This window comes from Pseudomonas sp. TH37 (genome assembly GCF_016650735.1).
GTDB classification, from domain to species: Bacteria; Pseudomonadota; Gammaproteobacteria; order Pseudomonadales; family Pseudomonadaceae; genus Aquipseudomonas; species Aquipseudomonas farris.
The window spans coordinates 228,724-341,879 of sequence record NZ_JAEKFD010000003.1; the positions used below are offsets into that span (position 1 = coordinate 228,724).

Here is a 113,156-nt window from a genome sequence, read left to right on the forward strand (position 1 = left end):
ACACGCTCTTGCGCGCTGCCAGTTGCAGGGCTTCGGCGCGGGGCAAACGTCCCGGGGCGATCAAGGCCCAGCCCAGTTGCAGGCCTGCGGCACCGGCCAGGGCAATGGCACTCAGTTCGAAGGCGCCATGGCCGATCACGAACGACCAGAAGGTTTGCCCGTAACCAATGTGCGTCAGGTGCCCGGCCACCGCACCGATCATCAACCCGTTGAAGAACAGGAAAAACGCGCTGCCCAGGCCAAACAGCAAACCGCTGGCGAAGGTCTGAAAGGCGATGCCGATGTTGTGCATGATGTAGTAACCGAACATCACCCAGTCTTCGCTGGCTGCCCGATCTGCCAGGCGCCCCAGATGACCGGCGACGGGATCGTACATGCTTTGCATCTCACTGACCTGCTCGGCCGGAATCAGGTTGTAGATCAGTTCCGGGAACAGATACACCAGCAACGCGAAGCCGATCAGGCTGCCAAAAAACATCAGGCTGGCGGCAAGGACGAAGCGCCACTGCTCACGCACCAGTCGCGGGAAATCGGCGAGGATGAAACTCAACACGTTGGCACCCAGTCGACTGCGATGCCGATAAAGCTGTTGATGCCCCCGCAGAACCTGTTGCTGCAATGAATCGATCAGGAAACTGCTGTAGCCGCGCTCCTGAGCCAGGGCCAGGTGTTGGCAGAGCCGTCGATAATCGCTGGGGAAACTGGCGACTCCAGAGGCGTCCTTGCCTCGTTCCAGCCGTTCAAGCATGAGTGCAAACTGCTCCCATTCGGCTTGGTGGCGACTTTCGAAAAGGCTTTGCTTCATGAGGGGCCCAACAGGCCACGGGCGATGCCGTTGAGTTCGGCCCTCGCCTGTGGCTTCGATACCTGCAACGGTTGCGCGAGTATCGAGGCGAGCTCATTGGCCCGTGCCTCGGAGAGTTCACCCTGGCGCTCGGCAAACCCGAGGATGGCGCGTTGCTCGGTCAGCGTCAGCGCGAAGGCTGCGCGCCGCGGTGGGACATCGGGTAGTTGGGGGCGGGTGAGCGGTTGTTCGCGGTAGATCACCAGCGTACCGGCGGCCAGGTCGCCGAGGCGCTTGAAGGAGGGATGTTGCAGGCAACTGATCGCCCCGAGAAAGTAGCCGAACGGCAACATGTCGACAAATCGCAGCAGGTTGCGCAGCAAGGACGCGGACCAGCCGATCGGCGTGCCATCGTCATGCACTACGCGCAACCCCATCCATTGTTTGCCCGGCGAGCGGCCCTGATTGAGCACCTCGAACAGCACCATGTACCACCAACTCACCACGAACAGCAGAATCGAACCCAGCCCGGCGCCGAGTTTTCCGAGAAACGCCAACATAATAAACAGCAGGCCCAGAATCACCCCACGCAGGCCCAGATCGATGGCGAACGCCAGCGCACGTACCATCAACCCGGCCGGGCGCAGCGGCAAGTTGATGCCTTCGGGCGTTTCGACGTGATACCGCGTATCCAGTGGCCGGGCCAGCGTCGCTTTCCCTGGCAGTGCTGTGGTCTCGAGCATGGGCAACCTTGATGTGGCCTGGTCCGGATTCGATCTCCTTTCGATGCTAGCAGCCTCTTGGGGGAAAACGACATAACTATGTATTGCACGGTGCGTGGTCAGAGATGATTGAATGACAAGATTCTGGTCGGGGCGGTATATGTGCGCCTAGACTTCGCCGGTCTTCAGTTCAGGAACAACCCGTGACCTCGATCTTCTGGTACGACTATGAAACCACTGGCATCAACCCCCGTTGCGACCGCCCGCTGCAAGTGGCGGGGATTCGCACCGACTTCGATCTCAATGAAATAGACGAACCGGTCAACCTTTATTGCCAGCCCAGTGACGACATCCTGCCTCATCCGGCGGCTTGCGCGATCACCGGTATTACGCCCGCGCGTCTGGCCGAGCAAGGTTTGAGCGAAGCCGATTTCATGACACGGGTTCATGCCCAGCTCGCGGCGCCCGGCACCTGTGGGGCCGGGTACAACACGCTGCGTTTTGACGACGAGATGACCCGTTACAGCCTGTATCGAAACTTTTTCGACCCCTACGCACGGGAGTGGCAGGGCGGCAACAGCCGCTGGGACCTGATCGATGTGGTGCGCGCGGCTTATGCCTTGCGTCCCGATGGCCTCGTCTGGCCGAAGGACGACGAAGGGCGAGTCACGCTCAAACTCGAACGTCTGACCGCGGCCAATGGCATCGATCACGGGCATGCGCACGAGGCGCTGTCGGACGTTCGCGCCACCATTGCCCTCGCGCGTCTGATTCGGGAAAAACAGCCGAAGTTGTATGACTGGCTGTTTCAATTGCGCGGCAAACAAAAGGTCATGGATCAAATTAGGCTGTTGCAGCCGATGGTGCATATTTCCGGGCGCTTTTCGGCGGCCCGCAACTATGTGGGTGTGGTGCTGCCATTGGCTTGGCATCCACGTAATCGCAACGCGCTGATTGTCTGTGACCTGCATCTGGACCCTCAGGGGCTTCTCGATCTGGATGCCGAAACCTTGCGTCAGCGGCTTTATACCCGCCGCGATGACTTGGCCGAAGGCGAACTGCCGGTGCCGCTCAAGCTCATACACATCAACAAGTGCCCGGTAGTGGCGCCGTTATCGGTACTTCGTCCTGTAGATCAGCAACGTTTGGGACTGGATATGGCGCTTTATCAGGAGCGGGTGCTGCGGCTAAGTGACGCACAACAAGTTTGGCGAGATAAAGTGTCAGACATTTACTCCCGCGACGATTTCTCTTCGAGCCAAGACCCCGAGCAACAGTTATACGACGGTTTTATCGGTGATCGGGACCGGCGTCTATGTGAGCAAGTCAGAGCTGCCGACCCTGCGCAATTAGCACAAGAACAGTGGCCTTTCGATGATGAACGTTTGCCTGAATTATTGTTTCGTTATCGCGCACGCAACTTTCCCGATACGTTGAGCCTGGAGGAGCAAGAACGCTGGCGAATATTCTGTCAGAAACGTTTGTGTGCACCTGAGTGGGGCGCGCCAAATACGCTGGATAGTTTTCTGGAGGTTGCTGCTCAATTGATGATTAGTGCTACATCGTTTCAGCGAGAGGTTCTGGATGAATGGAAGAATCATGTCCAGACGTTACGCAAACGTTTGAGTCTTTGAAAACGAGAATAATCTGCGCTTGAATTTCAGGCATAAAAAAACGCCAGCATTTGCTGGCGTTCTTTTGGTCGCGGATCAGTCTGCGACACGCTTGCGGCTTAGCCCAGCAGGGTAGCCCAGCTTTCAACCACGTCACCGCCCCACTTGGCTTTCCACTCTTTCAGAGTCTTGTGGTTGCCACCTTTGGTTTCGATGACTTCGCCGTTGTGCGGGTTTTTGTATTGTTTAACTTTGCGAGCACGCTTGGTGCCGGTAGTTTTTACTGCGCCGCCACGTGGAGCCTTGGTTTTGGACTCTGGATCCAACAGCGCGATGATGTCACGCAGGGATTTGGAGTATTCACCCATCAGGGTGCGCAGTTTGCCTTCGAATTCCAGCTCGGTTTGCAGTTTGTCGTCTTGGGACAGATTCTTCAAACGGGCTTGCAGCTCTTTGATAGCTTCTTCGGTGGCGCGATATTCGTTGATCAAGGACATGGGGACTACCTTATGTTAGGCGCTGGATGGCAGGGTGACAGTGCGACAATAATAGTCAGGGTGTTTCATCAAGTAAACATTTAACCAGAGTTTTATTTAAATTAGTTGCGGAATAGGACACACATTGGAGGGACAGTTAAATAGCGTCACAAATATTCACAGTTGACCTCTTGAAGATTGCCCGCAAGAACACCATCGCGCGGGTCAGCCTGGTGCTTGCAGAACCTGTATCGGACCTGCGGGCAAAGCCATGCGTCATCAATACTGCAGTTTTGCTGCGCAATCGCTAGAATAGCGGCCTTTGCGAAGTTCTGGAGTTTCCCCCTCATGCGCACTTTTCGGCTGGTGATTGCTTGCCCGGACCGCGTCGGCATCGTTGCTAAAGTCAGTAACTTTCTGGCGTCACATAACGGCTGGATCACTGAAGCGAGCCATCACTCGGATAATCTCAGTGGCTGGTTCTTCATGCGTCACGAAATTCGTGCCGATTCGCTGCCTTTCGGTATCGAAGCCTTTCGCGAAGCGTTTGCACCGATTGCCGAAGAGTTCTCGATGGACTGGCGCATCACCGACACCGAGCAGAAGAAACGCGTGGTGTTAATGGCCAGCCGCGAATCCCACTGCCTGGCCGACTTGCTGCACCGCTGGCACAGTGACGAACTGGACTGTGAAATCGCCTGCGTGATCTCCAACCATGATGATTTGCGCAGCATGGTCGAGTGGCACGGTATTCCTTACTACCATGTCCCGGTCAACCCACAGAATAAGGAGCCGGCCTTCGCCGAAGTCTCGCGTCTGGTCAAACAGCACGAGGCCGAAGTGGTGGTACTTGCCCGTTATATGCAGATTCTGCCGCCTGAGTTGTGCAGCGAATATGCCCATAAAGTCATCAATATTCATCACAGCTTCTTGCCGTCGTTTGTTGGCGCCAAGCCGTATCACCAAGCTTCGATGCGCGGTGTGAAGTTGATCGGCGCTACTTGCCACTATGTCACCGAAGAGCTGGATGCCGGTCCGATCATCGAGCAAGACGTAGTGCGCGTGAGTCACAGCGACAGCATTGAAGACATGGTGCGCTTCGGCCGTGACGTCGAGAAAATGGTGTTGGCCCGTGGTCTGCGTTATCACCTGGAAGACCGGGTGCTGGTGCATGGCAACAAAACCGTCGTGTTCTGATAGCCATACGGTTGAAATTCGAAGGGCCTGGGCGTTCAATCGCTTCAGGCCCTTCGCCGTTTTTGCACTGAGAACATAACCATGGCCGATCCACTGGACAAAGCGACTTCCAAGGCACCCGCCACATTGGGTGAGGGCTGTTTGAGTCGCTATGACCCGGATGACCTGAGCCCCGAAGACGGCACGGAGTTTCCCGGTGCCGCCGAGTTGTGGGAGCAGTTACAGGACCGTGGCGAGGGGGCTTGTCGGAACGCCGCATCGCCCCGTTCGGCGACGCAGCCGTCGCAAGATGAAGGAATGCCGGGGGCCGCTTCGCAGCCCAACGGGGGCAAGCCCCCTCGCCACAGGCGATCTTTTAAGCCTGCTTGAGCTTCATCAACTTCCTGAGCAATGGCCGCCCAAGCATCATCAAAAACACCGGCCCACCGACCACCAGATAGAAGTAATAGGTCACTGTCCGCCAGATCAGAATCGCCGCCGCCGCGGTGGATTTCCCGACCATGGGCGCCAGCAGCGCCGCCGATGTCAGTTCCGCCGCCCCGGCACCGCCCGGCAACAGGCTGAACTGCCCCGCACTCAGTGACAGCATCTGGATCAGAAAGCACCAGGCCCACTGCAAGTCCACGCCCAGCCCACGCAATGCCAGATACAGCACGCTATAGCGCAAGAGCCAATGCAGGCAGGTCAGTGCAAACACCGTGATCAATGTCTGAAAAGGCAACTTCAATGTGTCAGTAAACGCCGCCAGGAAGTGCAGGAGCTTTCGCGCCCAGCGCATTCGGGTGGTGCCTTTGACATTGAGACGAGCGAGCAACCGACCACTCAGACGAATCAGCGAGCGGTGGTAGCGAGCCGCCAATACGCAACTGAACAGCCCGCCGAACATCGAGATGGCGCTGACGGTCAGCAGCCATTCCATGCGCTGACTGAGGTGCTGGAACAGTGCATAAATCAGAATCCCGCTCAGCGCGCAGAGAAAAAACAGCAGATCGCTCAACTGATCCATGGCGAACACGGCGCTGCCCCTGGCCGGTCGTACGCCGTGGCGTGCCAACAAGGCCATGATGGTCAGCGGTCCGCCACTGCCGCCGGGAGTGGCGCAGTAGGCGAACTCGGCGGACATCACCACCCCAAGACTTTTGAAGCGGCTGATCTTGTCGCGCTGATCCCCCAGCAGCAGACGCAAGCGCTGGGTGTTGAGCATCCAGCAGAGCAGGATCATGCCGAACATGATCAGCAACCATTTCAGCGGAAAGCTTTGCAACCGCGACCATGTCTCTCCGCCACCCAGCAACGACGGGATGAGCACCGCAGCGAGCAGGGCGACGACCAGCAGAATCCCGCGGCTCATGCGGCGCGACCGATGGGGTCGCGTTGCCGGGCCAGCCAGTTGGCCTTGGTCATCGGCACACGACCCTCGTCGAGCAAGCGCTTTAGGGTTTGCAGCCAGTACTGACGCGAGAACTCATGGCGCATGTCCACCGGGTGCAGGCCGAGACGAATCACCGGCGCCTGGTGCCAGCGTTGTTCGCGCTGATCGCTGACGATTTTCGACAGACCCCGACGCCAGGCGCTGCGCGCACTCCAGACCAGGCACGGAGCATCGATCGCGGTGAAATCCGGCAATCGATACAGATGCTGCGAGTCGCTGGTGTAGCGCAGCGGTACCTGGCGCAAGGCTTGGCGGGTGCCGTCGCTCATCAGCCAGGCCGGAGCGACGAAACCTTGCAATGGCCAGTTGTAACGGTGGAACACCTCGATTCCGGCACGCAGGCGGGTGAGGGCGGCTCCCTGTGACAGGTCGTAGAACTCGCCTTCATGGGTGTAGATTCGGCGCATGAACCAGTCTCGGGGAGTGAGGGGGATGGGGCCTTCATCGCAATGGAAGTAACCGTGCAGTGCCAGTTCGTCGCCGAGAGCGACGCGGCGGGTCAGCAAACGTCGAAACGCCGGATACGCGTCCAGGTCGTTATGCTTGTGGAAGTCGGGCACCACCAGCCAGGTGATCGGTACCTCACCCAGCGCGTCGACGGCTTCGACGAAGGCTTGGTAATCGGGCCAGGTTTGCGGCGCAACGTCGTGCAATACCAGTAACAGGCTGGGCGCGTTCATGGGCTCAACCATTGGCGGTCAGTGGCCATTGAGTGCCGAGTACGGCGTGATAGTGCCCCAACAGGCTGTCGACCACGATATCCCAGGCGTAATGCTGTTCGACATGGCTGCGGGCTTGTTTGCCCAGCGCGGCGCTGCCCTGACTGAACAGTTCACGCACAGCGTTGGCCATTGCTGCTGGATTGTTCGGTGTGCAAAGCAGGCCGCATTGATCGGTGACAATTTCCTGAAAAGCCCCGGCCGCCACGGCCACCACCGGAATGCCGCTGGCCATGGCTTCGAGGATCACCAGGCCAAAGGTTTCCTGATCACCGGCATGCACCAGCGCATCGGCACTGGCCATCAAGCGCGCGACTTGCGCCGCCGGGTAGAACTCGTTGAGGACGGTGACATTGCGCGGTACCAGGGTCGGCATTGACGAGCCTACCAGCAACAGGTGATAGCGACGACCCAGGCGTTTCATGCATTTGAGCAGCACCGGCAGGTTTTTTTCCTTCGATCCACGGCCGGCGAAGATCAGCAGATGAGTGTTTTCATCGATGCCCAATTCAGCCCGTAAACCTGTATCCCGTTTACTGGGGTTGAACGTTTGCAGGTCGACGCCCAGCGGTTGTACGAAAACATTCTTCACGCCCAACCCGATCAGCTTATCGGCCATGATTTGGCTCGGCGCCAGAACCCGATCGAAGTTGCCATAGAGTTTGCTGACATAAGCTTCGATATTGGCGGTAACCCAATTGCCCATGCGATTGCTGACCAGTAGCGGCAGGTCCGAATGATAAAAACCGATCACCGGCACATCAAGTTGGCGTTTGGCGTCCAAAGCAGCCCAGGCAGTCAGGTATGGGTCGCCGACTTCAATCAGATCGGGCTGCAAATCCTGCAGAACATTGCGCCATGGCGCGAGACGGAGGGGGAAGCGATAACCCTTGCCGAATGGAAGGGCAGGGGCCGGAACCGTGTAGACACCGTCCTGTTCACTGAAATGAGCCCCGGGAATCAACAGGCTGTGACAAATGCCCGGCTTGATGCCCAGGCGACGGTGTTTGGCATCCAGATAAGTGCGCACGCCACCGCTGGCAGGGGCGTAGAACATGGTTATGTCAGCGATATGCACGATGAACATTCCTCCGGTCCGTTTGTTCTCCCTTGGTTGACCTATATGAAGGATAGATGTTCGGTCGGGGTTTTGCGGCGCGGGGTGTCAGCGGGGTTTTGCGGGGCTTTGCAGATCGTTATCGCGAGCAGGCTCGCTCCCACATTTGATCTCCGTAGTTCACAAATAATGTGTTCACCATAGATCCAGTGTGGGAGCGAGCCTGCTCGCGATTGGGGTCTATCAGACGCTAGATGCGGAAACTGCCTACCAACTGCTTCAATCGCGAAGCCTGCTGCTCAAGGTCCGAGCACGCGCGCAACGTCGATTGCAGGTTTTCCACGCCTTCCTGGTTTAGCGTGTTGATCTCGGTGATATCCACGTTAATCGACTCAACCACCGCCGTCTGTTCCTCGGTCGCTGTGGCCACGGACTGGTTCATGCCGTCGATTTCGCCGATGCGCAACGTCACGCTGTTCAAGCGTTCACCGGCCAGGTTGGCGATTTCCACGCTGTCCTGACTATGGCGCTGGCTGTCGCTCATGGTGCTGACGGATTCGCGGGCGCCGACTTGCAGCTCCTCGATCATGGTTTGCACCTGTTGCGCCGACTCTTGCGTGCGGTGTGCCAGGTTGCGCACCTCGTCGGCCACCACGGCAAAACCGCGTCCGGCTTCACCGGCCCGCGCCGCTTCAATGGCGGCGTTCAGCGCCAGCAGGTTGGTTTGCTGGGAGATGCTGGTGATCACTTCGAGAATCTGCCCGATGTTCACAGTTTTACTGTTCAGCGATTCGATGTTGGTACTCGAGGCGCTGAGCATGCTCGACAGCTGATTCATCGCGGCAATGCTGCGATCCACTACTTGCTGGCCATCTTCGGCCAGGCTGCGCGCGTCGCTGGCCTGACTTGACGCTTGCGCGGCGTTGCGGGCGATTTCCTGGGCCGCGGCGCCGAGCTGGTTGATCGCCGCGGCGACGCTGCTGGTGCGCGAGGCTTGCTGGTCGGAATTGAACATCGACGAGTTCGAGGCAGCCACCACACGCAGGGCCACTTCGTTGACTTGGCCAGTGGCCGAGGACACTTCGCGGATCGACGTATGAACCCGTTCCACGAAACGGTTGAACGCGGTGCCGAGGATGCCGAATTCGTCCTGATTCTGGATGGTCAGGCGCTTGGTCAGGTCGCCTTCACCGTCGGCGATGTCTTCCATGGCGCGGGTCATGACGTGCAGCGGCTGGATCAAGATGCGGATCAACATGCCCAGCAGGGCGATGATGATGGCCACGGCAATCACAGTCGCGACGACCGCCGAGGCGCGGAATTCGCTGAGCATCGAGAAGGCTTTGTCTTTATCCACCGACAGACCGATGTACCAATTGACCGAGGACAGGCCTTTGATTGGGGTGAAGGTGACGATGCGGGTCTTGCCGTCGACGTCGATCTCACTGAGTTCGCTGCTGATGCGCGGGGTGTTTTTCGGATACGCCTCGCTCAGGGACTTCATCGCCAGGGCTTTGTCCGGGTGAACCAGGATCTTGCCATCGGCGCTGATCAGAAAGGCATAACCCATGCCGTCGAAGTCCAGCGCGTTGAGGCTGTCGGCGATCACCTGCAAGCTGAGGTCGCCACCGACCACGCCGATGCTTTGACCGTCCTTGAGCACACTGTTGACGATGGAAATGACCAGTTGGCCGGACGCGAGATCGATGTACGGTTCGGTCAGTGCCGAGCCGCCGGTGCTTTGGGCGCTCTTGTACCAAGGCCGGACGCGAGGGTCATAGCCGTCGGGCATCTTGCTGTCAGGGCGGATGATGAAGGTGCCATCCTTGTTGCCCAGATAGGCACCCATGAAGGTCGAGGTCACGGCCTTCTGCTCAAGTAGTTTGGAGACATTGCCAGTGTCAGCGTTCAGGGCGACGTTTTGTGACAGATTTTCTATCAGCAGGCTGCGTCCGGCCAGCCAGGTCTGGATATTGTTGGCCGTTACGCTGCCCATTTCTTGCAGATAGTTGTCTAGATCGTTGCGTATCGCATTGCGCTGCAAATAGTCGTTGTACAGTGTGAACGAGGCGAAGGCAGCAATAACGATGAGGGCGGCGGCAAGCAGTATTTTATGGCTGAAGCGCAGATTTTTATTCATGGCTTGGGGTCCGCTAAAGTCTTAATGTCCAGGGCGTGCTTTTATAAAGGCGCGCAAAATGGGCAGTGTTGAAAGTAAGCTGATATTTCCACCTCTCCTTAGGGAATTACCGACGCTATTTTTCAGTCTGGTCTCTCGCTTGTTATCGGCCATGAAGGATCAAAGATTAACCATGGGTGACAAAATGCCTGACTCATTGCAACTCGTTATCGGCGCCGATCTCGCGGGCCAGTCCATCGCCCAAGCCATGCGCCTGGCCAACCGTCACGGCTTGGTAGCGGGCGCTACCGGGACCGGTAAAACCGTCACCTTGCAGCGCCTGGCCGAAGCCTTCAGCGATGCCGGTGTGGCGGTGTTCGCGGCGGACATCAAAGGCGACCTGTGTGGCCTGGGCGCCGCCGGCAACCCTCAAGGCAAGGTCGCGGAGCGGATCGCCGGGATGCCCTGGCTGAACCATAAGCCTCAGGCGTATCCGGTGACCCTGTGGGACATTAACGGTCAGTCTGGTCATCCACTGCGCACAACCTTGAGCGAAATGGGCCCGTTGCTGCTCGGCAGCCTGCTGGAACTGACCGACAGTCAGCAGTCGGCACTCTATGCCGCGTTCAAGGTGGCCGACCGCGAAGGGCTGTTGCTGCTGGATTTGAAGGATTTGAAGGCGCTGCTCAATCACCTGCGAGACAACCCCGAATTGCTGGGGGATGACGCCGCGTTGATGACCACCGGCTCCAGCCAGGCGCTGTTGCGTCGTCTGGCGACGCTGGAACAGCAGGGCGCTGAAGCGTTGTTCGGCGAACCGGCGCTGCAACTGGAAGACATGTTGCAACCGGCCGTGGATGGTCGCGGGCGCATTCACTTGCTCGATGCCAGTCGTCTGGTGCACGAAGCGCCAAAAGTCTATGCGACGTTCCTGCTCTGGCTGCTGGCCGAACTGTTCGAGCAATTGCCGGAACGCGGCGATGCCGAGAAACCACTGCTGGCGCTGTTTTTCGACGAAGCGCACTTGTTGTTCGCCGGTACGCCCAAGGCATTGCAGGAGCGTCTGGAACAAGTGGTGCGACTGATTCGCTCGAAAGGCGTGGGGGTGTATTTCGTCACCCAATCGCCGGGCGACTTGCCGGACGATGTGCTGGCTCAACTGGGCCTGCGCATTCAGCACGGTTTGCGTGCATTTACCGCCAAAGAACAGAAATCCCTGCGTGCGGTGGCCGACGGTTTCCGGCCGAACCCGGCGTTCGATGCCTTGTCGGTATTGACGGAGTTGGGGATCGGCGAGGCGCTGGTTGGCACCTTGCAAGACAAGGGCACGCCGGGGATGGTCCAGCGTGTATTGGTTGCACCGCCGCAATCGCGGATCGGGCCGCTGACCGAGACCGAACGCACCGTGCTGATCGCCGGTTCGCCATTCAAGGGGCGTTACGACAAACCGGTCGATCGTGAATCGGCTTATGAAGTGCTGATGGGGCGCAAAGGCCTGGCGCCGGATCCTGAAGCTGCGCCGGGCAAACCTGCACCTGAAGAGCCGAGTTTCACTGAACAGGCCGGGGAATTCCTCGGCACGGCGGCAGGGCAGGCGTTGAAATCAGCTATGCGACAGGCGGCAAATCAATTGGGCCGACAATTGGTACGCGGGTTGATGGGGTCATTGCTCGGAGGCAGCAAACGCCGCTGAAAAAGCAAAGATCGCAGGCTGCGGCAGCTCCTACATTGAATTGTGAACATCCTGTAGGAGCTGCCGAAGGCTGCGATCTTTTGATCCTGCTTTTAAACCTTGGGTTTGGCGTGCGCCGCCAGGCGTTCGAGGGCCGCCCGCAGGTTTGGGTCGGTAATCCCGTCAGCCGTCGCCTGAATGGTCGCCGCCGCATCGGTCGACAAATTTATCGTATGCCCCGCCGCCCCTTGCTGAACGGTAGGCGGTTGAACCTTGAACAGGATCCGCGTCAGGCTGGCGAACTCGTCGAACAGCTGTAACTGCCGTTGCAGACGCTTTTGCTGATAACGCAGGCGGGTGGCCCAGTGGCCGTCGGTGACAATCAGCAATAAACTGCCTTCACGCCACGACGCCACATGGCAATGCTCGCGGGCAGCCGGCTGCAGCTGGCTTTCCACCAGACGTTGTAAATGACCCAGGCGTTGAGCGTGGCCAAAGATGGCTTTCAGCGGTTTGGCTTCGCGAAGCAGAACGGCGGGTGCTCTGGCCGTGAGAGGGCGAAATGCCATGATCGAACACCTGAAGTAACAGAGTGGCCATGGTAACAGAAAGCACCCGTTGCCCCCGACCCATTGCTTTGCGAGCGCTTTACCCATTAAATCAACGAGTAACTTGTGCCCTCGATGGGTTGAAGTTCAGCAAAAAGCCCTTATTTTAAGTGAGCCCCGTCACAGCGCAGTGCATGCATCGTGGAATAACGCCACTTTCCTCACCATCGTTTCCGGGTAGAATGCTCGTTCGCATGCGGCCATGAGGGCTGCACGGGCGACTCACGGGGCCGCCCTCCATCCCTTTAGTGTGGAAGATCCTGCCGATATGTTTGCGCCTTTGTTAAAGAAACTTTTTGGAAGCAAGAATGAGCGTGAAGTCAAACGCATGCTCAAGACGGTGCAGCTCGTCAATGCCTTCGAAGAGCAAATGGTAGCCCTTTCGGACGATCAATTGCGTGCCAAGACCGACGAGTTCAAGGCCCGCCTCGCCAAAGGGGAAACCCTCGACAAACTGCTGCCCGAAGCCTTTGCGGTCGCCCGCGAAGCCGGTAAGCGCGTCATGGGTATGCGCCACTTCGATGTCCAGCTGATCGGCGGCATGACCTTGCATGAAGGCATGATCGCGGAAATGCGTACCGGTGAAGGCAAGACCCTGGTGGCAACACTGGGTGTTTACCTCAACGCGCTGTCCGGCAAGGGCGTGCACGTTGTGACGGTGAACGACTACCTGGCACGCCGTGACGCCAACTGGATGCGTCCGCTCTACGAATTCCTCGGCATGACGGTCGGCGTGGTCACCCCATTCCAGCCGCCGGAAGAGAAGCGCGCCGCTTACGCCGCCGACATCACCTACGGCACCAACAACGAATTCGGTTTCGACTACCTGCGCGACAACATGGCGTTCAGCATGGAAGAGAAATTCCAGCGCGAACTCAATTTTGCCGTGATCGACGAAGTCGACTCCATCCTCATCGACGAAGCCCGTACGCCGCTGATCATCTCCGGTCAGGCCGAGGACAGCTCCAAGCTGTACATCGAGATCAACAAACTGATCCCGCAGCTGGAATTGCACGTCGAAGAAGTCGAAGGCGAAGTCACCAAGGCTGGCCACTACACAGTGGACGAGAAGACCCGTCAGGTCGAACTCAACGAAGCCGGTCACCAGTTCATCGAAGACATGCTGACCCGCGTCGGCCTGCTGGCTGAAGGCGAGAGCCTGTATTCGGCGCATAACCTCGGTCTGCTGACCCACGTTTATGCCGGCCTGCGTGCGCACAAGCTGTTCAACCGCAACGTCGAATACATCGTGCAGGACGGTCAGGTCGTGCTGGTCGACGAACACACCGGCCGTACCATGCCGGGTCGCCGTTTGTCCGAAGGCCTGCACCAGGCCATCGAAGCCAAGGAAAACCTGAACATCCAGGCCGAGAGCCAGACCCTGGCGTCGACCACGTTCCAGAACTACTTCCGTCTGTACAACAAGCTGTCCGGCATGACCGGTACCGCAGACACCGAAGCGTTCGAATTCCACCAGATCTATGGCCTGCAGGTCATGGTGATTCCGCCAAACAAACCGTTGGCACGTAAAGACTACAACGACCTGGTGTTCCTGACCGCCGAAGAGAAATACGCGGCGATCATCAACGACATCAAGGAGTGCATGACTCAGGGCCGTCCGGTGCTGGTGGGTACTGCCACCATCGAAACGTCCGAGCACATGTCCAGCCTGCTCGTGAAGGAAGGCATCGAACACAAGGTTCTGAACGCCAAGTTCCACGAAAAAGAAGCCGAAATCATTGCTCAGGCCGGTCGTCCGGGCGCACTGACCATCGCCACCAACATGGCCGGTCGCGGTACCGACATCCTGTTGGGCGGTAACTGGGAAGTGGAAGTGGCTTCGCTGGAAGACCCGACCCCTGAGCAGATTGCCCAGATCAAGGCCGACTGGCAGAAACGCCACCAGCAAGTGCTGGAGTCGGGCGGTTTGCAGGTGATCGCTTCCGAGCGTCACGAATCGCGCCGTATCGACAACCAGTTGCGCGGTCGTGCCGGTCGTCAGGGCGACGCCGGTTCCAGCCGTTTCTACCTGTCGCTGGAAGACAGCCTGATGCGCATCTTCGCCTCTGACCGGGTGAAGAACTTCATGAAGGCGCTGGGCATGCAGTCCGGTGAAGCGATCGAGCACCGCATGGTGACCAACGCCATCGAGAAGGCTCAGCGCAAGGTTGAAGGCCGTAACTTCGATATCCGTAAACAACTGCTCGAGTTCGACGACGTCAACAACGAACAACGTAAAGTGATCTATCACATGCGTAACAGTTTGTTGGCCGCTGACAACATTGGCGAAACCATCGCCGATTTCCGTCAGGACGTGCTCAACGCAACCGTCAGCGCACACATTCCACCGCAATCGCTGCCAGAGCAGTGGGACGTGGCCGGTCTGGAAGCGGCGTTGCAGAGCGACTTCGGCGTGGCGTTGCCGATCCAGCAATGGCTGGACGAAGACGATCACCTCTACGAAGAGACCCTGCGCGAGAAGCTGATGAACGAGCTGATCGCCGCGTACAACGAGAAAGAAGACCAGGCCGGTGCCGAAGCACTGCGCACCTTCGAGAAGCAAATCGTTCTGCGCGTACTGGACGACCTGTGGAAAGACCACCTGTCGACCATGGATCACCTGCGTCACGGCATTCACTTGCGTGGTTATGCGCAGAAGAACCCGAAGCAGGAATACAAGCGCGAGTCCTTCACCTTGTTCTCCGAGTTGCTGGATTCGATCAAGCGCGACTCGATCCGTGTGCTGTCGCACGTTCAGGTTCGCCGCGAAGACCCGATCGAAGAAGAAGCTCGCCTGCGTCAGGAAGCCGAGGCACTGGCTGCGCGCATGCAGTTCCAGCACGACGAAGCACCTGGCCTGGAGCAACCGGAAGTGTTGGGTGAAGAGGTCGATGTAGCCCTCGCCACCGCACCGGTACGCAACGAGCAGAAGCTGGGCCGCAACGAGCTGTGCTACTGCGGTTCGGGCAAGAAGTACAAGCATTGCCACGGGCAGATCCAGTAAACCCGTTTCATACGCTGAAATACCCGCGCCGCGACCGGCTTATGCCGTCGCGGCGTTTTGCCATTTAAACCACCGCGCCACGTTAAAAGAACGGGGTAATGACGGTGCAGACACTACTTTTTAAGGAGCGCATTCATGGCTGTTGGTCTTGGTCCTTTGCCAACGTTGCACCCGGTTGCCGGTTTTGAACTCGGTATCGCCTCGGCCGGCATCAAGCGCCCGGGGCGCAAGGATGTCGTGGTCATGCGCTGTGCCGAAGGTTCCACAGTGGCGGGCGTGTTCACCCTGAACGCCTTTTGCGCCGCTCCCGTTATCCTGGCCAAGCAACGCGTGCAAGGCCCGGTACGTTACCTGCTGACCAACACCGGCAATGCCAACGCCGGCACTGGCGAACCAGGCCTGGCGGCTGCCGAGCGCACGTGCGCCAAACTGGCTGAGCTGACCGGTGTCGATGCAAGCCTGGTGCTGCCGTACTCCACCGGTGTGATCGGCGAGCCGCTGCCGGTCGAAAAAATCGAAGGCGCGCTGCAAGCCGCCCTCGACGATCTGTCGGTGAATAACTGGGAAGCCGCCGCTACCGGCATCATGACCACTGACACCCTGCCAAAGGGTGCCAGCCGCCAGTTCCAGCATGATGGCGTGACCATCACCGTCACCGGCATCAGCAAAGGCGCGGGCATGATCCGCCCGAACATGGCGACCATGCTCGGCTACATTGCCACCGACGCCAAAGTCTCCCGCGACGTGCTGCAAAACCTGCTACTGGACGGCGCCAACAAGTCGTTCAACCGCATCACCATCGACGGCGACACCTCGACCAACGACTGCTGCATGCTGATCGCCACCGGTCAGGCAGCACTGCCGGAAATCACCGAAGCGAGCGGTCCGCTGTTCGCTTTGCTGAAGCAAGCGGTGTTCGAAGTCTGCATGGACGTGGCCCAGGCCATCGTGCGCGACGGCGAAGGCGCGACCAAGTTTGTCACCGTGGAAGTCAACGGCGGTGGCAATCACCAGGAGTGCCTGGACGTCGGTTACACCGTGGCCCACTCGCCGCTGATCAAGACTGCGTTGTTCGCCTCCGACCCGAACTGGGGCCGCATTCTGGCCGCCGTGGGCCGTGCCGGCGTACCGAACCTGGACGTGAGCAAGATCGACGTATTCCTCGGTGACGTGTGTATCGCCAGCCGCGGCGCTCGTTCTGCCACCTACACCGAAGCCCAGGGCGCGGCGGTGATGCAGCAGGAAGAAATCACCATCCGCATCGAGCTGGGTCGCGGCGATTGCAGCGAAACCATCTGGACCACTGACCTGTCCCACGAATACGTGAAGATCAACGCTGAGTACCGTACGTAAGACTGCGTCGACCCTATCGCGGGCAAGCCCGCTCCCACAGGTTCAGCGGTGTGCACAAACTTTGTTTGCGGCGCGATCCCTGTTGGAGCGAGGCTTGCCCGCGAAGACGGACCACCAGACGCTAAAGATTCTGGCTTGTACTCCTATCAAAAGGTCCCGAACATGAGCCTCCACCTGATCATCGGCGACAAACTGTATTCCTCCTGGTCCCTGCGCGCCGCACTGGCCCTCGACCTGACCGGCGTGTCCTACACCGAAGAACTGATCAAGCTGAACCAGCCGGACACTCGCGAGCGCGTGCTCAAGCATTCGCCGACCGGGAAAGTCCCGCTGCTGAAAACCGAACACGGCACCGTTGCCGATTCCCTGGCGATTGCCGAGTACCTGGCCGAACAATTTCCCGATGCCAGCCTGTGGCCCAAAGACACTGCCGCCCGTGCCCAGGCGCGTTCGGCGTGCGCGCAGATGCACAGCGGTTTTTTCGCCATGCGCGGCAACATGCCGTTCGACCTGAGCCACGATGCGCCACTGTCGCCGACCCCACCTGAGGTTCAGGCTGAAATCGAGCGCATGCTGGCGTTGTGGGCTGAATGTCGCGCCGTCGCGACTGAAACCGGCCCGTTCCTGTTTGGCGGTGCGACCCTGGCCGATGCGTTTTTTGCACCGATCGCCGTACGCCTGCGCACCTATCAGGTAAAACTGCCCGAGGCCGACGCGGCCTATGTCGAAACCATCTACCAATGGCCAGCCTTCAAGGCTTGGCGGAAGGCGGGTCTGGAGGAAATAGAGCGGTGAAACGAGTCCATGTAGCAGCCGCGGTTATCCGCGATAGCAACGGCAAAATCCTCATTGCCCGCCGTGCCGACACCCAGCATCAGGGCGGTTTGTGGGAGTTCCCCGGTGGCAAGGTCGAGGATGACGAATCCGTCGAAATGGCCCTGGCTCGCGAGCTTCACGAAGAGTTGGGCATTGTGGTCAATACCGCGCGGCCGATGATCAAGGTCCGCCACGATTACCCGGACAAGCAGGTGTTGCTGGATGTCTGGGAAGTCTCGGCGTTTACCGGCGAACCCCATGGCGCCGAAGGTCAGCCTTTGGCCTGGGTGACCGCGCGGGAGCTGGTGGATTACGAATTTCCGGCCGCCAACCAGCCGATCGTCGCTGCTGCTCGCTTGCCCGGCGACTACCTGATCACCCCGGACGGCCTGGAAACCCCGGCTTTGCTGCGCGGTATCCAGAAAGCCATCGCTGGTGGCATCAAGCTGATTCAATTGCGCGCACCCAACGGCTACGACCCGCAATACCGCGATCTGGCGGTGGACGCGGCGGGGCTGTGTGCCGGCAAGGCGCAGTTGATGATCAAAGGGCCGTTTGAATGGCTGGGGGACTTTCCGTCCGCCGGTTGGCACATCACGTCGGCACAGTTGCGCAAGTACGCGGCGGCCGGGCGACCGCTACCGGCTTCGCGCTGGTTGGCCGCGTCCTGCCACAACGCTGAGGAACTGGCGCTGGCCGAGCAGATGGGCGTGGACTTTGTGACCCTGTCACCCGTACAGCCGACCCAGACTCATCCGGATGCGTTGCCATTGGGTTGGGAGCAGGCTTCGACTTTGATCGAGGGCTTCAGCAAGCCAGTGTTTTTGCTCGGTGGGGTGGGCCCGGCAGAGCGGCAGAAAGCCTGGGAAGCGGGAGCACAGGGTGTGGCGGGGATTCGGGCGTTTTGGCCTGAAACCTGATTCTGCGGTGTTGCTGCTGGCGCCATCGCGGGCAAGCCCGCTCCCACAGTGGTTCGTGGTGGACACAGATTTGTGTACGACGCTGATCCCTGTGGGAGCGGGCTTGCCCGCGATGGCGTCTTCGGACGCGCCGACTAAACTTGGGGTTTCGCTGCCGCTTGCCACAAAATCTCGGCAATCCCCTGACGCTTGGCAATCAACCGTGCCGCCACAAACAACAAATCCGATAACCGATTGATATACGCCAGCCCAACCCCGGCCAGCGGCTCGATCGCATTCAACTGCTGACAGCGCCGTTCGGCACTGCGCGCCAGGCAGCGGCATACGTGGGCTTGGGCAATCAGCGCCGAACCGCCGGGCAGAATGAAATTCTCCAGCGGCCCCAACTCTTCATTCCACACATCGATCGCCGCTTCCAGGCGCTCGATTTCTGCCGTGTTCAGTGCCTGATAAACCGGCATCGCCAGTTCACCACCCAGGTCGAACAACCGATGTTGGCAGGGCGCCAACACCTCGATTACTTCGTTCAACCCCGGGTACGTATCACTTTGCGCCGCCAATCCGGCCAACAGCACACCCACCTGGCTGTTCAGCGTATCGACTTCGCCAATGGCTTCGATTCGCGGATGGTCCTTGGGCACCCGGCGGCCATCGCCGAGCCCGGTTTCGCCTTTGTCGCCAGTGCGGGTGTAAATCTTCGACAAGCGAAAGCCCATGGTTACCTCGACAGCTGATTGAGTTCTTGAGAGACCACCGGAGTGCCCGACAACGGCAGGCGCAAGGTGAAACAGGTACCTTGGCCCGGCGTCGATTGCACTTCCATCTGGCCTTTGTGGTTGTTGGTGATGATGAAGTACGAGACCGAGAGCCCAAGGCCGGTGCCCTGACCGATTTCCTTGGTGGTGAAGAACGGCTCGAACGTGCGTTTGCGCACGTTCTCGCTCATGCCGATGCCGTTGTCCTCGACCTGAATTTCCGCCCACGGCGGATTCAGTTTTGTACGCAGAATGATCCGCCCCGGTTCGCGATCGTCTGTGCGCTGGTGAATGGCTTGCGCGGCGTTTTTCAGCAGGTTGAGCAGCACTTGTTCCAGTTCGTTGGCGGTGCCGGGCACCGGGCCCAGTGCCGGATCGAACTGCCGAATGATCGCCTGACCCTTGAAGTCGAAACCGATAGCCAGGTCGAAGTCGTTGCCGGCAATTTCCACCGCTTGATCGATCAGCGCCGGTAAATCGCACGGGGCCATTTGCCGGGTGCTGCGGCGGCTGAAGCTGAGCATGTGCGTCACGATTTTTGCCGCCCGGGCGCCGGCCTGTTGAATGCCATCGAGTAATTTCGGCACTTCACGCGCTTGCAGGTACTGGTTGACTGTTTCCAGTTCGATGCCCAGTTGCTCGGCCTGTTCGAGGTTTTTCGGCAGATCGGGTGACAGGCGCCGACGAATGTTCTGCACGTTGTGCAGGATCGCGCCCAGCGGATTGTTGATCTCATGGGCCATGCCGGCGGCGAGGCCACCGACCGAGAGCATTTTTTCCGACTGCACCATCATTTCTTCCAGGGACAGACGCTGAGTGATGTCATCGATCCGGATCACCACGCCGCGCCCGGCACCGCCCATCAACGGGTAGAACGTCAGGGCGTAATGCTTGGACTCATCGTCCTTGAGCCAGGTAACGCGTTCGATCTTGGCCACAGTGTGTTGCTCGACGGTTTGCCTGAGCTGCGGCAGGAACGGTTTGAGCGGTTCGAAGGCGAGGAAGATCGGCTGGTTCAAGGCTTCGTCGAGACGCGTGCCGGACAGGGCGCTGGCTTCCTGATTCCACTGGGTCACGTAGAGCTGCTCGTCGAGGGCGATCAGCGCCGACGGCATGGAGTCGATGATGCTGTTGAGGTAGTTCTGGAAACCGGTGAGTTTCTTTTCGATCTTGCTGCGCACCTGAACTTCCAGCTCCAGCTTGCGGTTGGTGTGACGGGTTTCTTCGGCCAGCCCCTGGGCCTGATCGTAAGCGGCTTGGGAGTCGTCGCGGGCACGCTTGAGCTGCTGCTCCCGGGCTTCGATGCGCGAGAGCATGGTGTTGAACGCTTCGGCGAGGCTACCGATTTCGTCGTGGTTGCCGCGAGAGGCACGCAAGGCATAGTTCTCTTCCCGGGTGACTTGCCGGGACAACTCTTCGAGCTGATGGATCGGCCGGGTAATCAGGCGTTTGATCTGCCGGGCAATCACCAGCCACAACAGCACGCTGAAGATCAGAATCCCCAGGCTGGCGGTCAGGGTCCCGGTGTAGAACGCCATCGGCAACTCGCTGCTGGCCACCAGCAGCAAGTGCCCCGGCGCAACGCCGGGACGGGGCAGGGTAATCACTTGATTGCTGCGAAACTCCGTGGCTTGCCACGCTTCGAGGTGCCGGTAGTGCTCCGGCAGGTTCAGCTTGTCGCCGTGTTGCAATTGCGCCAGACGCACATCTTTACCGTCATAGAGCGCTGCTGCACGCAGCGGCGTATAGCTGCTGAGTTCGTTGAGCAGGCGCTCGGCGGTTTGCGGCGACTTCAGGGCTTCGGAGATCAGGCTCGGGTTGGACACCAGTCGGCCGATGGTCTGCAAGGCCTGGGGGGCCATGCTTTCCTGGGAGATGTAATAGGCGGCGCTGATAAAGGTCAGGTTGGCGACCAGTAAAACGGTGGTCAACAGCACCAGCAGGGCGGCCAGCAGTTTCTGGCCGACTGGAAGGTTTTCAAGGCGCTGGCGCAATGGCATCAGGTTCATCGCTGAAAAGGAACAAGTGGCCAGCGTAGCCGCTGCTCAGTCGCTGGGCAATCCAAGGCTGCGCAGATGGGTGATCAAGCGCTGCTGCAATTGATTGAGGTGGGGCAGGTTCAGCTGATGCCGCGACGCGACTTTGCAGGCATGGCCCAACAGGTAGCTGATTTCGGTGCGGCGCTGATTCGCGACGTCCTGGTACATCGAGGAGAAATTGGCCGCGGTGGCCTGGATCACCCGTTCGACTTCCTCCCGGAGATTTTCCGCCGCTGCGGGCTGGCCGCAGCGCTCAAGCAGCTCGGTGAGCTCGGCGCACAGGGTGGCGACTTCGCAATGATGTTGCTGCAAACCGCCGTTGCGGCATTCGTGCAGCACGGTCAGCGGGTTGATCGCACAATTGAGCGCCAGTTTTCGCCACAGCCTTGTGAGGATGTCCGTGCTCCACTCATGAGGAATACCGGCGACGCTCAAGTCCTCCAGCCAGATCGGCGCCACCGGGTGGCCGGCATCCCCCAGCCAGGTGTAGCCATGACCGGCGAACACCACACGCCAATCACCATCGCGAAATGCGCCTTCGGTGCTGGAGGCGAAGATGCAGCGCGCCTGAGGCACCTGCGCGGCAACCGCGTCCTGACTGCCGAGGCCGTTCTGCAGCAGGATCAGTTCGGCGTCGGGTGTCAGCCGGTGAACGAGCCGGGCTACGGCTTCTTCGGCGTCGTAGGCTTTGCAGGCCACCAGCAGACGGCTGATAGGCTCGTCGCTGTCGGCTGTTTCGCCGGGCACCGGATACAGCTGCGCTTCGCCATGTTCGACCAGCGTCAGCCCGCCAGCCGTCTGATAGGCCTGTAAGCGTGTCGCGTCCCGCACGATCAGCCTGACCGGCACGTCAGCCCGCGCCAGACGTGTGGCCCAAAGGGTGCCGAGGCTGCCGGCGCCGAGAATATGCCAAGGGGTAGACATCAGCTTTTTGCCCGGTTTGTCGCTGGCATGTGAGGCTCGCAGTATCGGTTGGAAAAGACCCGTTATAATGAGCCCGATTTTAACCGCAAGCCAAGCGCGCTCCATCGTTATCGAGCGTGCCTTTTTATTGGAGAGATTACATGCCGTCGTTCGACGTGGTATCCGAACTGGACAAACACGAAGTCACCAACGCGGTCGAGAACGCCGTCAAGGAACTCGATCGTCGTTATGACCTGAAAGGCAAAGGCACCTTCGAGTTCAAGGAAAAGGACCTGACCGTCAACCTGACCGCGGAAGCCGATTTCCAGCTCGAAGCGATGATCGAGATCCTCAAGCTGGCCTTGGTCAAGCGCAAGATCGACGTGCAGTGCCTTGAAGTCAAGGATGCCTACGCTTCGGGCAAGTTGATGAAGCAGGAAGCTGTCCTCAAGGAAGGCATCGACAAAGAGCTGGCGAAGAAAATCGTCGCTCACGTCAAAGACGCCAAGCTCAAGGTCCAGGCCGCCATTCAGGGCGAGCAAGTGCGCATCACCGGCAAGAAACGTGACGATTTGCAGGAAGCCATCGCGGCCCTGCGCGCCAAGACGTTCGACATGCCACTGCAGTTCAATAACTTCCGCGACTGACTTTTCAAGCGGGAACCTCTTGGCGTTTTCGACGTCCGAGGCCCAAGCAACGGCAGAAACGACTGGGTCCTCACGGGTTTGGTCTTTCTGCCGCTCATTTTTTGCGTGCCGGGTAGCCGGAAATCAGGAGAAAAAAGATGGATTTGAATGCTGAAGTGGACAACCTGGTCAAGGCATCCCAAGCCTGGATTCCGATGATCATGGAATACGGCAGCCGCGTGCTGCTGGCGGTGATTACCCTGGCCGTCGGCTGGTGGCTGATCAACAAAGTCACGCAAAAGCTTGGCGGCCTGCTGGCGTTGCGTAACGCCGACCTGGCGCTGCAAGGTTTCATCAGCAGCTTGGCGAACATCATCCTCAAGGTTCTGCTGATCGTCAGCGTAGCGTCGATGATCGGTGTGGAAACTACTTCGTTCGTCGCAGCCATCGGTGCAGCCGGCCTGGCGATCGGTCTGGCCTTGCAGGGCAGCCTGGCGAATTTCGCCGGCGGCGTGCTGATTCTGTTGTTCCGCCCGTTCCGCATCGGTGACTGGATCGAAGCTCAAGGTGTTGCCGGTACTGTCGACAGCATCCAGATCTTTCACACCGTACTGCGTACCGGCGATAACAAAACCATCATCGTACCTAACGGCAATCTGTCGAACGGCATCATCACCAACACCAACCGTCAGCCGACCCGCAAGGTCGTGTTTGACGTAGGTGTGGCTTACGAGGCGGACTTGCAGAAGGCCCGTGAAGTATTGCTGGACCTGGCCAAGGACCCGCGTGTATTGGCTGATCCGGCACCCGAAGCCGTTATTTCCATGTTGGGTGACAGTTCGATCACTGTTTCCCTGCGCGTGTGGGTGAAAACTGCAGATTACTGGAACGTAATGTTCATGTTTAACGAGCAATCGCGTGATCGCTTGAAGACTGCAGGCATCGATATTCCGTTTCCGCAGCGGGTTATTCGAATGGTTCAGGAGTCGGCAACGGTGTAATGATCGGTTTTCGATACATGTTTGACCTTTCGGTCAGACTTGTTCTGAAAGAGCTTGAACCGTTAAACACAATGCTGTAGCCAATAAAAAAGGCCCATCCGAAGATGGGCCTTTTTTTGATTACCGCGAACTAGCTTTCGGCAATTACAGAACCGAAATCGGGTAGTCGACGATCAGGCGGAACTCTTTGATATCACCTTCGCCTTCGTCGGCGTTAGCGAAGTGCCATGCTTGACGAATGCGGAAGGAAAGATCTTTTGCCGGGCCAGACTGAACAACGTACTTGGCTTCCAAGTTGGTTTCGTTGTGCTTGCCATCTTCACCATACAGACCAGCGTAAGGGCTGCCTGCTGGAGTGTTGGTACCGTCGATGTCCCAACCTTTTACGTAACGGGTCATGAAGCTCAGACCTGGAACGCCGTACTCGGCCATTTTCAGGTCGTAACGGACCTGGGCAGACTTCTCGTTAGGGGCGTTGAAGTCAGAGTACTGGATGGAGTTGGCGAGGAAGATCGAGTCGCCACCGCGGTTGTTGTCACCCACGCCGATGTAGTCGAACGGGACGTCGCCGTTAACTTTCTGGAAGGCGACGGTAATGGTGTGTGCTTTGAGGAACGAGTAAGCAGCAGCCAGCGAGAACGTGGTGTTGCTGATCTCGCCTGCATTGGCGGAACCGGTATCGGTGGTGCGGTAGATGTTACCGTCCAGGTTGACCGACTGATCGCCACCCATTGGGATGGTGTAGTTCAGGTTAGCGTAGTACTGGTTCCAGATGTCTTCCAGCTGGGCGCCGTACAACGATGCGCTGAGGTTGTCGGTAATCCCGTACTTGCCGCCAACGTAGTCGGCAGACTTGGCGCTAACACCTGCGTAGGTGGCCCACAGCTCGCCATCGCTGTTCATCTCATCCTGGCTGGAGGCCGAGTAGAAGTGACCGCCTTCCAGGTCCAGGTTCTTGATTTCGCTGCTCTGCAGTTGGAAACCGGTAGCAGTTTGAGGCAGCAGACGGGAACCGCCGACAGCGAATACTGGAGAGGTGCTTGGCTGCATCTCACCGAACTTCAGTTCAGTTTTGGAGACGCGAACTTTAACGGCTGCACCGGCTTTGCCGAAGTCGTCATGGTTGCGGCCTTGGGAATCGCGGCTCAGGTTGCCCGAACCCGTTGTGCCGTCGCCACCGTCCAGTTTGATACCCAGATAACCGAATGCATCAACGCCGACACCTACGGTACCTTGGGTATAACCGGAGCTGAAATTGCCCCAGAAGCCCTGTGTCCAGTCTTTCTGGTCGTTCGCGCCGTCTCTGCGGTCACGGTTGAAGTAATAGTTGCGAAGCAGCAAGTCGAACTTGGCGTCTTCAACAAAACCTTTGGCTTCAGCCTGGTCACTTACAAAAGGTGCGGCCGTAGCCAATTGAGTACTGGCTGCTGCAGCAACTGCCAGTGCGATCATGCTCCACTTCATCACGCGCATCGTGATTTGCTCCTTTGGTTTTTAGAAGAGTACTGCCGTCCCGCCTGTTTTATTATCCGGGCGGCTCTTTCTTTTTGTGTCGGCGCAAACTTATATCACGCCGACCATGTTGGCGATACTTGCGCATCTAACCTTTCAGCTTCTTTACGACCCTGTCGCAAATGGCTGGGTAGATGTCGCAAATTCACAATCCCGACGCAATCGGACTGACAACTTCAGCGTTGTTTTCCATAGCTTGAGCATCGGTAAAAAAGAGTCCCTGGTCCTGCACTTGAATCTCCATCGGGCAATCCTGCCACTGTTTTTATTGGCCTTAAGGCTTCCACTTCCAGCGGACGCCTTATAGACGATATAGGTGTGAATGCAACAAGCGTGCACAAATCGGAATTCTGTTGCTGTTTTTTTCCAAAGGCCTGCCTGCTGCTGTAAAAACCCCATAAAACCGGGGGGTTCAAGCTCGTTTTACTTGGGCTTGACGCCATGCTTCGCATCGTGTTTACCACATCGAACTGATGGGGGCGACAACCAAAAACGTTACCGGTTCACCCCGCCAGTGAGTAGTTAGCGGATGCTGACGCACTGAGCGTAGACGCGTTGTGCGGTTTTGGTGCAAAAAATTTCAATTGCTGTACCGAATTCACACAGTGTCGCTTTGTGATCGAATCGAGCAGCCCGTTGTTTATCGGTCATTTCGGCATTTTTTGTGCGGCGGCTGGTTCTGTCATGGTGCGTTCCAGATCAAAATGGCTCATGTCGGGGCGCCCGGAGGGCGCTGCAGGCGGCAGTTCGTCGTGAAGCGCGTGGCATTCGCAGGTATGCTGCCGTCCTGTCGCTTGGTGCCGCCGTCTTTTGGTATGGGCGCTAAGCTGAAAAAAGATGACCAGAGGGGAGTGCGCGCTGTGTTCGCTTTAGATCCACGACTTCAACAAGACACGTTGCCGATCGGCGATTTCCCGCTCTGTCGGTTGCTGTTGTCCAATGATTCGAACTACCCATGGTTCATCCTCGTGCCACGCCGCGAGGATATCAGTGAGATATTTCAGTTAGATGTCGCAGATCAACAGCAGCTGTGGCAGGAAACGACCGCGCTGGCGGAAATGCTCAAGGATTCGTTCGATGCGGACAAATTGAACGTCGCGGCCTTGGGTAATGTCGTCAGTCAGTTGCACATGCATGTGATTGTGCGCAAGCGTGAGGACGCTGCCTGGCCGGCTCCGGTCTGGGGCAAGCAGCAGGCTTTACCCTACAGTCCGGAGCAGATCGCGACGATTCGCGAACGGCTGCGCCTGGTGTTGACCGATGATTTCACGTTTCTGGAGGGTTGAGTCATGAGCCTGGAAGAACGCGTTACCGATCTGGAAAGCCAGTTGGCGTTTCAGGATGACACCATCCAGACATTGAATGATGTGCTGGCGACGCAGCAGCGCGCAGTGGAGCGCCTGCAACTGCAAATGGCCGCATTGCTCAAGCGGCAAGAGGAAATGGCCGGTCAGTTCGAGTCCTTCGAAGAAGAGGCGCCACCGCCGCATTACTGAGCCGCATTAGTGAAAAGCAGGTCATAAAAAAACCGCGAACAGCCTGGGCTGTTCGCGGTTTTTTTTAGCCTTGGAGTCAGCGACGCGGCAGGGCGGCGATCACATCTTCGGCTTGCAGGCCTTTGTCACGGTTCATGACAGAGAACTCCACGCGCTGGCCTTCGACCAGAACACGGTGGCCTTCACCGCGAATTGCCCGGAAGTGCACAAAAATATCATCACCGGAATCACGGGAAATAAAGCCGAAGCCTTTGGAGGTGTTGAACCATTTAACGGTGCCAGTATCGCGGTTGCTCATGTCATAGCTTGGCGAGGCGGCGGCCGGTGAAGATTTGTAGAAGCTGACGGCCAGGTGCAGAAAAATGGCGATCAGGGCAACGACCAGACTGAACAGAACGGCAGGTTGACCGGCGATGACAGGCATCGGGGCGATCAGCGTCAGGGTTTGCAGCACGACAGCCAGAACCAGCAGGGCGCTGACCAGGTTTTGCAGTTGATGACGCGGGCCTTTGTTCCAGTATGGGATAACAGGTGCAAGGGTGAGGTTGAGCAGGCCGAAAAAGGCCAGGTACAGCGCATCAGGTTGTTGCAGGTAAGGTACCGCTTCGGATCGCAGGCTAGGGATGAAGGACAGCAGCAGGGCTGCTGCGCCCATTAGCAGGTGGACGATTTTCAACATTTTGATTAACTCACGTTAAGACGGATCACAAGGAAGAGCTGATGGAGCACGGTTCGCTTCAGAACAATAAGAGGCGTTGGACACGTACCCGGTATCAGCCTATGCGCAACCCCCGGAAAATAGGCGGTAGCGACACACTGCCTATTTAACAGCAAAGCCCGCGTCTACTCAAATCAGGCAGTCCAGCGGTGCTTTCCACTGGCCGGTGTGCGAATGACGCTTGCTGAGTGTTGTTCGCGCGCAGTGTTCCTAGGATCTTTTGCCTTTTCATTGAGTGATGTTGCGTCAGTTCTTGTGGGAAAACGTCCGGCCTAGGACGTGCTCCATGATCTCCCCTCCGTTGTTGGCTTATCCTACGTTGATGGTCATAAAGTCATCTGGATATGCCTGTGCGCCTGCGCTTTTATAAGGAAACGGAATATGACTCTTATAAGCAGCAAGGATGGCAAAGGAGTGTCAACGGTATGGTTCATGAAGACAGGCGAAACGAGGGGAGGGTCGGTCCACTCAAGGACGTAAGGATTGATTCATTAGTCAGCGAATTCGATATTGGCCTGGCCCAGCCATTGTCCCGGTCAGTGCGTTTGAATGGCTTTGCGACCTGTTTGCGGCTGGAGCAGGTCTATTGGGATATTTTGGGTGATATGGCCAAGGTCAATTGCTGCTCGGTCAGTGCGCTGTTGTCCCACGTGGATCGCGAAGTGCATCTGCGTCATGGCGGGGTGAAGAACTTCACCGGGCTGGTGCGCGTGGTCTGCGTCGTGCACAGCCTGAAGGAGGGAAGTTGCCTCGTCATGGCTTAGCGGTTGGTGGTTGATCGGGTCGAGTGTCGGTCTGTGCAGTCTTACGGCTGCACAGGCTGCATTTAATGGATATAATCCCGCCCTTTGCCGCAAAGCCCAGCATGCGCGGTAGCAATCTGATCGCCGAGACAACCCCCATGCCGATGTACGACTATCAATGTGCTTCCTGTGGTCATCAGTTGGAAGCCATTCAAAAGATCAGCGCAGCACCGCTGGTCGACTGCCCTGCCTGCCAGGCGCCAGAGCTTAAAAAGATGCTGTCCATGCCGGGCTTCCGCCTCAGCGGCACCGGCTGGTACGAAACCGACTTCAAGACCGGTTCCAAGAAGAATCTGGCCGGTGGCGACAAAGCTGACTAGGGTCTAGCGCCCGGGCTGAATGACACGCGTGAGCTCTTGCATCATCTGGCACCTTGTTTAAGTGTGGGGGTGCGGCAAGACCTCCAACCGAATTTCGAATTACGAGAAGTGAAACCACTACCATGATGCGCAGCCATTATTGCGGCCAACTGAACGAAAGCCTGGAAGGCCAGGAAATTACCCTTTGCGGATGGGTTCACCGTCGCCGTGACCACGGTGGGGTGATTTTCCTCGATATCCGTGATCGTGACGGTCTGGCTCAGGTGGTGTTCGACCCGGACCGCGCTGAATCCTTCGCCGCCGCCGATCGCGTGCGCAGCGAATATGTGGTGAAGATCACCGGCAAGGTTCGCCTGCGTCCGGCCGGTGCCACCAACGCCAACATGGCGTCGGGCATGATCGAAGTGCTGGGCTACGAGCTGGAAGTATTGAACGAAGCGGAAACCCCGCCGTTCCCGCTCAACGAGTTCTCCGACGTTGGCGAAGAAACCCGCCTGCGTTATCGCTTCCTCGACCTGCGTCGCCCGGAAATGCTCGAGAAGCTGCGTCTGCGTTCGCGCATGACCACCAGCATCCGTCGCTTCCTGGACGAGAACGGCTTCCTCGATGTCGAAACGCCGATTCTGACCCGCGCCACGCCAGAAGGCGCTCGCGACTACCTGGTGCCGAGCCGTACTCACGCAGGCAGCTTCTTCGCCTTGCCGCAATCGCCACAGCTGTTCAAGCAGCTGCTGATGGTCGCCGGCTTCGACCGTTACTACCAGATCGCCAAGTGCTTCCGCGACGAAGATCTGCGCGCCGACCGTCAGCCGGAGTTCACCCAGATCGACATCGAGACCAGCTTCCTCGATGAAAAAGAGATCATGGGCATCACCGAACAAATGATCCGCAACCTGTTCAAGGAGGTGCTGGACCTGGAGTTCGGCGACTTCCCGCACATGACCTTCGAAGAGGCCATGCGTCGTTACGGTTCCGACAAGCCGGACCTGCGTAACCCGCTGGAACTGGTTGACGTTGCCGATCAACTGAAAGAAGTCGACTTCAAGGTGTTCAGCGGCCCTGCCAACGACCCGAAATGCCGCGTTGCCGCTCTGCGCGTTCCAGGCGCGGCAAGCATGCCGCGCAGCAAGATCGACGACTACACCAAGTTCGTCGGCATCTACGGTGCCAAGGGCCTGGCGTACATCAAGGTCAACGAGCGCGCCAAAGGCGTCGAAGGTCTGCAATCGCCGATCGTCAAGAACATCCCTGAAGCCAACCTCAATGTGATCCTTGATCGCGTTGGTGCGGTTGACGGCGACATCGTGTTCTTCGGTGCCGACAAAGCCAAGATCGTCAGCGAAGCCCTGGGCGCGCTGCGGATCAAGGTCGGTCACGATCTGAACCTGCTGACCTGCGAGTGGGCCCCGATGTGGGTCGTCGACTTCCCGATGTTCGAAGAAAACGACGACGGCAGCTTCACCGCGTTGCACCACCCGTTCACCGCGCCGAAGTGCACCCCGGAAGAATTGGAAGCCAACCCGGCAGCCGCGCTGTCCCGTGCCTACGACATGGTCCTGAACGGCACCGAGCTGGGTGGCGGTTCGATCCGTATCCACCGCAAGGAAATGCAACAGTCGGTGTTCCGTCTGCTGGGTATCAGTGAAGCGGAACAGGAAGAGAAATTCGGCTTCCTGCTCGACGCCCTGAAATACGGCGCGCCGCCGCACGGTGGCCTGGCCTTCGGTCTGGACCGTCTGGTGATGCTGATGACCGGCGCCCAGTCGATCCGTGAAGTGATCGCCTTCCCGAAAACCCAGAGCGCTGCCTGCGTCATGACTCAGGCTCCGGGTCTGGTGGATGCCAAGGCATTGCGCGAACTGCACATTCGTCTGCGCGAAACGCCAAAGGCTGAGTAAGGCTGACCTTGTGGGCGCATCTTCGGATGCGCCCCTTCTTTATAGATAGGGTCGAGATTTTTTTTTGCTGGCTGGCGCATCATGGCGTGGCGGGCAATGTTTCAAAGATAATTCGGAGCGAGTTATGGCGGGTCATTCCAAGTGGGCGAACATCAAGCACCGCAAAGAACGTCAGGATGCCAAGAAGGGCAAGATTTTCACCAAGTGGATTCGTGAACTGACGGTTGCTGCTCGTCAGGGGGGCGGTGATCCCGGCTCCAACCCGCGTTTGCGTCTGGCGCTGGATAAAGCGCTGGGTGCGAACATGAGCCGCGACATCATCGACCGCGCGGTTGCTCGCGGTGCCGGTGCCGCCGATACCGACGACATGGTCGAACTGACCTACGAAGGTTACGGCCCGGGCGGTGTGGCGGTGATGGTCGAATGCATGACCGACAACCGCAACCGCACCGCAGCCGCTGTTCGCCATGCGTTCAGCAAGTGCGGCGGCAACCTCGGCACCGACGGTTCGGTGGCCTACCTGTTCGAGCGCAAGGGGCAAATTTCCTTCGCGCCAGGTGTTGATGAGGATGCGCTGATGGAAGCGGCCATGGAGGCCGACGCCGATGACGTGGTAACCCACGAAGACGGCTCGATCGACGTGTTCACCTCTTTCGCCGGCTTCTATTCCGTGCGCAACGCTTTGGAGGCTGCTGGCTTCAAGGGCGATGACGCGGAAATCGTCATGCTGCCGACCACCAGTGCCGAACTGGACCTGGAAGGCGCCGAGAAGGTACTGAAGCTGATCGACATGCTTGAAGACCTGGACGACGTGCAAAACGTGTATTCCAACGCCGACATTCCAGAGTCGGTGGCCGCACAGCTCGGATAAGGGCGACTAAGATTCAGTGTGGGAGCTGGCTTGCCTGCGATGGCGGCGTGTCAGGCTACATCATTGTTTGATGTGCCTACGCCATCGCAGGCAAGCCAGCTCCCACATTTGTTATTCGCTGTATTGAATATCGTGCTCTTACCTAACCCGCAGGCGTTATGACTTTAATTCTTGGTATCGACCCCGGTTCGCGTATCACCGGTTATGGCGTGGTACGTGATACCGGGCGTGGCTGCGTGTACGTGGCGTCGGGCTGCATTCGCACGGGCTCCGGCGAGCTGCATGAGCGCCTGCAAATCGTCTATCGGGGCGTGCGTGAAGTCATTCAGACCTACGGCCCGGTGACCATGGGCATTGAAAAAGTCTTCATGGCGCGCAATGCCGACTCCGCCCTCAAGCTCGGTCAGGCCCGCGGCGCAGCCATCGTGGCCGGTGCCGAGGAAAGCCTGGAAATCGCCGAATACACCGCGACCCAGGTCAAACAGGCGGTGACCGGCACCGGCGGGGCGAACAAAGAACAAGTGCAAATGATGGTCATGCACATGCTGAAATTGACCAGCAAGCCGCAAATCGATGCTTCGGATGCCCTGGCCATCGCGATTTGCCACGCTCACACCCGTTCCAGCCTGTTGCCTCATGGTCTGGGTACAGCACGCAGTCGTGGCGGGCGCCTGCGTCTCTGATAGCATCAGCAATCATTTTTTATGGAATGAGGGTTTTGCGCCTGTGTTGTCGGCGCAAAACCCTCGTTCTGTCAGTCGCCAGCACTGATCTGGCCAAGGCTCAAGGATCTGAAACGTGATTGGACGCTTGCGCGGCACTTTGGCTGAGAAACAGCCGCCGCACCTGATTCTGGATGTAAACGGTCTGGGGTATGAGCTGGAAGTACCCATGACCACGCTTTATCGTTTGCCGTCGGTCGGTGAACCGCTGACCTTGCACACCCATTTGGTCGTACGCGAAGACGCGCAGTTACTCTATGGCTTCTTTGGCAAGCGCGAGCGAGACTTTTTCCGCGAGCTGATCCGTCTCAATGGTGTGGGGCCGAAACTGGCGCTGGCCTTGATGTCGAGTCTGGAGGTCGACGAACTGGTTCGTTGCGTGCAGTCCCAGGACACTTCGGCGCTGACCAAGGTGCCGGGCGTGGGCAAGAAGACGGCCGAGCGTTTGCTGGTGGAACTCAAGGACCGCTTCAAAGCGTGGGAAACCGTGCCGGCAATGTTCGCGTTGGTGCCAAACCAGCCGGGTGGGCCAGATGCGCCTCCGGTCGCCACCGCCGAAAATGACGCGGTCAGCGCGCTGATTTCCCTGGGCTACAAGCCGCAGGAGGCCAGCAAGGCGATTTCCGCGATCAAGGAGAAAGGTTTGAGCAGTGAAGACATGATTCGTCGTGCCCTTAAGGGAATGATCTAAGTGATTGAAGCTGATCGTCTGATCGCCGCCACGGGAGGTCCCCGTGACCGCGAGGAAGTCCAGGACCGGGCGATTCGTCCCGTCAGCCTGGCCGAATACATTGGCCAGCCGACCGTTCGCGAGCAAATGGAGTTGTTCATCCAGGCCGCGCGCGGACGCAATGAATCCCTGGACCACACGCTGATTTTCGGCCCGCCGGGCCTGGGTAAAACCACCCTGGCCAACATCATTGCCCAGGAAATGGGTGTGTCGATCAAAAGCACCTCGGGGCCGGTCCTCGAGCGTCCGGGTGATTTGGCGGCGTTGCTGACCAACCTTGAACCCCATGACGTGCTGTTCATCGACGAGATCCATCGGTTGTCGCCGATCGTCGAAGAAGTGCTGTACCCGGCCATGGAAGATTTCCAGCTCGACATCATGATTGGCGAAGGGCCGGCCGCGCGCTCGATCAAACTCGATCTGCCGCCGTTCACCCTGGTCGGCGCAACCACCCGGGCCGGCATGCTGACCAACCCGTTGCGCGACCGTTTCGGGATCGTTCAGCGTCTGGAGTTCTACAACACCGCCGACCTGGCAACGATTGTCAGCCGTTCGGCGAACATTCTCGGTTTGCCGCTGGACCCGGAAGGCGCCTTCGAAATCGCCCGCCGTGCCCGTGGCACGCCGCGGATCGCCAACCGCTTGCTGCGTCGGGTCCGGGATTTTGCCGAGGTCCGCGCCAAGGGCCACATCACCAAGCCGATCGCCGACCTGGCGCTGAACCTGCTGGATGTCGACGAGCGTGGTTTCGATCATCAGGACCGACGCCTGCTGCTGACCATGATCGAGAAATTCGACGGTGGGCCGGTGGGGGTGGACAGTCTGGCGGCGGCGATCAGCGAAGAACGCCACACCATTGAAGACGTGCTGGAGCCATATTTGATCCAGCAGGGCTATATCATGCGCACTCCGCGGGGGCGGGTGGTCACTCGGCATGCGTACCTGCACTTCGGTTTAAACATCCCGTCACGATTAGGCGAGATGCCCGTGGTAGACGAGTTCCTCGATGCCGTGGACGATTAGTCACCTTTGCGCGCTGATTTATTCGGGGTTTGTGCTGTCCCAGGACCGTACTTTCGCCAGAAAGCCGCGAATCAATGAAAAACAGTTGCCTGGCCGGATTGGCAACCTGAGGAGTAAGCACTAGAGTATGCGCGCGCAAAACGGGCTTGAGCCTTTCGCACATCGTTGTCGCGTTTATTACGAGGACACCGATGCGGGCGGCATCGTGTATTACGTCAATTACCTCAAGTTTATGGAACGGGCTCGAACCGAGCGGCTCCGAGAGCTGGGCTTTGCCCAGTCGGCGCTGGCAGGGGAGGACCTGTTGTTTGTCGTGCATTCCAGCGAAGCGCGTTACCACGCGCCGGCGCGACTGGACGACGAACTGCTGGTAAGCGCTGAAGTAATTGAATTGAACCGGGTCAGCCTGCGCTTCAAGCAGCAAGTCAGGCGGGCTACGGATAATGCGCTGCTCTGCGAAGGGCAGTTTCTGGTGGCCTGTGTGCGCACCAACAGTTTAAAACCCCGGGCCATTCCCGAAGCTCTACGTGCGGCCTTTGCCGACGTGAGCGGCGCGGGTACACACTCAAAGCAGGAGATAAAGCGTGGAAGCTAACGTCGTCGACCATTCCTCCATGTGGAGCCTGGTCAGCAATGCCAGTATTGTGGTGCAACTGGTAATGCTGATCCTGGTAGCCGCATCGGTGACCTCATGGATCATGATTTTTCAGCGCAGCAACTTGCTGCGCGCCGGTCGACGTGCCCTGGAGAGCTTTGAAGAGCGCTTCTGGTCTGGCATCGACCTGTCCAAACTCTACCGTCAGGCCGGTAGCAACCCTGATCCGGATTCGGGCGTCGAGCAGATCTTCCGTGCCGGCTTCAAGGAGTTCTCCCGTCTGCGTCAGCAGGCAGGCGTTGACCCGGAAGCGGTCATGGAAGGCGTGGCCCGTGCCATGCGCGTGGCCATCTCCCGCGAGGAAGAAAAGCTCGAGCAGAGCCTGCCATTCCTCGCCACCGTCGGTTCCGTCAGCCCGTACATCGGTCTGTTCGGTACGGTCTGGGGCATCATGAACTCCTTCCGTGGTCTGGCAACTGCCCAGCAAGCGACCCTGGCCACTGTGGCCCCGGGTATTGCCGAAGCACTGATTGCTACCGCGATCGGTCTGTTCGCCGCCATCCCGGCCGTTATCGCTTACAACCGTTTTGCTGCTCGCAGCGAAACCCTGCTGGGCCGTTACTACACCTTCGCCGACGAATTCCAGGCGATCCTGCACCGCAAAGTGCACACCAGCGAAGAATAAGCAGGTAATTTCCAATGGCTTTAATCGCTCGAGCTCGCAAAAAGCGCAAGCCGGTTGCCGAGATGAACGTGGTGCCTTACATCGACGTGATGTTGGTACTGCTGGTCATCTTCATGGTGACCGCGCCGATGCTCAATCAGGGCGTGAAAGTTGATCTGCCCAAGGTTTCCAGCGAAGCCTTGCCGCAGGACAACAACACTCAGGTCCTGACCATTTCGATCAAGTCTGACAAGACCTACTACTGGAACCTTGGCAGCGAAGTCGACACCGAAAAGCAGCAGGACAAGGCCATGACCTTGCCGCAAATGACTGACGCGGTGACCAAGATCATTCGCGCCGGTACTGAAGGCGGCAAGCGTACCCAGGTATTCATTCGCGGCGACAAGACTGTCGATTACGGCTCCGTCATGGGCGCGATGGGCGGGTTGCAGAAAGCCGGGGTCGGTAATGTTGGCTTGATTACCGAGGCACCCTGATGCAGCAAATGCGAGAGCCGTCCGCCTCGGAAAGCTACTTCTGGCCTAGTGTCTGGGCGATTGTCTTGCACGTGCTGGTTTTCGGCATGCTGTTTGTCAGTTTCGCCTTCACACCGGAGCTGCCGCCGGCCAAGCCGATCGTCCAGGCGACCCTGTACCAGTTGAAATCGAAAAGTCGGGCGACCACCCAAACCAATCAGAAGATTGCGGGTGAAGCGCAGAAATCTGCTGCGCGCCAGACCGAAGTCGAACAGATGGAACAGAAAAAGATCGAGCAGGAAGCGATCAAGGCCGCGGAACAAAAGAAGGAAGATGCGGCTCAAAAAGCCGAAGAATCCAAGAAGGCCGACGAGGCGAAGAAAGCGGAAGAGGCAAAAAAGGCTGATGAAGCCAAGAAAGCCGATGAAGCCAAGAAGACCGCCGAAGCCAAAAAGGCCGAAGAGAAACAATTGGCTGATATAGCCAAGAAGAAATCTGAAGAAGAAGCCAAGAAAGCTGCTGAAGAAGAGGCCAAGAAAGCGGCCGCTGAAGAAGCGAAGAAAAAGATCGTCGAAGACGCGAAGAAGAAAGCCGCGGAAGACGCCAAGAAGAAATCTGAAGCTGAAGAGGCGAAGAAGAAAGTCGCCGAAGACGCGAAGAAGAAAGCTGCTGCCGATGCCGCGAAGAAAAAATCGCAGGAAGCGGCACGTAAATCCGTCGATGAGAAAAAGGCTCAGGCCCTGGCAGATTTGCTTTCCGACACGCCGCAGCGTCAGCAGGCCTTGGCCGATGAGCAGGGTGACGAAGTCGCCGGCAACTTCGATGACCTGATTCGCTCGCGTGCTTCTGAAGGTTGGGCGCAGCCACCGTCGGCCCGCAAGGGCATGAAAGTGATCCTGCAAATCAACATGCTGCCTGACGGAACGATCTCCGGCGTATCGGTTGCCCGTTCCAGTGGTGATGTGCCGTTCGACAGTTCAGCGGTAGCGGCGGTAAAAAATATTGGTCGATTGACCGAAATGCAGGGTCTGAAGCCAGCTGATTTCGCACCCTATCGTTCATTCAAGATGACATTCACACCTGAGGATCTAGCCTTGTGAGAAACCTTCTTCGAGGACTGCTTGTAGTCATGTTCTGCTTTGCGGGACTGGCCACGGCAGATGAAAAAAATATCCTGGTCAGCAGTGGTAGCTCCCAGGCAACTCCAATTGCCGTAGTGCCATTCGGTTTCCAGGGTGGCACCGTGCTGCCGGATGACATGGCCGAAATCATCGGTAACGACCTGCGTAACTCGGGTTACTACGCACCGATTCCAAAGCAGAACATGATCAGCCAGCCAAGCCAGGCGAGCGAAATCATTTTCCGTGACTGGAAGGCTGTTGGCGCCCAGTACATTATGGTCGGCAGTATCGTTCCAGCGGGCGGTCGCCTGCAGGTTCAATACGCACTGTTCAACGTCGCCACCGAGCAGCAAGTGCTGACCGGCAGCGTGTCGGGCAGCGTCGATCAACTGCGCGACATGGCGCACTACATCTCCGACCAGTCGTTCGAGAAACTCACCGGTATCAAAGGTGCGTTCTCGACTCGTCTGCTGTACGTGACGGCCGAGCGGTTCTCCGAGAAGAACACTCGCTACACGCTGCAACGTTCGGACTATGACGGTGCCCGTGCCGTGACGCTGCTGCAATCGCGCGAGCCAATCCTGTCGCCGCGTTTTGCACCGGATGGCAAGCGTATTGCCTACGTGTCGTTCGAGCAGAAGCGTCCGCGCATTTTCATGCAGAACATCGACACCGGTCGCCGTGAGCAGATCACCAACTTCGAAGGCCTGAATGGTGCGCCAGCATGGTCGCCGGATGGTCAGCGCCTGGCGTTCGTACTGTCGAAAGACGGCAACCCGGACATTTATGTAATGAACCTGGGTTCGCGTCAGATCAGTCGCGTCACCAACGGTCAAGGCATCAACACCGAACCGTTCTGGGGTAAAGATGGTTCTACCATCTACTTCACCTCCGACCGTGGCGGTAAGCCACAGATCTACAAAACCAGCGCAAGCGGTGGTGGTGCGGAGCGTGTGACCTTTATCGGTAACTACAACGCCAACCCTAAACTGTCGGCCGATGAAAAGACCCTGGTGATGATCCATCGTCAGGAAGGCTTCACCAATTTCAAGGTGGCAGCCCAGGATTTGCAGCGAGGTAGTGTAAAGATCCTCACTGATAGCACTCTGGACGAGTCACCTACTGTTGCGCCCAACGGCACCATGGTAATCTACGCCACCCGCCAGCAGGGCCGGGGAGTCTTGATGCTCGTGTCCATTAATGGACGCGTAAGGCTCCCGCTTCCTACCGCACAAGGCGAAGTCAGAGAACCTTCCTGGTCCCCTTACCTGAACTGACGCGGCGCTACACGTTGTACTTAACACACTGGGGTTCATTAGGAGTTTCACGATGGAAATGCTGAAGTTTGGTAAATTTGCTGCGCTGGCTCTGGCCATGGCTGTAGCTGTAGGTTGCTCGTCCAAAGGCGGCGACAATGCCGGTGAAGGCGCTGTTGATCCAAACGCTGGTTACGGCGCAAACACTGGTGCTGTTGACGGCTCCCTGAGCGAAGAAGCTGCTCTGCGCGCAATCACCACCTTCTACTTCGAATACGACAGCTCGGACCTGAAGCCAGAAGCCATGCGCGCTCTGGACGTTCACGCCAAAGACCTGAAAGCAAACGGCGCTCGCGTTGTTCTGGAAGGCAACACCGACGAACGTGGTACTCGTGAGTACAACATGGCACTGGGCGAGCGTCGTGCGAAAGCCGTTCAGCGCTACCTGGTACTGCAAGGTGTTTCCCCAGCTCAGCTGGAACTGGTTTCCTACGGCGAAGAGCGTCCAGTTGCTACCGGCAACGACGAGCAGTCCTGGGCTCAAAACCGTCGCGTCGAACTGCGTAAGTAATTCGTCATGCGAACGTGCCGTCGTGCTGTAACTGTTTTGGCTCTCAGCCTCGCACCGCTTGCGGTGTGGGCTGCGGTTCCTGTGGTCGAGGACAACTCCGGCTATAACAATAGCGGGAGTAGTTATCCGCCTGCGGGTTACGGTACGAACGGCGCCTATGCCGGGGGAGGGGTTTCGGCCCCTGTCTCGGCACAGGGCGAGCTGTTCAACCAACTGCAATCGATGCAGGAGCAGATCTCACGCCAACAGGGTGTGATCGAAGTTCTGCAAAATGATGTAGCGCGCATGAAGCAAGAGAACCTGGAGCGATATCAGGATCTTGATCGGCGCATAGGAACCGGCGTTGCACCAGCCGCGACTCCTGATAATTCTTCCACCGGTGGCAATTTGAATGCCCCCGGAGCAGCAGCTGGCGCAGGTGCCGGAGCGGCAGCCGCTGCCACTTCCACACAAGCGCCTGCCGCGGGCGGCGAACCGGCTGATCCGGCGAAGGAAAAACTGTATTACGATGCAGCCTTCGACCTGATCAAAGCCAAGGATTTCGACAAGGCCAGCCAGGCTTTCGCCGCATTTCTGCGCAAATACCCGAACAGCCAATACGCGGGCAATGCCCAGTACTGGTTGGGTGAAGTGAACCTGGCCAAAGGCGATCTGCAAGGTGCAGGTCAGGCATTTGCCAAGGTTTCGCAGCTGTACCCCAAGCACCCCAAAGTGCCTGATTCGCTGTACAAGCTCGCTGATGTAGAGCGCCGCCTCGGTCATACCGACAGGGTCAAAGGCATTCTGCAGCAGGTTGTGTCCCAATATCCGGGTACTTCCGCCGCTCAGTTGGCCCAGCGTGATCTGCAAAAAATGTAAGGGCTGCTTGACCCGTTTCGAAGAAATCCGCGCTTGTCGCGGGTTTTTTCGTTAGAATTCACCCCCTTTTTATGAAACACGCTTTTTGGGATCTGCGCGTTGGCGAGGTTCCTTGAAGTGCCTGACGGAGGCGGACAGCCTGTTTAGCTGTTACGCCCGTGGCGACTATGCAAGACACATTGAGAATCACCGAAGTTTTCTACTCGTTGCAGGGGGAAACGCGGACTGCCGGGCTGCCCACTGTTTTTGTGCGCCTGACCGGTTGCCCATTGCGTTGCCAATACTGCGACAGCGCCTACGCGTTCACTGGCGGCACCATTCGCACGCTCGACGACATCCTCGAGCAAGTGGCCGGTTTTCGTCCGCGTTATGTTTGTGTCACGGGTGGCGAACCCCTGGCGCAACCGAATGCCATTCCCTTGCTCAAGCAGTTGTGTGACGCCGGCTACGAAGTGTCCCTGGAAACCAGTGGCGCGCTGGATATCTCGGCGGTCGATCCACGGGTCAGTCGCGTCGTCGACCTGAAAACCCCGGGTTCGAAAGAAGCGCACCGTAACCGCTACGAGAACATCGAGCTGCTCACGCCTAACGATCAGGTAAAGTTTGTCATCTGCTCGCGGGAAGACTACGACTGGGCCGTTTCCAAGCTGATTCAATACGGTCTGGATCAGCGTGCCGGCGAAGTCCTGTTCTCGCCGAGCCACCATGACCTGAACGCGCGTGATCTGGCGGACTGGGTGGTGGCGGACAATCTGCCTGTGCGTCTGCAATTGCAGCTGCATAAATATCTTTGGAACGACGAGCCGGGGCGCTGAAATGACTGAACAAACGAACACTGCAGAAAAACGTGCGGTCATCTTGCTGTCCGGCGGCCTCGACTCCGCGACAGTCGTGGCCATGGCCCGTGCTGAAGGCTACCGCTGTTACACCATGAGCTTCGATTACGGTCAGCGGTCTCACGCCGAATTGCATGCCGCCGCACGCGTCGCCCAAGACCTGGGTGTGGTCGAGCACAAGGTGATCGGCCTGAACCTGAACGGTATCGGCGGCTCGGCCCTGACCGACACTAGCATCGATGTGCCGGAAACGCCGGGTGAAGGTATCCCGGTGACTTACGTGCCTGCGCGCAACACCGTGTTTCTGTCCCTGGCGCTGGGTTGGGCCGAAGTGCTGGGCGCACGTGACATCTTTATCGGTGTCAACGCGGTGGATTACTCCGGTTATCCGGATTGCCGTCCCGAGTTCATCGAAGCCTTCGAACGCATGGCCAACCTGGCGACCAAGGCTGGAGTAGAAGGGCAGGGCTTCCGTATCCAGGCGCCACTGCAGAACCTGAGCAAGGCGCAGATCGTTCAGGTCGGCGTGAAGCTTGGCGTCGATTACGGGCTGACCGTTTCCTGCTATCAGGCAGACGATAATGGCCGCGCCTGCGGTAAATGCGACAGCTGCCGCCTGCGTGCAGAAGGCTTCGCGGCGGCCGGTGTGACTGACCCAACACCTTATTTTTGATTTATTTCAAATTAGGTGTTGAATAGTCCTTAAAAATCAGTATTATACGCGCCACCACACAGCGGGTCGTTAGCTCAGTTGGTAGAGCAGTTGGCTTTTAACCAATTGGTCGTAGGTTCGAATCCCACACGACCCACCATTTTAAAAAATCTGGAAGGCCCACGTAAGTGAGGATTTCCGGGTTTTTTTTTGCCCGCGATTTGAGCTCGACTCAGTCCGGGTGATGCAGGTCAGAATCATCTTTTGCATCCACGGGATATTCTGTAGCCTTGCGCAGCTTCAACGCTATCCACGCCTGATGAATACTCACTCTCCCGGCGGTACCCCGAAGGGTCCGGAGCCGGGTGTATACTCGACTTTCGCGCGAAAGCGCCTGCAGGTCTTGCGAACATGACGCAGATTTCCGAACGCCTTCTGGTTCAAGCCCACCTCGACGCCAAGCAGCCCAAACCGCTGACGGCCGAGGAAGAGGCTTATTACCGTACTGCCATCGCTGCCGAGCTCAAGGCTCAGGACGCGGTGCTGGTTGCCCACTTCTATTGCGATCCGGTCATTCAGGCCCTGGCCGAAGAAACCGGTGGCTGCGTTTCCGACTCTCTGGAGATGGCCCGCTTCGGCAATGCCCATCCGGCCAAGACCGTGGTGGTCGCCGGTGTGAAGTTCATGGGCGAAACCGCAAAAATCCTCAACCCTGAAAAACGCATATTGATGCCGACCCTGGAAGCGACTTGCTCGCTGGACCTGGGTTGCCCGGTAGACGAGTTCTCGGCGTTCTGCGATCAGCATCCGGAGCGCACGGTGGTGGTGTATGCCAACACTTCGGCGGCGGTCAAGGCGCGGGCGGACTGGGTGGTGACTTCCAGCTGTGCGCTGGAAATCGTTGAAAGCCTGATGGATAACGGCGAAACCATCATCTGGGCCCCGGACAAGCACCTGGGTACTTACATCCAGCGCAAGACCGGTGCCGACATGCTGCTGTGGGACGGTGCTTGCATCGTCCACGAAGAGTTCAAGGCCAAGCAGCTCGAAGACATGAAGGCGCTGTACCCGGATGCGGCCATTCTGGTGCACCCGGAGTCGCCGACCGCAGTCATCGACTTGGCCGACGCGGTGGGTTCCACCAGTCAACTGATCGCTGCTGCGCAAAGTCTGCCAAACAAGACCCTGATCGTCGCGACCGACCGCGGCATCTTCTACAAGATGCAGCAGCTGTGCCCGGACAAGGTCTTTATCGAAGCGCCTACGGCCGGTAACGGCGCAGCGTGCCGCAGTTGCGCGCATTGCCCGTGGATGGCGATGAATACGCTTGAGCGCACGCTGAAGAGCTTGCGCGAGGGGACCAACGAGATCTTCGTTGATCCGGCGTTGATTCCGCAGGCGGTGCGGCCGTTGAAGCGGATGCTTGATTTCACGCAGGCGGCGCGGATGAAGTTGGCCGGCAACGCTTAAGAGCTCTCAGTTAAGTCGCAAAAACTGTGGGAGCGGGCTTGCTCGCGAAGAGGGCGTATCAGTCAACATTGATGTTGTCTGACACACCGATTTCGCGAGCAAGCCCGCTCCCACAGTGATTTCCATACGGCAAAATTACTTGGTCTTCTTCGGGATCCGCACCAACTGGGTGTTGGAATAGATGTCATGCCAGCTGCGCTTCTGCTTGTCGAACAGCGACCAGAAGAATCCCAGCCCAAGACATAGCCAGGACGCGATCGACACCACAAAGCGCAGCAGCGACTGCCACAGGCTGATGGATGAGCCATCGGCGTTTTGCACGCGGATGCCCCAGACCTGCATCCCCAGAGTCTGCCCCGACCAAGTCCAGAACTTGGCAAAAAAACCGAACAGCACGAACAACAGCACCGTCGATAACAGCGGATCACCATCCAGCGCGCCGGCGTCGGTCATGGCGCGCATTTGGCCTTCGCCGATGATCGCCATCTGGATCATCTTGTAAATGCCGCTGGTGACGATCAGCAGGGCGGTGCATAACAGAAAGTCGTAGAACATCGCTGCCAGGCGACGACCCAGGCCGACGGCGGGGAAGTCGCCCTGTGGGTTGAGCAGGTGTTTCGACATGGCAGCCTCTGAACGGAAAAAGAAGCCATTTTACGGATTTACGCGCACAAAAAAGCCCCTGATGTCAGCATCAGGGGCTTTTTCGTTACAGAAGATCAGGCTTCTGCTTGTACTTCGTCAGCCTGCATGCCTTTCTGGCCTTGCACAGCAACGAAAGTCACTTTCTGGCCTTCTTTCAGGCTCTTGAAGCCGTTGCCCTGAATAGCGCGGAAATGTACGAACAGATCCGGACCGCTTTCTGGAGTGATAAAACCAAAACCTTTCTCGTCGTTAAACCACTTGACGGTACCGCTCTGACGTTGGGACATTTCTTATTTCCTTTGACGCAAAAATGAATGACAGTCTCCTTCTCGTGAAAGAGTACTGGGGCTGGTTGCAGGAGAGTAAGAAGACGTCGAACGGGATGTAGCTAACTTGTAGGCTACTGCCCAGGTCACGATTCCAAGCGACCCATGCAAACACAGTGAACAAACTCTACGCCAACTACGGGAGAAAAAACAAGCCCTGCGAAGGCCCGGATTTCCTCGGGTTGTGACAATCAAGGGAGACACTAACGCAGGCTTATTCGATAGAGTGGTTCAGTTGTTTTCGATCGTTATAAGTAACGTTCATAAACGAAACGTACGCACTGTTTTATGGCGGCTGCGTTACAGATTAGTGCACTCTTAACGCAGCCGCGTTACTTATAGAAACAGTCAATCAACCACGATAGTAGCGTTGTGGAACAAATGGCATTTTGCTTACAAGCAAAGGCACCTTTTTCCCACGAACAATTGCCCAAACTGGCGTATCCAGACCGATGTAAGCGCTGTCGAGGTAACCCATGGCCAAAGGACCGCCAAGGGTCGGACCAAAACCGCCGCTGCACACGCTGCCGATGATGTCGCCGGCTTCGTTGACGATTTCCGCACCTTCGCGCACTGGCGTACGTTCCTGCGGCAGCAGGCCAACGCGTTTGCGGCTGATACCAGTTTGCTGCTGGGCGAACACCGTTTCAGCACCGGGGAAACCACCGGCCCGCGCGCCATCGGCGCGACGAGGCTTGGAGATGGCCCACAGCAGGCTCGCTTCGATTGGGGTGGTTTCGGTGTTCATGTCGTGGCCGTAGAGGCACAGGCCGGCTTCCAGGCGCAGGGAGTCGCGAGCGCCGAGGCCGATAGCCGCCACTTCCGGTTCGGCCAGCAGGGAGCGAGCGAGGGCTTCGGCATTGGTCGCTGGTACGGAGATTTCGAAACCGTCTTCGCCGGTGTAGCCCGAACGGCTGACAAAGCAGTCCACGCCCAACAGCTTCACGCGGGCGAATTGCATGAAGGTCATCTTCGCAACTTCAGGCGCCAGGCGTGCGAGCACGGTGACGGCGGCCGGACCTTGCAACGCGAGCAACGCGCGCTCTTCGAACAGTGGCTCGATGGTGCACTGGTCGCCGATGTGCTTGCGCAGGTGCGCCAGGTCCTGATCCTTGCAGGCCGCGTTGACCACCAGGAACAGTTCGTTGTTACCCAGATTGGCGACCATCAGGTCGTCGAGGATGCCGCCGGTCTCGTTGGTGAACATCGCGTAGCGCTGCATGCCCACCGGCAGGTCGATGATGTCCACCGGCACCAGGGTTTCCAGGGCTTTGGCCGCGTTGGCGCCGGTCAGGCGGATCTGGCCCATGTGCGACACATCGAACAGCCCGGCTTGATCACGGGTGTGCTGGTGTTCTTTCATCACGCCCAACGGGTATTGCACCGGCATGTCATAGCCGGCAAACGGCACCATGCGGGCGCCTAGTTCGAGGTGCAGTGCGTGCAACGGGGTTTTCAACAATTGTTCGGTGGACATATCCAGCTCCTGAAAATAGTGCAGATGCGCGCATCAGCACTCGATAATGTTGACCGCCAAACCGCCACGGGCGGTTTCCTTGTATTTGCTTTTCATGTCGGCGCCGGTCTGGCGCATGGTGCGGATGACTTTGTCGAGGGAGACGAAGTGCTGACCGTCGCCGCGCAGGGCCATACGCACCGCATTGATGGCCTTGACCGAACCCATGGCGTTGCGCTCGATGCAAGGCACTTGCACCAGCCCGCCGATCGGGTCGCACGTCAGGCCGAGGTTGTGTTCCATGCCGATTTCGGCAGCGTTTTCCACCTGCTGCACCGTGCCGCCCAGCACTTCACACAAGGCGCCGGCGGCCATGGAACAGGCGACGCCAACCTCGCCCTGACAGCCGACTTCGGCGCCGGAGATCGAGGCGTTTTCCTTGTACAGAATGCCGATCGCGGCGGCCGTCAGCAGAAAGCGCACGACGCCATCTTCGTTGGCCCCGGGGATGAAGCGCATGTAGTAATGCAGCACCGCCGGGATGATTCCGGCTGCACCATTGGTGGGTGCGGTAACCACGCGCCCACCGTTAGCGTTTTCTTCGTTGACCGCCAGGGCGTACAGGTTGACCCAGTCCAGCACCGACAGCGGATCGCGCAGCGAGGATTCCGGGTTGTTGCACAATTGCCGATGCAGCGCCGCGGCCCGACGTTTGACCTTCAGTCCACCAGGAAGGATGCCTTCATTGCGGCAACCAGCGGTGACGCAGTCCTGCATCACTTGCCAGATCTTCAGCAAACCGGCACGGGTTTCCGCTTCGGGGCGCCAGGCACTTTCGTTGGTCAGCATCACCTGACTGATTGATAAACCATAGGTGGTGCAATGACCGAGCAGGTCCTTGGCGCTTTTGAACGGGAAGGTCAGCGGCGTGGCGTCTTCGACGATGCGGTCGGCACCGGCGGCGTCTTCATCGACGACAAAACCACCACCGACCGAGTAGTACTCGCGGCTGCGGATTTGTAGGCCAGCAGCATCGAATGCGCGAAAAATCATGCCATTGGGGTGATAGGCCAACGGTTTGCGAATCATCGCCAGGTGTTCTTTCTCGTTGAACGCAATGCTGTGTTCGCCGAGCAGGTTCAAGCGACCGCTGCCGCGAATCTCTTGCAGGCGAGCGGCGACGGTTTCGGTGTCCACGGTGTCCGGGTGTTCGCCTTCCAGGCCCAGCAACACAGCCTTGTCGCTGCCGTGGCCTTTGCCGGTGGCGCCGAGCGAGCCGTAGAGCTCGACTTTGACGCAGGTGGTTGCGGCCAGCAGCCCTTCACGGCGCAGACCTTCGGCGAAACGCGCAGCGGCACGCATCGGGCCGACGGTGTGGGAGCTGGAGGGGCCGATGCCAATCTTGAACAGGTCGAACACGCTTAACGACATGGTTGTTCTCCGGTTTCTTGTTATAGGAATTGGCGAAAATTTTTTGACTAAATACGATCCTGTGGGAGCTGGCTTGCCTGCGATGGCGGTGGGTCAGTCAGCCTCTCAGTTGGCTGATCTACCGCCATCGCAGGCAAGCCAGCTCCCACAGGGTTTTGTGGTGTTCTTGAAAAGGGGGGCGAGCAAACCCGCCCCCTATAGATCAAGCGTAGCTTTCGATCGACGGGCAGGCGCAGACCAGGTTGCGATCGCCGAAGACGTTGTCGACGCGACCGACCGGTGGCCAGTACTTGCCTTCGATCAGCGACGCAACCGGATACACCGCTTGCTCGCGGCTGTACGGGTGAGTCCACTCGCCGACGATTTCCGCGGCGGTGTGCGGTGCGTTTTTCAGCGGGTTGTCATCCTTGTCCAGCGTGCCGTTTTCCACCGCGCGGATTTCTTCGCGGATGCGGATCATGGCATCGCAGAAGCGGTCCAGTTCTTCCTTGGATTCGCTTTCGGTCGGCTCGATCATCAACGTGCCGGCCACCGGGAACGACATGGTCGGGGCGTGGAAGCCGAAGTCGATCAGGCGCTTGGCGACGTCATCGACACTGATGCCGCTGCTGTCTTTCAACGGACGCAGATCGAGGATGCATTCGTGCGCCACCAGACCATTGCTGCCGGTGTACAACACTGGGTAATGCTCTTCGAGGCGACGGGAAATGTAGTTGGCATTCAGGATCGCCAGTTGCGAAGCACGCTTGAGACCCGCGCCACCCATCATTCGAATGTACATCCAAGTGATCGGCAGAATGCTCGCGCTGCCGAACGGTGCCGCGCAGACTGCGCCTTCTTTGCGTTCCATCTGGGCGTGGCCCGGCAGGAACGGCGTCAGGTGCGACTTGACGCCAATCGGGCCGACGCCCGGGCCGCCACCGCCGTGGGGAATGCAGAAGGTTTTGTGCAGATTCAGGTGGGATACATCGCCGCCGAACTTGCCCGGTGCGCAGAGGCCGACCATGGCGTTCATGTTGGCGCCGTCGATGTACACCTGGCCGCCGTTGTCGTGAATGATGCCGCAGATTTCGCGGATGCCTTCTTCGAACACGCCGTGGGTCGACGGGTAGGTAATCATCAGCGCAGCGAGGTGTTCGCGGTGCTCGATGGCCTTGGCGCGCAGGTCTTCGATGTCGACGTTGCCGCGGGCATCGCAGGCGGTCACGACCACACGCATGCCAGCCATGTTGGCGGTGGCCGGGTTGGTGCCGTGGGCGGACGAGGGGATCAGGCAGATGTCGCGACGGTCTTCGCCACGGCTCTGGTGGTACGCACGAATCGCCAGCAGGCCAGCGTATTCACCTTGGGAACCGGCGTTCGGTTGCAGGGAGATCGAGTCGTAGCCGGTGGCGGCGCAGAGCATCGCTTCCAGTTCATCGGTCAGCTGCTGATATCCGGCGCTTTGCTCGGCCGGGGCGAACGGGTGCAGGGCACCGAACTCAGCCCAGGTCACCGGGATCATTTCGCTGGCGGCGTTGAGTTTCATGGTGCAGGAACCCAGCGGGATCATGGTGCGATCCAGGGCCAGGTCCTTGTCGGCGAGCTTGCGCAGGTAGCGCATCAGCTCGGTTTCGGAGTGATAACGGTTGAACACCGGGTGGCTGAGGATCGGCGATTGGCGAACCAGCGCGGCCGGGAGGGTGCTGTCGACCGAGGCGGCGAGGGCGGCGAAGTCTGGCAGCGTCTTGCCGTCGGCCAGCACGCTCCACAGGGTTTCAACGTCGGCCTGGCTGGTGGTTTCGTCGAGGGACAGACCCAGACGCTCGCCATCCACAACACGCAGGTTGATCTTCTGAGCACGAGCCTTGTCGTGCAACGCCGCAGTTTGCGCGCCGGTCTTGACCGTCAGCGTGTCGAAGAAGTTGGCTTGCTCGACGGTCAGGCCCAATGCGCTCAAGCCTTTGGCGAGGATCGCGGTCAGGTGATGAATGCGCTTGGCGATCTGCGTCAGGCCTTTCGGGCCGTGGTACACGGCGTACATGCTGGCGATGTTGGCCAGCAGCACTTGGGCGGTGCAGATGTTGCTGGTGGCTTTCTCGCGGCGGATATGTTGCTCGCGGGTCTGCATGGCCAGGCGCAGGGCCGGCTTGCCGAAACGGTCCACGGAAACGCCGACCAGACGGCCTGGCATGTCGCGCTTGAACGCATCGCGGGTGGAGAAGTAGGCCGCGTGCGGACCACCGAAGCCCAGCGGCACGCCGAAGCGTTGCGCGCTGCCGATGGCCACATCAGCACCGAACTCGCCCGGCGGGGTCAGCACGGTCAGGGCCAGCAGGTCTGCGGCCACCGCGACCAGCGCATTAGCCGCGTGGAAACGCTCGGTCAGTTCGCGGTAGTCGAACACATCACCGTTGCTAGCCGGGTATTGCAGCAGCGCGCCGAAGAACGGTGTCACGTCAGTCAATTCGCGTTCGTCACCGACCACTACATCGATGCCCAACGGCTCGGCACGAGTGCGCAAAACGTCAAGGGTTTGCGGGTGGCAATGAACCGACGCGAAGAACGCGTGGCTGCCTTTGTTCTTGCTCAGGCGTTTGCAGAAGGTCATGGCTTCGGCAGCGGCGGTGGCTTCGTCGAGCAGCGAGGCGTTGGCGATCGGCAGGCCGGTCAGGTCGCTGATCAGGGTCTGGAAGTTCAGCAGCGCTTCGAGACGGCCTTGGGAAATTTCTGGTTGGTACGGGGTGTAAGCGGTGTACCAGGCCGGGTTTTCCAGCAGGTTGCGCAGGATCGGCGACGGCGTGTGAGTGCCGTAGTAGCCCTGGCCGATGAAGGTCTTGAACAGCTGGTTTTTGCCGGCGATGGATTTGATCAGCGCCAGGGCATCGGCTTCACTCAGGCCGTCTTCCAGGCCGAGGATGCTGGTGCCTTTGATGCTGTCGGGAATGACGCTGGCGCTGAGGGCTTCCAGGGAGTCAAAGCCCAGGCTGTTGAGCATGGCTTGCTCGTCGCCCGAACGCGGGCCGATGTGGCGCGCGATGAATTCGTTGGCGGTGCTGACATTTACAGAAACAGGAAGTACTTGAGTCATGTCGGCGCTCCTCAGGCTTCAGCGTTGGCTTTGATCAGACGGTCGTAAGCGTCTTGATCCAGCAGTTGGCCGACAGCCGAGGCGTCGGTTGGCTTGAAGCGGAAGAACCAGCCTTCGCCCAGCGGATCTTCGTTGACCAGTTCAGGGCTGCTGTCCAGCGCCGGGTTCACTTCCAGCACTTCGCCGTCGAGTGGCATGTACACGCCGCTGGCGGCTTTTACCGATTCCACGGTGGCGGCTTCAGCGCCTTTGTCGTAGGACTGCAGCTCAGGCAGTTGTACGAAAACCACGTCGCCCAGGGCGTTCTGCGCGAAAGCGGTAATGCCGACTGTGACGGTGCCGTCAGCTTCGGTGCGCAGCCATTCGTGATCTTCAGTAAAACGCAACTCGCTCATGGAAACTCCTAAGGGGGCCAGACTCGTCTGGTGGACGCGATTGAATGCTTGGGCAAAAAGCCCTTCTTTATAGGTGGTTACTAAGCAAAAACGCGGCCAATGTTTTTTATTCGTTATAAATCAATGAGTTATTTGTTCTTGCTAAAAACTGAAAAGGACTGACTGTAGCGAAATCGCTACAGCACAGGCTGAAGAAAAAAGCTGAGGTGGATCAAAGCCTTGCACAGCGGTCTTCAGGAGAGGTTGTAGCGATATCGTTCCACTGTAGCGCTTTCAGTACAGATGGAGGTCGCTTTTACACAGGTTAGAAACCCTTGAATTGAAATCCGACCCGTAGGAGCTGCCGAAGGCTGCGATCTTGTCCCAGGCGCTACAAAGCTAAAGTCAAAAGATCGCAGCCTTCGGCAGCTCCTACATGGATAAGTGCACGGCCCGATACAAGGGTAAGCATGCGACCGAAGGCAGGGGCATTCAGGGCTTATTGGGTATGCCGTACTTACGCAACCGATGGGCAATCGCGGTGTGGGAGGTTTGCAGGCGGCTGGCCAGTTGGCGGGTCGAGGGGTAGCTGACGTAGAGCTTTTCCAGCAGGGTTTTCTCGAACTCTTCCATGGCCTGTTCAAGGCTGTCGACCTCGCTGTCGCTCTGGCGCGCCACGGAGGTGCCGGCGATATCGAGATCGCCGATGTCCACCAGGCTGCTTTCGCAAATCGCCGCGGCACGGAAGATCACGTTCTGCAGTTGCCGCACATTACCCGGCCAGCGATTGCCTAGCAGCGCCGGATAAGTGCCCGGCGCCAGGCGACAGACCGGGCGCTGGATCTGCGCGCAGGCCTGCTGCATGAAGTAGCGCGCCAGCAGCAGGATGTCCTGGCCGCGTTCGCGCAGGGGCGGGACTTCGACATTCAGGACGTTGAGGCGATAGAACAGGTCTTCGCGGAAGGTGCCTTCGCTGACCATTTTTTCCAGATCGCGGTGGGTCGCGCTGAGGATCCGCACGTTGACCTTCACCTCGCGATCGCCACCGACCCGACGGAAGCTGCCGTCGTTGAGAAAGCGCAGTAATTTCGCCTGCAAGTACGGCGACATTTCACCGATCTCGTCGAGAAATACCGTGCCCTGGTTGGCCAGTTCCATCAGCCCCGGTTTGCCGCCCCGTTGCGCGCCGGTGAAGGCGCCGGGGGCGTAGCCGAACAGTTCGCTTTCGGCGAGGTTTTCCGGCAGTGCCGCGCAGTTCAAGGCCAGGAACGGCGAACTGTGGCGGGCGCTGATGGCGTGGCAGGCGCGGGCCACCAGTTCTTTACCGGTGCCGGTTTCGCCCTGGATCAGCAACGGTGCATCAAGGGCTGCGACCCGTTGAGCGCGAGCCTTGAGCGTACGGATCGCCGGGGATTCGCCGAGCAGGGCATCGAAACCTTCGGCGTGATCGTGGTGCAGCGCCGAAAGACGTTCACCGATGCGGTTCGGTTGGTACAGGGTCAGCAGCGCGCCGGCGTCGGTGATCGGCGTGGCGTCCAGCAGCAGGGTCTGGCCGTTGACGGTGATCTCGCGCAGCGGCAGGCGGAAGCCGTTTTCCAGCAACGTGTCGAGCAGTGCCGGATCGGCAAACAGCTCGCTGATGCTTTCACCCGCCGGTTCACGACCGTACAGGGTAATCAGCGCCGGGTTGGCCAGCAGCACCTTGCCAGCGCTGTCGAGGGCCAATACCGGGTCGGTCATGGCGGCGAGCAACGCATCGAGCTGCAAGTGACGGCGCTGGCCGGGAAGGATGTCGACCACCGTCACCGCTTGCACGCCGCGCACGCTGAACAGCGCGTCGCGCAGCTCCTCGAGCACTGCCGGGCTCAATGTCGGGGCGTCGATGTAGACGTTGGGCGGCACCATTTCCACCGCATCCAGATTGAGATTGCGCCCACCGAGCAGGGCCAGGACTTCCTGGGTGATGCCGACGCGGTCGATGAAGCTGACGTGGATACGCATGGGGCGGTTGGGTTCTGGAGTGCGGAGGGTGGCAAGTATGCCTTGGGGCGGGCCAATGGTGAAATCCTGCGCAGGACTTCAGGGCAACGATGATCCCCTGTGGGAGCGGGCTTGCCCGCGATAGCGGTGTGTCAGACAACATAGATGTTGAATGTTAAACCGCAATCGCGGGCAAGCCCGCTACCACAGGTACAGCGTTCATCCAGGGGAATAGGGTTATTCGAAGTTCTCGAGGTTTACCGGGTCGCCGGATTTCATATCCAACTGCTTCCGGATGTCTTCAAACATTAAATCGTAATGCTTGTGAATCGAGCCGATCTGACTGTGTGTCTTCGGGATTCCGTACTTCTCGGCGATTTTCGTCACGTTGTTGGCGAAGTTGTAAGCCTCCTCCTTGGGTAGAAAGAAGGTCTCCGACATGTCCTTTCCCTGCATGCTGCCGTGCATGGTGAACAGTATTCCTTTGCCTTTCTTGGGATCCTGTGTGACCTCATAGTCGAGGTGCACGTTGTAGTTGACATCATCCGGGGTCAGCGCGTGGCGCTCGATGTGCAGATGACCGGGCTCGAACATTGCCATTGGCGTCTCTCCTTACAAGTAAGTTATGCCAGGTGTCGCCGTGCTGATACGCGTACCGGCCTTGCCCTGGACGATCGCTTCGATGTCCGAGAGTGAACCGATCACCGCGGTTTTTCCAGTATGGCGGGCGAACTCGCAGGCTGCCTGGACCTTTGGTCCCATGGAACCGGCCGCGAAGCCGAGTTTTTCCATGTCATCCGGGTGGGCCTGGGCGATGGCTTTCTGGGTGGGTTTACCGAAGTCGATGAACGCCGCGTTGACGTCGGTGGCGATCACCAATAGATCGCTTTCAAGCTGTTCGGCCAGCAGCGCCGAGCACAGGTCTTTGTCGATCACCGCTTCCACACCCTGCAGTTTGCCGCTGGCGTCGTACATCGTCGGGATGCCCCCGCCACCGGCGCAGATCACGATGCTGCCTTTTTCCAGCAGCCACTTGATCGGGCGGATTTCGAAGATGCGTTTCGGTCTCGGGCTGGCCACCACACGGCGGAATTTGTCGCCGTCCGGAGCAATCGCCCAGCCTTTCTCGGCGGCGAGTTTCTCCGCTTCGGCCTTGGTATAGACCGGGCCGATGGGTTTGCTGGGCTTCTGGAACGCCGGATCGTTGGGGTCGACTTCGACCTGGGTCAACAGGGTGGCGAACGGGACTTCGAAGTCCAGCAGGTTGCCCAGTTCCTGTTCGATGATGTAGCCGATCATGCCTTCGGTTTCGGCACCGAGCACGTCCAGCGGGTAAGCGGAAACCTGGGTGTAGGCCGCCGCTTGCAGCGACAGCAGGCCGACCTGCGGACCATTGCCGTGAGCGATCACCAGTTGGTTGCCGGGATGGACCTTGGCGATCTGTTCGGTGGCGATCCGGATGTTGATGCGCTGGTTGTCCGCGGTCATGGGTTCACCCCGGCGGAGCAGGGCGTTACCGCCCAAAGCAACGACGATACGCATAATGCAGTCCTTCTAAATAGAGGTTGCGGGCGATTCGGCCCCGGTTGGAACTCGGTCAATGTGGGAGCTGGCTTGCCTGCGATGCTATCGCCTCGGTCTGTCAGATACACCGAGGTGATGCCATCGCAGGCAAGCCAGCTCCCACAGGGGCTTTGTTCCTGCAGGAGGAACCGGATCGGTCCTTAGATATCCGCCAGCGCCGACACCAGGATCGCCTTGATGGTGTGCATGCGGTTTTCCGCTTGCTCGAAGGCGATGTTGGCCGGCGACTCGAAGACTTCTTCAGTCACTTCAACCCCGTTGGCCAGGTGTGGATAGCGCGCGGCGATGTCTTTGCCGACCTTGGTTTCGCTGTTGTGGAACGCCGGCAGGCAGTGCATGAATTTCACGCGCGGGTTGCCCGAGGCCTTCATCATGTCGGCGTTGACCTGGTACGGCAGCAGTTGCTCGATGCGCTCGTCCCACGCCTCCACCGGCTCGCCCATCGATACCCAGATGTCGGTGTGGATGAAGTCCACGCCCTTGACCGCTTCTTTCGGGTCTTCGGTGATGGTGATGCGCGCGCCGCTTTCCTCTGCGAAGGCTTTGCACTGATCGATGAAGTCCTGATGTGGCCACAGCGCTTTCGGTGCGGCGATGCGCACGTCCATGCCGAGTTTGGCGCCGATCATCAACAGCGAATTGCCCATGTTGTAGCGGGCATCGCCGAGGTAGGCGTAGCTGATGTCGTGCAGCGGCTTGTCGCTGTGTTCACGCATGGTCAGGGTGTCGGCGATCATTTGCGTCGGGTGGAATTCAGCGGTCAAACCGTTGAATACCGGCACGCCGGCGAACTTCGCCAGCTCTTCGACGATTTCCTGTTCGAAGCCGCGGTACTCGATGGCGTCGAACATGCGCCCCAGCACGCGGGCGGTGTCTTTCATGCTTTCCTTGTGGCCGATCTGTGACGACACCGGGTCGATGTAGGTGACGTGGGCGCCCTGGTCATGGGCCGCGACTTCGAAGGCGCACCGGGTGCGGGTCGAGGTTTTTTCGAAGATCAGCGCGATGTTTTTGCCTTGCAGGTGTGGACGCTCGGTGCCGGTGTACTTGGCGCGTTTGAGGTCACGGGACAGGTCCAGCAGGTAGTTCAGCTCGCGAGTGGTGTGGTGCATCAAACTCAGCAGGCTGCGGTTACGCATATTAAAAGCCATGATGGGATCTCCTTTGGTATCGGTTATCCCCCGGGCCGCGCTGGATAAGCGGCGGCCAGGGTTTGAAAGTTAATAGTCGATAGGGTCGCGAATGATCGGGCAGGTCATGCAGTGGCCGCCGCCACGCCCGCGACCGAGTTCACCGGCGCTGATGGTGATGACCTCGATGCCAGCCTTGCGCAGCAGGGTGTTGGTGTAGGTGTTGCGGTCGTAGCCGATCACCACACCTGGTTCCACCGCCACCACGTTGTTGCCGTCGTCCCATTGCTCGCGTTCGGCGGCGAAGCTGTTGCCGCCGGTTTCGACGACGCGCAGCGCTTTCAGGTTGAGGGCCTTGGCCACGGTGTCGAGGAAGCTGGTTTCTTCGCGGCGGATATCGACGCCGCCCGGTTTGCTTTCATCAGGGCGCACGCTGAAGGCGACGATCTGGTTCACCACTTCCGGGAAAATGGTCACGAGGTCGCGGTCGCAGAAGCTGAACACGGTGTCCAGGTGCATCGCTGCGCGGGACTTCGGCAGGCCGGCGACAATCACACGTTCGACAGCCTTATTCTTGAACAGGTTGACCGCCAATTGGCCAATAGCCTGACGGGACGAACGCTCGCCCATGCCGATCAACACCACGCCGTTGCCGATCGGCATCACGTCGCCGCCCTCAAGGGTGGCGCTGCCATGGTCCTGATCCGGATCGCCGTACCAGATCTGGAAGTCGGCGTTGGTGAACTGCGGGTGGAATTTGTAGATGGCCGTGGTCAGCAGGGTTTCCTGACGCCGTGCCGGCCAGTACATCGGGTTCAACGTCACGCCGCCGTAGATCCAGCACGTGGTGTCGCGGGTGAACTGGGTGTTGGGCAGCGGCGGCAGAATGAAGCTGGAGTGACCGAGAAATTCGCGGAACATCTGAATGGTCTTGCCGCCGAAGCTGTCCGGCAGGTCATCGGCGGAGACGCCGCCAATCAGGAATTCGGCAATCTTTCTCGGCTCCAGGCTACGCAGCCAGGAACCTGTTTCGTTGACCAGCCCCAGGCCCACCGAGTTGGCGGTGATCTTGCGTTCCAGAATCCAGTCCAGCGCTTCTGGAATCGCAACGATATCGGTCAGCAGGTTGTGCATTTCCAGCACGTCGACGTTGCGCTCGCGCATTTTGGTGACGAAGTCGAAATGGTCACGCTTGGCTTGAGCAACCCACAGCACATCGTCGAAAAGCAGTTCATCACAGTTGTTCGGGGTCAGCCGCTGGTGGGCCAGGCCGGGGGAGCAAACCATGACTTTGCGCAGTTTGCCGGCTTCGGAATGGACGCCGTACTTAACTTTTTCGGTGGTCATTACAGTGATCCTCCAGATGACAAATGAGAGTCGGGTGTTACAGAGTCAGGAAGCCGTCATACAGCCCGTAAGCTGCCACCAGGGCGCCCACGACTACGGCGGCGAAAATCAGCTTCTCGACGTTGGTGAAAACCGGTTTGTTGACTTCAAGTTTGGCCTTGGCGAACAGGATCACGCCGGGCGCATAGAGCAGGGCGGAGAGCAGCAGGTATTTGACGCCGCCGGCATAGATCAGCCAGACCGCGTAAATCAACGCGACGGCGCCGATGAACAGGTCTTTCCTGCGCTCGGCTATAGCGTTTTCATAACTTTCGCCGCGTACCGCCAGCAGCAGCGCGTAAGCCGCCGACCACAGGTACGGCACCAGAATCATTGAGGTGGCGAGGTAGATCAGCGACAGATAAGTGCTGGCCGAGAACAGCGTGACGATCAGGAACAACTGGACCATGGCGTTGGTCAGCCACAAGGCGTTGGCCGGTACATGGTTGGCGTTTTCCTTGCGCAGGAAGGCCGGCATGGTGTGGTCCTTGGCGGCAGCGAACATGATCTCTGCACACAGCAACACCCACGACAGCAGCGCACCGAGCAACGAGATGATCAGGCCGACGCTGATCAGCACCGCGCCCCAATGACCGACCACATGTTCCAGCACCGCGGCCATGGACGGGTTCTGCAGTTTGGCCAATTCCGGTTGGGTCATGATGCCCAGCGACAGCACGTTCACCAGCACCAGGAACAGCAGCACGGTGATGAAACCGATGACGGTGGCTTTACCGACGTCGCTGCGTTTTTCCGCACGGGCCGAGAAAATGCTTGCGCCTTCGATGCCGATGAACACCCAGACGGTGACCAGCATCATCTTGCGCACCTGGTTCATCACGCTGCCCAGGTCAGGGTTTTTCAGGCCCCAGATGTCGGCGGTGAAGATGTCCAGTTTGAACGCGAACACCGCGATCAGCACGAACAGCAGCAACGGTACGACCTTGGCGACGGTGGTCACAAGGTTGATGAACGCCGCTTCCTTGATGCCCCGCAGCACGAGGAAATGTACGCCCCAGAGCAGCACAGACGCGCCGATCACGGCAGCAACCGTGTTGCCTTCGCCGAAGATCGGAAAGAAGTAACCGAGGGTGCTGAACAACAGAACGAAGTAACCAACGTTACCCAGCCAGGCACTGATCCAGTAACCCCAGGCGGACGAGAAGCCCATGTAGTCGCCGAAACCGGCCTTGGCGTAGGCGTAAACACCGCCGTCCAGATCAGGTTTTCGATTAGCGAGGGTCTGGAAAACGAAGGCCAGGGTCAACATGCCCACTGCGGTAATTGCCCAACCGATAAGAACGGCACCGACGTCTGCACTGGCGGCCATGTTCTGGGGCAAAGAGAAGATCCCGCCACCAATCATTGAACCGACAACCAATGCAACCAGGGCGCCGAGTTTCAGTTTTCCGGGGGATTCAGACATTGCATGACTCCAGTGCAGGAGAAGAGAGAAAACAGGTTAGTTTTGTTCGCTGTTCAATCATCTGACTTAGATCAATGCATGGTCACATTCCATTGTTAAGTAAAGACTTATGGGTCTTTGGCAGGCATAAGGCTAATGCCCGGAAAGCCCTGTGCAGAGGTCTCGGATAAAAGTGAAAGAAATAAAGCGTATCAGTTGAGGTTTAGACGCTAGTTTGTTTTTTTGTTTTGGCAAGTATTGGTCATTGGGTTTTGCAGTGATATTGATTTATTAGAATCTACCGACAAAACCGCTATTTCCTGATGGTTGCAATAGCGTGATCAGTTATAAATAAAGACAAAGGTTGGCGTTAATTGATAAACGTTATTACGCTTTATCTATTTAGTTAAAAACCGACTATGTGACGGTCTCGAAGCCATAGCGCGGCAGGAAAATGGAGATGCACGAATGTCGCAACCGACGCAAAAGCTTCGCCTGAGTGCGCTGATCGCTTTGGTGGTGGGATCGATGATTGGCGGCGGGATATTTTCCTTACCGCAAAACATGGCGGCGCGTGCCGATGCCGGGGCGATATTGATTGGTTGGGCGATCACTGCCGTGGGCATGCTGACCCTGGCCTTCGTCTTTCAGACCCTGGCCAATCGCAAGCCGGAACTGGACTCCGGGGTATATGCCTACGCCAAGGCAGGTTTTGGCGATTACATGGGTTTTTCCTCCGCTTGGGGATACTGGATCAGCGCCTGGCTGGGCAACGTCGGTTATTTCGTATTGCTGTTCAGTACGCTCGGTTATTTTTTTCCGGTGTTTGGCCAAGGCAACACGCCGATCGCCATCGGCTGCGCGTCGGTGCTGCTGTGGGCGGTACATTTTCTGGTGCTGCGCGGAATCAAGGAAGCGGCGTTCATCAATCAACTGACTACCGTGGCCAAGATCGTGCCGCTGATCATGTTCATCGTCATCGCCGCCGTGGCCTTCAAGGCGGACATCTTCACCCGCGACATCTGGGGTCGCAGCAACCCGAATTTCGGCGGGGTGATGGACCAGGTGCGCAACATGATGCTGGTCACCGTATTCGTGTTCATCGGCATCGAAGGCGCCAGTGTGTATTCGGCGAGGGCGGAGAAACGTTCGGACGTGGGCCGGGCGACGGTCATCGGTTTTATCGGTGTGTTGGCCCTGCTGGTGCTGGTGAACGTGTTATCCCTCGGGATCATGAGCCAACCGGAATTGGCCACGTTGCAGAACCCGTCGCTGGCGGCGGTGCTGGAACACGTGGTCGGTCATTGGGGCGCGGTGCTGATCAGCGTCGGCCTGGCGGTTTCGCTGCTGGGGGCCTTATTGTCGTGGGCGCTGCTGTGCGCCGAAATCCTTTTCGCCACGGCCAGGGACAAAACCATGCCGGCATTTCTGCAAAAGGAAAACGCCAACCATGTGCCAGTCAACGCGCTGTGGCTGACCAATGTGATGATCCAGATTTTTCTGCTGATCACGCTGTTTTCCGCCGGTACCTACACCAGCCTGATTTACCTCGCCTCGTCGATGATTCTGGTGCCGTATCTGTGGTCGGCGGCGTATGCGGTGTTGTTGAGCGGGCGAGGGGAAACCTATGAGCATGCGTCGGCCGAGCGCACGAAAGACTTGCTGATCGGCGGCATTGCCCTGTGTTACGCGGTTTGGTTGTTGTACGCCGGCGGGGTGAAATACCTGCTGCTCTCGGCCTTGTTGTATGCGCCGGGGGTGATTCTTTTTGCCCAGGCCAAGCGGGAACAGGGCGAGTCTTTGTTTACCCATATCGAGAAGGGGATTTTCAGCTGTGTGGTTGCCGGAGCGGGGTTGGCGGCCTATGGGTTGTATAGCGGATTGTTGTCGTTGTGAGGTTGCTGCTGGCGTATCAACCGCCATATGACTGGTCGGCGATGCTCGGCTTCTTGTCGGCGCGGGCGGTGTTGGGGATGGAAACGGTGGTCGATGGGGTGTACTCGCGCAGCATCGCATTGAACGGTGTTCACGGTGTGATTTCGGTCAGGCCAGGGGCGGGCGATGCGCTGGAAGTGACGCTGGATTTTCCCGATTCAGCGGCAGTACCGGAGATTGTCGCGCGGCTACGGCGGATGTTTGATCTGGATGCGAATTTGCCAGCCATTCATCGACAACTGACGGTTGATCCGTTGATGGCGCGCTTGATTGCCGCACGTCCGGGGCTGCGAGTGCCCGGGGCTTGGGATGGGCTGGAGTTGGCCATTCGTGCGGTGTTGGGGCAGCAGATTAGCGTGGTCGCGGCGATCAAGTTGGCGGGGAAACTGGTGGTGCAATATGGGCAGCCATTGCAGTCGCCGATGCCGGGGTTGAGTCATGTGTTTCCTGACGCTGCCACGTTGGCGGCAGCGGATCTGGCAACGTTGGGGATGCCGAAAAGTCGCGGTCGGACCTTGTCCGGCGTGGCTCAGGCGTTGCTGGATGATCCTCTGTTGTTTGAACCGGAACGGGAAGGCGGTGTGGCGCGGTTGCTGGCGTTGCACGGGATTGGTGACTGGACGGCGCAGTACATTGCCTTGCGGCAGTTGCGGGAAATGGATGCGTTTCCGAGTGGGGATGTGGGGTTGATCAATTCGCTGGCGGCGCTGGAAGGTGGCGCGTTGACGGCTCGGGAGTTGTGGGTGAGGGCCGAGGCTTGGCGGCCCTATCGCGGGTATGCGGCGCAGGTGCTTTGGACATCGCTGAGCCGACCGGATTGAGCTGAGCTGAGATGTGTAGTGATTTTCCGGGCCTCTTCGCGGGCAAGCCCGCTCCCACAGTGACCGAGTTTCCTTGGAGGAATGTGATCGCCTGTGGGAGCGGGCTTGCTCGCGAAGGGGCCCGAACAGTCACCACCACTGCGCGCGATGGGAACCCAATTCCCCGGCCGGCAGTGCCCACTGCAACGGTGTCCCGGTGATTTTCAGCGGCACCTGCAACCGATGGGCCGGCCCCCAAGGTGTCTGCTCAACCAACATCCCTTGATCGCTTTGATCCTCAGCCCGCAACGCCTCATCGGTCCCCGCGCCATGTTCAATCAGCAACTTGGCGGTCCGCGCCAACGACAACCTGGCCGACCCGCCACGTCCCAATAACTTGATCGCCGCAGCTGCCATCAAATACCCGGTGGCGTGATCAAGCGCCTGCACCGGCAGCGGTGTCGGCTGGTTTGCTTTCTTCCACTGCATCCCTGCTTCGGCAATCCCGCTGCTCATCTGTACCAAACTGTCGAACCCTCGACGGTTCTGCCAGGGGCCGCTCCAACCGTAGGCGTTGAGGCACACATCAATCAGGCCCGGCGCCAGTTTTTGACGCACGGCGACGCCGTAGCCCAACCTTTCCAATGCATCGGCGCGGTAGCCATGAAGCAAGATATCGGCGTCCTTGAGCAGGCTTTCGAACACCGCGCGATCAGTCTTGTCGTGCAGGTCCAAGCGTGCGCAGCGTTTGCCCAAAGTGACTTCCGGCACCACGCCCGGTTCGTTCCAGGTCGGTGGGTCGATGCGCAAAACATCGGCGCCGAGGCCCGCGAGAAAACGACTGGCGATGGGGCCCGCGAGCACGCGCGTGAGGTCCAGCACCTTGACCCCGGCCAGCGGTTGAGCCACTGAACCCTGCCACGGTTTTGGGTTTTTGCTGTCGTCGGCGGTGAACTGAATCAGCGGTTCGGCATTCACAGCCTGACCTTGGGGGTGGGTCTGCCATTGCTTCCAAGTGCGCATTTCGGCCGCGCAACCACCGGCATCAACTACGGCCTGTTCCAGATCGCTTTTGGCCCATTGAGCTACCTTGCTCGCCATTGCGGCGCGGTCGGCACAGGCGCCGAGCACGCTTTCAGCGGCGACACGATGATGAGGCGCGTTAGTGTGCAAGCGAACCCAGCCGTCCTTGGTCGCATAGTCACCGGCAACCGGGTCCCATAACGGCGGGACGCTCCAGCCCTCGGGGCGGATCGACGTTGTGAACCAGAACGACGCCAGGCGCCGGTCGACTTCAAGGGTAGGCAAACGGCCGGTGTGTTGTTGCAGCAGTTCACTGACAGCCTGACCGGCAGCGGCAATGCTCGCGCAGGCAAGGTCGGTGACGGCAAACGCCGAGGGCAGGGCGCCGCTCGAGGTGAACGGGATTGGGGTGTGCGGCAAGCCGAGTGCGGCTTGAATGGACGTGAGTAAATCAGTCATCGAAGGCCCTCCGGAACGAGAGCCCGAGCATAGATCAAAATACCGCTCGATTAGATGAAAACGCCGGTTGCCGGCCGAATACCCGACCCTGTGGGAGCTGGCTTGCCTGCGATGGCGGTGTATCAGCCAACAGAGATTCGGCTGACACACCGCCATCGCAGGCAAGCCAGCTCCCACAAGGATTTGTGATTGTTGCTAAACCCGGAACTGGTCACGCTTCATCCACGACCCAGCAGATAGGTCGCGTAATCCGGGATGCGGTGTTCGTGAGCCTGATCCATCAACGGGCTGCTGAGGAGGTAATCGGCGCTGCATTCGTTGCAGGCCACCGGGATGTTCCACACTGCCGCGACCCGCAGCAGCGCCTTGATGTCCGGGTCGTGGGGTTGCGGTTCGAACGGATCCCAGAAGAACACCAGCATATCGACCCGCTGCTCGGCGATTCGCGCGCCCAGTTGTTGGTCGCCGCCCAGCGGACCGCTGATCATGCTTTCCACCGGCAGGTCGAGGCGTTGTTGTAACAACAACCCCGTCGTGCCGGTGGCGACCAGTTCATGTTGCGCGAGCTTGTCTTTCTGCCGCTCGGCCCAATCCAGCAAAAATACTTTGCAGTGGTCGTGGGCAACCAGGGCGATACGCTTGCGCGCTGCCAGGGTTTTTTGCGTAAAACTGATACCGATCATCGCTTGCTTCTCCAGACGAGAATGCGCCTGCGAAAACGCATTTTTCGGCGTTGCCAATACCCGTAGGAGCTGCCGAAGGCTGCGATCTTTTGATCCTGATTTTCAGCGGTCCGGAGAAGATCAAGATTAAAAGATCGCAGCCTGCGGCAGCTCCTACAGGTCCGCGTCGACGCAGGTGTCGAGCTGTTTATTCTGCGTTGCAGAGCGCCAGGCAGTTATCGAGCATGCGGTTGGAGAAGCCCCATTCGTTGTCGTACCAAGCCAGCACTTTGAGCAGCTTGCCGCTGGACTTGGTGTGGTTGGCGTCGAAAATCGAGGACAGCGGGTTGTGGTTGAAGTCGCTGGAAACCAGCGGCAGGGTGTTGTAACCGAGAATCTTCGAGTGCAGGCTGGCTTGTTTGAGCATCGCGTTGACTTCATCGGCCGATGCTTCACGCTTGAGCTGCACGGTCAGGTCCACCAGCGACACGTTGATCACTGGAACACGCACCGCCATGCCGGTCAGTTTGCCCGCCAGTTCCGGCAGCACCAGGCCTACCGCTTCAGCGGCGCCGGTCTTGCTCGGGATCATGTTCTGGGTGGCGGAACGGGCGCGGTACGGGTCGGTGTGGTAGACGTCGGTGAGGTTCTGGTCGTTGGTATAGGCATGGATAGTGGTCATCAGACCGCTTTCGATGCCCAACTCGCGGTGCAGCACCTGAGCCACCGGGGCCAGGCAGTTGGTGGTGCACGAAGCGTTGGAAATGATCTGGTGCGATTGGCGCAGAATGTCGTGGTTAACCCCATAAACCACAGTGGCGTCGGCGCCTTTGGCCGGGGCCGAGATAATCACTTTGCGCGCGCCGGCCGTAATATGCGCGGCGGCTTTGGCACGGTCGGTGAACAGACCGGTGCACTCGAACACGACGTCGACCTTTTCCGCGGCCCAAGGCAATTCGGCCGGGTTGCGAATGGCGCTGACCGAAATACGGTCGCCGTTGACGGTCAGGCTTTCCTGATCGTGCTGGACATCGGCATCGAATGTGCCGTGAACAGTGTCGTACTTGAGCAGATGGGCATTCATCGAGCTGTCGCCCAGGTCGTTGATCGCTACGATCTGCAGATCCTGACGATAACCTTGGGTATACAGTGCCCGCAGGACATTACGGCCGATACGGCCAAAACCATTGATTGCGATTCGAAGAGTCATTTACAGCGCCGCCGTCGTTTTGTTGTTGGAATTACAAGATTATTCGCAAAAAAATAGAAAACAAGCCTTTTTAGTGGCAATATTTTGTTTTATCTACAACGAGTGACCTGAATCAACTGGTCCGAATGATCAAGAAAACCGTCTGTCATCCCAATCACAGCGGTGCTTGATCAGCATAGACAATCAGGTCGCCACATCCGTTAGCCTGGAGTTCTACACATGCATCCCCGCGTCCTTGAGGTCACCGAACGGCTTATCGCCCGCAGCCGCACCACGCGTGAGGCTTACCTTGCATTGATCCGCGGCGCCGCCAGCGACGGCCCTATGCGCGGCAAGCTGCAATGCGCCAACTTCGCCCATGGCGTAGCCGGGTGTGGCAGCGACGACAAGCACAGCCTGCGGATGATGAACTCCGCCAACATCGCAATCGTTTCGTCATATAACGACATGCTCTCGGCGCACCAGCCGTACGAAGTCTTTCCTGAACAGATCAAAAAAGCCCTGCGCGAAATCGGCTCCGTCGGCCAGTTCGCCGGTGGCACCCCTGCGATGTGCGATGGCGTGACCCAGGGCGAGCCGGGCATGGAACTGAGCCTGCCGAGCCGCGAAGTGATCGCGCTGTCCACCGCTGTGGCGCTGTCCCACAACATGTTCGACGGCGCGCTGATGCTCGGCATCTGCGACAAGATCGTGCCGGGCCTGATGATGGGCGCGTTGCGTTTCGGTCATCTGCCGACGATTTTCGTACCGGGCGGGCCGATGGTTTCGGGCATTTCCAACAAGCAGAAAGCCGATGTGCGTCAGCGCTACGCCGAAGGCAAGGCGACGCGCGAAGAGCTGCTGGAATCGGAGATGAAGTCCTATCACAGCCCTGGCACCTGCACCTTCTACGGCACCGCCAACACCAACCAGTTGCTGATGGAAGTCATGGGCCTGCACTTGCCGGGCGCCTCTTTCGTCAACCCGAACACCCCGTTGCGCGATGCCCTGACCCGCGAAGCGGCGCACCAGGTCACCCGCTTGACCAAGCAGAACGGCGACTTCATGCCGATCGGCGAAATCGTCGACGAGCGCTCGCTGGTCAACTCCATCGTGGCCCTGCACGCCACGGGTGGTTCGACCAACCACACGCTGCACATGCCGGCCATCGCCATGGCCGCGGGCATCCAGTTGACCTGGCAGGACATGGCCGACCTCTCCGAGGTGGTGCCGACCCTGAGCCACGTGTACCCGAACGGTAAAGCCGACATCAACCACTTCCAGGCAGCGGGCGGCATGTCGTTCCTGATCCGCGAACTGCTGGAAGCCGGCCTGCTTCACGAAAACGTCAACACCGTGCTCGGCCACGGCCTGAGCCGCTACACCATGGAACCGTTCCTCGAAAACGGGGAATTGGTCTGGCGCGAAGGCCCGATCGAAAGCCTCGACGAAACCATCCTGCGTCCGGTCGCCCGCGCATTCTCGCCAGAGGGTGGCTTGCGAGTGATGGAAGGCAACCTCGGCCGTGGCGTGATGAAAGTATCCGCCGTCGCTTTGGAAAACCAGGTCGTCGAAGCACCGGCCATGGTGTTCCAGGATCAGCAGGATCTGGCCGATGCGTTCAAGGCCGGTTTGCTCGAGAAGGATTTCGTCGCGGTGATGCGCTTCCAGGGCCCGCGTTCCAACGGCATGCCGGAGCTGCACAAGATGACGCCGTTCCTCGGCGTGCTGCAGGATCGCGGCTTCAAAGTCGCATTGGTGACTGACGGGCGTATGTCCGGCGCCTCGGGGAAAATCCCGGCGGCGATCCACGTCAGCCCCGAAGCTTATGTAGGCGGCGCTTTGGCGCGAGTGCAAGAGGGCGATATCATCCGCGTCGATGGCGTCAAAGGCACTCTGGAGCTTAAGGTGGACGCCGAAGAATTCGCAGCGCGCGAACCTGCCAAGGGTCTGTTGGGCAACAACATTGGCAGCGGTCGCGAACTGTTTGGTTTCATGCGCATGGCCTTCAGCTCCGCAGAGCAAGGCGCCAGCGCCTTTACTTCTGCCCTGGAGACGCTTAATTGAAACTGGCTCTGGTCGGTGACATCGGTGGCACCAACGCACGTTTCGCGTTGTGGAAAAACCAGCAGCTGGAATCAGTCCAGGTGCTGGCGACGGCAGACCACGCCAGCCCGGAGGAGGCCATTGCGCTCTACCTGAGCGGGCTCGGTCTGGCGCCGGGTTCGATCGGTTCGGTGTGCCTCTCGGTGGCAGGCCCCGTGAGCGGTGATGAATTCAAGTTCACCAACAATCACTGGCGGCTCAGTCGCAAGGGTTTCTGCAAGACCTTGCAGGTGGATCAACTGCTGTTGATCAACGACTTCTCGGCGATGGCGCTGGGCATGACCCGCTTGCAACCGGGCGAGTTTCGGGTGGTCTGCGAAGGCACGCCGGAACCGTTGCGGCCGGCGGTGGTGATCGGCCCGGGCACTGGCTTGGGCGTGGGCACGTTGCTCGATCTGGGCGAGGGCCGTTTTGCCCCGTTGCCGGGGGAGGGCGGTCACGTCGATCTGCCGCTGAGCAGCCCGCGGGAAACCCAACTGTGGCAGCACATCTTCAACGAGATCGGCCATGTCAGCGCTGAAACGGCGTTGAGCGGCAGTGGTTTGCCGCGGGTCTACCGGGCGATCTGCGCGGTGGACGGTCACACGCCTGTGCTCGACACGCCTGAGTCGATTACGGCGGCCGGGCTGGCGGGCGATCCGATTGCCCTGGAAGTGCTTGAACAGTTTTGCTGCTGGCTCGGTCGCGTGGCCGGTAACAACGTGCTGACCACCGGTGCACGGGGTGGTGTGTACATCGTTGGCGGGGTGATTCCACGGTTTGCCGATTTCTTCATTGAAAGCGGTTTCGCCCGGTGCTTCGCCGACAAGGGTTGCATGAGCGATTACTTCAAAGGCATTCCGGTGTGGCTGGTGACGGCACCGTATTCCGGCCTTGTTGGTGCGGGTGTGGCGCTGGATCAGGCTTGAAACCGCGTCGCCTTCATCGCGGGCAAGCCACGCTCCCACAGGATTATCTACATTCTGAAAATGTGCGCATAACCTTGTGGGAGCGGGCTTGCCCGCGATGAGGCCCTCACAGACAACATAGATCCTTGAACGATCAGGCATAATCCTCTCTAACACAAACAACAAGGACGCCGCCCCGTGAGCTCAGTCAACAAGTCGATTTTGTTGGTCGATGACGATCAAGAGATACGCGAGTTGCTGGACACCTATCTGACCCGCGCCGGTTTCCAGGTCCGCACCACGCCTGATGGTGCAGGCTTTCGTCAGGCCCTGAACGAGGCGCCGAGCGATCTGGTGATTCTCGACGTGATGCTGCCGGACGAAGACGGTTTCAGCCTTTGCCGCTGGATCCGCCAGCACCCGCGTCAGGCCCATGTACCGATCATCATGCTCACCGCCAGCTCCGACGAGGCCGATCGCGTCATCGGTTTGGAACTGGGCGCCGACGACTACCTTGGCAAACCCTTCAGCCCCCGTGAATTGCAGGCGCGCATCAAAGCCTTGTTGCGCCGCGCGCAGTTCGGTCAGGAGCGTTCCGGCAGTGAAGTGCTGGCCTTCGATGATTGGCGGCTGGACATGGTCAGCCATCGACTGTTCCACATCGACGGCGAGGAAGTGATTCTCTCGGGCGCCGATTTTGCGCTGCTGAAACTGTTCCTCGATCACCCCCAGGAAATCCTCGATCGCGACACCATCGGCAACGCCACCCGTGGCCGTGACCTGATGCCGCTCGATCGCATCGTCGACATGGCGGTCAGCCGTTTGCGCCAGCGCCTGCGCGACACCGAAAAACCACCGAGGCTGATCCGCACCGTGCGTGGCAGTGGCTACCAACTGGCAGCCAACGTGGTTGCCAGCAATGGTCACTGAGTTCCTGCGCAAGCTCGCCGGGCGGGTGCCGGTGCCGCGCTCGTTGCTCGGGCGCATGTTGTTGCTGACCCTGCTGGCGGTATTGTTCGCCCAGACGCTGTCGAGCGTGATCTGGGTCTCGCAATTGCGCGCCACGCAGCTCGAAGGCCTGGTCACCAGTGCCCGCAGCCTGGCCCATTCGATGACGGCCAGCGTCAGTTATTTCCGCTCATTGCCGGTGGCGTTTCGACCGCTGGTGCTCGATCAGTTACGCAGCATGGGCGGCACCCGATTCGTGGTGACGCTCAACGACAAACCCTTGGGCATGGAAGTGCTGCCAATCACCCCGCGCAAAGAAGCGGTGCTCAAAGCTGTGGATGAAGTGCTGCGCCAGTCGCTGGGCCAGGACACCGACATCTCGGTGACCTTCGTCAGCCCCGAAGACCTGCGGATTTTCAACGGCGGCTTGAAGCTCGATGAGTTGCCGCGTTCCTGGGCGCACTACGCGTTGACCCTGGAGCCGGTGAATCCGCCGGTGCTGGTCACGCAAATCCAGATGGCACCGGGGGAATGGCTGTACATCGCCTCCCTGTTGCCCGAGCCCTACACCAGTCTTGAAGAACAAGGCCTGCCGGCGCAGCAGGTCTGGTTCATCGTGCTCACCAGCGGTTTCTTGCTGCTGTTCATCGGCCTGCTGGTGCACTGGCAGAGCCGACCGCTCAAGCGATTGGCGCGGGCGGCGCGGGACATGTCTCTGGGTGCCGAAGTCGAACCGGTGGCGGAGGGCGGCGGCAGTGAAGTGGTGGAAGTGGGCCGCGCCTTCAATGCGATGCGCGAACGTATCAGCCGTTACCTGACCGAACGCAGCCAATTGTTCAGCGCGATTTCCCATGACTTGCGCACGCCGATTACCCGGCTGCGACTGCGGGTGGAATTGCTTGAAGACGAAAAGCTGCAAGCCAAATTCGGTCGTGATCTGGATGAGCTGGAGTTGCTGGTCAAAGGCGCGTTGCAATGCGTGAAAGACACCGACATCCACGAAAACATCGAGCCGGTGGACCTCAACCATGTGCTCGACTGTCTGGTGGAACCGTATCTGGCGCCCAACGGCAATGGCCGTGTGACTCAACATGGCCGGGCGTTGGCGCCGTATCCCGGCAAGCCGTTGGCGCTCAAGCGTTGCATCGGCAACCTGATCGACAACGCCTTGAAATATGGGCAGAACGCACATCTGCACATCGATGACGACGAGAGCGCGTTTGTCCTGCATGTCGACGATGAAGGGCCGGGCGTACCGGAGCAGCGGCTGGAGCAGGTGTTCGAACCGCACTTCCGCTTGGCCGGGCAGCAGCAGGGTTATGGCCTGGGGCTGGGGATCGCGCGCAACATTGCCCATAGCCATGGCGGTGAAGTCAGCCTGCAAAACCTGCGTGAAGGCGGGTTGCGGGTGACGTTGCAATTGCCGCGTAGTGTTGATTAGCCTGTGGCGAGGGGGCTTGCCCCCGTTGGAGTGCGAAGCGCTCCCCGAGCAGTCACCGCGGCTCACCTGAAGGAGCGAGCTGGCAGGTTTTCACGACTGCTTCGCAGCCGAACGGGGCGATGCGGCGTTCCGACAAGCCCCCTCGCCACAAGTAATCACTCACCCCAACATCTGAGTGAATGTCACAACTCGGTGACATAACTCGCCCCCTTCGTTACCTGCCTGCCACCGCCCGTTGTTTAGACTGCCCCCAGTCATAACAACAAAAAAGGTACTCCCATGGACACCTTCCAACCCGCCTTCAGCAGTTGGCTGAACGCGCCTGCCCATCAGCAATGGCTCTTCGCCGAAGGCCTGCACCTGTTGGCATTTGCCAAGGCTTCAAAGCTTGCCGAAGGCTTTGGCAATCTCGATGAAAAGGGTCGCCTGCCGGCCAACGCGCAAGCTGAAACCATGAACACCGCGCGCATGACTCACAGCTTCGCCATGGCCCATATCCAGGGTCTGCCGGGGTTTGCCGAGCTGGTGGATCACGGCATCCAAGCCCTCAGCGGGCCACTGCGTGATGCCGAACACGGAGGCTGGTTCGCCACGCCCGAACACCGTGACGGCAATACCGGCAAAGCCGCTTACCTGCATGCTTTCGTGGCGTTAGCCGCGAGTTCTGCGGTGGTCGCTCGGCGTCCTGGCGCACAAGCCTTGCTTGACGATGCGATCCATATCATCGACACGCATTTCTGGTGCGAGGAGGAGGGCGCCATGCGCGAATCCTTCAACCGTGATTGGAGTGAAGAGGAAGCCTATCGCGGCGCCAACAGCAACATGCACGCCACCGAAGCCTTTCTTGCCCTGGCCGATGTCACCGAGGACAACCGCTGGCTGATTCGCGCCCAGCGCATCGTCGAGCGAGTCATTCACGATCACGCCGCGGCCAATGACTATCTGGTGGTCGAGCATTTTGACCGCGACTGGCAGCCGCTACGCGACTACAACCACGACAACCCGGCTGATGGTTTCCGCCCTTACGGCACCACGCCGGGCCATGGTTTTGAATGGGCGCGGCTGTTGCTGCATCTTGAAGCGGCGCGGGTGCAGGCCGGGATACTCACGCCGGGCTGGCTCGCCACCGATGCGCAAAAACTGTTCGACCACAATTGCCGTCACGGCTGGGACGTCGACGGTGCGCCGGGGATTGTCTACACCCTCGACTGGGACAATCGCGCGGTGGTTCGCCATCGCCTGCACTGGACGCACGCCGAAGCCAGTGCCGCCGCCAGTGCGCTGCTGAAACGCACCGGTGATGAGCAATACGAGCACTGGTACCGACTGTTCTGGGAATTCTGTGACAGTCATTTCATCGACCGTTGCGATGGCAGCTGGCATCACGAACTCGATCCGCTAAACCGTCCGAGCGCCGATATCTGGGCTGGCAAACCCGACCTGTATCACGCTTGGCAAGCCGTTTTGATCCCGCGCCTGCCGCTGGCGCCGAGCATGGCCACTGCGCTGGCGCAATTGTCCCAGAGCATTCCTGTGTAACCATGTGGTGACATTCGCGCGTCCCTTCGTTACCTGCGAAGGGGCATCCCCTGTTTAGAATCCTATGCAGCGCAAGCACCAGACTTGCATGCATAACAACAAGAAAGGTACTACTAGATGAATGCGATTTCTCGCCTCGCTACTGTCATTTCTCTCGCTTCTCTGCTTCCCGTTGCTGCATTCCCTGTCAGTGCCCTTGCCGCCGATGCCAAAGGTTCGGTGGAAGTCGTTCACTGGTGGACGTCTGGTGGTGAAAAAGCGGCCGTCGATGTGCTCAAGGCCCAAGTCGAAAAAGACGGCTTCACCTGGAAAGACGGCGCAGTCGCCGGCGGTGGCGGTTCCACGGCCATGACCGTACTCAAAAGCCGCGCCGTGGCCGGTAACCCGCCGGGCGTTGCCCAGATCAAAGGTCCGGACATCCAGGAGTGGGGCAGCACAGGCCTGCTCAGCACCGACACCCTCAAAGACGTTTCCAAGTCCGAAGGCTGGGATAACCTGCTGATCAAGAAAGTCTCCGACACCGTGAAATACGAAGGCGATTACGTCGCCGTGCCGGTGAACATCCACCGCGTCAACTGGCTGTGGATCAACCCGGAAGTCTTCAAGAAAGCCGGGATCGAAAAAGCGCCGACCACCCTCGAAGAATTCTATGCCGCTGGCGACAAACTGAAAGCCGCCGGCTTCATCGCGCTCGCCCACGGTGGCCAGCCTTGGCAGGACAGCACCGTGTTTGAAGACGTGGTGCTCTCGGTCATGGGCGCAGACGGTTACAAGAAAGCCCTGGTCGACCTGGATCAGAAAACCCTCTCGGGCCCGGAGATGGCCAAGGCCTTCACCGAGCTGAAAAAAATCACCGGCTACATGGACCCGAACCGCGCTGGTCGTGACTGGAACATCGCGGCCGCCGACGTCATCAATGGCAAGGCCGGCATGCAGATGATGGGCGACTGGGCCAAGAGCGAATGGACCGCCGCGAAGAAAGTCGCGGGCAAGGACTACCAGTGCGTGCCGTTCCCGGGCACCGAAAAAGCCTTCACCTACAACATCGACTCGATGGCTGTATTCAAGCTCAAAGCTGATCGCAAAGGCGACATCGCCGCCCAACAAGACCTGGCCAAGGTCGCTCTGGGCAAAGACTTCCAGAAAGTCTTCAGCATCAACAAAGGCTCGATCCCGGTGCGTACCGACATGCTTAACGACATGAGCGCGCTGGGCTTCGATTCTTGCGCTCAAGCGTCCGCCAAGGATTTCCTGGCTGACGAGAAGACTGGCGGCCTGCAACCGAGCATGGCGCACAACATGGCCACTTCCCTGGCCGTGCAGGGCGCGATCTTCGATGTGGTGACCAACTTCATGAACGACAAGAACGCTGACCCGGCCAAGGCCAGCGCGCAACTGGCGTCGGCCGTCAAAGCTGCCCAGTAACTCCTGACACAACCTGATCCTGGGTGGAATGGGATTGTGTGGGAGCGGGCTTGCCCGCGATGCAGGCGACTCGGTTTAACTTCGAACCGTGTTGATGCCATCGCAGGCAAGCCAGCTCCCACAGGGTCCTGCTCCACCAGAGATCACTGTGTCGATTCATTTCTCTTCACCTGGATTATCCCGATGAGCTCTGTGGCGGTTTTCAGCAAAGCCTCACCGTTCGACGCACTGCAGCGCTGGCTCCCCAAGCTGGTTTTGGCGCCAAGCATGCTGATCGTCCTGGTTGGTTTTTACGGTTACATCATCTGGACATTCGTACTGTCCTTCACCAATTCCAGCTTCATGCCGAGCTACAAGTGGGTCGGCCTGCAGCAATACATTCGCCTGATGGACAACGATCGCTGGTGGGTCGCGAGCAAAAACCTCGCGGTGTTCGGCGGCATGTTCATCGGCATCAGCCTGGTGCTGGGCGTGTTTCTCGCCGTGCTGCTGGATCAGCGCATTCGTAAGGAAGGCTTCATCCGCACCGTTTACCTGTACCCGATGGCGCTCTCGATGATCGTCACCGGTACCGCGTGGAAATGGCTGCTCAACCCAGGCTTGGGTCTGGACAAGATGCTGCGTGACTGGGGCTGGGAAGGCTTCCGTCTCGACTGGCTGGTGGATCAGGATCGCGTGGTGTATTGCCTGGTGATCGCCGCCGTGTGGCAAGCCTCCGGGTTTGTGATGGCGATGTTCCTGGCCGGCCTGCGTGGTGTCGATCAATCGATCATCCGTGCGGCGCAAGTCGACGGGGCGAGCCTGCCGACCATCTACCTGAAGATCGTATTGCCGAGCCTGCGCCCGGTGTTCTTCAGCGCTTTCATGATCCTGGCGCACATCGCGATCAAGAGCTTCGACCTGGTGGCAGCAATGACCGCGGGTGGCCCGGGCTACTCGTCCGACCTGCCGGCGATGTTCATGTACTCCTTCACTTTCAGCCGTGGCCAGATGGGCATTGGTTCGGCGAGCGCCATGATGATGCTCGGCGCGATCCTGGCGATTCTGGTGCCGTACCTGTACTCCGAATTGCGAGGCAAACGCCATGAGTAATCAACTCGGAAAACCGGCGATCAGCTTCAGCCGCATCGCAATTTACGCAACCTTGTTGCTAGCCGCGGCGATCTATTTGGTCCCGCTGGTGGTGATGCTGCTGACCAGCTTCAAATCGCCGGAAGACATCCGCACCGGCAACCTGTTGAGCTGGCCGCAAGTGATTGATGGCATCGGCTGGATCAAGGCCTGGGACAGTGTCGGCAGCTACTTCTGGAACTCGGTGAAAATCACCGTCCCGGCAGTGCTGATCTCTACGTTCATCGGTGCCATGAACGGCTATGTGCTGTCGATGTGGCGCTTCCGTGGTTCGCAACTGTTCTTCGGCCTGTTGTTGTTCGGCTGCTTCCTGCCGTTCCAGACCGTGCTGCTGCCAGCCTCGTTCACCCTCGGCAAGATCGGCCTGGCCAACACCACCACGGGCCTGGTGCTGGTGCACGTGGTCTACGGCCTGGCGTTCACCACGCTGTTCTTCCGCAACTACTACGTGAGCATTCCGGATGCGCTGGTCAAGGCGGCGCGACTGGATGGCGCGGGCTTCTTCACGATTTTCTGGAAGATCCTGCTGCCGATGTCGATCCCGATCGTGATGGTCTGCCTGATCTGGCAGTTCACGCAAATCTGGAATGACTTCCTGTTCGGTGTGGTCTTCGCCAGTGGCGATGCCCAGCCGATTACCGTGGCCCTGAACAACCTGGTCAACACCAGCACCGGGGCCAAGGAATACAACGTTGATATGGCCGCCGCGATGATCGCCGGGCTGCCGACACTGCTGGTCTACATATTCGCTGGCAAGTATTTCCTGCGTGGGCTGACGTCCGGCGCGGTCAAGGGGTAGAACATGGCAACTCTCGAATTACGTAACGTCAACAAAACCTACGGCGCCGGTCTGCCGGACACCCTGAAAAACATCGAACTGAAGATCGATGACGGTGAGTTCCTGATCCTGGTCGGCCCATCGGGCTGCGGTAAATCCACCTTGATGAACTGCATCGCCGGTCTGGAAAACATCAGCGGCGGGGCGATTCTGGTGGACGACGCCGACATCAGCGGCATGAGCCCGAAAGATCGCGACATCGCCATGGTGTTCCAGTCCTACGCGCTGTACCCGACCATGAGCGTGCGCGACAACATCGCGTTCGGCCTGAAGATTCGCAAAATGCCCACCGCCGAAATCGACGAAGAAGTCGCTCGCGTGGCCAAGCTGCTGCAAATCGAACACCTGCTGAGCCGCAAACCGGGCCAGCTTTCCGGCGGTCAACAACAGCGCGTGGCCATGGGCCGGGCGCTGGCGCGGCGGCCGAAGATTTACCTGTTCGATGAACCGCTGTCCAACCTCGACGCCAAGCTGCGGGTCGAGATGCGCACCGAAATGAAACTGATGCACCAGCGCCTGAAAACCACCACGGTCTACGTGACCCACGACCAGATTGAAGCCATGACCCTGGGCGACAAAGTGGCGGTGATGAAAGACGGGATCATTCAGCAATTCGGCACGCCGAAAGACATCTACAACAACCCGGCCAACCTGTTCGTGGCGAGCTTCATCGGTTCGCCGCCGATGAACTTCATCCCCCTGCGTTTGCAGCGTAAGGAAGGTCGGTTGGTAGCGCTGCTCGACAGCGGTCAGGCGCGCTGCGAATTGCCGCTGGGCATGCAGGACGCCGGGCTCGAAGACCGTGAAGTGATCCTCGGCATGCGCCCGGAGCAGATCGTTCTGGCGAACGGCGAGCCGAATGGTTTGCCGACCATTCGTGCCGAAGTGCAGGTCACCGAACCGACCGGTCCCGACACCCTGGTGTTCGTCAATCTCAACGACACCAAAGTCTGCTGCCGCCTGGCACCGGACGTCGCGCCGGCCGTAGGCGAGACCCTGACCCTGCAATTCGATCCATCGAAAGTGCTGTTGTTCGATGCCAAGACCGGTGAACGCCTGGGGGTGGCCGGCCTGCCGAAAGCTGAAGCTCACAGCGCCAACGTAGCCCAATTCAAAGGCCGCTGAAGATCAAATGTGGGAACGGGACTATGTGGGAGCCGGGCTTGCCCGCGATGCAGGCAACTCGGTTCAACGTTGAACCGAGTTGATGCCATCGCAGGCAAGCCAGCTCCCACACAAGCCCGTTCCCATTGGGGGATTTGTGGCGGGTGCATGCCATCCGTCACAACCGTTGTAAACCGCGTTAGATAAAAACAGTTAATAACAATAAAGACGAGGATGTAGGGATGAAGAAGAAGAACAACGCTCAGCTTATCTGCCAATTGTCAGCTCTTGCGATGATGACTATGGCCGGTAGCGTACACGCGGCTGACGCGTTCAGTGCCGACTCGCAGTGGATGACCGGTGATTGGGGCGGCGAGCGTACCAAGCTGATCGAACAAGGTATCGACATCAAGGCCGACTATGTCGGTGAAGTGGGCGCCAACCTGCATGGCGGCTACAACGACGACAAGACGGCGCGTTACGCCGACCAGTTTGGCTTGGGCGTGGCGCTGGACCTGGAAAAACTGTGGGGCTGGGATAACACCCAGGCCAAGATTCAACTCACCAACCGTAACGGTCAGAACATCTCCAATGACCGTGTCGGCGACCCGCGTGCCGGCACCTTGAGTTCCTCCCAGGAAGTCTACGGCCGTGGCCATATGGTCCGTCTGACCCAATTGTGGATCAAGCACCAGTTCCTCGACGGTAAACTGGACGTCAAGGCCGGTTACTTCGGCGAAGGCGAAGATTTCAACACCTTCCCTTGCGAGTTCCAGAACCTGGCGTTCTGCGGTTCCCAAGCGGGTAACTGGGCTACCAACATCTGGTACAACTGGCCGGTCATGCAGGCGGCGGTTCGCGTGAAGTACAACATCACGCCTGAGTTCTATGCGCAGATCGGCGCGTACAACCAGAACCCGTCGCAACTGGAGCACGGTAACGGCTTCAAGCTCAGCGGCAGTGGTACCAAGGGCACCGTCTTGCCAGTCGAACTGGTCTGGTCACCGAAGGTCAACAACCTGCCGGGCGAATACCGTGTGGGTTACTACAAGAGCACGGCCGATGCCGATGACGTCCGTAAAGACGACAACGACAATGACGCAGCGACCACAGGCAACTCCTATCGCAGCCACGACAGCAAGCATGGCTACTGGTTTGTGGCGCAGCAACAACTCACCACCCACAACGGTGATGCTTCACGCGGTCTGAACATCGCGGCCAACGCCACCTTCCACGACAAGGACACCAACATCGTCGATAACTACCAGTCGCTGATGTTTGTGTACAAGGGCCCATTCGACGCACGTCCAAAAGATGACGTCGGGATCGGTTTTGCCCGTATCCATGTCAACGATGACGTGAAGAAAAACGCCGAATTGGTCAACGCCGCCAATGGTGTCACCGACTACAACGATCCGCTGTTCTCGCCGTTGCGTTCCACCGAGTACAACTACGAGATCAACTACGGCTTCCACGTTACCAACTGGCTGACCGTACGTCCTAACCTGCAATACATCACTCATCCGGGCGGTGTGGATGAAGTCGACAACGCTCTGGTGGCTGGTCTGAAAATTCAGTCGGTGTTCTAACGCTGTTGCGATAAGCTCCTCTCTATGTGCGCATTTTTGCGGACGGCCATGGCTGTCCGCTTTTTTTTGGGGCTGATCCGCCAGGCTGCTGACGAATGCATTGTGGCGAGGGAGCTTGCTTGTGGCGAGGGGGCTTGCCCCCGTTGGAGTGCGCAGCGCTCCCCCAATACAGTTGTCTTAAGAACCGCATGGTCACCTTTTACGACTGCTTCGCAGTCGAACGGGGGCGAGCCCCCTCGCCACAGGTAAGCTCTCTGACCAATGAAAGCGCTGTTGCCAAAGTATTGATGAGTACACCAATGATTTTCAGGACCGTGGCACATGCTTGAGCATCCGCTACAACGCTTCTTCAAATCCTTGCGCGAACGTCCGGTGTTCGCGTGGGAGCGCTATCAGATGCGCGATGTGCTGGTGATCGATCATCCGCTGTGTCAGGCGGTGTTCAGTCGGCAGGGCGCGCAGTTGCTGCACTTCCAGCCAAAGGGTCAGAAACCCTGGCTGTGGTGCGCGGCGAAGTGGCCACATGTCGGTGCGATTCGCGGCGGTGTGCCGGTGTGCTGGCCGTGGTACGGCCGTCATCCGAGCGAAAACGCCTGGCCGTCCCATGGCTGGGCGCGTTTGCTCGACTGGAAACTGCTCGACAGCAGCAGTGATGACGATGGCGTGCGCCTGCACTGGCAGTTACAGCTGTGCGACTGGCAAGTGGACTTGCATGCGCACCTGGGCGAACGCATGGATTTGCACCTGAGCACCGAGCATCAGGACGACATGCCGTGCCAGTTGAGCCAGGCGTTGCACGCCTATTGGCGTATTGGTGACGTGGGCGAGGTAGCGCTGTCTGGGCTCGACGGCGCGCAAGGTTACGACCAGTTGAGCCGCCAGGTTTGCCAGCAGGAAGGCGAGTTGAGGGTCGACGGGGGTTGTCAGCGAGTGTTCCAGCATGACGGCGAATTGCAGCTCATGGACCACGCCTGGCAGCGGCAGCTGTGCATCGATACCGGTGACCATGCGGACACGGTGGTCTGGCATCCCGGCTCGCGGCCGTTGCTGGGGGTGAGCTGGAATGAGGTTTTAGAGTTCGTGTGTGTGGAGGCAGCCAGCGGCGGGACCGACAGCCTGTGCCTGGCACCGGGGGAGCGGGCGCATTTGAGTTTGCAGGCGAGGGTTGGGGTTTAGCTCAACATCTGCGGTGTTGCGCCGGGCCTCATCGCGGGCAAGCCCGCTCCCACAGGGATATTCAGTGAACACAGATTTGTGTGCGCCGTAGATTTCTGTGGGAGCGGGCTTGCCCGCGATGAGGCCCGAACAGGCAATGAAGATCCTGGGTTAGTTGAATTCATCCCCAATCGGATACCGACTGGCATTCAGGCTTTCCTTGATCTTGCGCAAATGCGGCTGGAAATCCACGCCCCGGCGCAGGGTCATGCCGGTGGCGAGCACATCGAGCACGGTCAACTGAATGATCCGCGACGTCATCGGCATGTAGATGTCGGTGTCTTCCGGCAGCGGAATGTTCAGGCTCAAGGTACTGGCCTTGGCCAGTGGCGACCCCTCGGCCGTCAAACCCAGCACTGAAGCGCCGTTTTCCCGGGCGATGCGCGCCACTTCCACCAGTTCGCGGGTGCGGCCGGTGTAGGAAATGATCACGAACAACTCACCGGTATGGGCCACCGAAGCAATCATGCGTTGCATCAGCACGTCGGCATGGGCGGTCACCGCCAGGTTGAAGCGGAAGAACTTGTGTTGCGCATCCAGCGCCACCGGGGCTGAGGCGCCGAGGCCGAAGAAGTGGATCTGCCGGGCCTGGATCAACAGGTCGACGGCGCGGCTGATCAGGTTCGGGTCAAGCGCCTGCAACGCACTGTCCAAAGAGGCGATGGCGCTGCCGAAAATCTTTTTCGTATACGCTTCCGGATTGTCATCGGCTTCAACCGCCCGGCTGACATACGCCGCGCCACTGGCCAGGCTCTGGGCCAGCTGCAGTTTCAGTTCCGGGTAGCCGCTGACACCGAACGAACGGCAGAAACGGTTGACCGTCGGCTCGCTGACCTTAGAGGCTTGGGCGAGGGCGGCGATGCTGAACCGGGTGGCCTGCTCTGGGTTGAGCAGGATCACTTCGGCGACTTTGCGTTCTGCCTTGTTCAGGTCTTCAAGGCGATTCTGGATCTGTTCCAGTAAATTTCGCACGCGGTCCATTACATGTTCCTTAGGTCAGCAGCGCAAATAAGCGTTCGGCTAATGCAAATTGGGCCTTTGATACGACCCATAACGGTGGCCTATCCTACTGATGGCTCCGACCGACCACCACTCGGAATCTGTATTTTGCGAAAATGTTGTGGTTATTACTACATTTTCCCTTGAGTGATGCCTTGAAAAAAGGTATTTGTAGCTTAACTTGATAAAAGAACAAACATCATGCCTTCGATTACGGTTGAACCGTGCACCTTTGCCTTGTTCGGCGCTCTCGGCGATCTAGCCCTGCGCAAGCTGTTTCCTGCCCTCTATCAACTCGATGGTGCCGGCCTGCTTCATGAGGATACGCGCATTATCGCGCTGGCCCGTGAACCCGGCAGCGAGCAGCAGCATCTGGCATTCATCGCCACTGAGCTGCGCCGCTACGTGGGCGCCAAAGAGCTGGATGAAGCGGTGGTCGAGCGCTTCCTGGCCCGTTTGAGCTACCTGCACGTCGACTTCCTCAAGGCTGACGATTACGTCGCCCTGGCCGAGCAGGCTGGCAGCGCCCAGCGAGTGATTGCCTACTTCGCCACCCCGGCGGCGGTTTATGGCGCTATTTGCGAGAACCTGTCGAAGGTCGGCCTGACCGAAAACACCCGTGTGGTGCTGGAAAAACCCATCGGTTCGGACCTGGAATCCTCGCGCAAGGTCAATGACGCCGTGGCGCAGTTCTTCCCGGAGAACCGCACCTACCGCATCGACCATTACCTGGGCAAAGAGACCGTACAAAACCTGATCGCCCTGCGTTTCGCCAACAGCCTGTTCGAAACCCAGTGGAACCAGAATTACATCTCCCACGTGGAAATCACCGTGGCCGAGAAGGTCGGGATCGAAGGTCGTTGGGGTTACTTCGACAAGGCTGGCCAGCTGCGGGACATGATCCAGAATCACCTGCTGCAATTGCTCTGCCTGATCGCCATGGACCCGCCGGCCGACCTGTCCGCCGACAGCATTCGCGATGAGAAAGTCAAAGTCCTCAAGGCGCTGGCGCCGATCAGCCCGGAAGGCCTGACCACTCAAGTGGTGCGCGGCCAGTACATCGCCGGCCACAGCGAAGGCAAATCGGTACCCGGGTATCTGGAGGAGCCTAATTCCAACACCCAGAGCGACACCGAAACCTTCGTCGCCCTGCGTGCCGACATCCGCAACTGGCGCTGGGCCGGTGTGCCGTTTTACCTGCGGACCGGCAAGCGCATGCCGCAAAAGCTGTCGCAGATCGTCATCCACTTCAAGGAACCGTCGCACTACATCTTCGCCCCCGAGCAGCGCTTGCAGATCAGCAACAAACTGATCATCCGCCTGCAACCGGACGAAGGCATTTCCTTGCGCGTGATGACTAAAGAACAAGGCTTGGACAAGGGCATGCAGCTGCGTAGCGGTCCGTTGCAGCTGAATTTTTCCGACACCTATCGCAGCGCGCGGATTCCCGACGCCTACGAGCGTTTGTTGCTGGAAGTGATGCGCGGCAATCAGAACTTGTTTGTCCGTAAAGATGAAATCGAAGCCGCGTGGAAGTGGTGTGACCAGTTGATCGCCGGGTGGAAAAAATCCGGTGATGCGCCCAAGCCGTACGCGGCCGGGTCGTGGGGGCCGATGAGCTCCATTGCACTGATTACGCGGGACGGGAGGTCGTGGTATGGCGATATCTGAATTGAAACTGCCTCAGGGCGTTAGCGCTCATGAGTTCAAAAGCCTGGTGCTGCTGGCCGAAGGCCTGGCATTGACGGTGGCCAAGCAACTGAGCGACGCGATTGCTGCACAAGGCGCCGCGACGCTGGTGGTGTCTGGCGGGCGTAGCCCGGTGGCGTTTTTCCAGCACCTGGCCAAGCAGGCGCTGGACTGGTCGAAAGTGGTTGTCAGCCTGGCTGACGAGCGCTGGGTGCCGGTGGAACATGCCGACAGCAATGCCGGTCTGCTCAAGCGTTACCTGTTGCAAGGCCCGGCGGCCAAGGCTCAGTTCCTGAGCCTCTACAGTGCCACTGCCAACCTGGAACAGGCCGCCGAGCAGGCTGATCGCTTGCTCGCCGAATTGCCGTCGATCGACGTGCTGGTGCTGGGCATGGGTGACGACGGTCATACCGCGTCGCTGTTCCCCAACAGCCCGAACCTGGCCGACGCCTTGAAAGTCGACGGTACCCGTCGTTGCTGGCCGATGCTGGCGCCGACCGTGCCCCATCAACGCCTGACCATGAGTCGCGCGCTGCTGGCTTCGGCGAAGCACACCGTTCTATCGATTTCCGGTCAGTCCAAGCTGACCACCCTGAATGCCGCACTGGCCGGTGACGATGTCGCCGCCATGCCGATTCGGGCGTTTCTGCAACCTACGTTAGAGATTTACTGGTGCCCATGAACCAAGGATCAGCCGCTATGACAAACACATCCCCGACCGTTTCCATGGCGGACAAAGTTGCCCTGATCGACAGCCTCTGCGCCAAGGCGCGGATCCTGCCGGTGATCACCATCGCTCGTGAACAGGACGTACTGCCGTTGGCCGACGCCCTGGCGGCCGGTGGCCTGACGGCGCTGGAAGTGACCCTGCGTTCGCAGTTCGGCCTCAAGGCGATCCAGATCCTGCGCGAGCAGCGCCCGGAACTGGTGACCGGTGCCGGCACCGTGCTTGATCGCAGCATGCTGGCCGCTGCCGAAGCGGCCGGTTCGCAATTCATCGTGACGCCGGGCATCACCCGTGACCTGCTTGAAGCCAGTGTCGACAGCCCGATCCCGCTGTTGCCGGGCATCAGCAACGCCTCCGGCATCATGGAAGGCTATAGCCTGGGTTATCGCCGCTTCAAGCTGTTCCCGGCGGAAGTCAGCGGCGGCGTCGCGGCCATCAAGGCCCTGGGCGGCCCGTTCGGCGAAGTAAAATTCTGCCCGACCGGCGGCGTCAGCCCGGCCAACATCAAGAGCTACATGGCGTTGAAAAACGTGATGTGCGTGGGCGGTAGCTGGATGCTTGACCCTGAGTGGATCAAGAACGGCGACTGGGCCCGCATCCAGGAGTGCACCGCCGAGGCGCTGGCCCTGCTGGACTGATTAACCAAATTTTTACCAAACACTTCGTTGTGTGTTCTACGGCTTTACGGTGCGCTTGGTCGGTGCACCGTTTTTTTTTGCCTGATGAAAACCCCAGTGACTGTCGACACGCTCTTTGTAGCAGCTGGCGAAGCCTGCGTTCGGCTGCGCAGCAGTCGTGAATCCAGCTGACGCGGTCTGCCTGACGTACCGCAATCTCTGATTTTACGACTGCTGCGCAGCCGAACGCAGCCTCGCAGGCTCGGCAGCTGCTACAGATCGAAATCATGCGATACATAGTTACCGCATCTCGTTGCTCGTCCAGCGCTAACCTGCGTTCATCTTATGGAAGAGAGAACGTCATGGAAGACAACACTGCAATTACATCCCCACCACCGGCTTGCCAACTGTCACCCGAACAGATCGCCGGCCCGTATTTTCGAAACCCGAAACTGATCAGACGAAACATCAGCGAAGGCATGGATGGCATTCCCTTGGTGCTGCGGCTGACGATCGTCGATGCGATGACCGGTCAACCGGTCACCGGGGCGGTGGTCGATATCTGGCATTGCAACGCACGCGGGGCGTATTCGGGCTGGAGCAAGGTCGATCCGGACAAGGAAGTCGACGTCGATGCCATCGGTTCGATCCCGCGCACCGATGACGATACCTACCTGCGCGGCGGGCAATTTACCGATCACTTGGGCGTGGTGCGATTTACCACCATTTACCCGGGTTTTTATGCTGGCCGCGCCCTGCATATTCATGTGGCGGTACGAATCACCGCCGGCAACAACTACCTGGAAGAGCGGCATGTCGCCTGGATTGGGCAGCTGTACTTTCCCGAGGTGGCCTCGCGGACGGTACTCAATGCCCGCGAGTACCGTGGGCGTGGCATCTGCGCGCTGAACAACGAGCAGGATGAGTTCTATCAGGGCATGGGCGGTGCCGCCTCGACCTTGAATGTCCATGCCATCGGTCGAGACTCGAACGAAGACGGCTTTTTCGGGCACATGACCATCGGTGTCGACACGTTTGCGGTGTCATCGCAAATCAAGCCCGAAGACTTCGACAAATACACCGTGTGACCTCAGCGCAATTCAGTCAGCGCCCGGGCCAGCAGATCCATGTCGGCTGCGGTGGTGGTGAGCCCCGGCGTAATGCGGATGCACGGGCCACACGCCGCACCGCTGCGCGCCACGGTAAACAGGTTGTAGTCGTTGAGCAGTCGCTCGACCATCGCCTGCTGATCGGCATGCCGGGTAAAGCGCATCGCGGTGATGCCGCAATACAGGCGCGGGTCATTCGGGGTCATGACTTCGATTCCCGGTAACCCCCGAACGGCATCGACCCATCGGTTGCGCAGGTAATTGAGCCGCGTGCCCTTGGCGACGGAACCGCCCATGGCGTGATGTTCTTCGAACACCAGTGGCAGGGTCAGCAGGGCCGGGATGTTCGGGGTGCTATACGGCGTGCGGGCGCGAATATCGGTGACCGGGAAATGCATCTCGCCCATGTCCGGGTCGATGTCGACCAAGCGCTGGGGCGCGATGTAAATGAAGCCCAGGGTCAGCGGCGCGCCGATCCATTTGTGCAGGTTATAGCCGGCAAAGGCGATGCCCAGTTCGTCGAGATTGAATTCGATTTGGCCGAGGGCATGGGCGCCGTCGAGAATCACATCGATGCCGTGTTCCCTGGCGGCAGTGGCAATCGCCTGCACCGGCATGACCAGCCCGGTGCGATGGGTGACGTGGGTCAGGGCCATCAGCTTCAGTCGCGGATAACGGATAAAAGCTTCGCGATAAGTGGTCAGCAAACTGTCGAAACTGGCGGGGTGGCGGTGTTCGATCTCGATCAGTTCCACGCCTCGATAGCGCGCCAGCCAACGCATCGCGCCCTTGACCGTGTCGTACTCCAGATCGCATATCAGCACTTGATCGCCAGGTTCCAGGCGGTTGTAGTTGCGGATCAGCGATTGCAGGCCATCCGAGGCGTTGCGGGTGAGGGCGACGGCTTCGGCGGGGGCACCGATCAGCTCGGCCAATTGCGCACGAATCTTGACGCTTTCGCCCTGTTCGAAGCGCTGACGCACATGCACCGAGTTGCCGCGGTTGATCAGCTCGATGTTGCGCTGATACTCCTCGACCACGGTGCGCGACATGCGCCCGAAGTAACCGTTTTCCAGGTTCAGGGGGCCGGGTTCGACAGCATAACGGTCGGCAAAGGTCTGCCAAAAGGCTTCATCGCGGGAACGGCGGGTGTTATCGGGCATGAGCTACTCGGTGAGGTAGGGCGGGTCAGTGGCGAGGCGCAGGTTTGCCGTGTTTGGCGCGCAGCGGTTCAAGTAGCTCCGACAAGCCGTTGTGGTCGATTTCCTGCATCAAGGCCAGTAAACCGCCCAGTTCACCGTGGGGGAAACCTTCGCGAGCGAACCAGTTCAGGTACTGGCCGGGCAGGTCAGCAATGATGCGGCCCTTGTATTTGCCGAAGGGCATTTCGCGGGTAATCAGCAGTTCTAGCTTTTCGGGATTCATCATCAGTCGTCTTGATTCAAAGCAGTCTGGAAAATACAGGCATTCTGCATGCAGGCCAAATGACAGATCATGCAAAAAAAGCGGATACAGATTTCTACTTAAACGACAACCGATTGAAATATAAGTAAAAAGGCATCAATTCAAAGCTGGCATGCAGGGTGCAACTACTAATTGCATCTTTCATCAACCGCAAGGAATTGAAAAATGACCGACATCAATAAAGACGCGATCTCTGTACTCAACGACCTGATTGAAACCAGTAAAGACGGTCAGGAAGGGTTCAAGACTTGCGCTGAAGACATCAAACATCCAGAACTTAAAAACCTGTTCATGCAGCGCTCCGCCGACTGCGCGGCTGCTGCTGCCGAGCTGCAGGCCACTGTGCGTTCCCTGGGCGGTGATCCGGAAACCTCCACCAGCGTCAGCGGCGATCTGCACCGTCGCTGGGTCGACGTGAAGGCGATGTTCACCGGCAAGGACGAAGAGGCGGTGCTGAACGAAGCCGAACGCGGTGAAGACCACGCGCTGAAGGCTTACAAGGACGCACTGGAAAAAATCAACAAGGACAACCTGGTGAGCATTCGTGACATCGTTGAACGCCAGTATCACGGCGTACAACGCAACCATGATCAGGTGAAAGCCCTGCGTAACCAGGCTCGCGCGCGCTCATAAGCGTTCGTTATCTGTCGAAAACGCCAGCTCGTCTGGCGTTTTTTTGTGTTCGGCATTTAATGCTGGACGGGATATACGTGCCCATCACGTTCCAGGCCTTGTTCGCACCTGACCGCCGCGCGTTGCAGTTCGCGATCAAGACATTTGATCGGCGGCGATCTGGCGCTGCGAAGCATCACTAGTGGTGGTGAATTCTGGACAGTCTAGTGGCTAATTAGTAGCATCCGCCGCATACGGATCTTTCTCCTGCACGTCGATCGACGTGGGTCTATCAAGGAATCGAAATGCACGACTTCACCCATGGCGATAAAACCGTCTCTTTCACTGTCTTGAGCGGTGAAGTGGTGGGTAGCGAAAAAGTCAGCGAGACCCGTGTGACATCCACGGGCGGCGTTCACGTGAACGGTAACGACCGTGATGTGACGCCTGTGCGCATCAGTTCTGTTTCGATCATCAATCATGAGTTCTGGGTCAAGACGCCGGACGGCGTCGAGCATGATGTAAAGCTGCGCGGCGTGGACATTCCCTTGCGCACCGGTCAGGAAATCTCTTTGATCAGTGCCTTGAACAAGGATGGTTCGCCGTTGCACACCATTTTGCAGAACCACACGGCGTCCAAGCGCTGGGTGCTGCGTGACGCGAACGTGCTGAATACCGAGCTGGAGCTGTCGCCCTTTAACTGGAAGACAGTGTTGATCGTGCTTGGATTGTGCGTCGCCGGTCTTGCTACAGCCGGGCTAGGCTTCCTGGCGGCGACGGGCTATTTTTGCTACGCGTGGTATCAGGGCTCCCAGCGCAAGAAACTGCTGATTAGCGATTTGAACGCCTACATTGAGAAGCTGGGCAATCAGGTCGCCAGTCGCGGTCAGGCGCCAAGCCCTGTTCAAGTTGAAAGCCCGGCCCAGGCTGAAATCTCTTTCCAGACCGAAAGTCCTGCACCGGCACAACCCCCTGCCGAGACTGAAAGCCCTGCGCTGAATAGCGAGAGCGTGCGCAGGGCGTTATCGCGCAATCTCTGATTTGGCTCAGAGGCACGCACAGCAAGGGGGAGCAAGCTCCCCCTTCAGTTTTCCCGGACACCGGTGACGCGGAGCGTGGGAACGATCAGCGGACTTGCCAATCAGCCGATGCTGATCGCCGGCAGGGTAGGCAATGTCACAGTCTGTTGCTTGCGTGGCGCCAGAATCTCCGCCTCGCCATCCACGACCAACTCATCGCGCTGGTTGAATACACGGGTGGCGATACGCACACGAAACTTCGGCAGTTTCTCGAGAATTTCCAGGCGCACCGTCAGCGTGTCGCCAATTTTCACTGGCTTCTGAAAGCTCATCGTCTGACCGATATAAATAGTCCCCGGCCCAGGCAACTCGCAAGCCACCGCCGCGCTGATCAACGCGCCGCTGAACATGCCGTGGGCGATACGCTCCTTGAACATGCTGGCGGCGGCGAATTCGGCGTCCAGGTGCACCGGGTTGTGATCGCCGGACATCGCGGCGAACAACTGAATGTCGCGTTCTTCGACGGTCTTGCTGTAGCTGGCGGTCTGGCCGACTTCGAGGGCTTCGTAAGGGGTGTTGGTAACTTGGGTCATCTGTCTCGATTCCTGTGACGAATTAAATAAATCCACAAAAAAACTATTCGGCTCTGGGTGGCCGGCGGTTGCTCAACGCCTGGGCGATCCAGTTCAGCACATCGGCCGTCACTTCGTCGCGGTTGCTCTCGTTGAACAGTTCATGCCGGGCCTGCGGGTAAATAGTCAGCTGCAGGCTCTGGCAGCCAGCGTCGCGCAGGGCGTGGGTCAGATCTTTCAGACGTTTGCTTTCGCTCACCGGATCACATTCACCGCCAATCACCAGTAGCGGCAGGCCCGGATCGATCTGGGCGAGATTGGACGCTTTGCTGATTTGCTGCAAGCCGCCGAGCAAATCGACCCACAGTTGATTGGTGCAACGAAAGCCGCAGAGCGGGTCATTGGCGTATTTGTCGACTTCGGCCGGGTCGCGGCTCAGCCAGTCGAACGGCGTGCGCGCCGGTTTGAATTTCTTGTTGAACGAGCCGAACGACAGCCATTCGATCAGCGCACTGCGTCCCTTGGGCCCTTGGCGCAGGCGTTCCAGGCGAGCAATCTGTCGCGCTGCGCGATAGAGCGCCACGGGCTGGAAGTTTGAGCCGCTGAGAATCGCCCCGTGCAGGCTGGCGCTGTGGTGCAGCAAGTAAGCCTGGGCGATGTAACTGCCCATGCTGTGGCCCAGCAGCACGATTGGCACGCCGGGATGCTGTTGGCCGATATGTTGGTTAAGGCTGGCGAGGTCGCCGACCACTTTGCACCAGCCATCATCGTCGGCGAAATGGCCCAGCGTACCGTTTTCGGCAGTTTTGCCATGTCCACGCAGGTCCGGCGCATAAACGCCGTAATCCTGATCACAGCATGCTTGCGCCAGACGGGCGTAGCGACCGCTGTGTTCTGCCATGCCGTGGGCCAGCAGGATCACCGCCTTGAGCGGCGCGGCCGGCAGCCACTGGTTGACGAAGAGGCGGCTGCGGTCACTCGCGGTCAGCCAGAAAGTGTCGTGGATCATGGCGATTCCTTTGCGTTGGACTGCATGAGACTGCTGGGTGGAAAACAGCCCCGCTGCATTGTATAGCGCATCCGTCGCCTACCGTCTGATCAGGCCACGGCAGGGCAGCAAGATTCACGCGATCTATGACGCCCGTGCGCATATTTGCCTGATTCACCATAGCTGCTAGTGTCCGGGAAGCACCGCTTTTTCAGAAGTGACAGAAAGCGGCCCCCGGATAGGCTCAGGTAAAGAGGACAAAAATAATGCAACCTGATTTCTGGAATGACAAACGCCCGGCCGGCGTGCCCCTGGATATTGATCTTGGGGCCTATAAGTCGGTGATCGAGGTGTTCGAGCGTTCCTGCAAGAAATTTGCTGACCGCCCGGCATTCAGCAACATGGGCGTGACCCTGACCTACGCCGAACTGGAACGCTACAGCGCTGCGTTCGCCGGTTACCTGCAAGCCCACACCGACCTGGTGCCGGGGGATCGCATTGCGGTGCAGATGCCCAATGTCCTGCATTATCCGATTGCCGTGTTCGGTGCCTTGCGCGCGGGGCTGATCGTGGTCAATACCAACCCGTTGTACACCGCGCGGGAGATGCGTCATCAGTTCAAGGACTCCGGTGCCCGGGCGCTGGTTTACCTGAACGTGTTCGGGCAGAAGGTCCAGGAGGTGCTGCCCGACACCGACATTCAGTACCTGATCGAAGCGAAGATGGGCGACTTGATGCCCACCGCCAAGGGCTGGCTGGTCAATACCCTGGTGAGCAAAGTCAAGAAGATGGTCCCGGACTATTCCTTGCCACAGGCGATTTCCTTCAAAAGCGCGCTGCGTCTGGGCCGGGGCCTGGGCATCAAACCGCTGAACGTCGGCCTCGACGACATCGCCGTGCTGCAATACACCGGAGGCACCACCGGGCTGGCCAAGGGCGCGATGCTGACCCACGGCAATCTGGTGGCGAACATGCAGCAGGCGCGCGCGGTTTTGGGGCAATTCGGTGCAGACGGTCAACCACTGCTGCGCGAAGGTCAGGAAGTGATGATCGCGCCGCTGCCGCTGTACCATATCTATGCGTTCACGGCGAACTGCATGTGCATGATGGTGACCGGAAACCACAACGTGCTGATCACCAATCCACGGGATATTGGTAACTTCATCAAGGAACTGAAAAACTGGCGGTTTTCGGCGCTGCTGGGGCTCAACACGCTATTCGTCGCGCTGATGGACCATCCCGACTTCAAGACCCTGGATTTCTCCAGCCTCAAGCTCACCAATTCCGGCGGTACCGCGCTGGTCAAGGCCACGGCCGAGCGCTGGGAGCAGCTCACTGGTTGCCGCATCACCGAAGGTTACGGCCTGACCGAAACCTCGCCGGTGGCCTGCACCAACCCCTACGGCGACAAGTCGCGCATCGGCACAGTCGGCCTGCCGGTGCCGGGCACGATCCTGAAAGTGATCAACGATGAAGGCGTCGAGCAGCCGCTGGGCGAGCGTGGCGAACTATGCATCAAGGGCCCGCAGATTATGAAGGGTTACTGGCAGAAGCCCGAAGCCACCGACGAAGTGCTGGACGCCGACGGCTGGTTCAAGTCGGGCGACATTGCGGTGATCGACCCGGACGGTTTTGTGCGTATTGTCGATCGCAAAAAAGACATGATCATCGTCTCGGGCTTCAACGTGTACCCGAACGAGATCGAAGACGTGGTGATGGCCCACCCGAAAGTCGCCAACTGCGCAGTGATCGGCGTGCCGGACGAGCGTTCGGGGGAGGCGGTGAAGTTGTTTGTGGTGGCCCGTGAATCCGGGGTCAGCCTTGAAGAGCTGAAGGCCTACTGCAAAGAAAACTTCACGGCGTACAAAGTGCCCAAGCACATCGTCTTGCGTGAGTCGTTGCCGATGACGCCGGTGGGCAAGATTCTGCGGCGGGAGTTGCGAGAGATCGCCTGATCTGTGAATGGCCGCGCTTCGCGCGAATCGCGGGCAAGCCACGCTCCCACAGGTTTAGTGTTATGCACAAAGAATGTGTACGACGCGAACCTTGTGGGAGCGGGCTTGCCCGCGATGCTTTTGAGGGAGGAGGCCCAAAGTACGGGGCTTTCAAGGCGTTATAGAATTTTTGCTCTAAAAGTGACTATTTAATATTCAAGAGTCATAAACGTGACCGTAGAGCCCGATTTAGGCTCTAGTCGGCCCTTGGCAAAGCTGCTACTCTCGGCGCGCTTTGTGACTTCTCGGCCTTGTTAAAAGCCAGACTCACCAATAATCAAACACCAATAATAATCGCATCAAATGCGGTATTTGAATTCGCGTTGCTGAGGAGTGGGCTTCCATGATCGAAGACTTTTGGAAGGATAAGTACCCAGCTGGAATTGCTGCCGAGATCAATCCAGACGAGTATCCGAATATTCAGGCAGTGTTGAAGCAATCCTGCCAACGCTTCGCTGACAAACCGGCATTCAGCAACCTGGGCAAGACAATCACCTACGGTGAACTGTACGAATTGTCCGGTGCTTTTGCCGCTTACCTGCAACAGCATACCGATTTGCAACCCGGCGATCGAATCGCCGTGCAATTGCCCAACGTGTTGCAGTACCCGGTCGCCGTCTTCGGTGCCATCCGCGCCGGGCTGATTGTGGTCAACACCAACCCGTTGTACACCGCGCGGGAAATGGAACACCAATTCAACGATTCCGGTGCCAAAGCCCTGGTCTGCCTGGCGAATATGGCGCATTTGGCCGAGCTCGTCGTGCCGAAAACCGGCGTCAAGCACGTGATCGTCACTGAAGTGGCCGACCTGCTGCCGCCGCTCAAACGCCTGCTGGTCAACAGCGTCATCAAGTACGTGAAGAAGATGGTCCCGGCGTATCACTTGCCCAAGGCCATCAAATTCAATGACGTGCTGAGCAAGGGCCATGGCCAGCCAGTGGCTGAAGCCAACCCGGCCAGCGGCGACGTTGCCGTGCTGCAATACACCGGCGGCACCACCGGCGTGGCCAAGGGCGCGATGCTGACCCACCGCAACCTGGTGGCGAACATGCTGCAGTGCAAGGCGCTGATGGGCTCCAACCTCAACGAAGGTTGCGAGATCCTGATTACCCCGCTGCCGCTGTATCACATCTATGCCTTCACCTTTCATTGCATGGCGATGATGCTGATCGGCAACCACAACATCCTGATCAGCAACCCGCGCGACCTGACGGCGATGGTCAAGGAACTGTCGAAGTGGAAGTTCAGCGGTTTCGTCGGCCTGAACACGCTGTTCGTCGCGCTGTGCAACAACGAAGCGTTCCGCAAGCTGGATTTCTCCAGTCTGAAAATCACCCTGTCCGGTGGCATGGCCTTGCAATTGGCCGCGGCCGAACGCTGGAAAGCGGTCACCGGTTGCCCGATCTGCGAAGGTTACGGCATGACCGAAACCAGCCCGGTGGCCACAGTGAACCCGAGCCAGAACATTCAGATTGGCACCATCGGTATTCCGGTGCCATCGACCCTGTGCAAAGTCATCGACGATGCCGGTGTTGAACAGCCGTTGGGTGCTATCGGTGAGCTGTGTGTGAAAGGTCCGCAAGTCATGAAGGGCTACTGGCAGCGTCAGGACGCCACCGATGAAATACTCGACAGCGAAGGCTGGTTGAAGACCGGTGACATTGCGCTGATCCAGCCAGACGGCTACATGCGTATTGTCGATCGCAAGAAAGACATGATCCTGGTCTCCGGTTTCAACGTGTACCCCAATGAGCTTGAAGACGTGCTGGCGACCCTGCCGGGCGTACTGCAATGCGCGGCCATCGGTGTGCCGGACGAGAAGTCGGGCGAGGCGATCAAGATTTTCATCGTCGCCAAACCGGGCGTGACCCTGACCAAGGAACAGGTGATGGAGCACATGCGCGCCAACGTCACCGGCTACAAAGTACCGAAAGCCGTGGAGTTCCGCGACGCGCTGCCGACGACCAACGTCGGCAAGATCCTGCGCCGCGAACTGCGCGACGAAGAGCTGAAGAAGCTGGGTGCGAAGAAAGTAGGCGCCTAGCCAAACAAAAGCCCCGCAGATGCGGGGCTTTTTGTTGCCTGACTGATCGTTCCCACGCAGAGCGTGGGAACGATCAACTTAGAGGCGGAACTGCGCGAAATTGACGTTGGTACCCGCCGGGCGCATGTCCTGCAGGTAGGAGTCCTTGTCGGCGCTCAGTTCCAGGCTCAAGGCAGCTTTACGCTTGCCCTGGTTGCGCACCACCAGGCCTTCGAGTTTCTCGCGCAGGAACACCGTCGGCACTTTCAGGTGCAGCAGTTCGTCGGTATCCGGGGTGTGCATCAGCAAGTGAATCCATTCGTACTGACCAACGGCCAGGCGCGCGACCGGAATATCGAACCAGAAGATATTGCGGTTGCGGTTCAATTCGGTGAAATGGCAGTTGTTGACGCCAAGCACAGCACCGCCGAGTTCCTGGTTTCTGCGGGCAATGGCCTGCTTTTTATCGAGTTTCATAACGTTCCTACGGGATTGGATCTTCAGCGCCATGGCCTGAATACGTTGCGCATTCTCGGGGCAAAGCCTGCAAACATAAAGCCTAACCTGCGAAATGTCCGGTTAATAAATAAATGAAACTCCGCGCAAAGGCCCTCGGTCAACCCTTGTGTAACCACTTTTCCCGTTGAAATGTTCACAGGAGAAATACCATGAGCAGCACAGGCGATAAAGTTAAAGGCATGGCAAACGAAGCGGCCGGCAACGTCAAGCAAGGCGTCGGCAAGGCCACCGGCAACGAAAAACTGCGCTCCGAAGGCGTGGCGCAGGAGAGGAAAGGAGAAACCCAGCAAGCGATCGGCAAAGCCAAGGATGCTCTTAAAAAAGGTATCGACAAGGCGTAACCCGGGCTTTGACGAGTAATAGAAACGGCCATCCGCGGATGGCCGTTTCTGTGTCAGCTTGAACTTGAACAAGGAAATTGTTTCAAAGTCGCCAAGTAGGCTACTTTGTTGTAGAAAAACGGCCTCTGAGTCGCCATGACTTCAACCTTTTTGCGGCGAAAGGAGACGCTAATGTTTTTTCCGACCATGAAAGGTTTACCCCTGCATCGGGTGATGATGCGAACGGTCACCGAGTTCGTTGACGACGAGATGTCGACCTATGCCTCGGCACTGGCCTATCAGATGCTGTTCTCGCTGTTCCCTTTCATCCTGTTCCTGATCGCCCTGATCGGCTTCTTGCATTTGCCGGACTTCTTCTCCTGGCTGCGCCTGCAATCAGAACTGGTTTTGCCACCCCAGGCGCTGGAGCAGGTGAACCCGGTGATCGACCAGCTGCAGCAATCAAAGGGGGGGTTGTTGTCGGTGGGTATCGTGATCGCTTTGTGGACCGCGTCCGCCGGTGTGCGGCTGATGATGAGCGCGATGAACGCCGCGTATGACGTGGTCGAACGCCGCCCGATGTGGAAGCGTTTTCCGCTGTCGATTTTCTACACCATCGGCATCGCCGGCATGTTGCTGATCGCCGCCGCGCTGATGGTACTCGGGCCGCAGGTGATGGGCTGGATCGCCGCGCAAGTCGGCCTTGAAGATTTCATCGTGACTGTCTGGACCATCGTTCGCTGGCCGGTGGTGGTGATTCTGCTGATGATGGCGGTGGCGCTGATTTACTACGTCATGCCCGACGTCAAACAAGAGTTTCGCTTTATTACCCCGGGTGCGGTGTTGTCCGTGGTGGTCTGGATCATTGCCTCGTTGGGCTTCGGTCTCTACGTTAAAACCTTCGCCAACTACAACGCCATGTATGGCAGTATCGGCGCGATCATCGTGTTGCTGCTGTACTTCTATATTTCCGCCGCGGTGCTGTTGCTCGGCGCGGAAATGAACGCGGTGATCGAGCACATGTCATCCGAAAACAAGAAACACGGCGAAAACGTGCCCGAAGAACCCAAACACCACGTTTCGGGGCTGGGACGGGACCACTCAATCAAGCCGACCACTGACGAAGCGATAAAATGATCCGTGAAATTCTGAAAATGGGCGATGAACGCCTGCTGCGTATTGCCCCACCGGTACCGGCAGAAATGTTTGACAGTCCCGAGTTGTGGCAATTGATCGACGACATGTTCCAGACCATGGAAAGCGTCGGCGGAGTCGGCCTGGCCGCGCCGCAGATCGGTGTCGACCTGCAACTGGTGATCTTTGGTTTCGAACACAGCGAACGCTATCCCGACGCCGAAGCGGTGCCGCAGACAATTCTGATCAATCCGCTGATCACGCCATTGAGCCCAGTCCTCGAAGAGGGTTTCGAAGGCTGCCTGTCGGTGCCGGGCCTGCGCGGGGCGGTGGATCGTTATCAGCAGATTCGTTATGAAGGCTTCGATCCCAAGGGCGAGCCGATCGTGCGCGTTGCCTCGGGATTTCATGCGCGGGTGGTGCAGCATGAATGCGATCACCTGATCGGCCGACTATACCCTTCGCGCATCAGTGATTTCAGCAAGTTCGGGTTTACCGAGGTGATGTTCCCGGACCTGGATCCTGCGGCGGATGACTGAGATCGTCCTTCCAATCCAACACAAAACACTGTGGGAGCGGGCTTGCCCGCGAAGGGGCCGGCACATCCGGTATCAATGTTGTCAGGCAGATTGCATCGCGGGCAAGCCCGCTCCCACAGGTATTGTGTCGTTTCAGAGGGCGCGCGGTTGTTCCAGCCCCATCGCAATCATCGGCTTGCTACGCGCATAACGGCTCAACCGTTCAGCCATGGCGTAGGGCAGGGGCGGGTCGAACGTAAAACCGCGGCGCTCATAAAAGCCACGTAAATCCGGATGACAGAACAACCAGACCGGCTCTTCGAGATGCTTGACGGCGTGGTCGATCAACGCCGCGGCAATTCCTTGCTCGCGACAGCGCGGGTCGACGAACAACCCGGTCAGCCAATGCCCGCCGGCCACTGGCCGCAAACATAACGCCGCAATGATCTCATCGCGTTTTGCGACCCACAGCCGAGCGTCGCGGACTGCTTTCATCGACGATTGGTGGGCGCGGTAAAACTTGTTCATCAACGGCCATAACGGCTCGTCGAGCAAGGTGTATTGGGTGTTGGGCATGGGCCTGGACTGTCGGTGCGCAAAGCGGGTGATTATAAAAGAACGCGGGCGCCGCGATAGGTGTATACCTGATCTCACGTCCCGTATGAGTGGAGTATGTATCATGGCCAAAGGCATGGATTCAAAGAAAGCGGCAAAGAAGAAACCGGCGAAAACCGCCGATGAAAAACGTGCGGACAAGAAGGCCAAGAAGGTGGGCGTGTTCGGCCACTGATCCCGCGTCAACGGAGCCCGAGTCCTCGGGCTCCTTGTTTTTCAGGCCTATCGAAATAACCAGATAATCTGCAAGAAATCCCTGCGCCATTGCACAGAGAGGGACTGGTTCCCGATCTGAGCAAAGCCATGCCCCATTATTTTGATGCTGCCCACCGTGAAGAAATCGAAACCCTGCGCCAACGCTTGACCGCTCGCACCGAATGGCCGACCTGGCTGCTGTTGGTCGGCGTGTATGTCGGCTGGTTCAGCATTGTCCTGGGCAGCGACCGATTGGGGCTTTGGTGGAGCACGCTGTTGCTGATTCCACTGCTGGTGTTGTGGTTGTCGGTGCAGCACGAATTGCTGCACGGCCATCCCACCCGTTGGCAAACGCTGAACAAAGTCCTCGGTTATGCGCCGTTCGCGGTCTGGTATCCCTACACCCTGTACCGCGACAGTCACTTGCTGCATCACCGCGACGAAGACCTGACCGTCCCCGGTCGCGATCCGGAAAGCCGTTACCTGAGCGCTGAACAGTGGCAGCGTAGTTCGCTGTTCGAACAAGGCCTGCACTGGCTGAACAAAACCGTGCTCGGGCGCTTTGCCCTCGGTGCGCCACTGGCCTTGCTGGCACTGGCCCGGGAAGAGTTGCAACGGCTAAAAGCGGGTGAGCGCCAGGCCTGGTTGATGTGGTTGACCCACGGTGCGCTGACGCTGCTGATGCTGACGTTCATCGCGCGCTACAGCGTGTTGCCGGTCTGGCATTACCTGTTGCTGATCAGCGTGCCGGCGCTGTCGATTGCAATGATTCGCTCCTACTATGAACACCGTCCTCACGCCGTACCCGAGCAACGCACCGTGCTTAACGAAGCAGCCTGGCCGTGGCGCTGGCTGTTTCTGAACCTCAATTTTCACCTGGTGCACCACGACTTGCCGGGCCTGCCCTGGTACGACCTGCCACGGGCCTATCGCGCGCGTCGCGAGCAATGGCTGGCGCGCAGTGGCGGGTTTGTGGTGCAGGGTTATGCTCAGTTGATGCGACAGCATGGGATCAAGGCAATTGACAGTCCGCGGCATCCGTTTAGTTGATGCGTGGACACCATTGAACCCTGTGGAAGCGGGCTTGCCCGCGATTGCTATGTCACATCCAACACACCTGTTGACTGGGCCAACGCTATCGCGGGCAAGCCCGCTCCCACAGGGTTACTTGTTGTCTGGAAGATTTTGATGACTCAACACCTCGCTGAATTACTGATGTACGTCGCTCCCGAGCCGATCCGCCAGGCCAACGAGCGTTGGCTGGCGCAGATCGTCGAACGGCTCGGCAGCACTCGTCTCGATGCCGAAGGGCTATCGCTGATGGACCTTTGGCTGTCCCCGCACCTGCTGCTGACCCAGACCTGCGGCTATCCATTGATGACTGCCTTGCGCGGTCGCGTCCGGGTTATCGGTCGTCCTCGTTACGAACTTCCGGACAGCAACGGCGGTAACCATTGCAGCCTGTTATTGACTCGCGCCGACGATCCTCGATGGACCTTGTCGGCCTTCCGGGGCAGTCGTGGTGTGATCAACGGTGAAGACTCCAACAGTGGCATGAACCTGTTACGTCACCGATTGGCACCGTTGCAGCGCGACGGAGAATTTTTTGCCACTGTCGCCATCAGTGGCAGCCACCGCGAAAGCCTGCGTTGGCTGCGTGATGACCGGGCGGACCTGGCCGCCATCGACAGCGTGACTTTCGCTTATCTCGCTCAATATGCGCAGGCAGAGGTCGAAGGCCTGCGCGTGTTGGCGCGCACGGCGTTCAGCCCGACGTTGCCGTACATCGCGGTGGCTGGCACCAGCGATGAGCAGGCTGGACAGCTTCGACGGGTGATGAACATGTCATTGCGTGAGTTGCCCGATGTCGCGGAAATCCTCGGTCTGCAAGAAGTGCTGCCGGCCACCGAAAGCGACTATCAGGTCATTCTCGATTATCAGCAGGAGGCCGAAGCGCTGGGGTACGGGCGTTTGCGATGAGGCTTGAGGCTTGTGCCGACAGTTCCATCAATCGCGGGCAAGCCACGCTCCCACAGGATTTCGGTGGATTTGTGGGAGCGTGGCTTGCCGGCGATAGCGATGTATCAGGCGCCGCTTATTTAAATTCATTTATGGAATATAAAAATTCGTTTTAAGTATTATTAATGAATAAGTCTCCTTGCTAGGATCGCGCCACCGGATCACCGGATATTCAGCGACCCCTAACCCATGGAGCCTCTATGTCCGGCGCCGACTTTTCCCATCGCAACGACGTGGGCGGATTGTTCCGCGCTCACTACAGCTGGCTATGCGCACGGCTGCGCCGATACCTGGGAGCCAATCCCAGCGTCGAAGATATTGCTGCCGAGACCTTCGTGCAGTTGCTCGAATCGCCAGGCCTGACGCCAATTCGCGAACCTCGCGCCTTGCTCACCACCATTGCCCATCGGTTGATTTATCAGCTGTGGCGCCGTCGCGATCTGGAACGCCAGCACTTCGATCAGCTACCGGCGATTGACCCACTCGGCGGGCCATCGCCTGAAGATCTGGCGCAGTTTTCCCAGGCCCTGACACGCCTTGATCAAACCCTCGGCCGCTTGCCGGGCAAGGTCAGGGCAACCTTCCTGCTGTCGAGAGTCGACGGCCTGACCTACCCACAAATCGCCGCCGAATTGGGCATTTCCCAGCGCTCGGTCAGCGTCTACATGACCCGCTCCCAGGCACTGTGCGCCCAGCACAGCGCCAACGAACCCTTGAACCGATTACCCCTGAGCCGATTCCCACTGAACCAGAGGTCCGCATGAGATCGATCAAAACCCTGCTCGGCAGTTCGCTGCTGGCCCTGAGCCTTGTGGCTGGCCACGTTCCAGCCGCAGAAAAAACCACGCCCATCCACTTCGGTGACATCACCTGGGAAAGTGGCAGCCTGATCACCGAAATCCTGCGGTTGATCGTCGAGAAAGGTTACGGCTACCCGACCGACACCTTGCCGGGCAGCACCGTCAGCCTTGAAGCAGCCTTGGCGAAGAACGATATTCAGGTGATCGGCGAAGAGTGGGCGGGGCGCAGTCCGGCCTGGGTCAAGGCGGCTTCGGAGGGCAAAGTGTTTGGTTTGGGCGACACGGTCAAAGGCGCCACCGAAGGTTGGTGGGTGCCGGAATATGTGATCAAGGGCGACCCGGAGCGCGGCATTCAACCTTTGGCGCCGGAGCTGAAATCCGTCGCCGACCTGGCACGCTACAAGGACGTGTTCCGCGACCCGGAGGACCCAAGCCGCGGACGCTTCCTCAACAGCCCGACTGGCTGGACGTCGGAGATCGTCAACAGCCAGAAACTCAATGCTTATGACCTGACTGCCAGTTACGTCAACTTCCGCACCGGTTCCGGCGCGGCGCTGGATGCCGAGGTTGCTTCATCGATCCGCCGTGGCAAACCGGTGCTTTTTTACTACTGGTCGCCGACGCCACTGCTGGGTCGTTTCAAACTGGTGAAACTCGAAGAGCCGCCATTCGACGCGCAAGCCTGGAAGACTTTGGCAGATGCCAACAACCCGAACCCCAAGGGCACGCGTTCGATGCCGGCCAGCCTGGCTATCGGTGTGTCGGCACCGTTCAAGGCGCAGTACCCGGACCTGGTGGCGTTCTTCGAAAAGGTCGATTTGCCGATCGATCTGCTGAACCAAACCCTCGGGCAGATGAGCGAAAAACGCCAGCCACCGCGTCAGGTCGCCGAAGCGTTTTTGCGCGATCAGCCGCAGGTGTGGAAGAGTTGGGTGCCGGGGGAGGTGGCCACGAAGGTGAGTGGGAGTTTGTAGTTTCTGTCCTGTGTTTTTTAGTGCCTGAACTACCGCTTTCGCGAGCAAGCCCGCTCCCACATTTTGATTGTCGGTGTTCACAAATACTGTGTTCACAGCAGATCCACTGTGGGAGCGGGCTTGCCCGCGAAGCGATCTAACGCCTTACACCAATTCCGCAGCCAACGCCGCCTTCACGGCAGGCCGCGAATCAACCCTGGCCTGAAACCGCGCCAACGCCGGCCACCGATTCAAATCGATGCCAAACACCTGCGTCCAGCGCAACACGGTAAACAGATACGCATCAGCAATACTGAATCCGCCAGCCATCAAATAATCCTGCCCCTCCAACGTCTGACTCAACACGACAAAACGCTTGAACAGCTTCTCTTTGATGAGCGCTTTCACCTCATCCGGAAACTGCGAATTGAACAGCCAACCCAGCCCGCCATGAATCTCTGTCGAAACGAAATTCAGCCATTCCTGCAAACGCACCCGCTCGAACGTCCCGTTCGCCGGTGCCAGGTTCGCCTCGGGCCGTAGATCCGCCAGGTACTGCAAGATTGCCGGGCCTTCGGTCAGCACATCACCATTTTCCATCTGCAATGCAGCGACGTAGCCTTTGGGGTTGATGGCAAGAAAGTCCTCGCCGGTGACGGTTTGCTTGGCGCTGTTGTCGACGCGGACCAACTCGAACGGCAAATCCAGCTCGCGCAGCACAATGTGCGGCGCCAATGAGCAGGCTTGCGGGGCGTAATACAACTTCATGGGCAGGGCTCTGGTTGCGGATTTGCGCCAGTGTCATAGTGCGCGGCACGCTCGGTAAAATTAATCTTTCAGAACACTGCCATTAGGAAAGCTACTGCCATGATGAATTTGATGCACTGGCGAATGGTGGTGGCGGTGGCCGATACCGGCAACATTACCCGGGCCGCCGAGCGGGTCGGAATGACCCAGTCCGGTGCCAGTCAGGCGCTGGCACTGATCGAAGAAACCCTGGGCGTTCAGCTGTTCAGCCGGGAAAACCGTCAGACCTTGCCGACCGCCATCGGCTTGCCTGTGATCGAACAGGCGCGAACCATGCTCGGTGCTCTCGAGAACATTCGCAGCACCGTCGACGCCACTAAAGATCTCCAGCGCGGGACGATTCGCCTGGCCAGTTTCCCATTGGTGCTGGCGACCTTTCTGCCGCCGCTGCTGCGCCAGTTCAATCGGCTTTACCCCGGCATTCAAGTGGTGGCGCTGGAAGTCAGCGACGATGAAGTGGAAACGTTGCTCAGTGACGGGCTGGTGGATGTCGGTGTGGTGTTGAACCCGGCGCCCGCGCGCAATGCCGGCCGTTTGGGACGCGATGCCTGGGTGGCGGTTCTGCCCGGTGGCCACCCCTTGGCGCGCCGCTCGAATGAAGAGGGCGTCTCACTGGCGGAACTGGCGGAGCAACCCTTCGTGCTGGCCACGGGCGGTTGTTCGACCAATGCCCGCAGCCTGGCCGCCGATGCCGGGCTGCAACTGCTGGATGTGCGGGCCGAGGTGCGAGAGTGGAGCAGTGCATTTACCCTGGTGCGGGAAAACATCGGCGTGACCCTGGTGCCGGAAATGACCTTGCCGACCCATCGCCAAGGCTTGCGCGTAGTGCCTGTGACGCCGCGTATCGATCGGGAGTTTGCGTTGGTGGTCGCGCCCAACAAAGAGCCTTCGGCGGCGGTGCGGGCGTTGTTGGGCATGCTCGCAGAGCGCAATCCATGTGGGAGCGGGCTTGCCCGCGATGGCGGCGTCACATTCAACACATTCGTCGACTGACATTTCGCTATCGCGGGCAAGTCGGATCGCCGCACCGCCGCTCCCACAGATTTCGCGCCTGAACTGGGCCAGTAAGTCATTCGGGGGAAATCATGGTACGCCGTTGCAGGCGTGTTCCATGAACCCCGGTCGTAGCGCCAGTCGTTGGCAATAGGCGTCGACGGCGGGGTAGTCCGGGCGCTCCATCGGTGTCATCCGCCAGCGGTTGACTGACAGCCCGATGAGAATATCGGCCAGTGTGAAGTGTGGTCCCGCAACATACGCATCGGTTGTCGCGAGTTGCTGTTCGAGGATGCCCATTTTTGCGTTCCAGCCGCGAACGCCATCAGCAATCCGCTGTGAGTCCTGGAAGTTCGGCAGTTGCCGGACCAGCGCAAAAAATGCGTAGCCCCACGACGGGTTGAGTTCGGTGGCTTGCCAGTCCATCCACTGCTCCACGCGAGCGCGCGCCGCCGGTTCGATGGGCAACAGGTCAGTGTTTTGGTGTTTGCCGGCCAGGTACCGGCAAATGGTATTGGACTCCCACAGCACGCCGGCGTCGTCGATGAGCACCGGCACCTGTGCGTTGGGGTTGCGCTGGAGAAATTCCGGGCTCTGGGTCGATGCGAAACCGCTGCCCCAGTCTTCACGTTCGTATGAAACGCCCAGTTCGTCGCAAGTCCACAGGACTTTTCTGACGTTGATTGACGAGGCCCGACCCAAAATCTTCAGCGTATGTCCCATTGAGCTTCTCCGTTTGCTGTTCCAGGTATCGGAATCTAGCACGCGGAGCGTGGGAATGGTCGCGCTTCAGGTGCTCTCGCGCACCTTCAATTCAAAGCCCATATCCTGCACCGGTTTGGTCACTGAATTGCCGGCCAGCAAGGTCAGCATCAGCTCCGCGGAGCGACGGCCAATGGCTTCTCGTGGGGTGCTGATGCTGCTCAGGCGAGGGACCATGTGCTCAGACGCCGGCAAGTCGTTGAAGCCGAGGATCGCCACGCGCTCGGGGATCTTGATTCCATTGCGCAACGCTTCGAGCAACGCACCCTGGGCCAGATCGTCGTTGCCGAAGAAAATCGCATCGACGTCTGGATGGGCTACGAGCAGTTGCAGGAACAATTCGCCGCCCAGACCCACCGACGAGGCTCGCGGTGTCAGCACTTCCAGGTCCGGATCATACAAGCCGGCCTTTTGCAGCGCGCGACGGAAACCTTCGCCGCGCAGCAGCGTGCGTTGATCCAGTTGCGCGCCGATGTAGGCCAGGCGTTTGCGACCGCGTGACAGCAAATGCTCGGCAGCGGTTTCGCCGGCAGCGACTTGCGAAAAGCCGACACAATTGAGCCCGGCCGCGCTGTCCAGTTCCATCATGTAGACACAGGGAATGTTGCTGGCCTCGATCATTCGTCGCGAACTTTCGGTGCGGTCGAAACCGGTCAGCAACAAACCGCGAGGCTGATAAGCCATGTAATTGCGCAGCAGGTTTTCTTCTTCATCACGCGAGTAATGGAAGTTGCCGATCAGCACTTCGAAGCCCTTTGGTCGCAAAACCTGATGAATGGCTTCCAGCGTGTCGATGAACAGCAGGTTAGACAGCGACGGCACCAAAACCACCACGGAATGGCTCTGGGCCGAGGCTAATGCGCGGGCGGCGGGGTTGACCACGTAGTTCAGGTCGAGGGCGGCCTTCTGGACTTTTTCCACCAGTTCGGTGGCCACCGTGCTGACGCCGCGCAGGGCGCGGGACGCGGTAATCGGGCTGACACCGGCCAGGCGCGCGACTTCGTTGAGGGTAGGACGGCCAGTGGTGCGAGTATTTTTATCGTTTTTAGGGGTAATCATCGGACGGCTTGCCAAACAAAATTCAAGGCACTAAGGTAGCGCTGTCTCGATGCAGCTGCAAATGCGTGAACGAGGTTTGCCTGATCCTCGCTTTTTGGCATCGAGAACGAACATGCTGCAACCCACAAAAATGACAAGAAGGCGTCGGCAACTTCTGCTTTTGCACTTGAGTCTTACGTAGCAAAGGTAGCGCTGTCTGCGCGCTGAGGTGTTACATGAATCATCCCATCACCGCCCTGGTCATCATGGGCGTTGCCGGTTGCGGCAAGACCTGCGTCAGCCAGTCCCTGTGCCATCTTAGCGGCGCGACCGCCATTGAAGGCGACACTTTTCACCCTGCCGCCAATATCGAAAAGATGAGCGCGGGTATCCCCCTGAATGACGAAGACCGTGCCGGCTGGCTCGACAGCCTGTGCGATGAACTGCGCCGCATCGATGCCAAGGGCGAACGCCCAGTGCTGACCTGCTCGGCCCTCAAACACAGTTACCGCGAACGCTTGCGCAGTGCCTTGCCGGGCCTGGGCTTCGTTTTCCTTGAGCTGACCCCTGAAGTCGCCGCCGATCGTGTGTCTCATCGGCCGGGCCACTTCATGCCGTCGACCCTGATCGACAGCCAGTTCGCCACACTTGAATCGCCCGTTGGTGAGCCCCTGACCCTGGCTCTGGATGCGTCCAGCCATAGCGTCGATGAGTTGGCAAAGCAGGCTCATGTCTGGTGGCTCGATCATGGCTTGAAACTCGCCAGTTGAGTTTTACTCCAAAAGATAGCGCTGTCCTGACGGCTTCTGATTAACCGCTTTAATAACAACAACAAACAGGAGACACCCCTAATGTTTGGCATGTCCCACGAGACGTTTCTGCTGCTAGATGCAGTGGTCACGGTGATCGGGCTTATCGTCCTGATCACCAAGTTCAAGTTGCACCCATTCCTCGCACTGATCATCGCAGCCGCCTTCCTCGGGCTGACGTCCGGCATGCCGATCGGCACCATCATCAAGGCGTTCCAGGACGGCTTCGGTGGCGTTCTTGGTTTTGTCGGCATCATCCTGGCGCTGGGCACCATGCTCGGCAAAATGATGGCCGAATCAGGCGGTGCGGATCAGATTGCGCAGACGTTGATCCGCGCCTTCGGCAAGGACAAGGTGCAGTGGGCAATGATGTTCGCCGCGTTCCTGGTCGGCATTCCGCTGTTCTTCGAAATCGGCTTCGTGCTGCTGATTCCGCTGGTGTTCATCGTGGCCCGTCGCACTGGTGTGTCGATCATCAAGATCGGTATCCCGCTGCTGGCTGGTCTGTCCGCGGTACACGGCCTGGTGCCGCCGCACCCGGGTCCGCTGCTGGCCATCGGTGTGTTCGGTGCCGATATCGGTAAAACCATTCTTTACGGTCTGATCGTTGCGTTGCCGACCGCTATTATCGCCGGTCCGATCTACGGCACGTTCATTGCCAAGCACATTCCTGGTCATCCGAATCAGGAACTGGTGGATCAACTGGTGCGCGATGAGGATGCAGGCGATCTGCCGAGCTTCGGCATTACCTTGGTCACCGTGCTGTCGCCCGTGTTCCTGATGCTGCTCAAGACCTTTGCCGATGTGGCGCTGCCGGACGGCAACTTCTTCCGCGCCTTCATGGACCTGATCGGTCACCCGATCTCGGCGCTGCTGCTGGCATTGCTGCTGTCGCTGTATACCTTCGGCTACAAGCAGGGCATCGGTTCCAGCCAAATGATGAAATGGCTGGATGCAAGCCTTGCACCGACCGCCGCGATCATTCTGATCATCGGTGCCGGTGGCGGCTTCAAGCAGATGTTGGTAACCAGCGGTGTAGGTGATGTGATCGGTCACATGGCGGTGGCGGCACAGATCTCGCCGATTCTGCTGGCCTGGCTGGTGGCGGCGGTGATTCGCATCGCGACCGGTTCGGCAACCGTGGCAACCATTACTGGCGCAGGCATCGTGGTGCCGGTGGTGGGGATGATTCCGGGCGTGAACCGTGAGCTGCTGGTGCTGGCCACCGGTGCCGGTTCGTTGATCCTGTCCCACGTTAACGACGCAGGTTTCTGGCTGGTGAAGCAGTACTTCAACATGACCGTAGCGGAAACCTTCAAGACCTGGACCGCGATGGAAACCATCCTGTCCGTGGTGGGCCTGGGCTTCATCCTGCTGTTGTCGTTGTTCGTTTAAGCGATTCGACAGACACAAAAAAACCGCAGTGATGCGGTTTTTTTGTGGGTGATCGATTTCAAGGCTGAACATAAAACCAATGTGGGAGCGGGCTTGCCCGCGATGGCGGCTGGTCAGTCACATTAATGTTGAATGTGATGCAGTCATCGCGGGCAAGCCCGCTCCCACAGGTTACGTGTTAGCCGTTAGTTTTCGGTACCAGCCCATCCGCCCGGAACATCCCGCGAATGCCGCGTACGGCCTGACGAATCCGGTCCTGGTTTTCGATCAGCGCGAAGCGCACATGATCATCCCCATACTCGCCAAATCCCACACCCGGTGAGACACAGACCTTGGCCTCGGCCAGCAGTTTCTTGGCGAACTCCAGCGAGCCCATGTGTGCGTAAGCCTCGGGAATCTTGGCCCAGACATACATCGATGCTTTCGGGTTTTCGACCATCCAGCCCAGTTCATGCAGGCCTTTGACCAGTACGTTGCGCCGCTGCCGATACTGATCGGCAATGTCTTTGACGCATTGCTGATCGCCTTCCAGCGCTGCGATGGCCGCGACTTGCAGCGGGGTGAACGTGCCGTAGTCGTGGTAGCTCTTGATCCGCGCCAGGGCGTTGACCAGCTCTGGGTTGCCGACCATGAAACCGATGCGCCAGCCGGCCATGTTGTAGCTCTTGGACAGGGTGAAAAACTCCACCGCAATGTCCTTGGCGCCGGGCACTTGCATGATCGACGGGGCTTTCCAGCCGTCGTAGACGATGTCGGCGTAGGCCAGGTCGTGCACCACCAAAACGTCGTACTGTTTGGCGAGGGCGATCACCCGCTCGAAGAAATCCAGCTCCACGCACTGAGCGGTAGGGTTGGACGGGAAACCGAGGATCATCATCTTCGGTTTCGGGATCGAGCCGCGAATCGCCCGTTCCAGCTCGGCGAAGAAATCCACGCCAGGGATCAGTGGCACCGACCGCACTTGGGCGCCGGCAATCACGGCACCGTAGATATGAATCGGGTAGCTCGGGTTCGGCACCAGCACAGTGTCGCCCTGGTCGAGGGTGGCCAGCATCAAATGCGCCAGACCTTCCTTGGAACCGATGGTGACGATGGCTTCGGTTTCAGGGTCGATATCAACTTCGTAGCGATCCTTGTACCAGTTGGAGATCGCCCGGCGCAGGCGCGGAATCCCTTTGGACGTGGAATAGCCATGGGTGTCTTCACGCTGGGCGACGGTGACGAGTTTTTCGACGATGTGCGGCGGCGTGGCGCCGTCGGGGTTGCCCATGCTCAAGTCGATGATGTCTTCGCCACGACGACGGGCGGCCATCTTCAGCTCGGCAGTGATGTTGAAAACGTAAGGGGGGAGTCGATCTATGCGCGCAAAGCGGCGCGGCGAACCTTGTTCGGCCATTGTTGCCTCGGATAACGTAAGCGCCCGGAACCGTCCGAGCGACGCTGGCCACTGCGGTGGCCTGTGGCGGAATGTAAGGGCAGTCGTGGCAAACTGTCTAGCCTGCGCATCAATAAATTTTTCCCAAGGATATGGTCGATGGAATTTACCAGTGGCTTCTTGTTGAGCCTTTCGCTGTGCCTGGACATCGGCGTGGCCAATATCGCGATGATCACGCTGGCGATGCAGCGCGGCTATTTTCAAGGCTTTGCCCTGGGGCTGGGGACGTGTGTCGGCGACCTGATTTACGCCGTGCTGGCCTTGGCCGGCATGACCGTATTGCTGCAGTACGATACCGTGCGCTGGGTGTTGTGGATTGGCGGGTCGGCGTTGCTGGTGTATTTCGCGGCGAAGATGATTTATTCGGCGATCCACCATGAAGCGCTGTTGGCGCAAACCCCGGAGGTGGGGCATAACTCGCACCGGCGCGAGTTTTTTCGCGGGATTTTTCTCGCCATGTCATCGCCCAGTGCCATTCTCTGGTTCGCCGCGGTGGGCGGCACGCTGATTGCCCGTTCCGGTGGCGGTGGCGCGCTCAGCTCGGCGCTGTTTCTCGGCGGTTTCCTGTGCGCCGGAGTGCTCTGGTGTGTCGGTCTGTGCTTCGCTGCGAGCCACGGCGGCAAACTGCTCGGTGACAAATTGCTGCGTTATTCCTACATGGCATCGGCAGCGATCTTCTGCTATTTCGCGGTCTACGTGATCCTATCTGGTTATAACGAGTTCATCGGTCCAGGCGCCATCGAACAGTTGCACGCACTGTAATTGGGCGAATCGGGTTTGGCTTCTATACTCCCAGCCGAACCCACCTTTTGTACCAGGAGTTGAGTCATGGATGAGCAAACAGGCGTCGAAACGGCCGAGCCACGCTTCGAAAACGGGCACTTCATGCTCATAGCGGGGCTTGGTGGACGATTTACAGCGGATACGACCAAAGCGATCCCCGACCTATGGGAGAAATTCATTCCCGAGATTGGCAAAATTCCCGGTCAGAAAAGCGAAGTAACCTACGGCATCTGCTGCAATCCGGATGGCAAGGGTGGTTTCGAGTACATAGCCGGTGTCGAAATCAGCAAACTCGACGACCTGCCCGAGAAGTACCGCTGGATCGAAGTTCAGCCTCAGAAGTATGCAGTCTTCGAACATAAGGGCTCTCTGGATACCTTGCCCCAGACCTTTCAATACATCTGGAAAACCTGGTTGCCGAAGTCCGGTCATGAAGCTGCGGACGCGCCGGAGTTCGAACGCTACAGCGACGATTTCAACCCGAAGCTCAATACCGGCGTGCTGGAAATCTGGCTGCCGCTCAAGGCGTAATGGCCTGGATCGAGAGGCGGATCGGTGATTCGCCTCTCGATGTCGTGTTGATGCTGATTTATGATCCCCAACCTTTCCCACGCCGATTCCGAGCTGCCATGAACACCGTCATCCGCCACGTCAGCCCCGCTGATCTGGACCGCTGCTATGCCATCGAAACCGTTGCCTACGAAGGCGATGAAGCCGCCACCCGCGAGAAAATCGCCACCCGCATCGCCACCTGGCCCGAGGGCTTCATCGTTGTTGAAGTGAATGGCGTTGTAGCCGGTTTCATCAATTCCGGTGCGGCGTTTGAGGTGGAGATGTCGGACGAGGCGTTCAAGGAGCTGATCGGCCACGACCCGGCCGGCCCGCACGTAGTGATCATGTCAGTGGTGGTGCATCCGGACTACCAAGGGCAGGGTCTGGCGAAACGCTTGCTGGATGAGTTCATCCAGCGCATGCGCGCACTGAACAAGGCCAGCATCCATCTGATGTGCAAGGAGCGGCACATTGCGCTCTATGCCGGGTTTGGTTTTGCCTACATCAAGCCTTCGGCGTCCGACCATGGCGGGATGGCGTGGCATGAGATGGTGTTGGAGTTCTGACCAATCTGTCAGGACGCCGCAAACCCCTGTGGGAGCGAGCTTGCTCGCGATAGCGGACTCACAGTCGACTTGGATGTTGACTGACACACCGTCATCGCGAGCAAGCTCGCTCCCACAGGGGTGGTGTTGATCGCACGCCTCAATCGATCCCGACAAACCCCCCGGTCTGGTGCTGCCACAACCGCGCATACAAGCCGCCATGGGCCAGCAGTTCGGCGTGGCTGCCGGTTTCGGCGATCTTGCCGTTTTCCAGCACCACCAAGCGGTCCATCCGCGCGATGGTCGAGAGGCGGTGGGCGATGGCGATCACGGTTTTGCCCTGCATCAGGGTTTCGAGACTTTCCTGAATCGCCGCTTCGACTTCCGAGTCCAGTGCCGAGGTGGCTTCGTCCATGATCAGGATCGGCGCGTCCTTGAGCAGCACCCGGGCGATGGCAATCCGCTGACGCTGGCCACCGGAGAGTTTCACTCCGCGTTCACCGACGTGAGCATCGAAACCGGTGCGGCCTTCAGAGTCCGACAGTAAGGGGATGAATTCGTCGGCACGGGCCTTGTGTACCGCTTCCCAGAGTTCGGCATCGGTGGCGTCGGGTTTGCCGTACAGCAAATTGTCGCGGATCGAACGGTGCAGCAGCGAGGTGTCCTGGGTGATCATGCCGATGCGTTCACGCAGGCTTTCCTGGCCGACTTCGGCGATGTTCTGGCCGTCGATGAGAATCCGCCCGCCCTGCACGTCATAGAGGCGCAACAGCAGATTGACCAGCGTCGATTTGCCGGCACCGGACGGGCCGATCAGGCCGATTTTCTCGCCGGGTTTGATGGTCAGGTTGAGGTCGCCGATGATCCCGCTTTTCTTGCCATAGTGAAAATCGACGTGATCGAAACGCACCTCGCCACGCGCCACGTTCAAAGGCTTGGCCTGCTCACGGTCGGTGATGCTGACTGGCTGGGAAATGGTCTGCAAACCGTCCTGAACCATGCCGATGTTTTCGAAAATGCCAGTGACCACCCACATGATCCAGCCAGACATGTTGACGATGCGGATCACCAGGCCTGTGGCGAGGGCGATGGCGCCCACCGTGATCAGCGATTGCGTCCACAGCCACAGCGCGAGACCGGTGGTGCTGACGATCAGCAGGCCGTTCATGCTGGTGATGGCAACGTCCATGCTGGTTACCACACGGCCGGCCAGTTGGGCTTTTTCGGTTTGCTCCTTGATCGCTTCGCGGGCGTATTGCTGCTCGAAGTTGGTGTGGGCGAACAGCTTCAGGGTGGTGATGTTGGTGTAGCCATCGACGATCCGTCCCATGAGTTTGGAGCGCGCATCGGACGACACCACCGAGCGTTCCTTGACCCGTGGCACGAAGTAGTAGAGGGCGCCGATGAAGGCGGCGATCCAGGTCAGCAGCGGGATCATCAGGCGCCAGTCGGCTTCGGCGAACAGCACGAGTGAACTGATCGCGTAGATCAGCACGTGCCATAGCGCGTCCACCGCTTGCACAGCGGAATCTCGCAACGAGTTGCCGGTCTGCATGATGCGTTGGGCGATGCGCCCGGCGAAGTCGTTCTGGAAGAAATTGAGGCTCTGTTTGAGCACATAACTGTGGTTTTGCCAGCGGATCAGGCTGGTCAGGCTGGGGCTCAAGGTCTGGTGCACCAGCAAGTCATGCAAGCCGACGAATATCGGGCGCAGGACCAGCGCAACCACCGCCATCCAGGCCAGTTCGATGCCGTGTTCCTTGAAAAAATTGACGTTGGGCGTGCCTTGGGCGAGGTCGATGATGCGGCTCAGATAGCTGAACAGCGCCACTTCGATCAGCGCGCCGAACAGGCCGACGATCAGCAGGGCGGCGAAACTCGGCCAGACCTGCTTCAGGTAATAGGTATAGAAGGGGAGAACCCGATCCGGCGGAGCCGCCGTCGGTGCATCGCGGAAAATGTCGATCAGTTTTTCAAAACGGCGATAAAGCATCAATTCTTCGCCCGCGCACGGGCTCTCCTTTAAACGATATGAGCGGCGCCGGAGGAACCGGCGACCGCTCAAAACTCCCTGTCCAGCTTACTCTCAGTCGATGCGCTTGGCCGACTTGATGAAGACAGGGTCGGCCGGCACGTCTTTCATGCCGCTTTTGGTGGTGGTCTGGGAGTTGACGATGACATCGACGACGTCCATCCCTTTAACAACTTTACCGAACACGGCATAGCCGTCGCCCTGGTCCAGGAAGTCGTTGTCTTTGACGTTGATGAAGAACTGGCTGGTGGCCGAATCCGGGACGGAAGTACGAGCCATGGACAGCGTGCCACGCACGTTATGCAGTCCGTTTTTGGATTCGTTCTTGATCGGCGCCTTGGTTTCTTTTTGCTGCATCTGTTGAGTGAAACCACCGCCCTGGACCATGAACCCAGGAATCACACGGTGAAAAATCGTGTTGTTGTAGAAGCCGCTGTCGACGTACTCAAGGAAGTTCTTGGTACTGATCGGCGCTTTAACCGGGTCCAGTTCGATTTCGATCTGGCCGTTGGTGGTTTCCAGCAGCACGTGCGGCGCCTTGGCGGGTGTGGCGGCCATCAGGTTGGCGGCAAACAGAACGGAGCCGGCGACGAGGGCGATTTTTTTCAGCATGGGTCAGTGATCCTGAGTGGTGGTGTCGACTGCGGTGAGAAACTCGAGCAGCGTTTGGTTGAAGCGTTCGGGTTGATCCAGCGGGGTGGCGTGACGCGAGTCGGCGATCACCACCAGCCGCGCATCGGGCAGCAGTTTTACATAGGTTTCTTTCAGCGCGACCGGGGTGTAGTCACGGTCGGCGCTGACGATGAGGGTTGGACAGGAGACCTTGGAAAGTCGTTCCTGAACCCCCCAGCCAACGATCGCATCGAAGCTGGCGAGATAAGCATGTTTGTCGTTTTTTGCCCAGCGCGCCGCTATTTTTTGTCGTAGCGAAGCTTGCTCGGGTTTGGGAAACAGCTTGGCACCCAGGGCCTTGCCGATGGTGCCCATGCTCAGCGCGCGCATCAGACTCCAGCGCTTGAACCACTGCCAGCAATCGTTGCGGCTGCGCCGTTTGACCTCGGGCGCGCTGTTGACGATGCACAGGCTCTTGAGCAGTTGCGGCTGGTCCACCGCCAGTTGAAAAGCGATCATGCCACCCATCGAAAGCCCGACAAGATGTGCAGGGCCAAGATTCAAGTGTTCCATCAACGCAATCAGGTCGGCGCTGAACCCGGCGATGCTGTAACGCTCGCGGGGTTTGTCGGAGCGCCCGTGGCCGCGCACATCCGGGACAATCACCCGATGATGGGCCGAGAGCGCCGGGATCTGCATTTCCCAGTCCAGGGTGCTGGAACCCAACCCGTGAACCAGCAGCAACGGCGTGCCTTGGCCATATTCCTCATAGTGCAGGTTGCAACCTTCATGTTCGAAATAGGCCATGGGTACACTCCGTGTCAGGCTTGTTCAGGGGCGGCGAAGGGCGCATCCAGCGGCGCGGTATCGAAGGTGCGCAGCAGTTCGATGAGAATCTGCGTGGCCGGGCCCAAGGGTTTGTCCTTGTTTGAATACAGATAGAAGCTCGGGTTGCGACTGCCACCCTGGTCCAACGGTAGCACTTTGAGCGTCCCTTCCTTCAGTTCGCGCTCGATCATGTGCCGGGGCAGCCAAGCGAAGCCCAGGCCGCTGCTGACGAAAGTCGCGGCGGTGGCCAGGCTGCCAACGGTCCAGCGCTGTTCGGCGCCGAGCCAGCCGACGTCTCGCGGTTGTTGACGGCCGGAGTCGCGGATCACCACTTGCATCTGGCTTTCCAGGTCCTGGAAGTTCAGTTCGCGGTTCAGACGATGCAAGGGATGCTCGGGGTGGGCGACTGCGATAAATTCGACGTCGCTCAATTCTGCGCCCAGATAACCGGGAATGCTGAAACCGGTGATGGCCAGATCGGCCACGCCTTCAAGCAACACTTCCTCGACACCCGACAACACTTCTTCGCGCAGACGCACCCGGCAGCCACGGCTTTGCGGCATGAACGCGGTCAGTGCGCGAACGAGGCGGGCGCTGGGGTAGGCGGCATCGACCACCAGCCGCACTTCCGCTTCCCAGCCTTGCTCCATGTGATGGGCCAGGTCTTCCAGTTGGCTGGCCTGTTTCACCAATTGCCGGGAACGGCGCAACAGTACGCCGCCGGCTTCGGTGAGCACCGCTTTACGGCCGTCGATGCGCAGCAATGGCACACCGAGTTGGTCCTGCATGCGCGCTACGGTGTAGCTGACCGACGATTGCGAGCGGTGCAACGCTTCGGCGGCCTGGGCGAAACCGCCGTGATCGACCACGGCCTGCAATGTTCGCCATTGATCAAGGGTCACGCGGGGCGCTTTCATGTTGAGCTCCTCTTGTCCTAAGCTGGCAGTCCCTATTGGAGGCTGCTGAATGAAAAAACTTTGTTGTGTGATGGCGGGTTGTGCGGTGTTGGCGATGTTGCCGCTGACTGCATTTGCTTATCCGATCGACGTTCAAAAGCAATTGAACGGCTTGAGCATCGACTACAACGCCTTTGATACAGATGCCGATATCGCCTCCATTCAAGTGAACAACTACGGCACCACCGATGCGATCTGTAAGGTAGTTTTCAACAATGGCCCGGAAGCGCCCCGGACCCGCAACATCGAAGTGGCCGCCGGAAAACACAAAAATGCTACCGCCAAGTTCAACCGGACCATCATCAAGATGCGTATCAACCTGACCTGCACCCCGAAATGACATCGAGCGGAGCAAGCCGGCTGGGGCATGCTCCGCTTATAAACGAATTTATCGATGCTTTATAGCAGTTATTTGCGCTTTTTCATCGATATGACTCTGTTTAACCTTCACTCCATCGACCTACAGCATTCTCAGATGGAGGCTACATCCCATGTCCCGTGTTCTGATCATCGAAAGCAGCGCCCGTCAGCAAGACTCGGTTTCCCGCCAGCTGACCCAGACCTTCATCAGCCAATGGAAAGCCGCACACCCAGCCGACCAGATCACTGTCCGTGACCTGGCCACCACCCCGGTGCCGCATCTGGACATCAACTTGCTGGGCGGCTGGATGAAACCTGCCGAACAACGCAATGACATCGAGCAAGCCTCGCTGGAACGCTCCAACCTGCTGACCGATGAACTGCTGGCCGCCGACGTGCTGGTGATGGCTGCGCCGATGTACAACTTCACCATTCCGAGCACCCTTAAAGCCTGGCTCGACCACGTGCTGCGTGCCGGCGTGACTTTCAAGTACACCGAAACCGGCCCGCAAGGTTTGCTCAGCGGCAAACGCGCTTATGTGCTGACCGCTCGCGGTGGTATCCATGCCGGAGCCGCCTCGGATCACCAGGAACCGTACCTGCGCCAGGTCATGGCCTTCATCGGCATCCACGACGTAACGTTCATTCACGCCGAAGGCATGAACCTGGGCGGCGGCTTCCAGGAGAAAGGCCTGAACCAAGCCAACGCCAAGCTTTCCCAGGTCGCCTGACCCGTTAATCGCCAGATAATCGCTGGATGCTCTAGTGACCTGGCGCAACCCTTCAAGCCTGTACGCGCATCGAACCTCCCTTTGCACTTGTTGCTCCTGAGTGCTCTAGCCCGATTGAACGCATTAGCGAGATCGGGCTTTTTTTT

107 protein-coding genes and 1 tRNA gene (1 of these 108 running past the window's edge) are annotated in these 113,156 nt (G+C 58.9%); 65 read left to right on the plus strand and 43 right to left on the minus strand.

Annotated elements, in window-relative coordinates; genetic code table 11:
- Positions 1–805: the 5' portion of a stage II sporulation protein M gene (locus JFU11_RS10295; protein ID WP_201121285.1), read on the minus strand. Its footprint begins 173 nt before the window's first position; the window shows 805 of its 978 coding nt (coding positions 1–805); its start codon is at positions 803–805; its stop codon lies off the left edge, out of view.
- Entirely contained in the window at positions 802–1,527 is a 726-nt protein-coding gene (locus tag JFU11_RS10300; protein ID WP_201060559.1) for an RDD family protein, read from the minus strand. Before JFU11_RS10300 ends, JFU11_RS10295 begins: the two co-directional genes overlap by 4 nt.
- A gap of 182 nt (positions 1,528–1,709) precedes the next feature.
- On the opposite strand from JFU11_RS10300, the gene sbcB reads away from it, so the two are divergent.
- Positions 1,710–3,140 (plus strand): exodeoxyribonuclease I, encoded by a 1,431-nt coding sequence (sbcB, locus tag JFU11_RS10305; RefSeq protein WP_201060560.1) that lies wholly within the window; start codon positions 1,710–1,712, stop codon positions 3,138–3,140.
- A 98-nt stretch (positions 3,141–3,238) separates the two neighbouring features.
- Here the strand turns inward: sbcB and mvaT are convergent, their stop codons facing one another.
- Complete coding sequence (gene mvaT / locus JFU11_RS10310) at positions 3,239–3,616, minus strand: histone-like nucleoid-structuring protein MvaT (protein ID WP_007903853.1); 378 nt, start codon at positions 3,614–3,616, stop codon at positions 3,239–3,241.
- 327 nt (positions 3,617–3,943) lie between these two features.
- Here mvaT and purU point away from each other — a divergent pair, with 327 nt between their 5' ends.
- A complete protein-coding gene (purU, locus tag JFU11_RS10315) occupies positions 3,944–4,792 on the plus strand; it encodes a formyltetrahydrofolate deformylase (RefSeq protein ID WP_007903852.1) in 849 nt (282 codons plus the stop codon).
- Positions 4,793–5,147: 355 nt separating this feature from the next.
- On the opposite strand, the gene JFU11_RS10320 is transcribed toward purU, so the two are convergent.
- The 4 genes from JFU11_RS10320 to JFU11_RS10335 all read right to left on the minus strand — a co-directional run bounded on the left by JFU11_RS10320 (position 5,148) and on the right by JFU11_RS10335 (position 10,140).
- Positions 5,148–6,143, minus strand: a complete 996-nt coding sequence (locus tag JFU11_RS10320; RefSeq protein ID WP_201060561.1) for a lysylphosphatidylglycerol synthase transmembrane domain-containing protein — start codon at positions 6,141–6,143, stop codon at positions 5,148–5,150.
- Positions 6,140–6,916: a polysaccharide deacetylase family protein gene (locus JFU11_RS10325; RefSeq protein ID WP_201121286.1), complete on the minus strand. Its 777-nt coding sequence runs from the start codon at positions 6,914–6,916 to the stop codon at positions 6,140–6,142. The genes JFU11_RS10320 and JFU11_RS10325 overlap by 4 nt, the downstream gene beginning before the upstream one ends.
- A complete protein-coding gene (locus tag JFU11_RS10330; protein WP_123719294.1) occupies positions 6,909–8,030 on the minus strand; it encodes a glycosyltransferase family 1 protein in 1,122 nt (373 codons plus the stop codon). The genes JFU11_RS10325 and JFU11_RS10330 overlap by 8 nt, the downstream gene beginning before the upstream one ends.
- 220 nt (positions 8,031–8,250) lie before the next feature.
- Complete coding sequence (locus JFU11_RS10335) at positions 8,251–10,140, minus strand: methyl-accepting chemotaxis protein (protein ID WP_123719293.1); 1,890 nt, start codon at positions 10,138–10,140, stop codon at positions 8,251–8,253.
- Positions 10,141–10,324: 184 nt separating this feature from the next.
- Between JFU11_RS10335 and JFU11_RS10340 the strand changes: the two genes are divergently transcribed.
- Positions 10,325–11,812 carry a helicase HerA-like domain-containing protein gene (locus JFU11_RS10340; protein WP_123719540.1) on the plus strand — a complete coding sequence of 496 codons (1,488 nt, stop codon included), beginning with the start codon at positions 10,325–10,327 and terminating at the stop codon, positions 11,810–11,812.
- Between the two features lie 92 nt (positions 11,813–11,904).
- Here JFU11_RS10340 and JFU11_RS10345 read toward each other — a convergent pair whose 3' ends face one another.
- Entirely contained in the window at positions 11,905–12,360 is a 456-nt protein-coding gene (locus JFU11_RS10345) for a DciA family protein (RefSeq protein ID WP_123357942.1), read from the minus strand.
- Positions 12,361–12,667: 307 nt separating this feature from the next.
- On the opposite strand from JFU11_RS10345, the gene secA reads away from it, so the two are divergent.
- The 4 genes from secA (at position 12,668) to JFU11_RS10365 (ending at position 18,492) form a co-directional block, all read left to right on the plus strand.
- A complete protein-coding gene (gene secA / locus JFU11_RS10350) occupies positions 12,668–15,403 on the plus strand; it encodes a preprotein translocase subunit SecA (RefSeq protein ID WP_052964293.1) in 2,736 nt (911 codons plus the stop codon).
- Positions 15,404–15,538: 135 nt separating this feature from the next.
- Positions 15,539–16,756, plus strand: coding sequence for a bifunctional glutamate N-acetyltransferase/amino-acid acetyltransferase ArgJ (argJ, locus tag JFU11_RS10355; protein ID WP_008015216.1), 1,218 nt, complete (start codon positions 15,539–15,541; stop codon positions 16,754–16,756).
- A 162-nt stretch (positions 16,757–16,918) separates the two neighbouring features.
- Positions 16,919–17,551 carry a glutathione S-transferase family protein gene (locus JFU11_RS10360; RefSeq protein ID WP_123719292.1) on the plus strand — a complete coding sequence of 211 codons (633 nt, stop codon included), beginning with the start codon at positions 16,919–16,921 and terminating at the stop codon, positions 17,549–17,551.
- Positions 17,548–18,492: a Nudix family hydrolase gene (locus JFU11_RS10365; protein ID WP_201060563.1), complete on the plus strand. Its 945-nt coding sequence runs from the start codon at positions 17,548–17,550 to the stop codon at positions 18,490–18,492. Before JFU11_RS10360 ends, JFU11_RS10365 begins: the two co-directional genes overlap by 4 nt.
- A 134-nt stretch (positions 18,493–18,626) precedes the next feature.
- Here the strand turns inward: JFU11_RS10365 and JFU11_RS10370 are convergent, their stop codons facing one another.
- From JFU11_RS10370 to JFU11_RS10380, 3 genes are read right to left on the minus strand one after another with little or no spacing between them, the layout of a single operon-like run.
- Positions 18,627–19,208 carry a cob(I)yrinic acid a,c-diamide adenosyltransferase gene (locus JFU11_RS10370; RefSeq protein ID WP_007906604.1) on the minus strand — a complete coding sequence of 194 codons (582 nt, stop codon included), beginning with the start codon at positions 19,206–19,208 and terminating at the stop codon, positions 18,627–18,629.
- Positions 19,209–19,210: 2 nt separating this feature from the next.
- Positions 19,211–21,247, minus strand: a complete 2,037-nt coding sequence (locus JFU11_RS10375; protein ID WP_201060564.1) for a HAMP domain-containing sensor histidine kinase — start codon at positions 21,245–21,247, stop codon at positions 19,211–19,213.
- 45 nt (positions 21,248–21,292) lie between these two features.
- Positions 21,293–22,210: a putative 2-dehydropantoate 2-reductase gene (locus JFU11_RS10380; protein WP_201060565.1), complete on the minus strand. Its 918-nt coding sequence runs from the start codon at positions 22,208–22,210 to the stop codon at positions 21,293–21,295.
- A 140-nt stretch (positions 22,211–22,350) separates the two neighbouring features.
- Between JFU11_RS10380 and JFU11_RS10385 the strand changes: the two genes are divergently transcribed.
- Together JFU11_RS10385 and JFU11_RS10390 are read left to right on the plus strand one after the other, a co-directional pair.
- Complete coding sequence (locus JFU11_RS10385; RefSeq protein ID WP_007906601.1) at positions 22,351–22,836, plus strand: YajQ family cyclic di-GMP-binding protein; 486 nt, start codon at positions 22,351–22,353, stop codon at positions 22,834–22,836.
- 137 nt (positions 22,837–22,973) lie between these two features.
- Entirely contained in the window at positions 22,974–23,816 is an 843-nt protein-coding gene (locus JFU11_RS10390; protein WP_201060566.1) for a mechanosensitive ion channel domain-containing protein, read from the plus strand.
- 144 nt (positions 23,817–23,960) lie between these two features.
- Here the strand turns inward: JFU11_RS10390 and JFU11_RS10395 are convergent, their stop codons facing one another.
- Positions 23,961–25,289: an OprD family porin gene (locus JFU11_RS10395; RefSeq protein WP_201060567.1), complete on the minus strand. Its 1,329-nt coding sequence runs from the start codon at positions 25,287–25,289 to the stop codon at positions 23,961–23,963.
- 899 nt (positions 25,290–26,188) lie between these two features.
- On the opposite strand from JFU11_RS10395, the gene JFU11_RS10400 reads away from it, so the two are divergent.
- On the plus strand, positions 26,189–26,614 hold the full coding sequence (locus JFU11_RS10400) for an HIT domain-containing protein (RefSeq protein WP_007897048.1): 426 nt from the start codon (positions 26,189–26,191) through the stop codon (positions 26,612–26,614).
- Positions 26,615–26,617: 3 nt separating this feature from the next.
- A complete protein-coding gene (locus tag JFU11_RS10405) occupies positions 26,618–26,824 on the plus strand; it encodes a SlyX family protein (RefSeq protein WP_123719289.1) in 207 nt (68 codons plus the stop codon).
- Between the two features lie 76 nt (positions 26,825–26,900).
- Here JFU11_RS10405 and JFU11_RS28275 read toward each other — a convergent pair whose 3' ends face one another.
- A complete protein-coding gene (locus JFU11_RS28275; protein WP_038981954.1) occupies positions 26,901–27,503 on the minus strand; it encodes a cold-shock protein in 603 nt (200 codons plus the stop codon).
- A 464-nt stretch (positions 27,504–27,967) separates the two neighbouring features.
- On the opposite strand from JFU11_RS28275, the gene JFU11_RS10415 reads away from it, so the two are divergent.
- The 18 genes from JFU11_RS10415 (at position 27,968) to nadA (ending at position 42,408) form a co-directional block, all read left to right on the plus strand.
- The gene (locus JFU11_RS10415; protein ID WP_123719288.1) at positions 27,968–28,306 is read left to right on the plus strand and encodes a ribbon-helix-helix domain-containing protein; all 339 of its coding nucleotides are present in this window, start codon (positions 27,968–27,970) and stop codon (positions 28,304–28,306) included.
- Positions 28,307–28,443: 137 nt separating this feature from the next.
- A complete protein-coding gene (locus JFU11_RS10420) occupies positions 28,444–28,665 on the plus strand; it encodes a zinc ribbon domain-containing protein (RefSeq protein WP_010457489.1) in 222 nt (73 codons plus the stop codon).
- A 122-nt stretch (positions 28,666–28,787) separates the two neighbouring features.
- On the plus strand, positions 28,788–30,563 hold the full coding sequence (gene aspS, locus JFU11_RS10425) for an aspartate--tRNA ligase (RefSeq protein WP_095054358.1): 1,776 nt from the start codon (positions 28,788–28,790) through the stop codon (positions 30,561–30,563).
- A gap of 124 nt (positions 30,564–30,687) precedes the next feature.
- Positions 30,688–31,434, plus strand: coding sequence for a YebC/PmpR family DNA-binding transcriptional regulator (locus tag JFU11_RS10430; protein ID WP_008072427.1), 747 nt, complete (start codon positions 30,688–30,690; stop codon positions 31,432–31,434).
- A gap of 158 nt (positions 31,435–31,592) precedes the next feature.
- Positions 31,593–32,117, plus strand: a complete 525-nt coding sequence (gene ruvC, locus JFU11_RS10435) for a crossover junction endodeoxyribonuclease RuvC (RefSeq protein WP_007897036.1) — start codon at positions 31,593–31,595, stop codon at positions 32,115–32,117.
- Between the two features lie 115 nt (positions 32,118–32,232).
- A complete protein-coding gene (gene ruvA / locus JFU11_RS10440) occupies positions 32,233–32,847 on the plus strand; it encodes a Holliday junction branch migration protein RuvA (RefSeq protein ID WP_038981959.1) in 615 nt (204 codons plus the stop codon).
- The gene (ruvB, locus tag JFU11_RS10445; RefSeq protein ID WP_008006678.1) at positions 32,848–33,909 is read left to right on the plus strand and encodes a Holliday junction branch migration DNA helicase RuvB; all 1,062 of its coding nucleotides are present in this window, start codon (positions 32,848–32,850) and stop codon (positions 33,907–33,909) included.
- A gap of 127 nt (positions 33,910–34,036) precedes the next feature.
- Positions 34,037–34,504, plus strand: a complete 468-nt coding sequence (gene ybgC / locus JFU11_RS10450; RefSeq protein WP_007897031.1) for a tol-pal system-associated acyl-CoA thioesterase — start codon at positions 34,037–34,039, stop codon at positions 34,502–34,504.
- Complete coding sequence (tolQ, locus tag JFU11_RS10455) at positions 34,494–35,189, plus strand: protein TolQ (RefSeq protein WP_052964284.1); 696 nt, start codon at positions 34,494–34,496, stop codon at positions 35,187–35,189. Before ybgC ends, tolQ begins: the two co-directional genes overlap by 11 nt.
- Positions 35,190–35,212: 23 nt before the next feature.
- A complete protein-coding gene (gene tolR / locus JFU11_RS10460; protein WP_162556275.1) occupies positions 35,213–35,665 on the plus strand; it encodes a protein TolR in 453 nt (150 codons plus the stop codon).
- The gene (gene tolA / locus JFU11_RS10465) at positions 35,665–36,744 is read left to right on the plus strand and encodes a cell envelope integrity protein TolA (protein WP_201121287.1); all 1,080 of its coding nucleotides are present in this window, start codon (positions 35,665–35,667) and stop codon (positions 36,742–36,744) included. The genes tolR and tolA overlap by 1 nt, the downstream gene beginning before the upstream one ends.
- A gap of 29 nt (positions 36,745–36,773) precedes the next feature.
- Positions 36,774–38,042 carry a Tol-Pal system beta propeller repeat protein TolB gene (gene tolB / locus JFU11_RS10470; protein ID WP_201060569.1) on the plus strand — a complete coding sequence of 423 codons (1,269 nt, stop codon included), beginning with the start codon at positions 36,774–36,776 and terminating at the stop codon, positions 38,040–38,042.
- 52 nt (positions 38,043–38,094) lie between these two features.
- The gene (pal, locus tag JFU11_RS10475; protein WP_003178634.1) at positions 38,095–38,592 is read left to right on the plus strand and encodes a peptidoglycan-associated lipoprotein Pal; all 498 of its coding nucleotides are present in this window, start codon (positions 38,095–38,097) and stop codon (positions 38,590–38,592) included.
- Between the two features lie 6 nt (positions 38,593–38,598).
- On the plus strand, positions 38,599–39,450 hold the full coding sequence (gene ybgF / locus JFU11_RS10480; RefSeq protein ID WP_201121288.1) for a tol-pal system protein YbgF: 852 nt from the start codon (positions 38,599–38,601) through the stop codon (positions 39,448–39,450).
- A 167-nt stretch (positions 39,451–39,617) separates the two neighbouring features.
- Complete coding sequence (gene queE / locus JFU11_RS10485; protein WP_008072914.1) at positions 39,618–40,265, plus strand: 7-carboxy-7-deazaguanine synthase QueE; 648 nt, start codon at positions 39,618–39,620, stop codon at positions 40,263–40,265.
- A 1-nt stretch (position 40,266) separates the two neighbouring features.
- The gene (gene queC / locus JFU11_RS10490) at positions 40,267–40,959 is read left to right on the plus strand and encodes a 7-cyano-7-deazaguanine synthase QueC (RefSeq protein ID WP_201060571.1); all 693 of its coding nucleotides are present in this window, start codon (positions 40,267–40,269) and stop codon (positions 40,957–40,959) included.
- Between the two features lie 63 nt (positions 40,960–41,022).
- A tRNA-Lys gene (locus JFU11_RS10495) sits at positions 41,023–41,098 on the plus strand.
- Positions 41,099–41,349: 251 nt separating this feature from the next.
- The gene (gene nadA / locus JFU11_RS10500) at positions 41,350–42,408 is read left to right on the plus strand and encodes a quinolinate synthase NadA (RefSeq protein ID WP_123719285.1); all 1,059 of its coding nucleotides are present in this window, start codon (positions 41,350–41,352) and stop codon (positions 42,406–42,408) included.
- Positions 42,409–42,543: 135 nt separating this feature from the next.
- Here the strand turns inward: nadA and JFU11_RS10505 are convergent, their stop codons facing one another.
- From JFU11_RS10505 to arcD (JFU11_RS10560), 12 genes are all read right to left on the minus strand, one after another.
- A complete protein-coding gene (locus JFU11_RS10505) occupies positions 42,544–43,032 on the minus strand; it encodes an RDD family protein (RefSeq protein WP_123719284.1) in 489 nt (162 codons plus the stop codon).
- 95 nt (positions 43,033–43,127) lie between these two features.
- Complete coding sequence (locus JFU11_RS10510; RefSeq protein ID WP_003175786.1) at positions 43,128–43,340, minus strand: cold shock domain-containing protein; 213 nt, start codon at positions 43,338–43,340, stop codon at positions 43,128–43,130.
- 391 nt (positions 43,341–43,731) lie between these two features.
- Positions 43,732–44,856 carry a glycine cleavage system aminomethyltransferase GcvT gene (gene gcvT, locus JFU11_RS10515; protein ID WP_201060572.1) on the minus strand — a complete coding sequence of 375 codons (1,125 nt, stop codon included), beginning with the start codon at positions 44,854–44,856 and terminating at the stop codon, positions 43,732–43,734.
- 33 nt (positions 44,857–44,889) lie between these two features.
- Complete coding sequence (locus tag JFU11_RS10520; protein ID WP_123719282.1) at positions 44,890–46,266, minus strand: L-serine ammonia-lyase; 1,377 nt, start codon at positions 46,264–46,266, stop codon at positions 44,890–44,892.
- 202 nt (positions 46,267–46,468) lie between these two features.
- Positions 46,469–49,336 carry an aminomethyl-transferring glycine dehydrogenase gene (gcvP, locus tag JFU11_RS10525; protein WP_201060573.1) on the minus strand — a complete coding sequence of 956 codons (2,868 nt, stop codon included), beginning with the start codon at positions 49,334–49,336 and terminating at the stop codon, positions 46,469–46,471.
- 11 nt (positions 49,337–49,347) lie between these two features.
- Positions 49,348–49,731 carry a glycine cleavage system protein GcvH gene (gcvH, locus tag JFU11_RS10530; protein WP_007903329.1) on the minus strand — a complete coding sequence of 128 codons (384 nt, stop codon included), beginning with the start codon at positions 49,729–49,731 and terminating at the stop codon, positions 49,348–49,350.
- Between the two features lie 471 nt (positions 49,732–50,202).
- Positions 50,203–51,711 (minus strand): sigma-54-dependent transcriptional regulator, encoded by a 1,509-nt coding sequence (locus JFU11_RS10535; RefSeq protein ID WP_123719279.1) that lies wholly within the window; start codon positions 51,709–51,711, stop codon positions 50,203–50,205.
- Positions 51,712–51,927: 216 nt separating this feature from the next.
- Entirely contained in the window at positions 51,928–52,290 is a 363-nt protein-coding gene (locus tag JFU11_RS10540; protein WP_123719278.1) for a DUF5064 family protein, read from the minus strand.
- A 12-nt stretch (positions 52,291–52,302) separates the two neighbouring features.
- Complete coding sequence (gene arcC / locus JFU11_RS10545; protein WP_123719277.1) at positions 52,303–53,232, minus strand: carbamate kinase; 930 nt, start codon at positions 53,230–53,232, stop codon at positions 52,303–52,305.
- A 182-nt stretch (positions 53,233–53,414) separates the two neighbouring features.
- Positions 53,415–54,425, minus strand: a complete 1,011-nt coding sequence (locus JFU11_RS10550; protein ID WP_008005440.1) for an ornithine carbamoyltransferase — start codon at positions 54,423–54,425, stop codon at positions 53,415–53,417.
- Between the two features lie 69 nt (positions 54,426–54,494).
- A complete protein-coding gene (gene arcA, locus JFU11_RS10555; protein ID WP_123719276.1) occupies positions 54,495–55,751 on the minus strand; it encodes an arginine deiminase in 1,257 nt (418 codons plus the stop codon).
- A 37-nt stretch (positions 55,752–55,788) separates the two neighbouring features.
- Entirely contained in the window at positions 55,789–57,216 is a 1,428-nt protein-coding gene (gene arcD, locus JFU11_RS10560; RefSeq protein ID WP_123719275.1) for an arginine-ornithine antiporter, read from the minus strand.
- A 447-nt stretch (positions 57,217–57,663) separates the two neighbouring features.
- On the opposite strand from arcD (JFU11_RS10560), the gene arcD (JFU11_RS10565) reads away from it, so the two are divergent.
- Complete coding sequence (arcD, locus tag JFU11_RS10565; protein ID WP_123719274.1) at positions 57,664–59,091, plus strand: arginine-ornithine antiporter; 1,428 nt, start codon at positions 57,664–57,666, stop codon at positions 59,089–59,091.
- Positions 59,088–59,951, plus strand: a complete 864-nt coding sequence (locus tag JFU11_RS10570; protein ID WP_201060574.1) for a DNA-3-methyladenine glycosylase 2 family protein — start codon at positions 59,088–59,090, stop codon at positions 59,949–59,951. The genes arcD (JFU11_RS10565) and JFU11_RS10570 overlap by 4 nt, the downstream gene beginning before the upstream one ends.
- 129 nt (positions 59,952–60,080) lie before the next feature.
- On the opposite strand, the gene JFU11_RS10575 is transcribed toward JFU11_RS10570, so the two are convergent.
- The 3 genes from JFU11_RS10575 to gap form a co-directional block, all read right to left on the minus strand.
- Positions 60,081–61,412, minus strand: a complete 1,332-nt coding sequence (locus JFU11_RS10575; protein ID WP_123719273.1) for a CoA transferase — start codon at positions 61,410–61,412, stop codon at positions 60,081–60,083.
- Between the two features lie 218 nt (positions 61,413–61,630).
- The gene (locus tag JFU11_RS10580; protein ID WP_007903352.1) at positions 61,631–62,095 is read right to left on the minus strand and encodes a methylglyoxal synthase; all 465 of its coding nucleotides are present in this window, start codon (positions 62,093–62,095) and stop codon (positions 61,631–61,633) included.
- Between the two features lie 187 nt (positions 62,096–62,282).
- Complete coding sequence (gene gap / locus JFU11_RS10585) at positions 62,283–63,284, minus strand: type I glyceraldehyde-3-phosphate dehydrogenase (protein WP_052967860.1); 1,002 nt, start codon at positions 63,282–63,284, stop codon at positions 62,283–62,285.
- Between the two features lie 219 nt (positions 63,285–63,503).
- Between gap and edd the strand changes: the two genes are divergently transcribed.
- The 11 genes from edd to JFU11_RS10640 all read left to right on the plus strand — a co-directional run bounded on the left by edd (position 63,504) and on the right by JFU11_RS10640 (position 77,447).
- A complete protein-coding gene (gene edd / locus JFU11_RS10590) occupies positions 63,504–65,330 on the plus strand; it encodes a phosphogluconate dehydratase (RefSeq protein WP_008072944.1) in 1,827 nt (608 codons plus the stop codon).
- The gene (locus JFU11_RS10595; RefSeq protein WP_201060575.1) at positions 65,327–66,277 is read left to right on the plus strand and encodes a glucokinase; all 951 of its coding nucleotides are present in this window, start codon (positions 65,327–65,329) and stop codon (positions 66,275–66,277) included. Before edd ends, JFU11_RS10595 begins: the two co-directional genes overlap by 4 nt.
- A gap of 177 nt (positions 66,278–66,454) precedes the next feature.
- Entirely contained in the window at positions 66,455–67,186 is a 732-nt protein-coding gene (locus JFU11_RS10600) for a response regulator transcription factor (RefSeq protein ID WP_008006907.1), read from the plus strand.
- Positions 67,176–68,645, plus strand: a complete 1,470-nt coding sequence (locus JFU11_RS10605; protein ID WP_201121289.1) for an ATP-binding protein — start codon at positions 67,176–67,178, stop codon at positions 68,643–68,645. The genes JFU11_RS10600 and JFU11_RS10605 overlap by 11 nt, the downstream gene beginning before the upstream one ends.
- A 279-nt stretch (positions 68,646–68,924) precedes the next feature.
- The gene (locus JFU11_RS10610) at positions 68,925–70,184 is read left to right on the plus strand and encodes an AGE family epimerase/isomerase (RefSeq protein WP_123719266.1); all 1,260 of its coding nucleotides are present in this window, start codon (positions 68,925–68,927) and stop codon (positions 70,182–70,184) included.
- A gap of 117 nt (positions 70,185–70,301) precedes the next feature.
- The gene (locus JFU11_RS10615) at positions 70,302–71,609 is read left to right on the plus strand and encodes an ABC transporter substrate-binding protein (protein WP_123719265.1); all 1,308 of its coding nucleotides are present in this window, start codon (positions 70,302–70,304) and stop codon (positions 71,607–71,609) included.
- 183 nt (positions 71,610–71,792) lie between these two features.
- Positions 71,793–72,701, plus strand: coding sequence for a sugar ABC transporter permease (locus tag JFU11_RS10620; protein ID WP_007902369.1), 909 nt, complete (start codon positions 71,793–71,795; stop codon positions 72,699–72,701).
- Entirely contained in the window at positions 72,694–73,539 is an 846-nt protein-coding gene (locus JFU11_RS10625) for a carbohydrate ABC transporter permease (protein WP_030131859.1), read from the plus strand. Before JFU11_RS10620 ends, JFU11_RS10625 begins: the two co-directional genes overlap by 8 nt.
- 3 nt (positions 73,540–73,542) lie before the next feature.
- On the plus strand, positions 73,543–74,703 hold the full coding sequence (gene ugpC / locus JFU11_RS10630) for a sn-glycerol-3-phosphate ABC transporter ATP-binding protein UgpC (RefSeq protein WP_123719264.1): 1,161 nt from the start codon (positions 73,543–73,545) through the stop codon (positions 74,701–74,703).
- 221 nt (positions 74,704–74,924) lie between these two features.
- A complete protein-coding gene (locus tag JFU11_RS10635) occupies positions 74,925–76,271 on the plus strand; it encodes a carbohydrate porin (RefSeq protein WP_123719263.1) in 1,347 nt (448 codons plus the stop codon).
- A gap of 321 nt (positions 76,272–76,592) precedes the next feature.
- Positions 76,593–77,447 carry a D-hexose-6-phosphate mutarotase gene (locus tag JFU11_RS10640; RefSeq protein ID WP_123719262.1) on the plus strand — a complete coding sequence of 285 codons (855 nt, stop codon included), beginning with the start codon at positions 76,593–76,595 and terminating at the stop codon, positions 77,445–77,447.
- 150 nt (positions 77,448–77,597) lie between these two features.
- On the opposite strand, the gene JFU11_RS10645 is transcribed toward JFU11_RS10640, so the two are convergent.
- Positions 77,598–78,458 (minus strand): MurR/RpiR family transcriptional regulator, encoded by an 861-nt coding sequence (locus tag JFU11_RS10645; protein ID WP_173667542.1) that lies wholly within the window; start codon positions 78,456–78,458, stop codon positions 77,598–77,600.
- 228 nt (positions 78,459–78,686) lie between these two features.
- Here JFU11_RS10645 and zwf point away from each other — a divergent pair, with 228 nt between their 5' ends.
- From zwf to JFU11_RS10665, 4 genes are all read left to right on the plus strand, one after another.
- Complete coding sequence (gene zwf, locus JFU11_RS10650; protein ID WP_008072962.1) at positions 78,687–80,156, plus strand: glucose-6-phosphate dehydrogenase; 1,470 nt, start codon at positions 78,687–78,689, stop codon at positions 80,154–80,156.
- On the plus strand, positions 80,143–80,856 hold the full coding sequence (pgl, locus tag JFU11_RS10655) for a 6-phosphogluconolactonase (RefSeq protein ID WP_201060576.1): 714 nt from the start codon (positions 80,143–80,145) through the stop codon (positions 80,854–80,856). The genes zwf and pgl overlap by 14 nt, the downstream gene beginning before the upstream one ends.
- Before the next feature lie 17 nt (positions 80,857–80,873).
- Positions 80,874–81,539, plus strand: a complete 666-nt coding sequence (locus JFU11_RS10660) for a bifunctional 4-hydroxy-2-oxoglutarate aldolase/2-dehydro-3-deoxy-phosphogluconate aldolase (RefSeq protein WP_123719260.1) — start codon at positions 80,874–80,876, stop codon at positions 81,537–81,539.
- Positions 81,540–81,880: 341 nt separating this feature from the next.
- Positions 81,881–82,606 carry an intradiol ring-cleavage dioxygenase gene (locus tag JFU11_RS10665; RefSeq protein ID WP_201060577.1) on the plus strand — a complete coding sequence of 242 codons (726 nt, stop codon included), beginning with the start codon at positions 81,881–81,883 and terminating at the stop codon, positions 82,604–82,606.
- 2 nt (positions 82,607–82,608) lie between these two features.
- On the opposite strand, the gene JFU11_RS10670 is transcribed toward JFU11_RS10665, so the two are convergent.
- The gene (locus tag JFU11_RS10670; RefSeq protein WP_201060578.1) at positions 82,609–83,790 is read right to left on the minus strand and encodes an aminotransferase class V-fold PLP-dependent enzyme; all 1,182 of its coding nucleotides are present in this window, start codon (positions 83,788–83,790) and stop codon (positions 82,609–82,611) included.
- Positions 83,791–83,815: 25 nt separating this feature from the next.
- Positions 83,816–84,052 carry a DUF3820 family protein gene (locus JFU11_RS10675; protein ID WP_007949456.1) on the minus strand — a complete coding sequence of 79 codons (237 nt, stop codon included), beginning with the start codon at positions 84,050–84,052 and terminating at the stop codon, positions 83,816–83,818.
- Positions 84,053–84,256: 204 nt separating this feature from the next.
- Here JFU11_RS10675 and JFU11_RS10680 point away from each other — a divergent pair, with 204 nt between their 5' ends.
- Positions 84,257–84,724, plus strand: a complete 468-nt coding sequence (locus JFU11_RS10680) for a PA2169 family four-helix-bundle protein (protein ID WP_123719257.1) — start codon at positions 84,257–84,259, stop codon at positions 84,722–84,724.
- Positions 84,725–85,008: 284 nt separating this feature from the next.
- Positions 85,009–85,743 carry a hypothetical protein gene (locus tag JFU11_RS10685; protein WP_123719256.1) on the plus strand — a complete coding sequence of 245 codons (735 nt, stop codon included), beginning with the start codon at positions 85,009–85,011 and terminating at the stop codon, positions 85,741–85,743.
- Positions 85,744–85,844: 101 nt separating this feature from the next.
- Here the strand turns inward: JFU11_RS10685 and JFU11_RS10690 are convergent, their stop codons facing one another.
- Together JFU11_RS10690 and JFU11_RS10695 are read right to left on the minus strand one after the other, a co-directional pair.
- A complete protein-coding gene (locus JFU11_RS10690) occupies positions 85,845–86,315 on the minus strand; it encodes a MaoC family dehydratase (protein ID WP_007902410.1) in 471 nt (156 codons plus the stop codon).
- A gap of 43 nt (positions 86,316–86,358) precedes the next feature.
- Complete coding sequence (locus JFU11_RS10695; protein ID WP_201060579.1) at positions 86,359–87,303, minus strand: alpha/beta hydrolase; 945 nt, start codon at positions 87,301–87,303, stop codon at positions 86,359–86,361.
- A gap of 245 nt (positions 87,304–87,548) precedes the next feature.
- On the opposite strand from JFU11_RS10695, the gene fadD2 reads away from it, so the two are divergent.
- Positions 87,549–89,237: a long-chain-fatty-acid--CoA ligase FadD2 gene (gene fadD2 / locus JFU11_RS10700; RefSeq protein ID WP_123719254.1), complete on the plus strand. Its 1,689-nt coding sequence runs from the start codon at positions 87,549–87,551 to the stop codon at positions 89,235–89,237.
- Between the two features lie 382 nt (positions 89,238–89,619).
- On the plus strand, positions 89,620–91,320 hold the full coding sequence (gene fadD1, locus JFU11_RS10705) for a long-chain-fatty-acid--CoA ligase FadD1 (protein ID WP_201060580.1): 1,701 nt from the start codon (positions 89,620–89,622) through the stop codon (positions 91,318–91,320).
- 78 nt (positions 91,321–91,398) lie between these two features.
- Here the strand turns inward: fadD1 and JFU11_RS10710 are convergent, their stop codons facing one another.
- Positions 91,399–91,776 carry a hypothetical protein gene (locus JFU11_RS10710; protein ID WP_123719252.1) on the minus strand — a complete coding sequence of 126 codons (378 nt, stop codon included), beginning with the start codon at positions 91,774–91,776 and terminating at the stop codon, positions 91,399–91,401.
- A 191-nt stretch (positions 91,777–91,967) separates the two neighbouring features.
- Here JFU11_RS10710 and JFU11_RS10715 point away from each other — a divergent pair, with 191 nt between their 5' ends.
- The 3 genes from JFU11_RS10715 (at position 91,968) to def (ending at position 93,811) form a co-directional block, all read left to right on the plus strand.
- Positions 91,968–92,159, plus strand: coding sequence for a CsbD family protein (locus JFU11_RS10715; RefSeq protein WP_201060581.1), 192 nt, complete (start codon positions 91,968–91,970; stop codon positions 92,157–92,159).
- A 171-nt stretch (positions 92,160–92,330) separates the two neighbouring features.
- The gene (locus JFU11_RS10720; protein WP_123719251.1) at positions 92,331–93,275 is read left to right on the plus strand and encodes a YihY/virulence factor BrkB family protein; all 945 of its coding nucleotides are present in this window, start codon (positions 92,331–92,333) and stop codon (positions 93,273–93,275) included.
- Positions 93,272–93,811 carry a peptide deformylase gene (gene def / locus JFU11_RS10725; protein ID WP_123719250.1) on the plus strand — a complete coding sequence of 180 codons (540 nt, stop codon included), beginning with the start codon at positions 93,272–93,274 and terminating at the stop codon, positions 93,809–93,811. Before JFU11_RS10720 ends, def begins: the two co-directional genes overlap by 4 nt.
- 132 nt (positions 93,812–93,943) lie before the next feature.
- Here def and JFU11_RS10730 read toward each other — a convergent pair whose 3' ends face one another.
- Positions 93,944–94,366: a GNAT family N-acetyltransferase gene (locus tag JFU11_RS10730; protein WP_201060582.1), complete on the minus strand. Its 423-nt coding sequence runs from the start codon at positions 94,364–94,366 to the stop codon at positions 93,944–93,946.
- 342 nt (positions 94,367–94,708) lie between these two features.
- Here JFU11_RS10730 and JFU11_RS10735 point away from each other — a divergent pair, with 342 nt between their 5' ends.
- From JFU11_RS10735 to JFU11_RS10750, 4 genes are all read left to right on the plus strand, one after another.
- Entirely contained in the window at positions 94,709–95,650 is a 942-nt protein-coding gene (locus tag JFU11_RS10735; protein ID WP_201060583.1) for a fatty acid desaturase, read from the plus strand.
- Between the two features lie 138 nt (positions 95,651–95,788).
- A complete protein-coding gene (locus JFU11_RS10740) occupies positions 95,789–96,580 on the plus strand; it encodes a PhnD/SsuA/transferrin family substrate-binding protein (RefSeq protein WP_201060584.1) in 792 nt (263 codons plus the stop codon).
- A gap of 239 nt (positions 96,581–96,819) precedes the next feature.
- Positions 96,820–97,383 carry a sigma-70 family RNA polymerase sigma factor gene (locus tag JFU11_RS10745; RefSeq protein WP_201060585.1) on the plus strand — a complete coding sequence of 188 codons (564 nt, stop codon included), beginning with the start codon at positions 96,820–96,822 and terminating at the stop codon, positions 97,381–97,383.
- The gene (locus tag JFU11_RS10750) at positions 97,380–98,393 is read left to right on the plus strand and encodes an ABC transporter substrate-binding protein (protein ID WP_201060586.1); all 1,014 of its coding nucleotides are present in this window, start codon (positions 97,380–97,382) and stop codon (positions 98,391–98,393) included. The genes JFU11_RS10745 and JFU11_RS10750 overlap by 4 nt, the downstream gene beginning before the upstream one ends.
- A 144-nt stretch (positions 98,394–98,537) precedes the next feature.
- Here the strand turns inward: JFU11_RS10750 and gstA are convergent, their stop codons facing one another.
- Complete coding sequence (gene gstA, locus JFU11_RS10755) at positions 98,538–99,140, minus strand: glutathione transferase GstA (protein ID WP_123719245.1); 603 nt, start codon at positions 99,138–99,140, stop codon at positions 98,538–98,540.
- Between the two features lie 99 nt (positions 99,141–99,239).
- Here gstA and JFU11_RS10760 point away from each other — a divergent pair, with 99 nt between their 5' ends.
- Positions 99,240–100,172, plus strand: coding sequence for a LysR family transcriptional regulator (locus JFU11_RS10760; RefSeq protein ID WP_201060587.1), 933 nt, complete (start codon positions 99,240–99,242; stop codon positions 100,170–100,172).
- A 90-nt stretch (positions 100,173–100,262) separates the two neighbouring features.
- On the opposite strand, the gene JFU11_RS10765 is transcribed toward JFU11_RS10760, so the two are convergent.
- The gene (locus JFU11_RS10765) at positions 100,263–100,895 is read right to left on the minus strand and encodes a glutathione S-transferase (RefSeq protein ID WP_201060588.1); all 633 of its coding nucleotides are present in this window, start codon (positions 100,893–100,895) and stop codon (positions 100,263–100,265) included.
- Positions 100,896–100,961: 66 nt separating this feature from the next.
- Positions 100,962–101,993, minus strand: a complete 1,032-nt coding sequence (locus tag JFU11_RS10770) for a LacI family DNA-binding transcriptional regulator (RefSeq protein ID WP_201060589.1) — start codon at positions 101,991–101,993, stop codon at positions 100,962–100,964.
- 215 nt (positions 101,994–102,208) lie between these two features.
- Between JFU11_RS10770 and JFU11_RS10775 the strand changes: the two genes are divergently transcribed.
- Both JFU11_RS10775 and JFU11_RS10780 read left to right on the plus strand, forming a co-directional pair.
- Positions 102,209–102,742: a gluconokinase gene (locus tag JFU11_RS10775; RefSeq protein WP_123719242.1), complete on the plus strand. Its 534-nt coding sequence runs from the start codon at positions 102,209–102,211 to the stop codon at positions 102,740–102,742.
- Positions 102,743–102,823: 81 nt separating this feature from the next.
- Positions 102,824–104,176 carry a GntP family permease gene (locus JFU11_RS10780; protein ID WP_123719241.1) on the plus strand — a complete coding sequence of 451 codons (1,353 nt, stop codon included), beginning with the start codon at positions 102,824–102,826 and terminating at the stop codon, positions 104,174–104,176.
- A gap of 178 nt (positions 104,177–104,354) precedes the next feature.
- Here the strand turns inward: JFU11_RS10780 and alaC are convergent, their stop codons facing one another.
- Positions 104,355–105,572, minus strand: a complete 1,218-nt coding sequence (alaC, locus tag JFU11_RS10785; protein ID WP_123719240.1) for an alanine transaminase — start codon at positions 105,570–105,572, stop codon at positions 104,355–104,357.
- Positions 105,573–105,710: 138 nt separating this feature from the next.
- Between alaC and JFU11_RS10790 the strand changes: the two genes are divergently transcribed.
- The 3 genes from JFU11_RS10790 (at position 105,711) to JFU11_RS10800 (ending at position 107,512) form a co-directional block, all read left to right on the plus strand.
- Positions 105,711–106,373 (plus strand): LysE family translocator, encoded by a 663-nt coding sequence (locus tag JFU11_RS10790; RefSeq protein ID WP_201060590.1) that lies wholly within the window; start codon positions 105,711–105,713, stop codon positions 106,371–106,373.
- 66 nt (positions 106,374–106,439) lie between these two features.
- A complete protein-coding gene (locus tag JFU11_RS10795) occupies positions 106,440–106,925 on the plus strand; it encodes a GyrI-like domain-containing protein (RefSeq protein ID WP_048395713.1) in 486 nt (161 codons plus the stop codon).
- A 98-nt stretch (positions 106,926–107,023) separates the two neighbouring features.
- Positions 107,024–107,512: an N-acetyltransferase gene (locus tag JFU11_RS10800; protein WP_123719537.1), complete on the plus strand. Its 489-nt coding sequence runs from the start codon at positions 107,024–107,026 to the stop codon at positions 107,510–107,512.
- Between the two features lie 139 nt (positions 107,513–107,651).
- Here JFU11_RS10800 and JFU11_RS10805 read toward each other — a convergent pair whose 3' ends face one another.
- From JFU11_RS10805 to JFU11_RS10820, 4 genes are all read right to left on the minus strand, one after another.
- Entirely contained in the window at positions 107,652–109,484 is a 1,833-nt protein-coding gene (locus tag JFU11_RS10805; RefSeq protein WP_123719238.1) for an ABC transporter ATP-binding protein, read from the minus strand.
- Between the two features lie 93 nt (positions 109,485–109,577).
- Entirely contained in the window at positions 109,578–110,135 is a 558-nt protein-coding gene (locus tag JFU11_RS10810; RefSeq protein ID WP_007902463.1) for a peptidylprolyl isomerase A, read from the minus strand.
- 3 nt (positions 110,136–110,138) lie between these two features.
- Positions 110,139–110,942, minus strand: a complete 804-nt coding sequence (locus JFU11_RS10815; protein ID WP_201060591.1) for an alpha/beta hydrolase — start codon at positions 110,940–110,942, stop codon at positions 110,139–110,141.
- Positions 110,943–110,956: 14 nt separating this feature from the next.
- A complete protein-coding gene (locus tag JFU11_RS10820; protein WP_030131889.1) occupies positions 110,957–111,880 on the minus strand; it encodes a LysR family transcriptional regulator in 924 nt (307 codons plus the stop codon).
- A gap of 49 nt (positions 111,881–111,929) precedes the next feature.
- Here JFU11_RS10820 and JFU11_RS10825 point away from each other — a divergent pair, with 49 nt between their 5' ends.
- Together JFU11_RS10825 and JFU11_RS10830 are read left to right on the plus strand one after the other, a co-directional pair.
- Complete coding sequence (locus tag JFU11_RS10825) at positions 111,930–112,259, plus strand: 3-phosphoglycerate kinase (RefSeq protein WP_123719237.1); 330 nt, start codon at positions 111,930–111,932, stop codon at positions 112,257–112,259.
- A gap of 151 nt (positions 112,260–112,410) precedes the next feature.
- On the plus strand, positions 112,411–113,010 hold the full coding sequence (locus tag JFU11_RS10830) for an FMN-dependent NADH-azoreductase (protein ID WP_123719236.1): 600 nt from the start codon (positions 112,411–112,413) through the stop codon (positions 113,008–113,010).
- Positions 113,011–113,156 lie beyond the last annotated feature (146 nt).

Excerpts from the sequence above, each read along its gene's own strand:
- JFU11_RS10300 (WP_201060559.1), bottom strand. The coding sequence starts at position 1,527 with ATGCTCGAGACCACAGCACTGCCAGGGAAAGCGACGCTGGCCCGGCCA.
- mvaT (WP_007903853.1), bottom strand. The coding sequence starts at position 3,616 with ATGTCCTTGATCAACGAATATCGCGCCACCGAAGAAGCTATCAAAGAG.
- purU (WP_007903852.1), top strand. The coding sequence starts at position 3,944 with ATGCGCACTTTTCGGCTGGTGATTGCTTGCCCGGACCGCGTCGGCATC.
- JFU11_RS10320 (WP_201060561.1), bottom strand. The coding sequence starts at position 6,143 with ATGAGCCGCGGGATTCTGCTGGTCGTCGCCCTGCTCGCTGCGGTGCTC.
- JFU11_RS10325 (WP_201121286.1), bottom strand. The coding sequence starts at position 6,916 with ATGGTTGAGCCCATGAACGCGCCCAGCCTGTTACTGGTATTGCACGAC.
- JFU11_RS10330 (WP_123719294.1), bottom strand. The coding sequence starts at position 8,030 with ATGTTCATCGTGCATATCGCTGACATAACCATGTTCTACGCCCCTGCC.
- JFU11_RS10335 (WP_123719293.1), bottom strand. The coding sequence starts at position 10,140 with ATGAATAAAAATCTGCGCTTCAGCCATAAAATACTGCTTGCCGCCGCC.
- JFU11_RS10340 (WP_123719540.1), top strand. The coding sequence starts at position 10,325 with ATGCCTGACTCATTGCAACTCGTTATCGGCGCCGATCTCGCGGGCCAG.
- JFU11_RS10345 (WP_123357942.1), bottom strand. The coding sequence starts at position 12,360 with ATGGCATTTCGCCCTCTCACGGCCAGAGCACCCGCCGTTCTGCTTCGC.
- secA (WP_052964293.1), top strand. The coding sequence starts at position 12,668 with ATGTTTGCGCCTTTGTTAAAGAAACTTTTTGGAAGCAAGAATGAGCGT.
- argJ (WP_008015216.1), top strand. The coding sequence starts at position 15,539 with ATGGCTGTTGGTCTTGGTCCTTTGCCAACGTTGCACCCGGTTGCCGGT.
- JFU11_RS10360 (WP_123719292.1), top strand. The coding sequence starts at position 16,919 with ATGAGCCTCCACCTGATCATCGGCGACAAACTGTATTCCTCCTGGTCC.
- JFU11_RS10370 (WP_007906604.1), bottom strand. The coding sequence starts at position 19,208 with ATGGGCTTTCGCTTGTCGAAGATTTACACCCGCACTGGCGACAAAGGC.
- JFU11_RS10375 (WP_201060564.1), bottom strand. The coding sequence starts at position 21,247 with ATGCCATTGCGCCAGCGCCTTGAAAACCTTCCAGTCGGCCAGAAACTG.
- JFU11_RS10380 (WP_201060565.1), bottom strand. The coding sequence starts at position 22,210 with ATGTCTACCCCTTGGCATATTCTCGGCGCCGGCAGCCTCGGCACCCTT.
- JFU11_RS10385 (WP_007906601.1), top strand. The coding sequence starts at position 22,351 with ATGCCGTCGTTCGACGTGGTATCCGAACTGGACAAACACGAAGTCACC.
- JFU11_RS10390 (WP_201060566.1), top strand. The coding sequence starts at position 22,974 with ATGGATTTGAATGCTGAAGTGGACAACCTGGTCAAGGCATCCCAAGCC.
- JFU11_RS10395 (WP_201060567.1), bottom strand. The coding sequence starts at position 25,289 with ATGCGCGTGATGAAGTGGAGCATGATCGCACTGGCAGTTGCTGCAGCA.
- JFU11_RS10405 (WP_123719289.1), top strand. The coding sequence starts at position 26,618 with ATGAGCCTGGAAGAACGCGTTACCGATCTGGAAAGCCAGTTGGCGTTT.
- JFU11_RS28275 (WP_038981954.1), bottom strand. The coding sequence starts at position 27,503 with ATGTTGAAAATCGTCCACCTGCTAATGGGCGCAGCAGCCCTGCTGCTG.
- JFU11_RS10415 (WP_123719288.1), top strand. The coding sequence starts at position 27,968 with ATGGTTCATGAAGACAGGCGAAACGAGGGGAGGGTCGGTCCACTCAAG.
- JFU11_RS10420 (WP_010457489.1), top strand. The coding sequence starts at position 28,444 with ATGCCGATGTACGACTATCAATGTGCTTCCTGTGGTCATCAGTTGGAA.
- aspS (WP_095054358.1), top strand. The coding sequence starts at position 28,788 with ATGATGCGCAGCCATTATTGCGGCCAACTGAACGAAAGCCTGGAAGGC.
- JFU11_RS10430 (WP_008072427.1), top strand. The coding sequence starts at position 30,688 with ATGGCGGGTCATTCCAAGTGGGCGAACATCAAGCACCGCAAAGAACGT.
- ruvC (WP_007897036.1), top strand. The coding sequence starts at position 31,593 with ATGACTTTAATTCTTGGTATCGACCCCGGTTCGCGTATCACCGGTTAT.
- ybgC (WP_007897031.1), top strand. The coding sequence starts at position 34,037 with ATGCGCGCGCAAAACGGGCTTGAGCCTTTCGCACATCGTTGTCGCGTT.
- tolA (WP_201121287.1), top strand. The coding sequence starts at position 35,665 with ATGCAGCAAATGCGAGAGCCGTCCGCCTCGGAAAGCTACTTCTGGCCT.
- tolB (WP_201060569.1), top strand. The coding sequence starts at position 36,774 with ATGTTCTGCTTTGCGGGACTGGCCACGGCAGATGAAAAAAATATCCTG.
- pal (WP_003178634.1), top strand. The coding sequence starts at position 38,095 with ATGGAAATGCTGAAGTTTGGTAAATTTGCTGCGCTGGCTCTGGCCATG.
- ybgF (WP_201121288.1), top strand. The coding sequence starts at position 38,599 with ATGCGAACGTGCCGTCGTGCTGTAACTGTTTTGGCTCTCAGCCTCGCA.
- queE (WP_008072914.1), top strand. The coding sequence starts at position 39,618 with ATGCAAGACACATTGAGAATCACCGAAGTTTTCTACTCGTTGCAGGGG.
- queC (WP_201060571.1), top strand. The coding sequence starts at position 40,267 with ATGACTGAACAAACGAACACTGCAGAAAAACGTGCGGTCATCTTGCTG.
- nadA (WP_123719285.1), top strand. The coding sequence starts at position 41,350 with ATGACGCAGATTTCCGAACGCCTTCTGGTTCAAGCCCACCTCGACGCC.
- JFU11_RS10505 (WP_123719284.1), bottom strand. The coding sequence starts at position 43,032 with ATGTCGAAACACCTGCTCAACCCACAGGGCGACTTCCCCGCCGTCGGC.
- JFU11_RS10510 (WP_003175786.1), bottom strand. The coding sequence starts at position 43,340 with ATGTCCCAACGTCAGAGCGGTACCGTCAAGTGGTTTAACGACGAGAAA.
- gcvT (WP_201060572.1), bottom strand. The coding sequence starts at position 44,856 with ATGTCCACCGAACAATTGTTGAAAACCCCGTTGCACGCACTGCACCTC.
- JFU11_RS10520 (WP_123719282.1), bottom strand. The coding sequence starts at position 46,266 with ATGTCGTTAAGCGTGTTCGACCTGTTCAAGATTGGCATCGGCCCCTCC.
- gcvP (WP_201060573.1), bottom strand. The coding sequence starts at position 49,336 with ATGACTCAAGTACTTCCTGTTTCTGTAAATGTCAGCACCGCCAACGAA.
- gcvH (WP_007903329.1), bottom strand. The coding sequence starts at position 49,731 with ATGAGCGAGTTGCGTTTTACTGAAGATCACGAATGGCTGCGCACCGAA.
- JFU11_RS10535 (WP_123719279.1), bottom strand. The coding sequence starts at position 51,711 with ATGCGTATCCACGTCAGCTTCATCGACCGCGTCGGCATCACCCAGGAA.
- JFU11_RS10540 (WP_123719278.1), bottom strand. The coding sequence starts at position 52,290 with ATGGCAATGTTCGAGCCCGGTCATCTGCACATCGAGCGCCACGCGCTG.
- arcC (WP_123719277.1), bottom strand. The coding sequence starts at position 53,232 with ATGCGTATCGTCGTTGCTTTGGGCGGTAACGCCCTGCTCCGCCGGGGT.
- JFU11_RS10550 (WP_008005440.1), bottom strand. The coding sequence starts at position 54,425 with ATGGCTTTTAATATGCGTAACCGCAGCCTGCTGAGTTTGATGCACCAC.
- arcA (WP_123719276.1), bottom strand. The coding sequence starts at position 55,751 with ATGACCACCGAAAAAGTTAAGTACGGCGTCCATTCCGAAGCCGGCAAA.
- arcD (WP_123719275.1), bottom strand. The coding sequence starts at position 57,216 with ATGTCTGAATCCCCCGGAAAACTGAAACTCGGCGCCCTGGTTGCATTG.
- arcD (WP_123719274.1), top strand. The coding sequence starts at position 57,664 with ATGTCGCAACCGACGCAAAAGCTTCGCCTGAGTGCGCTGATCGCTTTG.
- JFU11_RS10575 (WP_123719273.1), bottom strand. The coding sequence starts at position 61,412 with ATGACTGATTTACTCACGTCCATTCAAGCCGCACTCGGCTTGCCGCAC.
- JFU11_RS10580 (WP_007903352.1), bottom strand. The coding sequence starts at position 62,095 with ATGATCGGTATCAGTTTTACGCAAAAAACCCTGGCAGCGCGCAAGCGT.
- gap (WP_052967860.1), bottom strand. The coding sequence starts at position 63,284 with ATGACTCTTCGAATCGCAATCAATGGTTTTGGCCGTATCGGCCGTAAT.
- edd (WP_008072944.1), top strand. The coding sequence starts at position 63,504 with ATGCATCCCCGCGTCCTTGAGGTCACCGAACGGCTTATCGCCCGCAGC.
- JFU11_RS10605 (WP_201121289.1), top strand. The coding sequence starts at position 67,176 with ATGGTCACTGAGTTCCTGCGCAAGCTCGCCGGGCGGGTGCCGGTGCCG.
- JFU11_RS10610 (WP_123719266.1), top strand. The coding sequence starts at position 68,925 with ATGGACACCTTCCAACCCGCCTTCAGCAGTTGGCTGAACGCGCCTGCC.
- JFU11_RS10615 (WP_123719265.1), top strand. The coding sequence starts at position 70,302 with ATGAATGCGATTTCTCGCCTCGCTACTGTCATTTCTCTCGCTTCTCTG.
- JFU11_RS10620 (WP_007902369.1), top strand. The coding sequence starts at position 71,793 with ATGAGCTCTGTGGCGGTTTTCAGCAAAGCCTCACCGTTCGACGCACTG.
- JFU11_RS10625 (WP_030131859.1), top strand. The coding sequence starts at position 72,694 with ATGAGTAATCAACTCGGAAAACCGGCGATCAGCTTCAGCCGCATCGCA.
- ugpC (WP_123719264.1), top strand. The coding sequence starts at position 73,543 with ATGGCAACTCTCGAATTACGTAACGTCAACAAAACCTACGGCGCCGGT.
- JFU11_RS10635 (WP_123719263.1), top strand. The coding sequence starts at position 74,925 with ATGAAGAAGAAGAACAACGCTCAGCTTATCTGCCAATTGTCAGCTCTT.
- JFU11_RS10640 (WP_123719262.1), top strand. The coding sequence starts at position 76,593 with ATGCTTGAGCATCCGCTACAACGCTTCTTCAAATCCTTGCGCGAACGT.
- zwf (WP_008072962.1), top strand. The coding sequence starts at position 78,687 with ATGCCTTCGATTACGGTTGAACCGTGCACCTTTGCCTTGTTCGGCGCT.
- pgl (WP_201060576.1), top strand. The coding sequence starts at position 80,143 with ATGGCGATATCTGAATTGAAACTGCCTCAGGGCGTTAGCGCTCATGAG.
- JFU11_RS10660 (WP_123719260.1), top strand. The coding sequence starts at position 80,874 with ATGACAAACACATCCCCGACCGTTTCCATGGCGGACAAAGTTGCCCTG.
- JFU11_RS10665 (WP_201060577.1), top strand. The coding sequence starts at position 81,881 with ATGGAAGACAACACTGCAATTACATCCCCACCACCGGCTTGCCAACTG.
- JFU11_RS10670 (WP_201060578.1), bottom strand. The coding sequence starts at position 83,790 with ATGCCCGATAACACCCGCCGTTCCCGCGATGAAGCCTTTTGGCAGACC.
- JFU11_RS10675 (WP_007949456.1), bottom strand. The coding sequence starts at position 84,052 with ATGAATCCCGAAAAGCTAGAACTGCTGATTACCCGCGAAATGCCCTTC.
- JFU11_RS10680 (WP_123719257.1), top strand. The coding sequence starts at position 84,257 with ATGACCGACATCAATAAAGACGCGATCTCTGTACTCAACGACCTGATT.
- JFU11_RS10685 (WP_123719256.1), top strand. The coding sequence starts at position 85,009 with ATGCACGACTTCACCCATGGCGATAAAACCGTCTCTTTCACTGTCTTG.
- JFU11_RS10690 (WP_007902410.1), bottom strand. The coding sequence starts at position 86,315 with ATGACCCAAGTTACCAACACCCCTTACGAAGCCCTCGAAGTCGGCCAG.
- JFU11_RS10695 (WP_201060579.1), bottom strand. The coding sequence starts at position 87,303 with ATGATCCACGACACTTTCTGGCTGACCGCGAGTGACCGCAGCCGCCTC.
- fadD2 (WP_123719254.1), top strand. The coding sequence starts at position 87,549 with ATGCAACCTGATTTCTGGAATGACAAACGCCCGGCCGGCGTGCCCCTG.
- fadD1 (WP_201060580.1), top strand. The coding sequence starts at position 89,620 with ATGATCGAAGACTTTTGGAAGGATAAGTACCCAGCTGGAATTGCTGCC.
- JFU11_RS10710 (WP_123719252.1), bottom strand. The coding sequence starts at position 91,776 with ATGAAACTCGATAAAAAGCAGGCCATTGCCCGCAGAAACCAGGAACTC.
- JFU11_RS10715 (WP_201060581.1), top strand. The coding sequence starts at position 91,968 with ATGAGCAGCACAGGCGATAAAGTTAAAGGCATGGCAAACGAAGCGGCC.
- JFU11_RS10720 (WP_123719251.1), top strand. The coding sequence starts at position 92,331 with ATGTTTTTTCCGACCATGAAAGGTTTACCCCTGCATCGGGTGATGATG.
- def (WP_123719250.1), top strand. The coding sequence starts at position 93,272 with ATGATCCGTGAAATTCTGAAAATGGGCGATGAACGCCTGCTGCGTATT.
- JFU11_RS10730 (WP_201060582.1), bottom strand. The coding sequence starts at position 94,366 with ATGCCCAACACCCAATACACCTTGCTCGACGAGCCGTTATGGCCGTTG.
- JFU11_RS10735 (WP_201060583.1), top strand. The coding sequence starts at position 94,709 with ATGCCCCATTATTTTGATGCTGCCCACCGTGAAGAAATCGAAACCCTG.
- JFU11_RS10740 (WP_201060584.1), top strand. The coding sequence starts at position 95,789 with ATGACTCAACACCTCGCTGAATTACTGATGTACGTCGCTCCCGAGCCG.
- JFU11_RS10745 (WP_201060585.1), top strand. The coding sequence starts at position 96,820 with ATGTCCGGCGCCGACTTTTCCCATCGCAACGACGTGGGCGGATTGTTC.
- JFU11_RS10750 (WP_201060586.1), top strand. The coding sequence starts at position 97,380 with ATGAGATCGATCAAAACCCTGCTCGGCAGTTCGCTGCTGGCCCTGAGC.
- gstA (WP_123719245.1), bottom strand. The coding sequence starts at position 99,140 with ATGAAGTTGTATTACGCCCCGCAAGCCTGCTCATTGGCGCCGCACATT.
- JFU11_RS10760 (WP_201060587.1), top strand. The coding sequence starts at position 99,240 with ATGATGAATTTGATGCACTGGCGAATGGTGGTGGCGGTGGCCGATACC.
- JFU11_RS10765 (WP_201060588.1), bottom strand. The coding sequence starts at position 100,895 with ATGGGACATACGCTGAAGATTTTGGGTCGGGCCTCGTCAATCAACGTC.
- JFU11_RS10770 (WP_201060589.1), bottom strand. The coding sequence starts at position 101,993 with ATGATTACCCCTAAAAACGATAAAAATACTCGCACCACTGGCCGTCCT.
- JFU11_RS10775 (WP_123719242.1), top strand. The coding sequence starts at position 102,209 with ATGAATCATCCCATCACCGCCCTGGTCATCATGGGCGTTGCCGGTTGC.
- JFU11_RS10780 (WP_123719241.1), top strand. The coding sequence starts at position 102,824 with ATGTTTGGCATGTCCCACGAGACGTTTCTGCTGCTAGATGCAGTGGTC.
- alaC (WP_123719240.1), bottom strand. The coding sequence starts at position 105,572 with ATGGCCGAACAAGGTTCGCCGCGCCGCTTTGCGCGCATAGATCGACTC.
- JFU11_RS10790 (WP_201060590.1), top strand. The coding sequence starts at position 105,711 with ATGGAATTTACCAGTGGCTTCTTGTTGAGCCTTTCGCTGTGCCTGGAC.
- JFU11_RS10795 (WP_048395713.1), top strand. The coding sequence starts at position 106,440 with ATGGATGAGCAAACAGGCGTCGAAACGGCCGAGCCACGCTTCGAAAAC.
- JFU11_RS10800 (WP_123719537.1), top strand. The coding sequence starts at position 107,024 with ATGAACACCGTCATCCGCCACGTCAGCCCCGCTGATCTGGACCGCTGC.
- JFU11_RS10805 (WP_123719238.1), bottom strand. The coding sequence starts at position 109,484 with ATGCTTTATCGCCGTTTTGAAAAACTGATCGACATTTTCCGCGATGCA.
- JFU11_RS10810 (WP_007902463.1), bottom strand. The coding sequence starts at position 110,135 with ATGCTGAAAAAAATCGCCCTCGTCGCCGGCTCCGTTCTGTTTGCCGCC.
- JFU11_RS10815 (WP_201060591.1), bottom strand. The coding sequence starts at position 110,942 with ATGGCCTATTTCGAACATGAAGGTTGCAACCTGCACTATGAGGAATAT.
- JFU11_RS10820 (WP_030131889.1), bottom strand. The coding sequence starts at position 111,880 with ATGAAAGCGCCCCGCGTGACCCTTGATCAATGGCGAACATTGCAGGCC.
- JFU11_RS10825 (WP_123719237.1), top strand. The coding sequence starts at position 111,930 with ATGAAAAAACTTTGTTGTGTGATGGCGGGTTGTGCGGTGTTGGCGATG.
- JFU11_RS10830 (WP_123719236.1), top strand. The coding sequence starts at position 112,411 with ATGTCCCGTGTTCTGATCATCGAAAGCAGCGCCCGTCAGCAAGACTCG.